We start from the raw sequence: 115,343 nt of genomic DNA, 5'->3' as shown, positions 1-115,343 counted from the left end.
GGAGAGACCTGCTACCAGTTCACTCACCTTTTGCTTCATGGCATCCGGCAATACATCGCGCCCTTCATTCAACTGATAACCAAACTGGCCGAAGTCTTCCCAGGTGTTCATACTGCCTTTATAGCGGCCCCATTCAAAATTACTGGGCGCCAGCTCTACACCTGGCGTAAGGCGGTACCAGCTTTCTGAAAATACTTCCCGCCTGCCAACAGGAATATTATGCACTTCCCATTTATATAATTTCCGCTCCTTCTCTGTTGTTATTACCGGTTCTCCGATGTTGCTGAAAGTATGATACCGTAGCTTATAGTCCGCAGGCGCATTTACGATGAAGCGTGCCTGCTCCACGGCACCATCCCTGTAATCCTGCGCTATCCAGAAAGGAAGACTGTAGGAATAGTTAAACTGCTGTTCCACTTCGTATTCTACCGTATACGGATATACGCTGTTGCTAAACTGATGCACCTTATATCGTGTATCCGTCATCAAGCTACCATCTCTCTGCTGGCCTATATCCTGAATGCTACTTTGTTTTAATCGTGTCATCAGCTTTCCTGAGGCATCATATAAAGCCCCGCTGATTGATCTGACTTCTATCTGTTTACTATATCTCTCCTGCAGCTGCGTATATTTCGCACCTTCTTCATCCAGTACCGTCAATATATAGTGGTGGTTAATACGCACCTTTTGCAGGTCAACAATATTCAGTGTAAACTCTTCAAATCTTTTTACCAGGTGTGCATCCTTTTTTAACGAATCGGGAATTGTATTTACGGGGTATACGGGGCCGCCCGCAAAGACAGGCGCACATGACATTGCCAGTAACAAACAGGCAACTAACTGCAACAGCTTTACCATGACTTATTTTTTCTTTTTAAACACAATCTGCTCGGCCTGTTTCTTCACAACAAGATCAAAAAATTCCCGCAGGGAAGGATATTCTTCCGGGGTGAACCCGGCCTTCGAGAGTTTCACCCTGCAACGTAACTGGATATGATTTTCCTCCTGGCGGATCAGGTACTGGAATAAGCCCTCCTCCCCATTATACTTGGCCATGGAAGATTTGGGTAATTCATCTACAACATAACCTTCCGGTACATCCATATTAAAGGAATATACTTCATCAAATACAGCAGGCATCTCCACAGGAAACTTGCGCTCCGCAGCTTTGAAGATGTTGCGCTTGTTCGCTTCTCCCAGGAGTGGATTCAGATACATTAAATTCTGCTCATCTACCCCCATCTTAAAATCATACTTCACCAGTACGGAGGACTCCAACTTTTTGAGATCATCAATGGTGGTATTTTCCAGTGTTATATCTCCTGTATATGATTTTTGTATCTTCTTAAAATATTCATCCTGATTTTTTGCCTTTACCTGTTGACGGATATCATAAGATTCAAAGTAGGTAGGTCTTTGCTGGAAAGTACCTGTGATCTCACCGTTTTCTACTTTACCAATCATCACACTTGTAAATTTCTGCTCCTTCAATGAGTCTGCGGAAAGCATCAGTGGTGTAGCTACATCATTTACGATCCTGGCTTCACCATTGTAACATGCTGCCGGCAATTTGCCAAAGCCCAGCAAAGGATCAGTAGCATCCAGGTTCACAAATTCATCGCCCAGGTTCAGTCCTGCAATAGTATAGTTAAAGCGGTTCAGTAACGGATAATACGAAAATACATACCCGTTATCGCGGGTGCTGAGTATAACAGGATAGGCCTCCAGTTTGGCGCGTTTCAGCATCGCTACCAGCAGCAGGTTGATTTCTGCTATACCGCCCTTCCTTGCATTGAAAATTGATTTGAGTGATTTCCTTATCCATAGTCCTGAATAATCTTCGTTGGTGAAATTATCACGCACCCAGGAATAGATCTTCTCTGCTTTTTCCCGGTTTGTTTTAGTATCCTTTGTCAATTCATCTACGATGTCTCCCAGGAAACCATTATTATTAGACAGCTGTTCACCGTAGTCTTCATCTTTCAGCAGGTCGGTCATCAGGCCGGACCAGGTATTGCGTACGGGTTTTCTTTCCCTGCCCGGCCAGTTGATGGACGACAATTGAAATTCCACCTTGTTCACATAATTATCCAAGGTTGTTATATAGTCTTCATTCTTAATGGCCGGTACATCTTTCATCGCCCATTTATAAGTTGTAACACCAGGCGTAGCTGTTGCGGTCTGGGAAGGACCGGTAGCGCCCTGGCTTTCAACGCGGAAGGTAAAGGTACTGCGGGAAGACTCTTTTGATTTCACGGCGTATGTATCATAACCCTGTGGAATCAACATGTAGTCAAAATATTCCAGTATGGCGGCACTATATTCACTCCACAGTATCGGGTAGGGCCCCTGGAACTCCCATGACCGCAGGTAGCGGAAATAAGGGGATACAACGGTGTAAGTATATTCAAAAATAGTCCCTTCCTTCACGGCCGGCAGGGTAAATTTCTTCATCGTCCAGTTCTTGTCCTGCTTGTCTGTGAAGATGCTTTTACTATCCATTTTTGTCTCTGTAATATCTCCGTTCTCCAGGTTGTAGGAAATTGCTTTCAGGTTCCGGACTTTTTCTTCGTTAAGCCCTTCTCTATACAGCTGAATCCTTACGGTTGCAAGACCATAGGCATTTTTGTCGATGATTTTGATACGCCGGTGTACTTTATAAACCAGCTGTAGTTCCCTCCCATCCGATTCAAATGAAGAGGAGCCGATTTCAGCGATTACCACGGCGTGGGCCCCGGTATCTTTCTCAAAACTTTTCAGGTTAAATTCTTCTTTGGATATTTTACCAAATTTCATTTTGCCAGCTTCCTGAGCGTTCACAAAAAAACCAAACAAACAGGTTGCTACAAAGGTTACCAAAACAGATTTGCAGAACATAGGGAATAGGTGCATAGGGATAATATGCATAACTAAGATAAAAAAGAATTATAAATTATAGATGACGATTTTCAGAGAGATGAGAAAGCGCCCCACAATTCGTACTTTCGCGCTGATGAGCTGGACCTCCTATATTAAACAACTGGCGCTGGAACTGGGTTTCGACCACTGCGGCATTGCACAGGCCGTGCAGCTGGACGATGATGCCAGGCGGCTGGAAACCTGGCTCAATAAAGGTATGCATGGCAACATGCAATATATGGAGAATCATTTCGACAAGCGGATAGACCCCCGTAAGCTGGTAGACGGCGCCCAGTCAGTGATTACCTTGTTATTTAATTACTTCCCGTCAGAACGGCAACGGCCGGATGCTCCGCAGATCTCCAAATATGCTTATGGTCATGATTATCACGAAGTTATAAGGGCCAAACTGAAAACCATGCTGTTACGGATGGAGGAACATATCGGACCGGTTCAGGGAAGAGGTTTTGTTGATTCCGCCCCCGTACTGGAACGCAGCTGGGCCCAACGCAGCGGCCTGGGCTGGATCGGCAAGAACGGCAACCTGATTCATAAGCAGGCCGGTTCTTTCTTTTTTATTGCCACCCTCATTACAGATATTCCCCTGGAATATGATAGCCCCGTAGGCGACTATTGCGGCTCCTGCACAAAATGCCTGGATGCCTGTCCTACCCAGGCGCTGGTAGCTCCCGGCGTGGTAGATGGCAGCAAATGTATTTCCTATTTTACCATTGAACTGAAAGATCAGTTGATCCCCGAACGTATGCAGGGCCAATTTGATAACTGGATGTTTGGCTGCGATACCTGTCAGGATGTATGTCCCTGGAACCGTTTTTCCAAAGCCCACCAGGAAGCAGAGTTTACCCCCCTTCCCGCTATTCTCAACTTCAGCACCCGCGATTGGGAAGAACTGACAGAAGAAACCTTTAAAGATATCTTCCGGAAGTCGCCTTTGAAACGCAGCAAATTTGCAGGCATCCGCAGAAACCTCAAATTTCTTGGGCACTAAGTTTAGGCAACCTATTGGCTAACTACTTTCTTTGTGCTACCACAGCCCATTTCCCTTTTTTAACAAAATAATATTTGCTAAATACTTGATAATAGCTTTAGCATCACCTACTTTTGTGCATGTTTACGGCGTGTTTAAAGCATGTTTAAAGCGTGTTTAAGTATGGTCAACACGTCCGTCTCTTATCAAACAACTGATATCATTTCAACATACCGGTTATGCCGGCATATTAGCTGATTAACTTTTTATGGACCTGAGTGCCATAACGTGGAATTTAGCAATAAAGGTCGAATTCTTTCGACCTTTTTCTGTTTATGGCTGTTTTATCGTTTTATCTTATATTGTCGCGCATTTAATAGCTATAACGCTCAAGCCAACAATATTCAACCAAGCGGCGTGCTCATGAGGAAGCTGGTATTCTTATTTTTACTTTTTTTGCTGTCAACAAAAATAATGTGGGCTCAAACCCTGCAATATCAATTCAACCGGATCGATATCAACCAGGGCTTGTCCAACAACCAGGTTAACTGCATCTTCAAGGACAATGCGGGTTTCATGTGGATAGGCACCGTTTCGGGCCTCAACAGATTTGACGGTTACCGGTTCACCGTTTTCCAGCACGATCTGCGCGACAGTACTTCCCTTTCAGATAATTCAATTAATAAAATCATTGCCGGTCCCGGAGAACAGTTATGGATCCGGACCCGCAGCGGTATTAATATATACGACCCCGTTAGCAATACTTTCAACCGTCACCCGGAAAAGATCTTACAACAGTGGGGAATTCCAGACAGCACGGTCACTGATATTGTAAAAGATAAAGCCGGACAGTATTGGTTCCTCACCCCTGACGCGGGTATGTATCTCGTCAAAACTACCGGCAAACCGGTACAGCTAAAACATGCACCGGCAGACACCACCTCCATCGCTACCAACAATATTGCTGCCATGGTACCTGACAGGGCCGGCCACTACTGGCTCCTGCATACCAATGGCATCCTGGAAAAAATGGATGGTACCACTCACCGCATTGTATACCGGAACAACACACTGCTCCGCCCCGATAACAGCGCCGCCTACACGCTGGTCAGCGATAATGACGGTGACCTGTGGATGTTCAGCGGTAATGAAGACAAAGGCGTTTTTTATTTTGATACCCACCGTTACACTTTCCTGCATATTGATCAGACTACGCCAGGGCTGGCACTGAACAACAATATTGTACGCGGTGTTGTTCCCGACAACAGCGGCCTGGTATGGATAGGTACGGATCATGGCGGAATCAATATCATCAATAAAAAAGCTCACAGTGTCCAGTATGTTGAAAATATTGCGGAAGATAACCGCAGCCTGAGCCAAAACAGCACCACAACCCTTTACAAAGACAACACCGGCATTATATGGATAGGCACTTACAAGAAGGGATTGAATTACTACCATGAGCACATGGTAAAATTTCCGTTGTACCAGTACCAGGCGTATAGCCGTAACAGTTTGCCCTATAATGATGTAAACCGTTTTGTGGAAGACGCCAAAGGCAATATATGGATAGGTACCAATGGCGGTGGATTGATCTACTTTGACAGGAACCGTAACACTTTTACCCAGTACAGGCATGAAGCCAATAACCCTGGCAGTATCTCCGGTAATGTGATTGTAAGTCTTTGTATCGATCACCTGCAACAACTCTGGGTGGGTACCTATTTCGGTGGCCTGGATCGTTTTGACGGCAACCGGTTTATCCATTACAAACATGATCCCAAAGACAGCAGCAGCCTGCGCGACAACAGCATATGGGAAGTGTTGGAAGACAGCCGCCATCAGTTATGGGTGGGTACGCTCAACGGTGGCCTCCATGTAATGGACCCCGCTACGCAAAAGTTCCGGCATGTAAACCGCAACGTTACCTCTCAATACGTTTCCGCCCTCCTCGAAGATAAACAAGGCAACATTTGGGTGGGTACTTCTGACGGATTGGATGTATACGATCCTAAAACAGCCAAATTCACACATTACAGCAACCAACCTTCCATAGCCGGAAGCCTGAGTCATAATAATACGGTCTGCCTTTTCCAGGACAGCCGTAACCGCATCTGGGTAGGTACCCGCGAAGGACTTGATCTTTTCAATCCTTCCGATCACACCTTCCGTACTTTCCGGAAAGATGACGGGCTGCCGGACAATTCTATCCTGAACATCCTCGAAGCAGACGACCATAGTTTGTGGATGAGCACTCCCAACGGCCTTTCGAACCTTATTATCAAAGCAGGTGCTAACGCAAAAGGCGATACATATCAGTTCAGGAATTACGACGAGTCAGACGGCTTACAGGGCAAAGATTTTAATGAGAATGCCGCCCTGAAGACCAGTCGCGGTGAACTGATCTTTGGCGGTGGCAATGGCTTCAACCTCTTCTTCCCTACCGCCATCACGATCAACAGTAAAGCACCGCCGGTAGTGCTGACTGATTTGCAGATCTTCAACCACAGCATACTTCCCGGTGAAAAGATCAATGGACGCGTGCTGCTGACAGCCGCCATTCCTCAAACACGCAACATTGTACTCAAACACAGTGAAAATGTTTTTTCACTTGAATTTGCCTCCCTGAATTATTTCCACCCGGAGAAGAACCGCTATGCGTACATGCTGGAAGGATTTAACAAAGAATGGTTATATACAGATGCCGAACAACGCAAAGCCACCTTCACCAACCTTGATCCAGGGGAATATACATTCCGGGTAAAGGCTTCCAATAATGATGGTGTGTGGAATGAGGAAGGGCTTACCCTGAAGATCCGCGTACTGCCGCCTTTCTGGAAGACATGGCCTGCATTCCTGTTGTATGCCCTCCTGATCCTGTCGGCCCTCTTGCTGGCGCGACGGATCATCCTGGAAAGGGAGCGATTGAAATTCCGGGTAGCGCAGCAGGAACAGGAAGCCGCCAGGATGCATGAACTGGATACCCTGAAGATCCGTTTCTTCACCAACGTAAGCCATGAGTTCAGAACACCGCTCAGTCTCATTATTACGCCGCTGGAAAAAATCGTCCGGCAAACCACGGAAGGGCCGCTGAAAGGTCAGCTGGAGCTGATGCAAAGAAATGCACGCCGCCTGTTGAACCTGGTGAACCAGTTACTGGACTTCCGTAAAATGGAAGTGCAGGAAATAAAACTGCATACCAATGAAGGAGATATCATTGATTTTGCAAAAGAGTTGACTGCTTCCTTTAGTGACCTGTCGGAGAAAAAACACATCCGGCTTACTTTTAACAGCAACGTACAGGCATTGCGCATGTTGTACGATGGCGATAAGATAGAAAAGATCCTTTTTAACCTGCTCTCCAATGCTTTTAAATTTACCCCTGAACAGGGTAATATATCCGTTGACGTTACCTATCATGCACCCGCAGCACAACTGGAGATAGCCGTGAAAGATACCGGTATTGGTATTCCATTGGAAAAACATGCTTATATCTTTGAGCGTTTCTTCCAGCATGAAGTGCCTGGCTCCATCGTAAACCAGGGTAGCGGCATTGGCTTATCCATTACGCGGGAGTTTGTAAAGATGCATGGGGGCAGCATTAGCGTGGACAGCGCCCCGGAAATGGGTAGTTGTTTCACCGTGCTGTTGCCCGTAAAAACAAATACGGCTGCTGTTCCCGGGGCCATCCAGGAAACTATCCGGGCCTTGTCCGATGCGCCTGTGGCCCCTGCGCCGACCATCGTGCAAACGAATAGCAAGAAACCAATTGTGTTGCTAGTAGAAGATAATGAAGACTTCCGTTTCTATCTGAAAGATAACCTGGCACAATACTACCAGATCATGGAAGCCGAAAATGGACTGGCTGCCTGGAAAATATTGCAGCATACCTTGCCACAACTGATCGTCAGCGATATCTCTATGCCGGAGATGGATGGACTGGAACTTTGCCGCAGGATCCGCGGACAGCAACGTACCGCACACCTGCCGGTCATCCTGCTCACCGCAAGGGCCGAAGAGGCCCAGCAACTGGAAGCCCTGGAAACCGGCGCCACCGATTATATTACCAAGCCGTTTAACTTCGAAGTATTATTATCCCGGGTTAAAAATAATATCAGCCAGCAATCATCGCTACGCAAAACCTTCCAGCAGAAGATCGATGCCAATCCAAGCGAGATAGCCATCTCTTCTTCCGATGAACAATTCATCCAGCAGGCATTACAGATTGTAGAAAAAAACATCGCTAATCCCGACTTCTCTGTGGAAGAGTTGAGCCGGGAATTGTTTATGAGCCGGGTATCTGTCTACAAAAAAATCCTGTCTCTTACCGGCAAATCACCCATAGAATTTATCCGGAGTATCCGTTTAAAACGTGCAGCGCAACTGCTGGAAAAAAGTCAGCTTACGGTAGCGGAAGTGGCCTATGAAGTAGGATTCAATAACCCGAAATATTTCACCAAATATTTTAAGATGGCGTATAATATGCTGCCATCGGTATATGGGAAGAAGAAACAATAAAGCTTTTTGAACAAAACAGCCCCCTTTAATAACGAAAACCCGCCCCTCCTTCCTGTCCGTATTCAATAATTTTGTAGCTCTGTTTATTAAACCACCTTATGTTCAAGCACAATTATAAAAAGAGCGGCCGTATATACCTCCTGATCGAGATCATACTCTATTGTTTGATCACCGTTGCCATTATAGGCATCCTCTTCCTCTAACTATTTACAAACCAGTTTTTTAGAAAACGAAGAATACCTGTCAGCTTAACATTTTATCCCCCTAACCGAATCAATCGGATACCATAGTCCGGGTGGCGGTTAACATAATCGCCCCTAATCTAAAACATAAGCGTACCAGGCTTTTGCAACGGGGCCGTTATTTTTGTTTTCACACGTTTTGAGATAATCACGTTCTGAAAGTTAAACACGTTTTGAAAATTCCGTTACGGCTGTGGCAACCCGCAGCATCAACCACGCACAACCAAAGATAAAATCCGTACACATGCAGATAAAGAGGACGATATCGCTCGTATTATTCACGTTGATGGCCACCTGGTGTTATGCCGGACAGGTAGATAAACTGGCCGATGGCTTATTGATACATTTAAAACAACCTGCACTTAATGGAGCCAGACAAATAAAGCTCCGGGTAGTTTCCGACAAGATCATTCATGTAAGTGCTACTGCCGGAGATAACTTTAACGGCGCCCCCAGCCTGATGGCCGTGAATGCCGGCGGAGATACGGTACAATGGGATTCGCAGGAAAATAATAAAACCGCTGTTTTAAAAACCCGCGCCCTGGCGGTAAGTGTGGAACTGACTACCGGTGAAGTGATATTCCGTGATCTGCAGGGTAACATCATTCTCCAGGAACGCCACGGCGGTGGCAAATCGTTTATACCGGAAGTGATTGACCGGAAACCACTATACCGCATACAACAGGTATTTGAATCGCCTGCTGATGAAGCCTTTTACGGACTGGGACAACACCAGACCGGATTAATGAACTATAAAAACCAGGATGTAGACCTGACACAATATAACTCTATCGCGGCTGTACCCTTCCTCGTATCTAACCGGCACTATGGTATTTTATGGGATAATTATTCTATTACGCGCTTTGGAGACGACCGTCCCTACGCACAATTGTCGGATTTACACTTAACTGCTGCCGACGGAAAACCCGGCGGTCTAACCGCTACTTACACCAGCCGTTATGATAACAAAGTATATCTGAAAAGAGTGGAGGATCATATCAGTTATGAATTTCTTCCCGACCTCGCAGACTTGCCTAAAACCTTTCCTATGGCTGAAGGAAAAATTACCTGGGAAGGTGCTGTGCGTCCTGATGAAGATGGTGAATACAAATTTTTCATGGTCACTTCCGGTTACACCAAAGTGTGGATAGATGGAAAACTGATGCTGGACAAATGGCGGGAAAGCTGGAATCCGGGGCCTTCTGTGTTCCGGCATCTATTGACAAAAAACAAACAGCACGCCATCAGAATTGAATGGATTCCGGAAACAACCCAGTCCTTCCTTTCGCTCAAATTCCTCTCTCCTACACCCATTGCGCTACAAAACAAGCTGGCATTGACTTCTGAAGCAGGCGAAAAAATTGATTACTACTTCATGTATGGTAGTAATATGGATGAAGTGATCAGCGGCTACCGCCAGGTAACGGGCAAAGCGACGATGATCCCCAAGTGGGCATTGGGATTCTGGCAAAGCCGCGAGCGTTATAAAACACAGGAGGAAATTGAAAGTACCGTAGCTGAGTTCAGGAAGAGAAAGATCCCGCTGGATAATATCGTACTCGATTGGAGCTACTGGAAGCAAGACCAGTGGGGCAGCCAGGAATTTGATCCCAGCCGTTTCCCTGATCCGGAAGGCATGATAGAGCGGCTGCACAATAAATACCACACCCATTTTATGATCTCTGTATGGCCTAAATTCTACGAAGGCATTGATAACTATAAATTATTCGATGCAAAGAACTGGCTGTACAAACAAAATATTAAAAACCGGCAGCGCGACTGGATAGGTAACGGATACGTATCTACGTTTTACGATGCCTTTAATCCGGATGCACGCAAGCTGTTCTGGAACATCCTCAACCAAAACCTGTTCAGTAAAGGTGTAGACGGCTGGTGGCTCGATGCCACAGAGCCTGATGTATTGTCTAATGCCACTATTGAAGCGCGTAAGCAGCTGATGAACCCTACGGCTATCGGTCCTGCTACGCAGTATTTCAACACCTACTCCCTCGTGAATGCGAAAGGCATTTACGAGGGGCAGCGGGCGGTAAAACCAGACCAGCGCGTATTCATCCTCACCCGTTCCGCTTATGCCGGTATTCAGCGGTATGCGGCTACTACCTGGAGTGGCGACATTGCAGCATCTTTTGATGAAATGGCGCGGCAGATCCCGGCAGGACTGAACTTTTGTTTATCCGGACTTCCTTACTGGACAACAGACATCGGCGGTTTTTTTGTGGAAGACAAATACGACAAACCATCACCGCAGGGCGCCGCAAAAGACGAATGGCAGGAGTTGAACACCCGTTGGTTCCAGTATGGCGCCTTTTGCCCGCTGTTCCGCTCCCATGGGCAGTATCCTTACCGCGAGATGTTTAACATCGCACCCGATACCAGCGTAGCCTATCAGTCCATGCTGTATTACGACAAGCTGCGTTACCGCCTGATGCCTTATCTCTATTCACTTGCCGGCAGCACTTACCATCACGACTATACGATTATGCGTGCGCTGCCCATGGACTTTGATCAGGATACCGCGGTACTGAATATCAGCGATCAGTATATGTTTGGACCTTCCCTGCTGGTAAATCCGGTTACACAATACAAAGCACGCAGCCGTTCATTGTATCTGCCGGCGGGTAATGGCTGGTACGATTTCTACACCGGAAAATACCTGGACGGCGGACAACATATCATTGCGGATGCACCGCTGGAAAAAATGCCGCTATATGTAAAAGAAGGCTCCATCCTACCGGTGGGCCCTGAATTACAGTACACCGACGAGCGTAAAGCCGACACAATTCAGCTGTTTGTATATACCGGTAAAGACGCTTCATTTACGATTTATGAAGATGAAAATACCAACTACCAGTATGAGAAAGGTGCTTATAGCAACATTCCTGTTCGCTGGGAAGAAGCAACGAAACAGCTCATTATTGGTCAGCGCGAGGGCAAATTCCCCGGTATGCTGCAACAAAGATATTTCCGCATCATCTATGTCAACAGGAATAAGCCGGCAAGTCCTGATACGCTTGCCCGCATTGGTGAAACGATAACATATAATGGAATAGAAAAAACGGTCCGGGCCCTCTGACCCGGACCCATATTCTCTCTATTACGAATGATAGTGTTGCGGAGAAATATAAAGCAGAATGGCGGATGATACATCATCGATTGCGCATTATGAATCAGGGTATAATTAAAATTCCCAGCCTAAATAAAACACGTTTAACATGAAAATCTGGTACAACATCAGTGATTTTTTCCCACGGCAATCTGTCCTGCGGGCACTTGCTGTGTGCAGTCTGGCCGTTACCACTCCACCGGTGCTACATGCTGCTGCAGGTAACGGTAAGGCACATACGCTTATTGCACAGCAAACGCTCACCGGCAGGATCGTCGATGCCAAAGACGGCACTCCCCTGCCAGGTGTAAACATCGTCATAAAAGGTACTACCCGGGGCACTACCACTGCCGCAGATGGCTCGTTCTCTTTACAGGTGGAACCTGCCGATATCCTCGTCGTATCGCTGGTAGGCTATACAAAACAGGAAATAGCCATAAAAGGACAAAAGCAACTGAACATCAGCCTGGAATCCGCCGCTACCGGCCTGGATGAACTGATCGTGGTGGGATATGGCGTACAAAAGAAGAAAGTGGTCACCGGCGCCACGGTGCATCTCGGCAATGCCGACCTGATAAAGAACCATAGTGTAAGCGTGGAACAGTCGTTGCAGGGACAAGCACCCGGTGTGCAAATCACGTCCAACTCCGGCCAACCTGGTGAAGCAGTGAAAATTGTGATCCGGGGAATCGGTACCAATGGAGACTCCAATCCACTTTATATAGTAGATGGATTTCCTGCGGAAGATATCAACTACCTGAACCCCGCAGATATTGAATCAGTAGATGTACTGAAAGATGCGGCATCCACCGCTATTTATGGTACACGGGCAGCCAATGGCCTGGTGATGATCACCACCAAAAAAGGTAAAGCCGGTAAAACAGTGGTATCGCTGGATGCCAGCTATGGCCTACAGAATCCGGCCCGCAAACTGGACCTCCTGGACGCACAGCAGTACGGCAACATCATGAACGAAGCATCCATTAACTCCGGTAAACAGCCTATGTTCTCTGCTGCACAATTAAGCAGTATGGGAAAAGGTACCGACTGGCAGGAAGCTGCTACGATGAAGAATGCGCCCATACAAAATTACAGCCTGGGACTATCCGGTGGTAATGACCGCTCCATCTATTCTTCCTCGATTTCCTACAACGGGCAACAAGGGGTAATGGGATTACCGGGCAAATCCTTTTTTGAAAGGACTTCTTTCCGCATTAATTCAGAACACAAATTATACAAGGACCTTGTCAGAACAGGCGAGAACCTAACGTATGCGCATGTACGACAAAGCGGCATCGGTACCGGCAATATTTACAGTAACTCCATCAGGGGATTGTTAAATACCAGTCCTACCTTCCCGGTGTATGATTCTGCCGGCAACTATGGCAAATCAGGTGTAGCTGCGGATGAAGTGAATCCCATCGGCGCACTGGATTATACACAGAATAACAAAACGATCACAGACAGGATACTCGGTAACGTATACCTGGATGCCACGCTGATCAAAGGTCTCAGCCTGCGTACTGATTTCGGTATTGATCTCTCATACAACTATAACAATGCCTTTATCCCTGTATATGAGCTGGCTGCCAATAACAGCAACGCCAAATCTACTGCCAGTCAGGGTATGTACCGCAACCTGAAATGGAACTGGGACAACACCCTCACCTACCAGCGCAGCTTTGGTAAAAACAACCTGAACGTAATGGTAGGTACCAGCGCCATCCAATATGAAGGGTACAATGTAGGCGCCAGCATCAGCGATCTGATGATTGCAGATTTTGAGCATGCACTTGTCAGCAACGGCACGAATGATTCTACCAAGAAAGTTTTTGGCACCAGGGATATGAGAAGAATGAATTCATACTTCGGAAGGGTGCTGTATAATTATGCAGAAAAATACCTGTTGGCCGCTACCTTCCGCCGGGACGGTTCTACTAAATTCGGCGCCAACAACCGCTGGGGCAATTTCCCCGGTTTCTCCGCCGGATGGGTAGCTTCCAATGAAGCCTTCCTGAAAACAGGCTGGCTCGACTTCCTGAAGATCCGTGCCGGATGGGGATTAAACGGCAACGACAGGATTCCCGATTTCGCTTATCTTCCTACCGTAAGCAGCCTGAATCAGAGCTATTACTTTAATGGAAACAAGGCTATCGGTACTTCTCCGGATAAAATACCCAATCCCGATTTAGGATGGGAAGCATCCAACCAATGGGATATAGGATTTGACGCAACGGTATTCAAAGATTTCAACATTACTTTTGACTGGTATCGTAAAGTAACGGTAGACTGGCTGGTATCCGCGCCCATTCCGCAACTGGCCGGTACAGGCGCTCCTGTTATCAATGGCGGCGATATTGAAAACCGGGGTATAGAACTCGGTATCAACTACTCCCATCAGTTTGGCGAACTACGTATAGGCATTGGCGGTAACATCACTTTCAATCATAACGAAGTACGCGCTATCCCCAACCAGGAAGGTGTACTACACCCTTCTTACAATGGTGTACTATCCTCCAACATGGATGAATACTATCTCGCCAGGAACGGCATGCCTATCGGCTACTTCTATGGCCTGAAAACAGCTGGTATCTTCCAGAATCAACAGGAAATAGACAGCTACACCGGCAAAAACGGGAAGATCCAGCCCGATGCACAACCAGGTGATGCCCGCTTTGTAGACCTGAACGGCGATGGTATCATCGATGCCAATGATAAAACCAAAGTGGGGAATCCACTGCCACAGCAAACGTATGGCATTAACCTGAACGCCAACTGGAAAGGCTTTGATCTGTCTGTATTGCTGAGTGGCGTGGGTGGCAACCAGATAGTAGATGGCACCCGTGCGTACGACCGTTCTTATAACAACTATACCACCGCCATCTTTGACCGCTGGCATGGAGAAGGCACTTCCAACAGTATCCCCCGTGTTACGCTTGGTGATGAACCCAACAACAACTATCGCCGGTTTTCTGACCTGTATGTACACAATGGTGCGTTTCTGCGTATCAAAAGTGTAAACCTGGGATATGACTTCAAACATTCGCTGATGAAACATCTTCCTGTGAGCCAGTGCCGGTTATTCGTATCGGGTCTCAACCTCTTTACGTTTACCCGTTACCGTGGCCTCGATCCGGAAGTGGGATATGGTATTGATTCCTGGTCATCCGGAACAGACCTTGGATACTATCCCCAGGCAAGAACAATCCTCGTGGGTCTTAATGTTAAATTCTAAAGCAGGCAATCATGAAAAAAATATTTGCAGTCATCATTATCACCGGAATGATCAGCTCATGCAGCAAGAGTTTCCTGGAAACACTCCCGGTAGATAAGAAAACGGAAGAAGACTTTTATAAAACACCTGCCGACGCTTATGAAGCACTGGTATCTGCTTACAGTATGCTGAACATGGATGGATACGGTAATATCATGCTCAGCTCAGAAATAGCGTCAGACAACTGTTTTGGTGGCGGTGGAAATTCAGACAACGGCTGGATGCAGTGGGATAAGAGCGTGAATATGAATGATCTTAACAGCAACGCCTGGAGCAAGTACTATACAGCGATCTATCGTACCAATATCTTCCTGCAGAAAGCAGACAATATCAATTTTGGTGCCGATGAAGCCATCAAAAAACGTTACATCGGCGAAGCACGTTTCCTGCGCGCCTACTACTACTTTGATCTTGTCCGCATGTTTGGCAATGTGCCCCTGATCACAACACCGCTTGTACCGGGAGAATATTACATTCCACAAACTAATCCCGATAGTGTGTATATACAAATTGCCACCGATCTGAAAGCTGCTATCGCTGATTTACCGGATACAAAATTCACTTCCATCCCACCGGCTGAATATGGCAGAGCCACCAAATGGGCCGCTGAAGCCCTTCTTGGCCGGGTATTCCTTTATTACACCGGCTACTATAACAAAACAGAGATCGCAGGTGTAACAACACAGACAGACGCTATTGCCGCCATAGAAGATGTGATCAACAACAGCGGTCATGATCTTGTTCCAAAATTCGGTAACCTCTTTCGCGCGTCTGCTGCCAGTACAACAGACTATGCAGGACAAAATAATCCGGAAGGCGTATTCACCATCCAGTACACTTACCTGGGACTCGGTAATCAAAATCAGAACAACGGTAACCGTATTCAGGTGATGATAGGTATCAGGAGTCAGGCGCTATTGCCCTACTATAAAGGCTGGGGCGCCGGCACGGTGAATCCGAAACTATATAATGCTTTCATGCCGGGAGATACCCGTAAAAGCGCCAGTATTATCTCCATTGATGATGAAGGTTTTGGCAGCACTTACGAAAAAGCAGACCAGGCACAGTACACCGGCTTCTTCATCAAAAAATATACGCCGCTGAACAACCTGAAACCAGAAGACCTGGGTGGTAATTTCCAGTGGGACAACTACGATAATTACATGGTGATCCGTTTTGCAGACGTACTGTTGATGGGTGCAGAACTGCAACTGACAACAGCCCCCGGGAAAGCACAGACCTATTATGACCGTGTACGCGACCGTGCATTCCAGGACCAGGCGCATCGTATTACTCTCACCTCTAAGCAACAGATCATGGATGAGCGCAAGTATGAACTGGCGATGGAAGGACAACGCTACTGGGATCTGCTGAGACAAGGCATTCCGGTGGCCAAACAGGCTATTGATAATCCATCTGCAGATGCGGCATTCAATATCACCTTTCGTCCTGAAACAAAAGGACTGTTTGCCATTCCTGAAACACAGATCAACCTGTCTAACGGCTCGCTCAAACAAAATGACGGATGGAAGTAGTATCCACTTTAAAACATGCAAAAATGAAAAGTCTGTATACCATTTTAACAGGGCTGGCAATATTGTTATTGAATGCCTGTAGTCCTTATGAAGACAGGATCACGCCTGCTGATCCGGCTGGTGTAAAGCTGGATTTTACCGTCACCCAAACATCGGGGTATGATAACCAGGTAACACTGGAAAGTAAAACCCAGGGTGTGCTTCCATACTGGGATTATGGCTTTGGCACCACCAATGCCACGAAAGCGGTGGTGATACTACCTTTTGCGGGCGACTTCTTTATTAAGTATGCTGCCTATGCAGCCGGAGGACCAAAAACAGATTCGGTTAAAGTAACCGTTTCCGAAAATGATCCAAACTATTTTGCCAGTCCGATGTGGAATCTGCTGACCAATGGTGCTGATGGCAAAACATGGGTATGGGCTACAGACGTACCTACCGGCTATTGCTTTGGTAATGGCTCCGGTGGCGCTGATAAACCGGAGTGGTGGACAGTAGGTACTGCGGGGCTGAGAGACCAGGGTGTGTTGGATGATGAAATGAAATTTGACCTGGACCATAATGCCAACTTCGCTATCACACACAAAGGCGCTACTGTGGCAGGCTCCTTCTCCCTCGACACCCTGGCTAAAACGCTCAAAGTAAACGGCGCAGATATCAGCTGGGGAAATAACGTGACATACAATATTATTAAGCTCAACGCCAATGAGATGACGCTGGTACAACAAGGTGATGGCTGGCGTAATATCTGGATGTTCAAGCGTAAAGGATTTATATTTTAAAAATCCACTTATGTCCCCGGCGGAGGAGATCCGCCGGGGTAATTACCATGATTAGTACGATGATATATATGAAGTGAAAATTTTAGCATTTATACATGCTGTTTTGGTTGTTACCAGTTGCCGGTGCTGTTTAGCCCCGGCTATTTTTTTGATCTCATCATTATCTATCCCTTTCTATTTTATCCGCTATAATCTCCCGTATCCATCCCAAAAATCCTGTTAATCATTTAATCCTGGTCGTATTTCGTAATTTATTTCATTATCTTTCAAACCGATGCAACACCAACACAACGTTTTGTCATGGAAATTAAAGTTTTGACCGCGCCCGGACTGGGCAGTTCAGGTCCTTTGCATTGGCAGACCCTGTGGGAACAATCAATACCCGGCACGCAGCGGATAGAGCAGCACGACTGGGATGCGCCGGTATGCGCGCAGTGGGTAACGGCGATAGAAGAAGCTGTAGCAAAGGCTGGCCCAAGGGTAGTAATAGCAGCGCATAGCCTGGCTTGTATAGCACTTGTTCATTGGGCCAGGCAAACGAAGCTGTCCATCACCGGTGCTTTACTCGTAGCGCCAGCAGATGCGGAGAGAACGGATTTCCCTGCTGTAGCCAGTGGATTCACGCCTATTCCGCTAAACAAACTACCTTTTAAGAGTATTGTAGTAGCCAGTACGAACGATGAATATTGTACCGCTGAAAGAGCCGCTTTCTTTGCCGCACACTGGGGCAGCCGCTATGTAAAGATGGGGCCTAAAGGCCATATTAATGCCGACTCCGGTCTGCGCGACTGGGCAAAAGGACAAAAACTGCTAAAAGAATTGGTCCAGGACTGGCCCACCTTGTAATCACCATTCAACCAGCTGACAATTATACATATACATAGCTGTCAGTCGCTAAAAACCTTTACTAAATCGTTTTTTCACGTATGAGACCAAACACTTAACATAAACATAAACAACCATGGCAGGCAGGATACCTGTCTTTGCCCCTACCTTTGTCTTCGCTTAGTTAATAATTGTGGAAAGGGAATTTATGCCAGAAACAACATTATGGAAAGCATTCCAGGACGGTGACACCACTGCCTTTGAAAGCATTTTCCACACACATTGGGATAAGCTGATGCATTATACCTGTAGCCTGATCGCTGATGAGGCGCTCGCAAAGGATGTATTGCAGAATTTTTTTATTGAGCTGTGGGAAAAACGAAGCTCACTCCCCATTCCCCGGCAAACGGCCGCCTTCCTCGTATTCCTGCTGAAGCTACGCATTTTAAATGCCCTGCGGCGTGAAGATATCCGTAACCGCCACGAACATAATTTTGCTGCATTACTACACGAACATGTGAGCAGTACTGCCGATCAGCTATATCTCAAAGACATCTACGCACAGCTACATCAACATATGAACCTTCTGCCACCCAGGGTGAGACAGGTTTTCCAGCTTAGCCGCCTCGAACATAAAAGTATTCCGGAGATATCCGCTATGCTGGGCGCTTCGGAACAAACAATCAGGAATCAGCTTAATACCGCCAACAAAAGGCTGAAAGTACAACTGAAGTCCTCCTTTCTTTCTATGCTGATGTAAATCCAAAATTATTTTCCTGCGCAGGATAGTTAAATCTTATCTGGCGTGTGACATTATACAGAAGGCAGCAATATTCGTTGCCTGTAAAATCGATTTATAAGTGGAGCAAACGGATTTACATCTGCTGTTAAAAAAATATAAGGCCGGCGAATGCAGTGCTGAAGAAGTAGTGCTGCTCTTTGCATGGCTGGACCGGATGGCTGCCGATCCTTCGGAACATGCCCTGCCACCGGCAGCAAAGGAATCCGTACACAAGGCACTGGTAAAGCATATCCAACCCGCAACTACCGGCAGATGGCGCTACAGGCACCTATGGATGGCCGCCGCCACCCTCCTGCCCGTAGTGGTTAGTTTCTTTTGGTGGCAACAATCAACACAACGCATACAAACACCCGCCATCGCCTGGATAAAATATAGTACCGGTAAGGAAGAAATCAAAAACATTCAATTACCAGATGGCTCAACGGCCTGGCTGAATGCCGCTTCCACACTGGAATACCCGCAACAGTTCGCCGGCAAAGAACGACTGGTGAAAATAAGCGGACAAGCCTTTTTTACGATACAACAAAACAAAGAACAACCTTTTACCGTGCAAACCGGCACACTGCGGGTTAATGTACTCGGCACCGCCTTCCTTGTAAAGAATGTACCCGGACAACCAGCTAAAGTGGCTGTGGCCAGCGGTAAAGTACAGGTAACACATCAGAACAAAGTACTGGCAACCCTGCTACCGGCAGACCAGTTGACATATACCGACCAAAAAACAACTATCAGCAAAACAGATACAACTACTATCAATGCATGGACGAAAGGAGATTTACTGATCAGCAATGCTACTTTACAACAAGTGCTTTGGGAACTGGAAACCTTTTATGATGTCCGGTTTCACAGCAAAATCAACCTGGAGCAGGGAAACCTGAACCTAAGCTTCAGCAATGGAATGTCTTTACAGGATAAACTGGACATCATCGCCACTATCAGTATGACGCCTAAAATTCAATTCAAGAAAACAGCCAGGAATACATACGAAGTAGAATAAAAGAATAAAAGAATTACGAATAGCAAAAGAAGGTGTTGTGGGTAGATATACCCGTATGCACTTACTATGCCTTTCAAAGAACGATATAATGTTGATCCGTCATTCATCATTATTTATTACACCACTGGTTCTATAATTCATTACTAATACTATCATCTATGCAATCAATTTTGCGTCATCATCTCAGGTATCCAAAAAAAAGGATGAAGCCGCTGATCCTGCTCCTGCTGGCAGCTGCACCTTTTGCTGAAAGTTATTCCGCTTTCAGTCAGGCCCTTAAACACGTTGTGCCAGGCATGGAAGTAAAAAAAGGGAGTCTGTCCACCGCTATTTCCACCCTGGAAAAGAAAGGTGCTGTAAAGATCTCTTTCGACCAGCAGGCACTGGCCAAAGTACAGGTGAAAAAAAATACCTGGAAAGATGAAACAGTATCACATATTTTATCTGATCTGTTACAGAACACAGGACTTCAGTTTGAAGAAAGACAAAACACGATCATCATTTATCCAGCTGCCGCCAACATTACCGGTGATAGACAGGAACGGCAGATCACCGGCCACATCAGCGATATCAACGGACCTTTACCCGGCGCTGTTGTGGTAGTGAAAGGCAGTACCAAAGGCGCACTGACCGATACAAAAGGAAACTTTGCTATTTCTACCAATACGCCCGGCGATATTGTGTTGAGTATTTCCATGATCGGTTATAAAACACAGGAAGTTACTTATACGGGTACGCCCATCAACATTATACTGGAGATCAGCAGCAAAGAGTTGAGCCAGGTACTGGTAGTCGGTTATGGTACACAGAGTAAAACAAAAATCACCGGCGCTATCACCGATGTAAAGCTGGATAAATTATCTTCCCGCTCTGTCAACAGTGTGGAAGAGGCTTTACAGGGAAAGGCCCCCGGTGTAACTGTACAAAATCAGGGTGGTGATCCTACCTCTGCCCCCAAAGTATACATCCGTGGTATGGGTGGTATCAACGGAGAAACACCACTGTATGTAGTAGATGGTGTGATCTACGACGGGTTGGTAAACCCTGCGGATATTGAATCCATCTCCGTGCTGAAAGATGCTGCTGCCGCCATTTACGGCGCCAGGGCTTCCGGTGGTGTGGTACTGATCACCACCAAAAAAGGAAAACAGGGGAAGATGTCTGTTAACCTGGATGCCAAATACGGTACACAAAAAGCCTGGAAAACATTACAGGCATTGAATGCCGCAGAGTTTAACAGCGTCATGAACCAGGCTGCCGATAATTCCGGCGTACCCAGGAAAGATGAATATGATGCAGCAAAAAATCCTGATGGCGCTATTACCAGAACCAACTGGGTAGACGATATTTTCCGGACGGGCAAAATACAGGAATACAACCTGGATGTAACGGGTGGTAACGAGAAGTCCAAATACTACATCGGTATGGGCTATCGCAAACAGGACGGAATACTGCTGAACACCTATAACCAGCGATATAATTTCCGTGTCAACTCAGAACATCAGCTAACACCCTGGCTGAAGTTTGGCGAGAACATGTCCTATGCACAATCCAATGGCAACGGTGCGAATACCACCAGCGGCTACACCGGCGCTGTACTGATGGCTACCTTTTACACACCCAGTGTTGCTCCCTACACTGCCAGCGGCGGTTACAGCGGTCTTCCGGTAGCTACGGCCAATGCTTACGGCGACGTTATTAACCCGGTGGCTTACCTCGAAAGGCTCGATAACAAAACACCCAAAAGTTTCCTTTTGATCAATCCTTATATAGAAATAAAATTACCGGCCAACCTGTTGTTCCGTTCCAACCTTTCTTTCAACAAAGTATTTGAAACACAGAAAGAATTTACTTCCCGCGTACTGGAAATAGGAAAGATCTTTGACTTCAATAGTCTCAGGGAATATCACAATAATTCCAACGACATGCTGGCGGAGCAAACCCTTACCTATGACAAGCAATTGAACCAGCATCATATTAATGCAGTAGGTGGATTCAGCTACCAGCGCAAGCAGTGGGAATATTCACAAATACTGGTAACAGGCTTTAATGATGAAAGTCCAAAATACCGTTATGCACAGAATGCTACTGCATATGATCCGGATGGTACTTTCGGTGGTAAAAATATCGAAGCATTACAGTCATTCTTTGGCCGTGTGAACTATGACTACCAGGCGAAATACCTGCTCTCCGTATTGGGCCGCCGTGATGGATCATCACTGGTTGCAGCGCAGAACCGTTATCGCAATTACTACTCCGCTTCAGCAGGATGGGTATTTACGAATGAAAAATTTGTGAAAGACTGGCATATAGATGATGTATTGAGTTTTCTAAAATTACGATCCAGTTATGGTAAACTGGGTAACCTCGGTAGTCTCGGCTTTGATGCGGTTAGTCCGCTGATGGCAAAAACCACCACCTATGGGGGACTGGATCCTAAAGTCAATGCTGGCTATGCAGAAAAAGCAATTGCCAATCCTTCATTAACCTGGGCTGAATCCAAACAATTCAATATTGGCCTGGATGCGGGATTCTTCAATAACCGGCTAAGTCTCACCGCCGATTATTTCGTCAAGAAAACAGAGCGGATGTTATTGAAAAAACCACCGATGGTAACGGATGGTGTACCTGAAGGTACCTGGAGAAATGTGGGTGATGTAAAAGACAATGGTATTGAATTAGGTCTTACCTATAGCAACAACAACAATTCTCCGCTGCAATACAGTGTAAGCGCCAACTTTGCCAGCGTTACCAACAAGTTGCTGGAACTGGGATTAGGAAGCAAGGTGTATCCTACTTCAGATATCAATGTACGCAGTTCCATTACACCGGTACGTGTGGAAGAAGGATATCCGCTCTACTATTACTATGTAGTAAAAACAGCCGGTCTTTTCCAGTCACAAAAAGAAATTGACGAATATACTTTCACGAAAGATGGGGTTACTTCGAAGATCCAGCCAAATGCCAAACCGGGCGATATTAAATTCCTGGATGTAAGTGGCCCTGACGGCAAGCCTGATGGTAAAATTGATAATAATGACCGTCAGTATGCTGGTTCTGCTTATCCCAGGTTTACTTATGGATTTAGCTTCAATGCCAGTTACAAAGGATTTGATATCAACATTTTTGCACAGGGTGTATATGGCAACAAATTATTCAATGCTGTAAAATATACCGGTCTGGCGCCACTCATCACCGGTCAGGGTTACAACCTGCTGGCCGATGTAAAAAATGCCTGGACACCGGAGAATACGCATACAAACATTCCCCGTGTATCCGTTGGCGATGCTAACGCCAACTTCGGTACTACTTCCGACTGGTATCTCGAAGATGGTTCTTATCTGCGCCTCAAAAACGTAACACTGGGCTATACATTACCGGATGCACTGAGCAAACGTGTTCATATGAATAAATTACGTGTGTACGTTACCGGTAGCAACCTGCTTACTTTCACCAAATACAGTGGCATGGACCCTGAAGTAGGTACCGACAATTATGGTATTGACCTGGGCCGTTATCCACAGGCAAGAAGTTTCCTGGTAGGTCTGAATGTAAATTTCTAAACAACTAAGCACACAAGAAATGAAAAAGCTCATTAACACTATCTCCATTATAGCTGGTATCGCGTTAGCGGGTGCCTGCAACAAAAACCTGGATGTTACGCCGGAGGGCTCCCCTTCTGTCAGTAATTTCTGGAAAACAGATAAAGATGCGCTCGCAGGATTAAATGCCGCCTACCAGCCTTTTGATGATGAAGACTTTTATGGCCGCGGATTCTTTTGGTTCATAGATGCCAGTGATGATATGGTGGTGGGTCGTAGCAAGCCGGAAGGAGAATATGTCAAGGACTTCAATCCTTCGTTTATAGGTGGCAGCTATACGGAAGGCCAGTGGGATCTGCGTTTCAACGTCATCAAGCGAGCTAACGATATCCTTAAAAATGTACCGGCTATCCCGATGGATGAAAACCTGAAAAACCGTTACCTCGGTGAAGCCTATTTTCTCAGTGGCCTGATGTACTTCCAGTTGGCGGCCAATTATGCCAATGACAACGGAGGGATACCCATTGCCAGCAAGTACGAACCTACACCGGGTGAAGTAGTACCAAGAGCCAAGAATATAACGGAGAATTATGATTCTGTTGCATCCGATCTGAAACAGGCGGCTGCATTGCTGCCCTACTTTGATACCTACGACAAAAAAGATTATGGTCATGCCCACAAAACAGCTGCCTTCGCGATCCTGGCTAAAATGTATCTCTACAAAAAAGATTACGTTAATGCGGAAAAATATGCTGATTCTGTGATCCTGAGTGGCAAGCATCGTTTGCTGGATAATTTTTCAGATGTATTTACCATTGCCAACAACTGGACGGCAGAATATATCTGGTCTGCCTACAGCACTTCTGTGGGCACTTCTGGGTGGGGTAGTATCTTACCGGGCGTAATGCTGGAACAAACCGGCTGGGGACTTTATAATGGCTGGGGATATTACATGCCTACCAAAGAGCTGTTTGACGAATATGAGCCGGGGGATATCCGCCGGGGAGCCACCATCCTGAAACCGGGCGACAAATTCAAATACTTTGGTGATACGATGGTGTATAAATCCAGCAACAGCAGATCCGGTTACCAGTTCCGCAAGTACATGGAGCCATTTGAGTATGCCAGTCCTATCGGCACTTACCTTAGCCCTAATGGCGACCATCCGACAACGGCTTTAAACCCGCCGCTGATCCGCTATGCAGAAGTGTTGCTCATCAAAGCCGAAGCGGAACTGATGCAGGGAAAGAATGCAGACACGGAAATCAATGCCATCCGCAAGCGTGCGCATTTAACACCTAAAACCGATGCAACCCTCGCTGATCTGAAACATGAAAGAAGATGCGAACTCGCCGGTGAATGGGCCGACCGTCACCGCGACCTGGTAAGGTGGGGAGATGCAAAGGCCACATACGCCAAACCGCTGCATACCGTAAATAATGTAGTGGCATGGCCCGCCCGCAATTTTGACCCGGCTGTTCACAGTGTATGGCCTATACCACAACGCGTAATAGACGCCAGTGGTGGCCAGTACACACAAAACCAGGGCTGGTAAATAATACATTTACGGATTTTTTGATTTTGGAATTTGTTTTGATTATTTTGTTAGTAGAAGTGTGACAGCAAAATAAAATTTCAAGATCGGAAAATCCGTAAATTCTATTAATGCATAAAACCCTTTTTAATTGAAAACCTTTCTCTTATTGTCTGGTGTGCTATTCATTCTTAACGCACATGCACAAACGAAAACATACACGCTGGCTAATGCGCATTCGCACAACGACTACGAGCGCAGCATGCCTTTCTACCAGGCCGCAGCCTTGCAATTCGGCTCCATAGAAGCAGATATACACCTGAAAGACGGCGTACTGTACGTGGCACACGACAGCAAGGATATCAACGCTTTCCGTACGTTTAAAGAAATGTATCTCCTCCCGGTGGTAAGGCAGTTTACATTGAATAATGGCAAACCGTATGCAGACAGCGCACCACTGCAATTGCTGATAGATATTAAAACAGCCTCCGCGCCCACTTTGCAGGCTTTGCAGGAACTGCTGCTTCCCTATCGTAGGTATTTTGACCGCAGTGTAAACCCGAACGCCGTAAAAATAGTGCTCTCCGGCAATGTCCCTGCTATAACGGACTGGCAGCAATATGATCCGCTGTTCTTTTTTGACGGCAGACCCGACAGCGTATATCCGGCCGCGTTAAAACAACGGGTGGGTCTTGTGAGCATAGATTTTCACCGCTACAGTAAATGGAACGGCAAAGGCACCCTGGTACCGGCAGACCTGGAAAAAATAACAACGGTCATAAACAGCGTACACCAGCAGGGGTTCCCCTTCCGCTTCTGGGGTACACCGTCCACCAAAACCTGTTACTATAAACTGATGGACCTGGGCGTGGATATAATTGGAACAGATTATCCGGAAGAACTGTATGATGTAATCCATAACATTCCAAAAACCACCACCAAGTAACCTCCATGCGTAATGGGCGTGGTGGCTACCTTATCAGCACGTTAAAGAAAGCGTTGCAGCAATTGAATGATTCCGGCATGGAGAATAACAACCGATAAAAAATAGGGACTACCTAAAAAAGAATTTCTTTTATCTTGTACAGGCATTTTAATTTCCACTTTATGCCTGACAGATTTTTTCTTTTACTGGGAGCCATGTTATGTTTCCAGGTAACCTTCGCACAGGAAACCCAACAGATATACCTTTCCGGCACCGGTAAAGACCATACGGTGAATTGGGACTTTTATTGTTCCGGCGGCCATAACAGCGGCAAATGGACCACCATTCCCGTGCCTTCCAACTGGGAGCAACAAGGCTTCGGCGACTACAATTACGGACACGATAAAATAAAAGCAACGGAACACGGCATTTACCGTCATCATTTTCAGACACCGGCAGACTGGCAACAGAAGGCTGTTAACCTGGTATTTGAAGGCGTGATGACAGATGCTGATGTGAAGATCAACGGCAAGTCCGCGGGTGAAATACACCAGGGCGGATTCTACGAGTTTAAATACGACATCACAAAATTATTGCGCAGCGATAGCGCCAACCTGTTGGAAGTAACCGTACATAAAATGTCGGCCAATGCAGGAGTGAACAGGGCCGAACGCAATGGTGATTTCTGGGTGTTAGGCGGCATTTACAGACCTGTTTACCTGGAAGTGAAACCATTGACCCACATAGACCGTGTTGCCATTAATGCCGCGGCAAACGGAGCATTCACACTCCAGGCTTTTACAACACTCCTGCCAAAGGGCTATACACTAACCGCCCAGGTGAGCACCAGGGATGGGAAAGCTGTGGGCAGTCCCGTCAGCGTGAGCAGCAACGGCAAACAGGAATATACCTTGCAACAACAATACCGTCAACCCGCTACGTGGAGCCCGGAATTCCCGCATCTGTACCAGGTAACCCTTCAGTTAAAGCAGGGCAATAAAGTGGGGCATAGTATTACACAGCCATTCGGTTTCCGCACCATTGAAATAAAACCACACGACGGCATTTATGTAAACGGTGCCCGGATCATGTTTAAAGGGGTAAACCGCCACAGTGCGTGGCCTGAAACCGGGCGCACACTAAACAAAGAAATCAGCCTGCTGGATGTAAACCTGATGAAGGACATGAACATGAATGCCGTACGCATGTCACACTATCCACCGGATAAACATTTCCTCGATGTGTGTGATTCGCTCGGTCTCTTTGTACTCGATGAGCTCACCGGCTGGCAAGCCGCTTACGACACGGTAGTAGGCAGAAAGCTGGTAAAGGAACTGGTGATCCGGGATGTAAACCATCCCTCCATTGTGTTCTGGGACAACGGCAACGAAGGTGGCTTCAACCGTGCGCTGGACGGGGATTACGACCTGTATGACCCACAACACCGTCCTGTATTGCATCCATGGGAAAGATTCAATGGCGTTGATACCAAACACTATCCCGTATTCAACTACGTGGTAAATGCCAGCTTATACGACCAGGATATTTATATGCCCACTGAATTTATGCATGGCCTCTACGATGGCGGTATGGGCGCCGGCCTGGAAGACTTCTGGAACCAGTTGCTGTTCCATCCCCGTGGTGCAGGCGGCTTTCTGTGGGCTTTCAGTGATGAGGGACTGGTGCGCACCGATAAGAACGGGATCATAGATACAGATGGCAACCATGCACCTGATGGAATTGTAGGTCCACATCGGGAAAAAGAAGCCAGCTTTTTTACGATCAAAGAACTATGGTCCCCGATTCATATAACCCTGCCCGTTATATCAACAGGCTTTAATGGCAGGATTCCGGTAGAAAACCGTTACGACTATACGTCATTGGCACAATGCAGTTTCAGGTGGGCGTTGGCCAGGGTCCCATCTCCCCAAAAAAATAATACGGCAGACACCATTGCCTCCGGTACAGCCACTGCACCGGATCTTGCACCTGGTACCAAAGGATTCCTGCAACTGTCGTTACCCGATCATTGGGAAGACGCAGACATCCTCTACCTGCATGCGTATGATCCTTATGGCCGGGAAGTGATCACCCGCAGCTGGCCGCTGCAATCGCCCGCAGCCCTGGCACAAAGGGAGTTGCACATAAATGACAATAATCTACAGAAAACTAAGAAAACGGCTACGCACACTACCATAGCGGGCGACAGCCTGATCGTACATCATGCCGGCATCGATTATTATTTCAGTCAGGCTAACGGGCAACTGTTACAACTCCTCACTCCCAAAGGAAAAATATCCCTGGGCGGGGGTCCGGTGCTCGCAGGCACAAAACAGGAACTGAAGCAGTTTACACCGGCTACTAACGGAGCTGACTATACGATTATGGCGAGATATGAAGGAAATGGTTTCCTCCAGGTTAAATGGACATTCAGTCCCGGTATGCCGGTACGACTGGATTACAGCTATTCCTTCAAAGGGGAAAGTCCGTTTATCGGTATCACCTTCCGTTATCCGGAAGAGAAAATAAAAGGGCTGGCATGGACAGGTCAGGGTCCTTACAGGGTGTGGAAGAATCGTTTAAAAGGACAACAATTTGGTAGCTGGTACAAAGCGTATAACAATACCGTTACCGGCGAAAGCTGGGTGTATCCAGAATTTAAAGGTTATCATGCCAATGTATACAAAGCCACGTTTAGCAGTGAGGAGCCATCATTTACCTTTTATACCGGTAACGCAGGTACGTTTTTACAGGTGTTCCATCCACAGGCGCCGGCAATTGGCAACCAAAAAACAGCCCCGGCATTCCCGGAAGGAGACATCGGCTTTTTGCAGGCCATCGCTCCTATTGGTAATAAGTTCCATGATGCCGCACAGATGGGGCCGCAAAGCCAAAGTAATATCATGCTGAATTATACGCCGGTAAGTGGTGTGCTATGGCTACAGGTAGAAAAATAACAACTTAAAAGCGCGCTACTTCAGGTTTCCCGGATCTGTTACAAAATTCAGGAAAGCATTGAACTTGGCATTGTACTTACGCTTGTCCAGTTTATAGTAGAAAGCGCCCCGTTTGGAAGAGAGTTTATCTTTGTCTTTCTGTTTTACGAGCAGCCCGGTGGACAATACTTTGCGGCTGAAATTACGTTTATCAAAAGTTACATCATATACTGCTTCATACAGGATCTGTAATTGCGGGATCGTGAACTTTGATGGCAGCAATTCAAACAGCAACGGGTGAATGGCAGCTTTATAGCGCAACTTTTCCAGGGCCATTTCCACCATATGACTATGATCGAAGATCAGGCCGGGCAGTTCATGCAGGGAAATCCATTCTGCATGATAGTTGTCGCTCAGCTGTAGTTTTGACTGGTTTATATCTATCAGGGTAAAATAAGCGATGGACACGGTGCGCTCCACGGGGTCGCGGTCGGGCTCCCCGAAAGCCAGAAGCTGCTCCATGTATACGCCTTCCAGGCCGGTCATCTGATGCAATACACTTGCAGCAGCTGTTTCAAAACTTTCATCAGGTTGCACAAAGCCGCCCATCAGGCTCCACTTGTTTTTCTCCGGCTCAAATCCGCGCTTGATCAGTAACAGTTTCAACTCTTGTCCATCAAAACCAAAGATGATACAATCAACTGCTACCAACATTCTTGTTTGCCCTGAATAACGTTTCATACCAGCAAGATTTATAATAACCCGGCAATTTAGGTTACCGTACTGACTTTAGAAAATATATTCCCCTTTACCGGCAGGTCAGGTAAAAAGCTGTTGCAACGCCGGATCATTATAATCCGTTACAAAAGCCCTGATGTTTGTATACTGCGCAAACTCTTCCCGTGTATGCATGGTAGTTAGTACCACTGCTTCCATACCTGCATTAAAAGCTGCTTCCACACCTTTGGGCGCATCTTCAAATACAATACAGTTGGCCGGTGCTACACCCAGTGCAGCCGCGCATTTCAGGAATACTTCAGGATCAGGTTTGCTATGGGCTACATCCTCTGCGCTAACCACTGCCTTAAAGTAATGCCGCAGTTCGAGGTTATCCAGCACAAAACCGATATTGAAATTATTGGCCGCAGAGCCTATCGCCAGCGGGATATTGGCGGCAGCCGCCTGTTGCAGGAAATCAGACAAGCCCGCAATCAGTTCAAGGTGTGGCCGGAATGCTTCCTGGTACAGTACTTCTTTTTCATGTGCGATGTCGTGCATCTCCTGCTGTGTAAAATGGTCCTCGCCAAAAACACGAACCAGCAACTCTTCATTTTTGCCATACATATGGCTTCTTACAACTTCCCGGCTCAGATCAGCACCCAGCCGTTTTAACATATTGTGCCATCCATCCAGGTGATATTCCATGTCATTGATCATGGTGCCATTCATATCGAAAATAAATGCTTTCATGGCGCGAAGATAAAAAAGAAAGAATTAGGAATTAAAACCACCTTCCAGGTAAGCATCACAGGTAAATATTTCCAATTCAGAGTATTTCCCTATATTTGGTCAGGCTACTTTACCATGTTATGAAATGCATTGCAACCCGCTGCATGCAATCCCGTTAAAATACAGCAATATGTAAAATCATTTGTTTAATTCATTCATCTGTTCAATCTATTATCGTGGTCAGTTGGGAGCGTAAGGCACTTAATTTTATTAATCAAACAAACCGCTGGAATAAGGACAAACACATATCCTCTTTTCTCGCCTTCAGTATATCTTTGCTAAAAAACCTGTTGCAGGCTGATATTGCCTTGCACCTGGAATTTGAAGATGAAAATACAGCGCGGGTGAAAGATGCTTCACCAGTGCAACTGAACAACCAGGTAGTTAATGCCGTACCTGTCAGAAAAATGCTCTACGACCATTCCTTTAAAATCATTTACTGGCCGGAGATCCCGCCTCCTCCTGAAAATATGTTTCCTGCGCTGCTGGAGGGTCTTTCTTCTGTGGTGATCATCCCCGTTTATGTAGAGCCACATCCCGGTGTGATCGTGCTGGGCTGGCGCAAGCCACAAACGTACCATAGCGACTTCCAGGACTGTATGGCATCTATCCGTTTACAGTTGAAAGAGATATTAACGCAATCACAGCAGCAGCTTCATTTCCGGGGTATAGCCGTTCGTTTTGACGCGATCCTGCAAGCGATACCCGATGCCATGGTATTTATCAACGATGAAGATGCCCAGGGATGGGTAAATCAGCAGGCCGCCGATCTGCTTTCACTTTCCGGTCCCGGCGAGCATGCTCCTGCCGTCCTTTCAGGGGCCATAGCACAGCTTCCCATCACATTCCGGGTTACCCGTCTCCCCGTTGTTTCGCAACAGGTAAATGGTCAATTGTTGATCATTAAGGAATAGACATTTACAACTTTTTAAAATTAAATTTGGAAAATAAACACTGTTCAGTATATTTGCAGTGTAAATATTGTTCAATTAAACAAGCGGATGTGGGTATAACCGAAAGAAAAGAACGCGAGAAAGCAGATATGCGCAGGCGCATTGTGGACGCTGCTATCGGGATGTTTGTGAAAGATGGGTATGAGAAGGTATCTATACGCAACATTGCGGATAAAATAGAATACAGTCCTGCTACACTTTATCTTTATTACAAGGATAAAGATGAATTATTATACGATGTACAGCGGGAAGGATTTGCGACCCTCAGTACAGAATTTGCCACAAAGATTACCCATAAGGATCCTTTCAAAAGACTGGAACAACTTGCCTGGGCTTACATTGAATTTTCCAGGGAGCATCCGGAGTTGTACGATCTCATGTTTATCATCAAAGCGCCAATGAATGCGGTAAATAAAGATGAAGATTGGAAAAATGGCGACCCTGCTTACGATGCATTGCACAACCTGATCAAGGAATGTATCGACAAGAAACTGATCCGGTTTAAAGATCCAACTGTAGGCGCTTTGTCCTTCTGGGCCTTCGCACATGGCTTTGTTAGCCTGGACCTGAGGTGCCGGTTCAAAGTTGCTGACATTGCGGAAGATGAAATGCAGAAAGTAGTAGATACCGCGATCAGGGAATACCTGCGGATTATCAAAGTATAACAACCAGTAGATCCAACATACATCAAAAAGCCTTTCGGGCTTTTTTTTAACAACATAATTAAACACTGTTCAGTATATCAACAACGATAACAAGCCCTTCCGGCTTTATTTTTTTCACTTTAAATAAACATCGTTCATTATGTCAACGATCATCACAAAAGAAGCGATGTTAACAGGCTTGCTCCTGGCAGGTTTCAACGCCTCTGCACAAAACACCGTGCTGGATCAATACATACAACAAGCCTTCAGCAATAACAAAGGGCTGAAAGACCAGCACTTTCAAATGGAGAAGGCCCTCTATGCATTGCAGGAAGCCAAAAGCCTTTTTGGTCCCAACGTTACCTTCCTGGGAAGTTATACCAAAACAGCCGGCGGCCGCACCATCGACTTCCCCGTAGGCGACATGCTGAACCCGGTGTACAATTCACTGAATCAGCTCACCAGCAGCCACCAGTTTAAAGAGTTGGACAACGTTTCTTTTCTCCTCAACCCAAACAACTTTTATGATGCGAAATTCAGGACCAGCCTGCCATTGATCAACGCTGAAATTTACTATAACCAGCAAATCAAAAAAGAACAGCTGACCCGGCAACAAGCATCCCTTAATGTATACAAACGGGAACTGGTACACGATATTAAAACTGCCTACTATCAATATTATCAGACATCACAGGCCGTAGCCATCTATAACAACGCATTGGTACTTATCAACGAAAACATCCGGATCAATGAAAGCATGGTCCGCAACGGTGTACGTAATAATACCGCTCTTTACCGCGCACAAACAGAGAAACAGAAGAATGATGCAGAGATCAACAAAGCGGTGAATGCCCGGAAGAATGCCAAAGCATATTTTAACTTTTTGCTGAACCGGTCACTCGATGAAAACGTGACCCTCGACAGTAACCTCCTGGTGATACCCGGTGTAGCCAGCGTAGCAGATATCAGCGGCCGCGAAGAACTCCTGGAATACAAAAGCGCCACTAACGTTTACCGGCTAAACGATAAATTACAGCGGACGTATATCATCCCAAAGCTCAGTACTTTTATAGATCTGGGCTCACAAGCCATGGGAGCCCGTTTCGACCATACTTCCCGGTATTATCTTTTTGGTATAAACCTGGAATGGAACCTGTTCTCATCGCATAAAAGTAAATACAGGATCAAACAGGCCGGGATGGATCTTCAATCGATCAATACCCAGGCTGAAAACACGGAAGATGCATTACGGTTACAGCTTTACCAGGCCGTTAATGATTACAGGACTGCCCTTCTCAATTTCACCACAGCGCAAAACCAGCTATCCTACGCGGAACGCTATTACCGCGACCAGCTGAAAGTATACAAGGAAGGACAACTCCTATACATAGAACTGGTGGATGCACAAAACCAGCTCACACAGGCGCAACTGCAGATTTCCGTAACACAGGCAGCAGTACAAACCGCCTACGCCAACGTGGAACGCGCACAAGCATCTTACAATATTGACAAATAATAACAACCGATAAATCTAACCACATGAAAAATACTTTGCTCCTTCTCCCCTTGTCACTGCTGCTCTTTTCCTGCGGTAACAAACCCAAGCCGGAAACTATAGACAATACAGCTATCATTCCAGTAAAAATAATGCCGCTCGAAAAACAAGGCGCTGCCTTATCCATCGCTGCTTCCGGGCAATTCACCACCGATGATGAGGTATATCTTTCTTTTAAAACAAACGGCATCATCAACAATATCCTCGTAAAGGAAGGCGACCCGGTACGCAAAGGCCAGCTGCTGGCGACGCTCAACCTCACAGAGATAGATGCACAGGTACAACAGGCCCAACTGGGATTTGAAAAAGCACAACGCGATTACCAGCGCACACAAAACCTGCACAACGACAGCGTTGCCACCCTGGAACAGCTGCAAAACAGCAAAACCTCCCTGGACCTGGCCAAACAACAGCTGGGAACGGCACAGTTCAACCGTAGCTATTCCGCCATACATGCCACACAGGATGGCTTTGTATTACATAAACTCGCCAGCACCGGTCAATACGTAACCTCCGGTACTGCCGTTCTTCAAACCAATGGCGCCCGCAACGCCCACTGGCTGCTACGTATAGGCGTCAGCGACAGAGAGTGGGCACAGGTAAAAACAGGCGATAAAGCAACGATAGAAACCCCCTCAATTCCGGGTAGCACCCTATCGGGGACGGTTACACGTAAATCGGAAGGTATTGATGCGCAGAGTGGCACTTTTATTATAGACATCCAGCTTACCGGCGCCATGCCCGCAGCCATTGCAGCAGGCATGTTTGGCCGTTGTCATATCACCGCCAGCGGCAACAACAGCAGCACTGCCTGGAGCATTCCCTACGCCGCCCTGCTTGACGGTAACGGCAGCAGCGGCTTTGTATTTATTACCAACGACCACAAAACCGCGCAAAGGATTCCTGTCACCATAGCAGGTATGGAAAAAGATCATGTACTGATCAGCGAAGGAATGGAACAGGCCAAAGCCCTCATCATTTCCGGCAGCGCATATCTCAAGGATCAATCACCCATCCGCATCATCCAATAACTTTTACTGCCATGAAAATATCTGAATACGCCGTTAAAAATTATCAGTTCACCCTGGTCATATTCCTCATGATCATCGTGTTGGGCATCACCACCATCCTGAATATGCCCCGTTCCGAAGACCCGGAAATGAGAGCGCCGCAATTTACCGTCATCGTAGTGTATCCCGGCACCAGCCCGAAAGATATGGAAGACCTGGTAGTAGACCCGCTGGAGAAAGATGTATATGGGCTGGACGATATTAAACGCATACGCACTTCCATCAGTGACGGCGTTGCGGTGATGCGCGTAGAATATAAATACAGTTCCAACGTAGATCAGAAATACCAGGAGCTGGTACGCGAAGTGAATAACAAAAAGAAAGATCTGCCCGCCGACATTTATAGTATAGAAATCAGGAAGATGGAACCTTCCGATGTAAACGTATTGCAAGTGGCGCTCATCTCTGAAAATGCATCGAGAGATAAGCTGCGGTACTACTCGGAAAAGCTACAGGAAGAACTGGAAAAAGTATCCAGCCTGAAAAATGTAAAACTACACGGTTTGCCGGAACAACAAGTGCGCGTAGAGTTGCAACTGGACAAAATGGCGCAACTGCATTTACCCATAAACACAGTGATGACAGCCATTCAGAGCGAAATGGGCAACATCCCCGGCGGCAGCATTGACGCGGGCGATAAAAGTTTCAATATAAAAACCAGCGGCAACTATCAATCACTCGAAGAAATCAATAACACGATTGTAACCGCTGCCAATGGTAAAAATATTTTTCTGAAAGATATTGCCAAAGTCTACTATGGTTTTGAAGATGAAAAATATTTCACCCGGCTGAACAGTCACCGCTGTGTGGAAGTTTCTGCCGCACAGAAAGCGGGTGAAAACATCAGCAAAACACAGCAGGCATATAAACCTGTTATAGAGAAATTTAAAAAGACCTTACCCGCCAACATCGACCTGGTACAGTATTTCGATCAGGCCGACGCGGTAAACAGCCGGTTGTCCGGGCTGGGGAAGGATTTTATCATTGCCATACTGCTGGTAGCCCTTACCCTGTTGCCATTGGGGCAGCGACCCGCGTTGATCGTGATGATCTCCATTCCATTGTCGCTATCCATTGGTATTGTGTTGCTGCAACTGTTTGGCTACAACCTGAACCAGCTGAGTATCGTAGGACTGGTAGTGGCGCTGGGTCTTTTAGTGGATGATAGTATTGTAGTAATAGAGAATATAGAACGATGGATGCTGGAGGGCCACAGCCGGATGGAAGCCACGCTGAAAGCCACTTCACAGATAGGGATGGCGGTAGTTGGCTGTACGGCAACGCTGATCATTGCTTTCATGCCGATTGTATTTATGCCGGAAGGTAGCGGAGATTTTATCCGCAGCCTGCCGCTGGCAGTCATCTTCAGCGTACTGGCATCTATGGCTGTATCATTGACAATCATTCCTTTCCTGGCCAGCCGCCTGTTGAAAAAGCATACCGGTAACCCCGAAGGCAACATCTTTATGCGGGCGCTCAAAAGATTGATCCATGGCAGCTATGCACGCTTACTCGACAAAGCATTACAGCGTCCTGTACTCACCATCCTGGTATCGTTGCTGATATTCGGCGCAGCTATCGGTCTCTTTCAACTCATCGGTTTTGGCCTCTTCCCTGCTTCTGAAAAGCCGCAGTTCCTGATCAATGTAATAGCACCGCCACAGTCAAACCTCCAGTACACCAATAGCATTGTGCAGCAACTGGAGAAAGAGCTGCAGCAGGAAAAAAGCATTAAATTCTTCGCCAGCAATATCGGTAAAGGCAATCCCCGTATCTATTACAACGAGATGCAGGAAAATGAACGGAGTGACTATGCACAGATCTTTGTACAACTGGATGAACATACCAGCGTAACAAATAAGATGGCGCTGATAGAATCGCTCCGTAAAAAATGGACACCTTATCCCGGCGCTAAAGTAGAAGTAAAGAATTTTGAACAAGGGCCTCCCGTTGTAGCACCTGTGGAAGTCAGGCTGTTTGGCGATAACCTGGATACCCTGCGTACACTGGCCGGCAACGTAGAAAAGATGTTGGAGAAAACACCTGGCGCCATGTATATTTCCAACCCGGTGAGCAACATGAAGTCTGATGTACGTGTACATATTGACCGGGAAAAGGCGCAGCAGCTAGGCATTCCAACCGCCAATATCGACCGCTCTGTTCGTTTAGCCGTTGCCGGTATTAACCTGGGCAGATATAATGACAGGAATGATAACGATTATGACATCCTGCTCACGAAACAAAAAACGGGTACGCCTACACTGGATGTATTCCGGGATCTCTTCGTAAACAACAACCAGGGTACGGCTATTCCCTTATCGCAGGTGGCTGATCTGCGGTTGGAAACATCACCGCTCAGTATTCATCACCAGGAAAAGAACCGGGTGGTAGCAGTGGGCGCCTTTGTGAAAAAAGATTTCCTGGTTGACCGGGTTATCACGGATGTAGTAAAGCAGATGGATGCGATGAAACTACCGGCGGGCTACACTTATGAGATGGGTGGTGAAGTAGAAAGCCGGAAAAACTCTTTCGGTGGCTTCATGAGCATTATCATTGTAACCATCTTCCTGTTTGTTGCTGTACTGGTACTGGAGTTCAAGACATTCAAAAGTACGTTGATCGTATTATCCGTTATCCCGCTGGGGATTGTGGGGGCCGCTGTTGCTTTATGGATCACCGGTAATTCCTTATCGTTCATGGCCATTATCGGCCTGATCGCATTGGCCGGGATAGAGGTCAAGAACACCATTCTGCTGGTAGATTTTACCAACCAGCTACGTATGCAGGGTAAGTCACTGGAAGCGGCTATACGTGAAGCGGGTGAAGTACGGTTTTTACCAATTGTACTGACCTCCTTAACGGCTATTGGCGGACTGATCCCCATCGCTATCTCTACCAATCCGATGATTGCCCCGGTAGCCATCGTACTGATTGGCGGCCTCGTCAGCTCTACGTTATTGTCGAGGATCGTTACCCCTGTTGTGTATATGATGATGCCCCCGCGGGTCGACCAGGAACACAGGATTTTAGAAAGATTACCTGATTGATCTTTTGTTGTTTATATATTTATATAAAAGATTAAATTGATTTCTTGCTTTTCATTTATTTATATAAGAGATTAAAAAGATCAATCAACAAAAACACCCAGCAGGTTGATCTTTTTAATCTTTTTAATCCTGGTAATTCTTACATTTAGGATCAGTTTTAACCACACCATCCTTTTGAAAAATAGATTCTTATGAAAAAAATCCTCCTGGCATTTTCGGCTATGCTACTGATCGTAGTATTTAGTACGCAGTCCTCACAGGCTCAATTGAAAAGGTTTAGTATTGGCCCTTACCTGGAAGCAGGTGGCCCCACCGGTGATTTCAGCAAAACGCATAAACCAGGTTACGGTATCGGCTTAGGTGCAGATGTAAAACTGATTGCCGGTTTAACAGCAGTAGGTTCTGTGGGCTTTATGTATATGAAAGGTAAAACGATTTCCAATGGCACCATTGATGTACCTTCTGCCAAAGTAATCCCGATCCGTTTGGGTCTGCGCTATACGCTTATTTCCATCCTTTATGTGAAAGTAGAAGGCGGTACCGCCCAATTTACCGGCGATTACAATCAGGGCACCGGCGCATTATTCGCTCCCGGCTTGGGCATCCGCATATTGGGCCTCGATGTAGAAGGCAAATACGAAGCCTGGTTTAAAGATGGTACCCATGGGTTCTGGGGACTGAAAGCAGGATATAATTTCTAGCAGGGGCTTGAGGAAATAAGAAGATTTACGAATTTTTTGATTTACGAATTTAGGGATTTGAAATGCAGCGGATATATAGGCATATATGGTTATCTGCGCTGTATTTCAAATCCCTAAATTCGTAAATCAAAAAATTCGTAAATACTAAAAAAACGTTGCCGTCCAGGTTCTTTCAAATTTTTTTCCGGGAGATAACCGGTTGATGCCTTCCTTTTCTCTCAGTTCACCTGTTGCTGCTACGCTATCGGCGATACCACACCAGGGTTCAATACAAACGAAGTCCGCATCTTTGGCTGCCCAGATGCCCATATAAGGAAAGCCTTCGAAGGCCAACGTGAGGCCATGCGGCGTACTTTTGCTCTTAATGCTGATAGCTGTTGATGCGAGCTGTTTGAATACCAGCGCATCTTCATAAAACAAAGATTTATGCAGCGGCAACTCGTGCGTATGCTGTAACATAGGTTGCGGCGACAATCCAATTTGTCCTGTTGTGGTCACCGGCCATCTGTCGGCATTTTCTTCCTTATTAAAATAGAGGTAATAATCTTCGTAGGTAGTACCTTCTACCAGCGGTACATTAAAAGCCGGATGGCCTCCTACGGAAAACAGCAACTCCTGCTCATCCTTATTTTCTACCAGGTAGGTTACCTGTAGCTGATCATCCTGCAAAAGATAGGTGATGCTAAATGCAAACCTGAAAGGGTATACCAGCCGGGTAGCTTCATTATCGGTCAGCCTGAACGTAACGTAATCGGTGCCCTGTTCCGTAACGGTAAAAACCTGCTCCCGTGCAAAGCCATGACGGCCCAGCGTATAATCATCTCCGTTATAATGATAAGTCTGCTCTTTTAGTGCGCCGACAATCGGGAACAGCGCAGGGCTTTTTTTACCCCATATGGCAGGATCCCCGTTCCATAAGTATTCCAGGTTAAAATCCTTACTGAAAATATGCTCGAGTTCCGCCCCCTTCTCAGTCAGCGATACCGTTAGTTTTTCGTTGGAAATCTGTATCATAACAAAAAGTTAATGCGAATAGTGATTTGTTGGTTGATGATGAATGCTGACTTTTTATTTGCAGCGAAGATAGGTTGTAATTTAGAATTTTACTACCGGGAGCTAACCTGAGGGGAACAAATTCGTGCTGGAAAGCCCTTACCTTTGCAGGATATACTAACAGCAAAAAACGGAGACATATATATGGAATCATTAAAAGGAAAGAAAGTACTTATTACCGGTGGTGGTAAAGGGATTGGCCGTGCAATAGCGGTGGCGCTGGCGCATGAAGGGGCAGATATAGGCCTGATGGGCCGTAGTGCAGGCCCGCTGGAAGAAGTAGTGAAAGAAGTAAGCAGTCTTGGCGTAAAAGCCGCCTATGCGGTGGCCGATGTATCATCCATAGATGCGGTGAATGAAGCGGTGGCGCAGCTGACCAAAGAGCTGGGTGAAATCGATATCCTGATCAATAATGCAGGCATTGCCGCCTTCGGGGGCTTCCTGGAACTGTCGCCCACCCAATGGGAACAGATCATCCAGGTAAACCTGCTGGGTGTTTATTATGTTACCCGCGCCGTGTTACCTGGCATGATTGAAAGGAAAACAGGTGATATTATCAATATAGCTTCTACTGCCGGTCAGCGTGGTGCGCCCCTGACCAGTGCTTACAGCGCCTCCAAATTCGGGCTGCTGGGCCTCACTGAATCCCTGATGCTGGAAGTAAGGAAACACAATATCCGGGTGAGCGCCCTCACGCCAAGCACCATTGCTACAGACATGGCGAAAGAACTTAAACTGACGGATGGTAATCCCGAAAAGGTATTGCAGCCGGAAGACCTGGCGGAATTTGTGGTATCCCAGCTGAAGCTGAACAGAAGAGTGCTGGTGAAGTCAGCAGGCTTATGGTCTACCAACCCATAATAGCAGGACCTGTTAAAGAAAACATGACGGCGTAGGATACACCTGATCTACAGGTGTATCCTACGCCGTTTTTACAACGTGACCCTTTCTCTCGACAATGCGAACCGCACGCCAAATACAGCCAGGATATTATTTACCTTATCAAAATCCTTCCCGAAAGAAGCCACTGCAAAGAAGCTGTCACTGATCATAAAGTTAGCCACCAGTGCCAGCCGGTCGTAGTTGACATGGGTATCCAGGTGCTGCCTGTTTACGTATTCAGCAGACAGGTCGAAGCGGCCTTTCTGATAGTTGACGGCCAGTCCATAGTCGAGCAGGTTGCTGTCTGCCGGCGTATTGCTTCCCCAGCTGTAACGTCCCAGGGCAATAAAGTCCAACGGAAACTTATCAGGCGCCCAGCGGATATTGGTCCACAGGCCGGAGCGGGACGTAGACAGGTTTTTGAATGTACTGTTAGGGGCATTACCCACAACAGCACCGGCCAGCTCCACAATCACGATCCCTTTATTCCTTTGCACATCAAATAGAGCGCGGAGTTCTGCGTTCTTCTGCGCAATGGCGGTAGTATCCAGCAGGGCCGGATCTTCCACAGCCAGCAGGTCGGCGATCTCCTGTTTCTTTTTGAGCATGGCCTCCCGGTTCCTGCGGTAGTAGAATTTGAACACCTGGGTCCTGAAGCCTGCAGACAGGTTGGTACTGGTATCCGTTTTAAAGGTAGCGGCAGAGATGTTGAAAGTCTGCAATACCGGGAACCTGTTATTCAGGTACTTCTCAAAGGTAAGCCGGGGTTTATTCGTGAGCCAGAATGGGGTTACATCCACTGCACCGCCCTCCCACAGGTTGATCAGGCTGATCCCGAATGCTTTGGGATTAACAGGCTTGTCAATAGCTGCGGGTGCCTTGCCCGCCAGGATAAACCCCGGCGCCGTTGGCATAGCCATGTCCGTTATCCCAAGTGTATCTTTCATCTGCCCATAGCTCAGGCTGGCTGCAGTTGAGAGCAGCAGGAGCAAAACAAATCTCTTCATTGTCTATTTGAAATTAAAATCCAGGAGAAACGAAATAATATCGCCATCTACATTAACAGCATCCTGGTACATGACTACGTTAGGCTTACAGGATTCAAAATAACAGGTAACCACCATACCATTTGTGAGCACATTTGCATCCAGGATATTGGTTGTTATTTTCAATACTTTACCCCGTAAATCACCGCCATTTCCCAGGTTCAGGTTACGGATCTCGCCTTTTGCCAATACGTTTGCTGCTTTATCAAAGCGAACAACACTGGCGCCTATCTGGGCATTACCGATACTGATAGTCAGGATCACATCGGATGCCGCGTTAACGGTAAGGTCGACGTGTTCCTTTCTCTTCTTAATAGCCATAGGTTAGTATGTTACACTTGCTAAAATAGGCGCTTGCTGCGCATTGTATATACGTTATCTGATACCGCTCAGCCAACCGGCAATAAAAAGCAGTACTTCTTTCCTGTTCACCTCATTATGCAGTTCATGATAATCTCCTTCCCATTCCTGGTAGCTGAGCAGGCTTGCCGGCGCACGTTCGGCAAACAGGCGGGAGCCTTCCACTGCCGTAAACTCATCTGCACTACCATGTATCAGTAAAGATCTTATTTGCAGCTCACCGGCATGTAACAGGCACCAGGCGCCGTTCCGGATCATATCATTTGCGAGGCGGAGGCTCAGTTTATCGTGCCGCAGCGGATTGCGGCGGAATTTTTCCACCGCTTCCTTGTCATGGGAAATTTTGTTGATATCCAGTCCCTGGTTGATGCGTACATCGGGCAGCACGCCACTGAGGAAGCGCAGCAAGCCCCTGAGCAAAGCTCCCGGGCGTCTGCCAACAATCAACGCCGGCGCGGATATAACCGCCGCCTGGATAGCAGGTTCCCTTTTCAGCAAAAAGCCTGTGAGCACGCCGCCACCCATACTATGACCATACATCACCACCGGCTTGTCGTACAATTCTTTTACATGGTCCAGGTAGTCCTGGAGGTAATCAAACATAAATTCAAAACCCGGTGAAGCGCCTCTTTTACCATCGCTTTTACCGTGTCCGTAGTGATCGATACCTGTTACAGCAAAGCCCTGGCCACTAAAAAACTTTGCTACATGGTCATAGCGGCCTACATCTTCCCCAATACCATGGACAATGATCATCACCCGGCTGAAGTTGTCGGGGATCCAGTTGATGCCATGAAAGCGCGTGTGTTGTGCTGACCAGTAGAAGTCATTCATATCAACGAATATAAACATTATTCAAACTCAAATTACCCCTCTCTATTAACGCTGATTTTATATTTTTGCGTCCATATCTATCAACATAAATATTCAGCATGCACAAAAATGTTACGGCTCAGCCGGTGTACAGCATCCCTTTGAGTTACCGTAGAATGGAAAACCTGCATATTGTTTTCTGGCTGCTCAAAGACATCAGCTGGTGCATGATATGGAAGCCGCTGGGAATAGCGATGATTTTCCCTACCCTGATTATTTCCATTGTCATTGCATGGCGCACCAGGCAGTATATGTCTGAGCTATGCCATAATGTAGCCATCACCGTATGGATAACCGCCAACTCTTACTGGATGATCAGCGAATTTTTACATTTTGATGAACAGGTGATTGTGGGAGAGATCACCTACAGATACCTGGCACTGATCCCGTTTATTACCGGCATATTGATCCTGGCGTATTATTACCTGTATTACCAGCCAAGACATAAGGACGAAACGGAGATCGTGGAGTAGACTATCATTGCTCAAAATACTTCATCAGGTCGTCCAGCTTCAGGTGCGGATGCGCTTCCATCAATAGCTTCACTTTATCTGCGTAGGTGCGCATAAACTGCTGATGCTGGCTGCTCCGCGGATTAAACGGCCGGTGTTGTGCTGCCCTGTTCAATTCCGTGATGGTATGCAACAGTGCCTGATCACCGGTATTTATACAAGCTTTCACCACCTGCTCCCATACGTAGTTCACTGCGGTGGCATTGGGATGTACCATATCATCTTTATAAAAACGATAATCGCGCAGGTCATCTATCACCAGCTCGTAAGCCGGGAAATAATAGAGACGGGAGAATTTATTTACCAGGTGATGTACCGCCTGTAGCAGAATAGCTTTGCTGAGATTATTTTCTACTACCCCATCCCGGATATAACGGACGGGGCTAACGGTAAAGAGTATATTAATTTTACGGTTGCGGAAAAATAAACGGTGCATCACATTGTCCAGCGCCGTGATCACTTCTTCTGCGGTCAGCATCCTTTTGTAAAATGCGGTTGCAGGCACTTTGTGACAGTTACCTACGATGCGATTATTTTCTTTCAATACATATGCATGTGCGGAACCCAGCGTCAGGATCAGCCAGTCGGCCTGCTCCATACTGCGCATAGCGGTGGCCTGTGCAGCGTTGATCCCATCCAGTGCAGCATCTGCGGTAAGTGCAGAAAAACGGCTGTGATGGTCCCAGCTGTTCCAGGTATCATTATGTTGGAAGAGGTCTTCTTTGGTATATATTTTTCCGTCGAGATAAGTAGTCAATGCCCTGGTAATGCTCAACGGGTTGTAGAGGATGCCATGCGGGTTGATCACAGTATTAAACCGGTGTTCCTGTAGTTTTTCGCCTATTTCTTCTGCAAAACAGGAGCCCATCAGTAACAGTTCATCGCTGTACCGGATAGCAGGTTCCAGTGGCGCCACGGGAAAGCTTAAATGAAATTGCATGTATTAATCTTTAAAAACGGTGTCTGCCAGCAACTGTGCGGTTAGCAGGGCAGCCATATCCAGGGTAAGTGGTTCCTGGTACCTGTGACAAAAAGCAATCATATTTTCGGTGGCCAGATTGCCTACCAGTTCATCTTTCGCCATCGGACAGCCGCCTATTCCTTTCAGGGAACTGTCAAACCGTTTGCATCCCTGATGCCAGGCAGCCCTTACTTTCTCTTCCCAGTTAAAAGGAGCAGAATGAAAATGCGCGCCTATTTCCACCCCTTCATAGGCAGGAACCAGGTATTTAAACAGGTCGGTGATGATCTGCGGATTAGCCATACCAACGGTATCTGCAAGGGAAATGGTGGTGATCTCCATCTTTACCAGTTCATCTACCCATTGTAATACAATTTCAGGGCTGTAGGGGTCTCCATAAGGATTACCAAAGCCCATGGAAATATATACGACCAGCTCTTTGCGGCTCTTGAGACACAATTCCTGCATGGTATGCACCTGCTCCAGGGATTCTGCGATTGTTTTATTGGTATTTCTCAGCTGGAATGTTTCTGAAACAGAAAAGGGGAAGCCCAGGTAATCAATCTCATCGTAAATAATGGCTTCTTCTGCACCGCGTACATTTGCTACAATAGCCAGCAGCTTACTTTTCGTATCATCCAGTTGTAATCTGGGCAATACATCTTTTGTATCTGCCAGTTGCGGAATAGCTTTGGGAGATACAAAACTGCCAAAGTCAATGGTATCAAAACCTACTTTTAACAGGGCATTCAGGTATTTCACCTTTTCATCCGTACTGATCATCCTGTGCCATCCCTGCATTGCGTCCCGTGGACATTCAACTAGTTTTAGCATGAGAAGCCGGTTTAAGACTATATTCTTTGTTTCATTGCTTCGTACAAAATAATGCCGGCGGCTACAGAAACGTTGAATGATTCGAAATCGCCTGCCATGGGTATACGGAACAGCACATCTGATGCTTTGATGAGGGCCGGGTACACGCCTTTGTCTTCAGACCCCATAATCACCGCCACCGGTTCTTTCAGGTCGCAATCATATAATTTCAACTCCGTTTCCATTTCGCTGGCCAGTACTTTAATGCCGTTGAGATGGAGGGTGTCAATGGCTTTGAGCAAACTGTTCACGCGGCACACCGCGATCTTTTCCAACGCGCCGGCAGAGGATTTCACCGCTTCCTCATTGAGGGCGGCAATGCCTTTGTCGGGGATAATGATGGCCTGGGCGCCGCAACAAACTGCGCTGCGGGCGATGGCGCCGATATTGCGGACATCGGTGATGCCGTCCAGGATCAGGAACAAAGGTGTTTGCCCTTGCTCAATTACATGAGAGATCACGTCCTGTAAGTCCAGGTAGGTTACATTGCCGGCGATGGCGATGATACCCTGGTGACTGGCTTGTGTAAGCCCGTTTAGCTTTTCAACAGGTACGATGTTAATGGGAATATTGTTGGCTATAGCCAGTTCTTTAATCTGCGGAATAATGTCGCCTGTAGCCGTGCGGAGCATAAAGATACGCTCGATAGGCTTGCCGCTGTTAAGGGCCTCTATCACCGGCTGACGGCCAATAATCAGCGTTGATTGCTTTGGCCGCAGGCTCGCGAACCTTTTAGGGCCAGCACCGCCCTCTCTTCTGTCTCCTTTGAAACCGTTATTAAACTTCCTGTCCATTTGCTGCAAAGATGCGGTTTTTCTCTTAAATCAGCTCTCCTTCCAGGAGCATCAGCTTTATTTTCTGTATGGCCGCTACGGAAAGTGAGTCGGTGATTGTATAATCTTTTACCATCTGGTAAGCGGCTTCAAAAGGAACTTTTTTTACCAGCAGTTGCTCAGTGTCTTCCGGTTCTGCTGTGCGCTGCTCCAGTCCGCGGGCCAGGAACACGATGCCTGATTCATCCGTAACGGAATTGGAAGTCTCCATTTTTGTGATCACCTCCCAATGTGCAGCGACGAGGCCGGTTTCTTCCAGCAACTCCCGCTTTGCGGTATCCAGCGGGTCTTCTCCTAGCGGGCCACCACCTTCGGGGATTTCCCAGCTGAATTTATTTAATGGAAAACGGAATTGTCCGACGAGATAGATATGGTTATTTTCATCCAGTGCCACTACGCCTATTGCCAGGTTCTTGAAATGAACCACGCCATATATCCCCGCACCACCGGCAGGATTCAGCCCTTCATGATGTGTAACACGGATCCAGTTATTATCATACCTGATTTCGCTGGCATGTATTGTCCAGGGATTTTTTGTAATATCCATCTTACAAAGAAAAGGAAAATCTTATTACAACAGGGGCTGATAGTAATAGTAAGAATTGGTATCTTTTTTAAAACCTTTCGCTTCATACAATTTCTGTGCACCGGTATTAGCAATGTAAGTTTGCAACATCACCCAGGCTGCACCTGTTTTCCGGCCATGTGCCGCCGCTGCATCTATCAACGCACTGCCGGCTCCCCTGCCACGGTGCTCTTCCAGTACATAGAGGTCATTCAGCAACCAGCCGCGCTTCATACCCAGCGACGTAAAGATGGGATACAACTGGGTAAAACCGATGATCTCATCCCCCTGCATCACCACAAATATTACACTGTCTTTCTTTTCTATTCTTTCCGTTATAAAAGCAAGCGCGCCTTTATAATCGGGGGACTGATCATAAAAACCGCGGTATGCATCAAATAATACCGCCACTTCATTGGTATGCAATTCCGTTGCCCGAATAACTTCCATAAGATCCTGTTTTATTTACTTACTCAATTTAACCCTTTTAAAAACAAAAAAAATGCTCCTTCCGGTAAAAACCGGGGCGAGCATTTGTCTTTTAACTTCTACCTTAAAATTCTTACTGTACCTGTTTATTTTTATTGAATGCATTATTGACGAGATAAACACCGATTATCGTAACCAGTGAACAAAATCCCATGAGCCAGGTGAGATCTTCTTTTAATATTATCCATCCCAGCAATACGGCTACTATAGGGTTGATGTAAGCATACACGGATACCAGCGAAGGAGGCAGGTTATTTAATGCATACACATAAGCTGAATAAGAGAGAATAGATCCAATGAAGATCAGGTATAACAGGCTTTCCCACAACTCGGTGGTAAAGCTGGCTGCTTCCAGGTGTTGCCCCAGGAATAAAAACGATATCAACAACATCACGATGCCACTGAAAAGCATCTGAAACCCTGCACCGAAAAGGTAGTTCACCCCCAACGCCCACTTGGCAGTGAGTACGGAACCTAATGCCCAGAAGATGGAAGCCAGGATTGTCAGCATAATCCCGAACCTGAATTCAGGATTCATCAGGCTGGACAAATAAGTATAGAAGATGCCGGCCACACCTGCAAACCCCAGCAACATCCCCACGATCAGCTGCACACTCAGTTTTGTACGCTTCACCAGGAAAAGGCTGAAGATCGTGATCCAGATAGGTACCGTTGCACCAATAATGGCCCCGAGTCCACTTGGAACATATTGCATCGCCCAGGTCATCAAACCATTACTGCCACAAAGCATGATCAATCCCATTATAAATAGTCTCGACAACACTTTTTTCTCTGGTAACTTATATCCTTTCAACAAAAAGAATCCGGTTAATAAAAGTCCTGCAACGCCTTGTCTTATTCCCGCCAGCATCATACCATGTATATGCCGTACGCCCACCCTGGACGCGAGATACGTTGTTCCCCAGAAAATACTTACAATGGCCAGCGCGAGGTAAGCATTCATATTTGATTTACGCATAAGGCTGTTGATTCATCATTGTTGCTACTACTTCTTTCATGGTCTGATATGCTGCTACGGGTCAAAATTGAGACAAATAATGATATAAAAACAGATGCAGTTTTGCGTATTTCGGGCAGATCAGATTTTTTTCCATGAAAAGATGATTATAGCAGACCGGTAAATAAATCGGTGCGTTCATGTTCCAGGAGCCAGCGTTTACGCCATAAGCCGCCGGCATAACCGGTTAATGTACCATTGCTGCCAATAACACGATGACAGGGAACAATAATAGCGATACAGTTTTTACCATTGGTAGTACCTACAGCGCGGATGCTTCTGGGGTTGTGGATACGATGTGCCAGCTGTTGATAAGAAATCGTATGTCCGAAAGGGATAGCCGTCAGCTGCTGCCATACACTTTGTTGAAATGCAGTACCGGGTTGATAAAGGGGTACTTCAAATACTTTCCGTTCGCCTGAAAAATATTCATGCAGTTGTTGGGCACATTCGAGTAACAAACGTGGTGGCAATGGAAAGTCGGTAGCCGGTTCATCTGTAAAAGAAACGGCCTGAATAAATTCATCTGTACCGCTGATCAGTAGCGGCCCTAAAGGAGTGTCAATACGAAGATGCGCAACTTCCATAAATAAATTATTGGGGTATTAAAGATCGCCAGAGATAAAAAGTAGCATATGCCGCATGCTGTTTCCACTGGTGTGTGTAGGTAAGCAGCTCCGCCATGGATGGTTTGGCCGCCAGTTGCAACTGATACCTGATAGCATTGTGCAACCCTACATCTTCCAGCAGCATGGACTGTGGAAAACGGCTATACTTCATCAGCACATAATTGGCTGACCATTTACCGATGCCTTTCAGTTTGAGCAGGTGTTCAAGCGCCTCTTCATAAGAAAACGCCGCCAGCCGTTCTCCATCCAGCCAGCCGGTGGTGATGGCTTTTGCTGTTTCAATCACATACGATGCTTTACTGCGGGAAAACTGCATCGGCCTCAGTGTATCGGGTGTTAATGCTGCAATTACCGCCGGGCGCGGATACAAATAGTAATCGGCACCATCTACTGCTGCATGAAAACCGAAAGTATGAATAAAACGTTGCCGTAATGTATAAGCGAAAGTAAGATTGATCTGTTGTCCGATGACGGGCCAGCTGATGGCTTCAAACAAATCCGGTAGCCCCACGAGTCGTAATCCGTGGTATTGGGTTGTGAGTGCGGATAAGATGGGATCGTTGCCCGCAAAATCATAAAAGGATTGCAGATCTGCATCCAGGTCCAACCACCGGGTAACAAACGCCCGGATTTCATCTTCCGGAAAAACTTCTCCCAAAGGTGCTATAACAGTGGCTTCCAGGTAATCATTATGTGCGCCGGGCACCAGTTCAATTACTGCCGGCTCATCGCCCACCAGGATCATTCTGCGTAACTTTCCGTCTATGATGTAATGCAAACATTCCTTGTCAGACCTTCCCAGGTAGCAAAGACATTCCTGAAAAGAAAAGTTGGCAGGATCATGCACCGGAATTCTAATCTTTTGCATAAACAAAAGTAAAGAAATGCAGGCACTTTGAAGAGAAACAAAGAGAGGTTCGCGCAAAATATTCGCTACAATCGGTCCCTACGGACCAATTGTAGCGAAGTAATTCTTTTATACCGGCTGTGTCCTGGTAGTTACACAAATCCTGTTCCAGCCATTTATAACCACAATAGCCATGATAATATTGCCCAGTTCTTTCTCTGTAAATATAGCAGCTGCAGCATTGTATACATCATCGGGCACATGTGTGGAAGCCAGCAGGGTAACTGATTCAGTTAGTGCGAGTGCAGCGCGTTCCCTGTCGGAATAATAGGGCGCTTCCTGCCAGGCTGACAAGCCGTAAATGCGTTGTTCTGTTTCGCCTCCTGCACGCGCATCTTTCGTGTGCATATTGATACAGAAAACACAGCCATTGATCTGCGAAGCACGGATTTTGATCAGCTCATATAATGATTTCTCTATACCGCTGTTCCTTACTGCGTTCTCCAATCCCAGCATAGCATTGTATAAATCCGGAAATCCTTTGGTGAGGTCCATTCTTGCTTTCATAAAATGTAGTTTGATAAAAAATTATGAATAATAGCTTGGTTCGCGTACGGCCTTGCTAAATGAATTACAAAATAACATCAAAAAAACACACTAAAACAGATACAGATTTACGTAATTTTGACCATAACAGATCATTTTTGGAAGATGAATAAAAATAAAGAATTCTTATATCTTCAACTGGCAGATAAAATAGAAAAGATGATTGGCGCAGGCGCCTATACTATTGGCGATAAACTCCCTTCTGTACGCAGTTTGCACAGGGAACACGGCATCAGTATCAGCACGGCCCTGCAGGTATATACACACCTGGAAAGGCAGGGCTGGGTGGAAGCCAGGGAAAAATCAGGATACTTTGTACAGTTTTCCCGGCAGGGGCTGCCCCAGTTGCCGCCCGTTTCCAACCCGGTACAAACCGCGTCGAAGGTACAGGTTAGTGAACGCGTGGCTATGATCAGGAATACTTCTTCCAACAAGCATATTTTTTCGCTGATAGGAGCATCGCCCGATACCTCATTGTTGCCCACCGCCAAGCTGAACAAAGCTTTGCGGCAGGCGGCGCGGGAAGAATCAAAAGCGTATATCCCTTACAGTGATGTTACCGGTTATGAGCCGCTGCGGCGGCAGATAGCCAAACTATCGCTCAATTGGGGCGGTGCTGTTACACCGGACCAGGTCATCATCACCAACGGCGCCATAGAGGCTGCCACACTCTGTTTGCGGGCGGTAGCCAAAGCAGGCGACACCATTGCCATTGAGTCGCCTACATTTTTCGGCTTGTTGCAGGCCATTGAAAATCTCGGTATGAAAGTGCTGGAAATCCCTACAGACCCGGTTACCGGTGTAAGCCTGGACAAACTGGAAGAAGTGTTCAAAAAGAAAAAAGTGCAGGCCTGCTTATTCATCTGCACGTATAACAATCCGCTTGGCAGCTGTATTCCAGATAACAGTAAAAAACAATTGGCGCAACTGCTGCATAAATACCATATCCCGCTGATAGAAGATGATGTGTATGGTGATCTTCATTTCGCGCCGGAGCGGCCTAAAACGGTCAAAACATATGACCGCGACGACCTCGTACTATATTGTTCCTCTTTCTCTAAATCACTGGCAGCCGGGCTTCGCGTCGGGTGGATTATCAACAGCAGGTATCATGAAAAACTCGCGCAACTTAAATTTATGTCGTCCGCCAGTACAGGATTACTGCCACAACTGTTGTTGGTGAAGTACCTGGAACAGCAACGGATGGACCTTCACCTCAAATCATTGCGGCAGGCCCTCAGCATACAATCCATGCAGATGACCAAGGGCATACAACAATCGTTTCCGGCAGACACGCGCCTCACCCGCCCTGCCGGTGGTATCAGTTTGTGGGTGGTACTTCCGCCGAAAGTTGATACGTGGGAGTTACACCGGAAAGCACTGGAACATCAGATTGCCTTTACACCCGGCGCACTGTTTTCCAGTCAGCCTAAATACAATAACTGTCTGCGCCTCTCCAATGCAACACCCTGGAACGATGACCTGGCCTGGGCTGTACAAACCCTCGGCAAACTGATCTGTAAACAGCTGAAATAACATCTCACAAAAAAAATAAAAAACAGGAGATAAAACAGATGCCATTTCCGTATTTTTGACCATATCAGATAATACCGCTCATGATAAAAACAGCAGATCATCTCTACCTCCAGGTAGCTGAAAATATAGAACAACTGATAGAAAAAGAAGTGATGAAGATGGGCGAAAAACTGCCCTCCGTGCGTATGCTGAGCAAGCAACAAGGTATCAGTTTATCCACCGCCTTCCAGGCTTATTACCACCTGGAAGGAAAAGGGCTGATAGAATCCAGGCCCAAATCAGGCTATTACATCCGTTATAATATGCGGCGCATGCCAGCCATGCCAAGCACCTGTCAGCCGGTAAAAAAAGCCAGCGAGGTAACCGTGAGCGATATGGTGATGGAAGTGTTCCGTCACATGAGCAATGACAGCATTCTGAAATTTTCTGTGGCTACCCCACCGGTAGAAATTTTACCGGCGGCAAAAATGGCCAAAGCGGTGGTACATGCATTGCGGGAACTGCCAGCCGGCGGTATCGGTTATGAAGAACTGCAGGGCAATGCCCTGTTACGCGGACAAATAGCGCGGATGTCTCTCAGCTGGGGCTGTGCTGCTACTGCTGACGAAGTAGTGACTACCAATGGCTGCATGGACGCACTCACGCTTTGTTTAAGCGCCACTACACAACCGGGAGATACCATCGCTATTGAAAGTCCGGCCTATTATGGCGCCTTACAGCTGGCGGAAAGCATGGGACTGAAAGTGCTGGAAGTGCCCACCCACCCCGTCACCGGCGTGGATCTCGATTATCTCGACAAAGCCATCCCGAAACACAAGATCAAAGCCTGCCTGTTTGTAACCAACTTCAACAACCCACTGGGCAGTTGTATGCCGGACAACAACAAAAAGGAACTGGTAGCCATGATGGAGAAATACGATATCGCGTTGATAGAAGATGATATTTATGGAGATCTTTACTTTGGCAAACAACGCCCTGCCTCTTGTAAAACATTCGATAAAAACGGGCATGTACTTCTTTGTAATTCCTTCTCAAAGTCACTGGCGCCGGGCTACCGCGTAGGATGGACCATGCCGGGGAAATACAAAGAGAAAGTATTGCGGATGAAACAAAATCATTCCATCGCCTGCGGTTCTCTGGCACATGCCGCTATCGGACATTTCCTGGAAATAGGCCGTTACGAATTTCACCTGCGCAACCTGCGTAAAACCCTGCACACCCAGAGTTTACGGTATGCGCAGGCGATCAGTGAATATTTCCCGGAAAGCGCGTGCGTAACCCGCCCACAGGGTGGTTGTGTATTATGGGTGGAACTGGACGATTCCATCAACACCTTCGACCTCTTTCAGCAGGCACTCAAAAACAAGATCAGTTTTTGTCCCGGTCGTATCTTCTCCCTGCAAAACCGCTACAATAACTGCCTGCGGATCAGCTACGGCAACCCGTGGAGTAAACAGGTAGACGACGGTTTAAAAACACTGGGAAAACTGATCCGCAAAATGAGCTAGGCACGCTTGCGGTAATTCAGGATAGCCACGCCATTCATCACCGCTGCATACGCCAGCATGATGAGCAGGTAGCCCTGGATCTGTTCCCAGCCACTGCCCTTCAGCATCACCATGCGGATTACCTTTACAAAATAAGCGATAGGATTAAACCAGGTAAGCACCTGCGCCCAATGCGGCATGCTTTCTACCGGTGTAAACAGGCCACTCATCAGCATAAAGATGATCACAAAAAACCAGGCGATAAACATAGCCTGTTGCTGCGTTTCTGTAAAAGTGGAAACGAGCAGGCCCATGCCCAGCATCACCCAAAGATAGATGGCGGCAAAAAAGAATACCAGCCAGATGCTGCCTACTATCGGCAGCTGAAACAGCAGTTTACCGATCAGCAAGCCAAAGGCCAGCTCAAACAAGGCGATGATCCAGAATGGAATGAGCTTGCCCAGTATAAACTGGTACTTACGTATAGGCGTTACATTTAGTTGTTCAATAGTACCTATCTCCTTCTCCTTTACAATATTCATCCCTGATAAAAATGCGCCTATCAGCGTTACCAGCACGACCAGGATACCCGGCACCATAAATATTTTATAATCCATCTGCGGATTATACCAGTTAGACCAGGTAATATCAATAAAAGCAGGCCCGTTTCGCTTATCCAGCGCCAGCCACGATGTACGCACCTCCTGGTTAAAATCACGGATGATACTATTGGCATATCCGTAAGCCAGCCCGGCTTTACTGCCGTTGATCGCATTCACCAGCAGTTGTAGCTGCGCTTTGTTTTCCTTTACAAGATCACGTTCAAAATGCGGTGGAATCACCAGTACAATATCAGCCTTGTCATCCGCAATATCTGCAAAAGCCGCCTGCTGGTCAAAAGTATGCCTGTGCAGCTTGAAGTAACCGGAGGCGGTCAGCTTGCTGACCAGCTGCCGCGACCAGGGCGAGAGATCCCGGTCTATAACGTCAATGGCTATATTTTTAATCTCGTAGTTAGCTGCGTAGGACAATACAATCAACTGAAGTACCGGCACGAGTACAATAATGCGCAACATCGCCTTGCTGCGGAAAATCTGCAGGAACTCTTTCTGTAATAAAAAAAGAATGGTACGCATCAGTTTAAACGGATTTTAAAGTTCTTGATACTAACCCCCAGGAAGAATACCGTCATACCGGCCAGCACGGTAGTTTGCAGCCATACATCCCGCAGGCCCGCCCCTTTCAGCATAATGTCTTTCAGGATGATGATAAACCATTTGGCCGGCATTATATTCGCTAACAATTGCAGTGGCCGCGGCATACTTTCCAACGGAAATATAAATCCTGACAATAATACCGTGGGCATCAGCAACCCCATCATAGAAGCCATCATGGCGGTTTGCTGTGTATCCGTAACTGTGGAGATAAGAATACCGAGCGATAAAGCCGTGAGTACAAACAACACACATTCCGCCAACAGCAATACAAGACTGCCTTTAACCGGCATCCCGAAAATCCATACGCCCATAGCGAGGATGATCAACGCATTGATGAAGGCCAGCAAGATATAAGGCATTACTTTTCCGATGATAATGACCGGTGGCGGCAATGGCGACACCAGCAATATTTCCATGGTACCCAGTTCTTTTTCGCGGGTAATAGTGATAGACGTCATCATGGCAGATACCAGCAACAGGATCAATGTCATTACCCCGGGCACGAACATGAAAACACTTTTCAGCGCAGGGTTATACAGCATACGTACGGTCGTGTCTATGGTAAGAGGCAGCTCCAACTGCTGGTTCAGCTCCTGCTGATAACTGCCGATAATAGCCGTCGCGTAGTTGAGTAGCGTGGTAGCGGTATTTGGGTCGCCGGCATCTGCGAGTAGTTGCAGCGGTGCTTTTCTCTGATGAAAGAAAGCCTGGCCAAATTTTGCGGGGATAACCACCACCATTTTTATATCCCCTTCTTTAAAGGCCGCTTCTATCTGGCTGTTACTTTGCAGGTATTGCGCAATTTCAAAATAACCGGAAGCCACCAGCTTGTCGGTAAGACGGCGGCTGTAATAGTCGTGCGACTGATCCAGCACTGCAATTTTTGCGCCCCTGATCTCATTGGTGATCGCAAAACCAAAAAGGATGATCTGCACCACCGGCATTCCGAACAGGATGAGCAGAGTGCGTTTATCGCGGAAGATGTGATAAAATTCTTTACGGACGAAAACCAGGAACTGCTGCATAAACAAAATTTTATTTTCCTCTTGCCAATTGTAAAAAAACGCCATCCATGGTGTCTGCCCCGTATTGCGCTTTCAGTGCTGCGGGTGTATCCAGTGCTTCTATCCTACCATCTACCATAATGGATACCCGGTTACAATATTCCGCTTCGTCCATATAGTGGGTGGTTACAAAAACGGTAACGCCGCTGTCTGCCGCCTCATAAATCATATCCCAGAATTGTCGCCGCGTCACCGGATCAACGCCGCCGGTTGGCTCATCCAGGAATACGATAGAAGGATCATGAAAGATAGCGACGGAAAAGGCCAGCTTCTGTTTCCAGCCCAATGGCAGGCTACCCACCAGCTGATCTCCCTCCTGCTGCATTCCCAGCTTCTGTAACAACTGCGTGGATTTATCTTTTATCTGCTGGTTACTTAACCCGTAGATGCCGCCATAAAAACGGATGTTCTCTTTCACGGTAAGATCTTCGTACAGGGAAAAACGTTGGCTCATATAACCAATACGTTGCTTCACTTTCTCCGTTTGCGTGTACACATCATATCCTGCCACAAAAGCCTCTCCGCTTGTGGGTTTCAGCAATCCACAGAGCATGCGCATGGCGGTTGTTTTACCGGCGCCGTTGGCGCCGAGGAACCCAAAGATCTCTCCGGGCTTCACTTCAAAAGTGATGGCATTGGTGGCGGTGAAAGCGCCGAACTTTTTGGTGAGTGACCTGGTGACGATCGGGTTCATATTGCCGGACTTAATGCCATGAAACAATCTTCAATACTGGCGGTGATAGGCATGATCTTTAATCCTTCGTGCTGTTGCTGTTGCAGGTATTGCTGTAGTTGCGGCAGGTCTGCTGTTCCCCGCTTCAAAGTAACATGCAGATACTCTCCAAAAGCGTAGCAGCTGGCTGTTTGCGGAAATGCGCGGACGCTGGTCAGCAACTGAAACATCTTTACAGCACTCACGGCCCAGATGGGTTGTGTAAAGCCGTTGATAATACCTTGCGGCGCATCTATTTCCATCAGTGTTCCCTGTTGCATGAGCGCCACCCGGTCGCACAATACCGCTTCATCCATGTATGGCGTGGATACGAGTACCGGAATACCTTTCTGCCGCAGCCCTTTCAGCATTTCCCAGAATTCTTTGCGTGATACCGGATCAACACCGGTGGTAGGTTCATCCAGGAATAGTACAACCGGTTTGTGTACCAGCGCGCAACACAGTGCCAGCTTCTGTTTCATGCCGCCTGACAACTGACCGGCCGGCCGTTTTTTAAACGGCGCGATCTGCTCATAAATATCTTTGATCAGGTCATAGTTTGCCGTGACCGTAGTTTTGAAGATGGTGGCAAAAAAATGCAGGTTCTCTTCCACCGTCAGATCCTGGTAGAGCGAAAAACGTCCGGGCATATAGCCCACCATTTTGCGTATAGCTTTGAATTGGGTGACTACATCCAGTCCGTTGACGGATGCCCGTCCTTTATTTGCCAGCAATAAAGTAGTCAGGATGCGGAACAGCGTGGATTTTCCGGCGCCATCGGGACCGATCAATCCGAAAAGCTCTGCTGGCTTTACTTCGAAGGAGACATCCCGCAATGCCTGCACATCACCAAAACTTTTAGACACCTGCTCAACGATAATAGGATTTCCCATGATTTATTTTTTTGCAAATGACAGTTCTGCCGGCATACCGATTTTGAGGCTGCCATCATTCTTCACTTTTACTTTTACGGCGTATACCAGGTTGGTCCTTTCTTCTTTTGTTTGTATGATCTTGGGCGTAAATTCCGCCTCCGCCGCAATCCAGGTAACGGTTCCCGGCCACTCCTTATATTTTCCATCGGGCATGTCCGTTAGTACGGTCACGGTTTGCCCCGGCTTTACTTCTCCCAGCTGTTCTTCTCCAACATAAGCACGGAGAATAATATCGGAGAGATCCGCGATCTTGTACAGGGCTTTGCCGTAGGTGACTACTTCGCCCCTTTCCGCATACTTCACCAGTACTGTACCTTTTACAGGGTTCACTACGCGCGACTGTGTAAGCTGATCGGTTACCTGTGCCACCTGCGCCTGTAAGGGCTGTGTTTCACTGTTGATACCACTTACCTGTGTTTGCAGGGAGGAAGCGAGCGAGCGGTATTGTTTTTCGAGGATCGCTATCTGCGCATTGATATCATCCAGTTGTTTGGGTGTGGCAGCGCGGGCTTTGAGCAGGTTGGTAATACGTTGCTGCTCTACCTGCTGACGGGCAATCTGTTCCCGGATCACCTGGAGCTGTGGCTGTGTGTCAGGGCGCTTGCTCAGCACGGCTTTTATGTTAGCCTGGAGCTGTGTTTTTTTGAGATGAAGCTGGGTAGAATCAATCCATCCCACGATGGTGTCTGCCGGCAGTACCATTCCTTCTTCCACATCAAATACCAATAGCTTACCGGTGCCTTCGGCGCCTACAATCGTTTCTACCGCTTCAAAATTACCGAAGGCGTCTGCCTGGTGTTTATTGGCTTTACAGGCGCCCAGCGCCATGGAGCAGAGTATCGCAATATGAAAAGCTTTCATGAATATATTGATTTAGTAACCACGGGTCAGTTGATAATTAATGAGTGCAAGGCTGAGTTGCAGCGCATGTGTTTTCTGATTGATGCGCGCCTGTGTTTCTGCGTCCAGGTCCTGTACGTATTCGTGTACGGTAATCACGCCATTGTCCAGTTGTGCGTTGGCGGCTTCTTTTACACGGATGCGCAGGGCGATGATGGCTTCATCTTTCTCCAGTATTTTTTGCAGCTGATCAATCTCTCCTTTTTGTTGCGCCAGTTGCACACGGGTGTTGAGCGAAAAGGTGGCCGATTGTTCTTCCACATTTTTTTGCTGTAAGGAGAGTACCTGCTGTTCGTTCCGCTGGTAGTGCCAGTTCCAGAGCGTCCAGTTAAAGCGGACACCTGCCATATAGAAAGGTTCAAAATCATTGCTGAGCATGTTCAGACCCGGCCGACCGTAACCTCCCTGTACAAAGGCGCTGATACGCGGGCGGGTGCGGGTGCCGGTAAGTATGGATTGTTGTTGCAATGTGTTGGACTGAAGATGAAACAGCAACAGTTCGGGTCTGCTGAGTGTATCCGTTGGCGTTATATCTGCCGCTGTGGGTATACTACGTGCAGCCACATCCGTTATAGGGCTGCCGGTCAGCAGCCGCAATACTTCGAGGTAAGCCTGCCGGGATGATACCGCTGTAATCTCCTGTTGCCGGGCTTTCAGCAGCTCCGCCTGCAACAGGTCCACGCTGGAAGGCAACACGGTGCCATAGTCAACGCCCGCCTGCATTTTTCCCAGCCGTTGGGTCAGATCTTTCTGCGCCAGCAATGCCACGTTGATATATTCGTTTGTGAGTAAAGTGTTGAAGTATACCTGTGTCACCTGTTGCTTTACCTTATACAATTCCACTTCCACCTGTTGCCGGGAAGTTTGCTGTTGCAGTGTTTGCAGGTCGCGTTGCCCACGGGTGGCGCCGCCGTCATAGAGCTGTTGGTTTACATCAATGGTGGCGCGGTACTGATCTTTGGGCAGGGAAGCAATGTTGATGCCGGGTAGTCTGATGGGGATCTCCGTCACATCCGACTGATACGATGCCTGGCCGTTCAGTGCAGCCTGTGGTAGCCAGGCATTGTTAATGTTCCTGGTTTGCACTTGCAGGATCTTATCCAATATCTGTTGCTGTTTCAACAACGGATAATTTTGCCGTGCCAGCTGCTGGCATTGTTCCAGTGTGAGTACGGTGGAGTCCTGGGCAGCTGCAGAAAGAGAAAACAAGAGCCAGATCCAGATAATGTTTTTCATACTTAACCATTAAATTTAACCATATAGTTAATACAAGAACAAAAAAATCAAGGTTGTAATGCAGCCATAATAAAATCGACGAGGAACTTCTTTCTATCTTCCATTATACGATTGTACTGTTGTTCGCTTATGCCGGAAACAACTTTCAGTAAAGGCTTTGCAGCAAAGGGAAAAATACACATGGATACAATATTCAACAGTAACTGTAGCGGATCGGTGGGTTTGATCTCTCCTTTCTCTTGCGCCAGCATTACTTTCGCTACAAATGCTTTTACATCCGGTGGATGGCCGGTTTTCCGGAAACGGTTCATGATACGTTCCGGGTTCTGATGAATTTCATTTAACACAAACATCGGCAGGAAAGGATTTTGTGTAAGATGTGAGAGATAATTCTCTACGATTGCTGCAATCATTTCCCGGAATGAAAGGTCAGATTTAAGTATCTGGCTGAGTACTTTGAAGATGCTGTTGGCCGCTTCTTCAAAGATGATTTCAAAAAGTTTGTCTTTGCTCCGGTAGTAATAATGCAGCATGGCTTTATTGATGCCGGCTTCATCAGCGATATCCTGCATGCGGGCGCCTGCGAGGCCCTTTTGCATAAATATTTTCTTTGCTGCTGCAATGATGAGCGCCTCCGTATTTTTCTCTGTGGCCATGTTAACTAATTGATTTAACCATTTGGTTAACGAATTTACAAACAAAAACGGAACAGTAAAATTTATTTTCTGTTCCGTTTAAATATTTGCTGCCGGACACCGGTATAACCCGGCACCCGGCAAGCAAAAAAATGGGATTCGCATACAATGGCAACTTACTGTAAATCAAAAAACACGATACGTTTATGTCGGTGTTAAATTAAATGGCGGACCGATCTTACCAACCTGTTAACCAATCGCCGGATGCACTATCCATCCGCCATTTATTTATATACTCCGCCTGTTATAACCCGCCTGACTAAAGGCAGAAAAGGACATCAGTATGGCCATTTCTGATGTTGTTCCCGTGTTACCAGGCGGAATGCTGGCCGTCATTTTCTCTTTAAACTATTAGCCGGCTATAACGGCTATGCACCTACTTAAACAACTGCTGTGTGTCGTCCAGGCCGGATTGGTTTGCTGTAAAACCTTCCGCCGGAAATCGGGGTGCGTGTACAGCCCGTTGTACTGCACCCGGATTACGACTGTCATTCCTACTTTTATCCTTCTTACCAAAAAAACTGCCTTGCTGCATATCCTGTACTGCTGTTAACGCCCGTGATAACAACTATGCTGTTCTTGCGCTGATCCATATTATATAATCGATGTATTTAAAAGTATCGATGTAATAAGGAGAAAAAAAATAGAGAAAAAATCCTCTATCCATCTATTTATTTAAAAGTATCGATGTATTAGCAGATAAAAAAAGCCGCTTACCGCCACCAGGGCTGCATTTCAGCTTAGTTTCAAAAAGAACATCGATAACTGTTTCATCATCTCTTTGTTCAATGTCAATTCCACAATCCTTCCACTTTTCACGGAGTTCAATACGCCGCTATCAACCAGGATCTTTACATGATGAGAAACCGTAGGTTGTGACAAAGAACAGAGACAACAAACATCCCCACACACGATCTTGCCCTTATGGGCTACTTCCATGATGATAGATAATCGATGCTTATCGGCTATGGCGTTTGCTGCTTTTTCTATAATTCCCACATCCATGGAACAAAAGTAATACTTTTTCTGAAACATCGAAATTTTTCGATGAATTTTTTTCAACCGGGTTCTTCCCTGGTTTTTATCTCCCCCATTCCTTATATCGCGGCTGATTTTATCCGTTCCGGTCAACAGAAAACCACAGATTTCCAATGGTTTATTTACGGATTGGTTAAGTACGTATATACGTTACCGTTATCATATGCATTTGTACAGCTGAAACAAACGGAATAAACAGTGTATGATACCCACCGCATGATCAGTTGTACCTGCAATTTTTTTCTTTATCTTTACGGGATTGCATGGTTGGTCCACCACTATACAATAAAATAAAATATGCAAACAAACTATTGCCCATGTACTTTATGAAAAAGCACCGATTATTACCTGTACTATTTTTTATTTTTGCTGGCTGCCAGGAAAGTAACGCACCTGTTGAAAACAAAACCGAAAGCGCACCCACTACCCTGGATGCACCAGCGCCAAACCCTGCATCAGCAACGGATGCAAACACCTTACAAATCACAGAACCATGTGCCATTTTTTATTCACCTGATTCCACCAAACTGGAAAAAATAAAAAAAGAAAATGGGGAGGAAGCATTTTATACCATCGCGGATGATAACCAGAATTATTTAACTGATTCCCGTGTTTTCCTGGAAAGCAAAGGTGTAAAAATTGTGGATGTAACGGATGGAATCATTAGTTTCCGTTTGAATAATGGCAGTACCACCGTTATTAATCTGAATGATGAAAAATACAGGTGGGAAGCTTTACTCTTCGATGGTAATGCGCTGCATAGAATGGACATCACGGATATAGAAAGTTCGTACAACAAATAAGGGAATTTTGGAATTTACGAATTTGGAGATTTCGGGATTTTGTTTGATGGAACCCGTTGAGTTTCAAACAAAACCAGGAGATCAAAAAATCAGAAAATTCCGAATTTCAGGAATTTCTGCCGCCGGAGTATTAATTTTAGCTTTCAAATCGACAAGCATTGAGTAAACCTATTATAGTAATAAAATTCGGAACGGCATCTATTACGCATACAAACGGCGACCTGGACGAGACGGTAATAGCCGGCATAGCCAGGCAGGTGGCGGAGTTACACGCAAACTATCATATTGTGCTTGTATCTTCCGGTGCAGTAGCTGCAGGCAAACAATACCTGCAGCACTACAATGGCAGCATCAGTGAGCGAAAAGCCGCTGCTGCCATCGGCAATCCTTTGCTGCTGAATAAATACAGCCGCTACTTTGCCCCTTATAGTATCCAGGTGGCGCAAAGTCTTTGTGAGCGGCAGCATTTTTCCAGCAGGGATCAGTTTTTACAGCTGAAGCGCACTTATGAAGAATTATGGGCCAGCAATATTATTCCCATCGCCAACGAAAATGATGTGGTGAGCAGCCTGGAGTTGAAATTCTCTGATAACGATGAACTGGCCACATTGATAGCTGTAGGCTTCGGGGCTTCCCTGCTGCTGTTCAGCACCTCTGTAGCCGGCGTACTTGATAAGTCGGGACAGGTAGTACCACAGATAGATATCATAGATCAAACGGCGCTTGCCCTGGCAGACAAAGAGAAATCCAGTCTGGGCCTGGGTGGCATGATATCCAAGCTTACCTTTGCGCGGCTGGCTACCCGCATGGGTATCAAAGTAGTTATATTTGGTATCCGTACAGATAACGGGATTCTCAATGCGATAGCAGGGAAAACCGGTACCTTGTGCTTACCGCAGCCCTGCAGCATGCCGGCACGTAAAAAGTGGCTGGCCAGCGGCAGCCTGGTTACCGGCAGGATACAGATAGATGCCGGTGCACAGCTGGCACTGGAAAAACGACATAGCCTGCTGGCAGTAGGCGTACAGGCAGTACTGGAAAAATTTGAAGAAGGAGAAGTAATAGAGATAGTGAATGAAGATAATATAGCCGTTGCCGTAGGCCGTGCAAAAATATCTTCCGAAGTACTGGAAACAAATCATAAAGCACAGAATACAGAAGTGGCACATGCCGATGACATAGTGTTGCTATAAAAGCGAACTGACATGCAAACGATTCAACCCTTACTGGAAAAGGCAAAGCAGGCAACCGTATCCATCCGCACCCTGCCGGATGTACAGAAACAGGCGCTCCTGCGGCAGCTGGCCCAATCTGTGATCGCGCACATACCCTACATTATTATTGAAAATAAAAAAGATCTTGACCGGATGCCGGATGAAGATCCGAAAAAGGATCGCCTCCTGCTAACGGATGCGCGCCTACGTAGTTTGGCGGAGAGTGTACTGGAAATCGCCGGTTTACCCGATCCGGCCAATGAGCTGGTGCTGGAAAAACATCTGGACAACGGCCTGCTGGTACAAAAGAAAACCGTACCACTGGGCGTGGTAGGCGTGATCTATGAGTCGCGCCCCAACGTAACCGTAGATGTAGCAGCCCTCTGTATCCGTTCCGGTAATGTTTGCGTGCTGCGTGGCGGCACCGATGCTTTTCATTCCAATACTTACCTCGTATCACTGATCCAGCAGGTATTAACGGATTTTGATGCTGATAAAAACGCCGTACAGCTCCTACCTACAGACCGCGCCCTGGTGGCCGATATGCTGGCAGCAGTAAAATATATAGATATCATCATTCCCCGTGGTTCACAACAACTGATAGAATACGTACGGGAAAACTCCAGGGTACCGGTTATCGAAACCGGCGCCGGGGTATGCCATACTTATGTGGAGAAAACGGCCGATCTGCAACAGGCAGCAGCCATCGTCACCAACGCCAAAGTATCCCGTCCTTCTGTATGCAATGCACTGGACACGGTACTGGTAGACCAGGCCGTAGCAGCCCGTTTTATTGACCTGCTGGCGCCTATGCTGGCAGCCTATGCAGTAGACGTATATGCGGACCCGTTAGCCTATCCGTTACTGGCATCCACTCATTATCCACACCTCTTTGCGGCGCAACCGGAAGATTTCGGCAAAGAGTTCCTATCGCTAAAATGTTCTATCAAAGTAGTGCCTGACACACAGGCGGCACTGGCACATATCCGCGAACATTCTTCCCGTCATTCGGAAGCCATCATTTCCAGCAACCCGGCGGTGAGTGAGCAATTCCTCCAGGAAGTAGACGCAGCAGCCGTATACGTGAATGCCTCCACCCGTTTTACCGATGGCGGCGTATTCGGACTGGGCGCAGAAATTGGCATCTCTACCCAAAAACTACACGCCAGGGGACCTTTCGCGCTGGAAAAACTGGTGACCGAAAAATGGTTTGTATATGGAAATGGACAGATCAGGGAATAAGTAACATCTCATTATCATTATAAAAAAGCCGGTTATCTTAATAAGATAACCGGCTTTTTTTATGAGGTAACTCACCTCCCCCGCCGGGGGAGGCAGGGAGGGGGCACTATGCTATCGTAATCCCTTCATTTAAATACACATCCTGTATAGCATTCAACAAAGCCACACCTTCCGCCATCGGCCGTTGAAATGCTTTGCGGCCTGAGATAAGGCCGGCACCACCAGCCCTTTTATTGATAACGGCAGAACGTACAGCGTCTGCCAGGTCTGCTGCGCCTGCGGAGGCGCCGCCGGAATTGATCAATCCCATACGCCCCATATAGCAGTTGGCCACCTGGTAACGACAGAGGTCAATCGGGTTGTCTGAAGTAAGCTCTGTATAAATGCGCTCATCCAGTTTGCCGTAAGTGGAGTTGCCTGTGTTCAATGCTTTATAGCCACCATTTACTTCCGGTAGCTTCTGTTTAATAATGTCTGCCTGAATGGTGACACCCAGATGATTCGCCTGCCCTGTTAGATCAGCGGAAACATGATAGTCCACATCTTTTTTAAAGGCATCGTTGCGGAGATAACACCACAGAATGGTGGCCATACCCAGTTCATGGGCCAGCTCAAAAGCCTGGGACACTTCCACCAGCTGCCGGTCTGCCTGCTCCGAACCAAAATAGATGGTAGCCCCTACCGCAGCCGCACCCATATTCCAGGCTTCCTGCACAGTGCCGTACATCACCTGATCGGCCTTATTGGGAAAGGTGAGTAATTCATTATGATTGATCTTGACAATAAACGGAATACGATGCGCATAACTGCGTGATACCGCCGCCAGTACGCCAAAGGTGGAAGCCACTGCATTACAGCCGCCTGCTATCGCCAGTTTCACAATGTTTTCCGGATCAAAGTAAGCCGGATTTTTTGCGAAAGATGCGCCTGCACTATGTTCTACGCCCTGATCTACCGGGAGTACCGACATATACCCGGTACCGGCAAGACGGCCATTATTAAACAGCTGTCCCAGGCTCCGCAATACCTGCGGATTACGGCTGCTGGGCTGGTATATTTTATTAATGGTATCAGGTCCCGGCAGGTGCAGCAGGTCCCTGGAAATTGTCTTGCTCTCATGTTGTAAAAGGGTCTCACTTTCTTTTCCCAATAGTTCGCTTATTTTTTCCAAGGATAACATAACATGCTTTTTTTTGGTTTAACTAATATAAGGATTTAATCCTGCACAAAAACGTAGCCAGGAAAACACCTGCTATTTTATTCGGGGCACTATTATCGTCTTAAAAGAATAATGATTATTTTTCTTTCTCCGGAAATAAATTAACTTTGGAAGGAACCTCATCCCCTATCCGGATAAGGCAGGTATACATATCAGATTCGGCATAAACCTCGATGATCATTTAAATGAAAACCGGCATTATATCAGCGAAAGCGACACCTATTACACTATTACAATTGTTACTTTTTCATCCAGGTTCAAATCTATCCTAAAGCTGGCTGGCGCCTGAAACCCGCCCGACCCGTCCTTTTCAATGCTATTGTTTATATGACAACCCTCTGTATTTTACAATGAAATTTGTACGCTCTATTTTTCAATCAGGCTTTCTTTCACGGCTCATCAAAACAGGGACCAGCTATGCTACCACTGAGGAAGAGCGGAAGGGTGTTATTGTGGTCAATTGTCTCTGTTTAACTACAGCTGCTTTAGTGCTGCTGATAGGCACTATCTTTATTTATCTATTAGAATCTGTTTACATCACGATTCCGGTGATACTGGAATTCCTGGCCTTTTGCAGCATTGTTTTTATTAACCGCGCAGGTAAAATAAGAACCGCCAAGATCAGTATGTACTGTCTGCAATGTTTGTGCGCTACTTATTTCGGGATCCTTATGGGACCCGTAGTAGAAATCCAGTTGCTGATTATCTTCCTTATCATGGCTTCTTTTCTCATCACCAAAAACAAACTGGAGAGAAGAATATACCTGTTCATGTCGATCGTGATGGTGATATTGACAGAAGTTAATTTTTACTACGATTTCGTCCACTATATACCCACTTCAAGAAATGTAAGCTTTTTGTTCCGGTGGCTGGCTATGACCGGCATCCTGACCCTGATACTGGAAGTGATTAATTTTTATGATCAGAAAAATATTGAATACCAGGAGAAACTGGAAAAATCCGATCAGTCGAAATCCATTTTTGTGAAACAGGTAAGCCACGAGATCCGTACCCCACTCAACGGGATCTATGGCATTGCACAACTGATGAAGGAAGATGCCTCAAAATACCCCGAACTGGTACAACTCAATGGCTATGTATCCGATCTCATCGATGCTTGTCATGATGCCAAGGCTATTATTAATAATGTACTGGATCTGGCAGAAATTGAAAAGGGGAAACTGCATAACCTGCGCGCATCCTCCTTTGAACTGAGGTCCTGGCTGAACGGCGTGGTGAGTATGCATAAATATGTAGCATTTTCCAAAGAGGTAAGTATCCAGGTGGAAATAGACCCTGAACTTCCCGACGCTATTATAGGAGATGAAATAAAGTTAAAACAGATCCTGCATAATCTTTTATCCAACGCGATCAAATTTACCAACAACAATACCGTCATTGAGGTAAAAGCAACGCGGTTTCACCAAAGATGGCTGTTGTCTGTAAAAGATGCAGGAGACGGTATCCGGGAAGAAAACCTGAAAACCATTTTTGAGCCTTTTGTCAAAACAGAAAACCGGAATATTGAAAGTACCGGCCTGGGCTTATATATTACCAGGCAGCTGGCCGGCTTATTAGGTGGTGAGATCAGGGTCAGGAGCTCTCTTGGAAACGGCACGCTGTTCCAGGTATCACTGCCGTTGATGGCGGGTGTGCTACCGGCTATCCCGACAGAAGAAATGAAACCGGACCTGCAGGGATACAAAGCACTGGTGATTGAAGATAATCCTATGTCGCAAAAGATCCTGACAAACCTGCTGAAAGGAATGGGAGCAACAACAGCAGTGGCTGACAATGGTATTGAAGGATTGTCTGTTGCAGCATCATTTATTCCGGATATTATTTTTGTAGATGCCCACATGCCTTTAATGGATGGAGATGAAACTATTTATACCCTCAGAAAAGATCCCCAATTTGTCAAGACGCTGATTATAGCCGTTACAGCAGATGGATTTAATGATGATGCACAAACAATGATCCGGGCAGGCGCTGATGAATTAATTCCAAAACCGATCGCTTTTGTTGAAGTAAGGGCACTGCTAAAAAAACATTTAAGCACCCACCCGGTTGTAGAACATTAGTTGCTATGCTTCACTTTATACCTTAACGTATCTTTTTCATACCACGATTTATGCCCGGAAATAAGCAGCCCGAGGTGATGAATAAAACGATCCACTGCCGGTTTGAAGTTTCCGAAATCAGCCGGCAGATTATCTCTCAGCCTGATAAATTCCGCTACATCCTGGTCGTGTATGGCGATAGCCTTCCTGTAAGCATCCTCCAATGATAGCTTCTCTTCATTTTCAATGACCAGGATCAGGTTCATAACATCCTTACCCCGCTCCTTGCGTACACTGAAATAATCGTTGCACCACGCCAGGATACGGCATACCAACGCATTAATGCGCTGTATATGCGGATGATAAAAAATATCATCCGGCAACGCCGTACCGATCTGCAATTCCACGAGATCAATCAATGGATAAACCAGTACCGCCTTCTCCCGGATAGCCATATAGTCGGCAACAGAAGGATATTGCAGGGTAGCTTTGTAAGGGGCTTCCAGCTGCATCCCTTCAAAACCGCGGTCAATGCTCAGGGTATAACGGGCCATCCACCACGCAGGCATTAAAGCCATCATTTCATTACGCTGTTTGTGTAACTGGTGAAATAGTTCGTTATCATCCGCTTGCAAGGGATAGCCTTTCAGAATGGCTACTGCACGCTCTCTCAGCGCCTGCAACTGGCTCATAGTGCAATCTTCATAATAGTCGTCGTTTGACAAACCCCATAACAGGAAACGCGCAATGGGGATCAGTTGTGTGTACCCTGCCACCGGATACATGCGGGCGCCCATGTGCCCGACATTGGTTTCCCAGTATTTATACTTCTTTTGTTTGGTTTGAAAATCATATGGCAAACTACCATAGTCATTTTGTAACCAGGTTTTTGTTGCTGCTTCAATCCGGTCAGCGTGTTCGTTTTTGAGGTCGGGAAAAGGGTACTTCAATCCTGGAACGGAAGAAATAATCGTTGTCATAGAAAGTAAATTTTAAAATGATTAAATTAATAGTCAACGCCTTGTTAACTAATATATAAATTACAGTTAAAGTGTTGGATTTACCGCATGCTTTCGTCAATTTTAGCCCCGGAGACAGGCAGTTTTTATAATCGCTACCGTTGATTATATATATTTGCCACCCGGAATGATAAAAAGATCAATATGATAACCCGAATAGCTATTGTCCGTCATGGTACTACCTCCTGGAATAAGGCTGGCCGCCTTCAGGGCCACTCAGACATCCCGTTGGATGAAGAGGGCATTTTACAGGCACAGAAGCTGGGATTGCGTCTCAGTGGTGAGCATTGGGATCTGCTGTACTCCAGCCATCTCCTGCGTGCCCGGCAAACCGCGGCTATCATCGGACAGGAGCTGGGTATTCATGAAGTAATGGAAGATAACCGCCTGGGAGAAGCCGGCGGCGGATTAATAGAAGGGACCACAGAAGAAGAGCGTGTACACAAATGGGGAGATAACTGGAAACACCTGGACCTGGGCATGGAAACCAACAACGACGTGGTTACCCGTGGCATGGCCTTTATAGAGGACCTGGTAGCAGCGCATAATGGCAAACACATTCTGCTGGTAAGTCATGGTAGTTTTATCAAACAAATGCTGGCGCAGTTACTCCCTGAGATGCCGCCTGCATCCGCGATGAAAAACACCTCTATAACAAGACTGCAATTCACTGATAACAGCTGGTATTGCGAGCTTTTCAATTGCATCAACCACCTGGAATAAAAAAACTGGTATAAATAAATATCGAACCCGAGCCTATATTGAGAACAGAAACATATACACCACACCCGGCATTACAGGAATTTGTAAGCTACATCGGCATTTATAGTGCTGACTTTACAGCATCCGGTGCGCTTTCCAATGTATATAGGTTCGTGCCTACTTATCAGCGGTATATTATTTTCTACCTGGAAGATCCGATTCAGGTACTGAAACCAGAGAATGATGACTTTATCACCAGGTCAGCCTGCGTAACCATAGGGCCACAGGAGCAGCCGGTGACCCTGAACATGGGCGTAAAACACCTTGCTGTATGTATTGCGTTCAGACCCGGCGGGTTATTCCGCCTGTTGAATATTCCCCTGTCAGAAATGTATGAACAGGACTTTGATACCAGCCTGTTATTAGGCAATGAGATCAATGAAATAACAGAACGGTTGAAAGCATGCGCTAACTGGAAAGGGATGGTAACGGTGATTGAATCTTATCTGCTTAAAAAAGTGCCTACGCTGAAATCGGCTTTACCAATTGATTTTGCTATGGAAGAACTGATAAGACAAGGAGGTAATATTTCTATAGATAAAATAGCAGCGATTTCCTGTATCAGCGTGCGGCAATTTGAGCGCAGATGCAGGGAAAGAGTGGGTATGCCGCCAAAGCTCTACGCCCGGTTGATCCGTTTCGGAAAAGCTTACCGCCTCAAAGAATTAAATCCCCAATTAACCTGGACAGAAATCGCCTACAATAGCGGCTACTATGACCAGATGCACTTTATCCGGGACTTTAAAGAGTTTGCCGGCATGACACCTTCTTTTATTCATGAAGAAGAACTGATGGGCACCATGCGCCTCCACCGGTTAATTGTTTAACCTTTCTTGAATTATGTCGCATTTGTACTATCCTGAAAAAAGGGATCATGATATCTTTGTGCCGATTAAATTAAAATAATCGTTTATCCATTGTTTATTGTTTATCCATTGTAATGCAGATCCCATTGTTCCCCCTACCGGATGATCGTACCTTATTCCGCCATTCTAGGTACCAGCCCCTGCGGATGCAGCTTGATAAATTAGTTATCGGGGGGCACTCGCAGGGCTTTCCGTTCTGCACATCTTTTTAATCTGCAACACACCCACATGATAGATTATTGATAACTGCTGCAGTCATTGTGCCAACCGTTATTGTTTTGCATATATTTATACGCTGGCAGGAAACTAATGCCACACCTGATCCAATATAAACAGGAAAATTTCAGATATGGACAAACATCATCCATACATGCAACGCTGTCTTGAACTGGCAGCCATGGCCGCAGCAGCAGGGGAAAGCCCGGTAGGCAGTATCATTGTAAAAGATGGTATGGTGCTGGGCGAAGCCTTTGAGAAAAGTAAACAACTGAAAGATATAACGCGGCATGCGGAAGTACTGGCAATAATGGACGCGCTTCAACGTCATGACAACTGTGCAGGAGCTACGCTCTATTCAAATGTAGAACCCTGCATCCTTTGTTCTTATGTGATCAGGCATCATAAAATTGCGGAAGTAGTATTTAGTAAACATTGTGGAGAGCTGGGCGGAACAGGTCCCCGCTTCAACCTGTTAACAGCCCCTGATATTGCCGCCTGGGGCGCCGCACCGGTGGTCACCGTTTACCCCGTTGATTAAATAATAATCGTGCTGAAATCTCCCCGGCTATTTTGGTTAGATAAGAATCTGCTGTAAAAACCCAAAATCGTGATGTATCTTAATTACCAAACCTAAAAATCAAGGTAATCATCATGAAGAGACGAACTTTTATCACCCAAACTCTGACAGCAGCTGCAGGTATAGCGATTGTTCCCCGTCATGTACTTGGCGGAAAGGGATACACAGCTCCCAGCGACCGCATCACACTGGGATTTATCGGTACCGGAAAACAAAGCCTTGGGCTGCTCAAATCCATGAATGCCTGTCCGGAAACCCTCGCATTAGCTGCCAGTGATGTAGATACCAAAAAACTGGCCCGCTTTCTCGGACTGGCCACCAAAGCCAATGAAAGCAAAGTAAACACGGAAGTAAAAGGGTACGGCAGTTACCGGGAACTGCTGGAGCGGAAAGATATTGATGCAGTTGTAATAGCCAGCCCCGATCACTGGCATGCACAAATGGCTATTGATGCAGCCAAAGCAGGAAAAGATATTTATTGTGAGAAACCACTGGCACTAACCATCGCAGAAGGCCGGGCCATGGTAGACGCTACCCGCAAATACAAACGGGTATTGCAAACCGGCAGCATGCAACGTTCTACCCATAATTTCCGGCATGCCAGCGAACTGGTAGCCAATGGATACATCGGCCGTATTACCGAAGTAAATGTATCCGTAGGAGAACCCACTAAACAGTGCGACCTCCCTACCCTTCCTACGCCGGAATACCTCGACTGGAATACGTGGATCGGTCCTTCCCTTTACCGCGGCTACAACCCGGTACTAGCGCCACCCATTGAAGAAAACAGCTGGGCATGGTGGAGAGGATACCGCGAATTTGGTGGCGGATTAATTACTGATTGGGGAGCGCATATGTTTGATATTGTACAATGGGCGCTCGGTATGGACAACTCCGGGCCCGTAAAGTTCATTCCGCCGGAAGTGCCGGCCATAACGGGTCTTAAGTTTATATATGCCAATGGCATACCTGTAAATCATACCAACTGGGGAGAAAACAACGCCATACAGTTCATCGGTACGGAAGGTAAAATTGAAGTGAGCCGCTCCTTTCTGAGATCTGATCCCGCCTCCCTGGCTACCCTGCAACTGAAGTCTTCCGATAAAAAACTATATCATAGCGAGAACCACCAACAGGATTGGCTCAATGCTATCAAGCAGCGTTCCCGTCCTATTGCTGATGTGGAAATCGGTCATCGTACCGCAACGGTTTGTAACGCAGTGAATATTGCCTACGAACTACAACGGCCATTACAATGGGATCCGAAAAAGGAACGCTTTGATGATGAATACGCAAATATAATGCGGTCCCGCGCTTATCGGGGTAAATGGAATTTCCTTGATTTTTAATGTCCCGTTCCTATGTATTTCATTACACAACAATACAGGAAAAACAGCTCCTGCCTTTGTCATCCCTGTGCTATGCCGGTAAAAAGTAGTACCTTCACGAACATTTTTTTATAAAGGATATTATGAAATTGGACGAACTACTACGGCAAAGGAGTGATGGTAAATGCGAATTATGCCAGTCCGGCGATACTTTAAAGATCTATGAAGTACCTCCCCAGGATAGCAGTGATCAGGATAATTGTATCCTGATCTGTGATAAATGCCAGGCACAGATTGAAAAAAAAGCGGAACTGGACAGTGATCACTGGCGCGGTTTATCAGACACCATGTGGAGCGAAGTACCCGGTATACAGGTAGTTTCCTGGCGCATGCTCCATCGTTTAAAACATGAAAGCTGGGCCATGGACAGCCTGGATATGATCTATCTTAATGATGAAGCATTAGCCTGGGCTAAAGCTACCGGTGATCATGATAATGACGCCACGGTTGATCTTCATAAAGATTGTAATGGCGCTGTGTTGCAAGGTGGCGACACCGTAGTTTTAATAAAATCCCTGGACGTAAAAGGTAGTACCCTGAATGCAAAACTGGGTACTGTTGTAAAGAACATCCGGTTGGTAGAAGATAATACTGCGCAGATTGAAGGTAAAATAGAAGGACAGGTAATTGTTATTCTCACTAAATATGTAAGAAAACATAGTTAATCTGCTTTACTTATCTGCACACGATCCCGTTACAAAATATATTTTGTAACGGGATTTTTTTATCTGTCTGAATAATCAGGAAGTAAACTGCAGATACAGGAAGAAGACAGCAGCGGTCGTCATCAGTAAGAATGAAGTCCACCCTAAAATATTAGACCAACGCTTGTTTACATACTGCCCCATGATACTTTTATTATTGCTGATGTGTAAGATCACAAGGATCATTAACGGCGCGGTAAGTCCGTACAGCAGTGCGGTGTAAAACAGCCCCTGTACCGGGCTTACGCCCACATAGTTGATAGCCAGCCCGATACCTAATGAAACGACTATAATGCCATAGAATGGTTTTGCCTGATAAAATTTTTTATCCAGCCCCTTCTTCCAATTAAATGTTTCTGCAAACATGTAAGATAAAGAGCCACACAATACCGGTATCGCCAGCATTCCTGTTCCTATCACCCCAAAAGCAAACAGCAGATAGGAAAATTCGCCCGCTACCGGCTTTAAAGCACTTGCCGCCTGCGCTACGGTTTCTATCTTGTGTTGTCCATGGCTGAAGAGTACATTACCACAGGTCATCATAATAAACATCATCACCAGGTTTGAAAAAAACATACCACTGGTGACATCTTCTTTTACATCAGATAACAAATGTTTATCTACCATAATTTTCGGGACGTTATGCTTTAGTTCTTCCGCTTCCATGGTAGCTTGCCAGAAAAAAAGATAAGGAGAGATCGTAGTTCCCAGGATGGCCACCAGCATCTCTATATAATCTTTTGAAAATCTGATATCGGGCAGAAAGATGGCCTTTATCACTTTTAACCAGTCTGTTTGCGTGAGAAAAGGAACGATCATGTAAACCAGTAATACCACGCAAATGTATTTGAGTATGCCGGCTATCTGCTGATAGGAAAAGAAAACCATGCATACAGTAATCAATATCGTAAAGGTGATGGTGAAAATATAGGCAGGAACAGCAGGAAAGATCAGGTTGGAAACAGCGCCCATCCCGGCGATATCCGCGCCGATATTTAAAATAATAGCCGGGAAGCTGGCGATGATCATCACCCATAAGATCCAACGGGGATAGTGTTGCCGGAGAGTACCCGTCAGCCCTTTTGAAGTAACGGCGCCTATCCGGGCACACATCTCCTGGATAGCTGCCATCAACGGAAAAGTGATGATGGCCGTCCACAACGTGGCAAAGCCAAACTGTGCTCCCGCCTGCGAATAAGTGGTGATCCCTGAAGGATCATCATCGCTGGCGCCTGTAATGAGCCCCGGCCCTAATTTTTTAAGGAATTGTCTTATTCCTTTTTTTTGCCTGTTAGCATCCTTCCCGTTTGTTGTCATTTTTCTACGAATTTGATTTGTTCATAGACGTGGGTAGCACTAAATAGCCTGCTGACCGGGAATGCTTACCCACCATTTCATTATAAGCAACAGACAGGCCAGAAGAGAACAAAAAAAGTACCAGATGCCTTTATCTGATTATTATAATATTATTTCATTTTATATTATATTACGAAACACATAGATCTTTCAAATGACACAAACCAAGGGCTTAAAGAAAACATTGACTCCCTTCATGCTGTGGGGACTTGGCGTTGGATACGTTATTTCAGGAATGTATTTCGGTTGGAACCTCGGCCTCGAGAAAGGAGGAACCGGAGGTATGGCTATAGCCACACTTGTCATTATGGTGATGTACGTCACCTTCACCTTCAGCTATGCGGAGCTGGCCTGTGCCATTCCTAAAGCCGGAGGAGTATTTGACTACGCCAACAAAGCAATGGGGAAAGATTTCGGCTTTATTGCCGGCATTGCCCAGATCGTGGAGTTTATACTGGCCCCTCCGGCCATTGCATTCGCGATCGGTGCTTACTTCAATGCATTCTTTCCACAGGTGCCTATTCTTACAAGCGCCGTCGCCATTTATTTTGTATTTACGGCGTTGAACGTTTATGGCGTTAAAGCAGCGGCTTCATTTGAAGTGGTCATCACCATTTTCGCCGTGGGCGAATTGCTGCTGTTTTCCGGGCTGGCCCTCCCAAAATTTGAGGTGGCCAATCTTACACACAATGCCCTCCCCAATGGCTGGGGTGGCGCTTTCGCAGCAATCCCCTTTGCCATCTGGTTTTTCCTGGGTATCGAAGGCATTGCCAACGTAGCCGAAGAAACTAAAAATCCACAACGGGATATCAGTAAAGGCTTTGGATGGGCTATACTCACCCTCGCTGTATTATGTGTCCTGATCTTTATTTCTGCCACCGGTATTGCCGGCTGGGAGGCCATCGTATATAAGAATGGCCTTGGCGGAGAAACTTCTGATTCTCCCCTGCCGCTGGCGCTGGCAAAGATAACAGGCAGCAACCATCCCATGTATCATTTATTGATCACGGTGGGCTTATTTGGCCTGGTGGCTTCCTTTCATGGACTCATCCTGGCTGCCGGGCGCTCCACTTACGAGATGGGACGGGTACATAATATCCCTTCCTTCCTCGGTAAAATTTCTCCCCGGTTTCATACACCAGCCAATGCACTGATAGGAAATATGGTGATCGGTATTCTCGCCCTCTTGTCCGGCAAAACGTCGGAGATCATTGTCCTTTCTGTTTTTGGCGCGCTCACCCTGTATATTATTGCCATGATCTCTATTATGATCCTGCGGAAACGCGAACCTGATCTGCCACGCCCCTTCCGGGTGGCCATGTATCCCGTCTTCCCCATCATCGCATTGGTCATTGCCACTATATCCATCATTGCTATGTTTATTTTCAATCCTAAACTGGGGTTGATCTATTTCTCAATATTGGCTGTCACCTTTTTGTTATACAGAACTTTTAAAAAATCGGACAAATGACAACACAGGAAGTCCTGGCATATGTAAAGCAACATCCATCCGGCAAAGTAAAAATAGCCGTCACTGATATTGATGGCGTGCTCAGAGGTAAATATATTGCAGCCGAAAAATTCGCCTCCGCTATCGAAGGCCGGTTAGCTTTCTGTGATGTAACCTTTGGTTGGGATATGGGAGATGTGGTGTACGACAATGTGAAATATACCGGCTGGCATACCGGTTATCCCGATGCCCTCATAAAAATTGATCTCAGCACTTTCCGCAAAATCCCCTGGGAAAATGATGTCCCTTTTTTCCTCGGAGATTTTATAGATGAACAGGATAAACCGGCCTATACCTGTCCGCGGCAACTATTGCGCAAAGTATTGTCGGATACAACACAAAGTGGTTTCCAACCCTTTTTCTCACAGGAATTTGAATGGTTCAACTTTGCAGAAACGCCGGAAAGTATTCACCAGAAAAACTTTCATCAGCTTACCCCGCTATCACCGGGCATGTTTGGCTATTCTATTCTACGCAGTACACTGAAGGGTGATTACATGAGCGACCTGTTTGATCTGCTGGTTAAATTTGATGTACCGGTAGAAGGACTGCATACAGAAACCGGTCCCGGTGTATACGAAGCGGCTATTAAATATGCGCCCGTGCTGTTAGCTGCCGACCAGGCGGTGCTGTTTAAAACAGCTGTGAAAGAGATAGCTTATAAACATGGTATCATGGCTACTTTCATGGCAAAGATCCATGAAAGCCTTCCGGGTTGCAGTGGACATGTACATCAAAGTTTATGGGATAAAGATGCCGGGCAGAACCTGTTTTACGATGAAACAGATCCGCATAAGATGAGCGCGCTCATGAAAAGCTACATCGCCGGACAACTCCATTGCCTGCCGCATATTTTACCCATGATTGCCCCTACTATCAACAGCTACAAACGGCTGGTGGAAGGAGCCTGGGCGCCTACTACCCTGACCTGGGGAATTGATAACAGAACCGTTGCCCTCAGAGCCTTACCCGGTAATAAAAAAGCGACGCGCCTGGAAACAAGAGTAGTAGGATCAGATACCAATCCCTACCTGGCTTTGGCGGCCTGCCTGGCTGCCGGTATGTATGGCGTTAAAAACAACTTAAAACTGGAAAAGACCGCCACGACCGGTAATGGTTACAAAGATGTTTCAAATGGTATCCTGCCACAGAATCTTCATGAAGCAACCCAACAGATGAAACAGTCTGCCATTGCCAAAGAATTATTCGGGGCGGAATTTGTGGAACATTTTACCTTAACCAGGGAGTGGGAATGGAAACAGTACGCTAAAGCAGTAACCGATTGGGAACTTAAAAGATATTTTGAAATCATTTAAGCAGCAACATATGACATTCGATAAAGTATACCAGTATAATTTTCCGACCACCATTCGTTTCGGTGCAGGCGCCATCAAAGAATTGCCTGCTTATCTTCAAAAGAACGGATTATCACGGCCTATGATCGTTACGGATCCCACGATAGCCGCCCTCCCTTTTTTTAAGTCAATTGTCAGCGACCTGCAGGCCCATAACATAGCCGTAGAGGTATTCAGCGATATTCATAAGAACCCCGTAAAAAGTGATGTGTACAAAGGAACGGACATGTGGGATCACACCACCAGGGATAGCATTATCGGCATTGGCGGCGGAGCCGCTTTAGATGTAGCCAGGTCGGTTGTACTGCGTGTAAATCACCGGGAAGACCTCTTCAAATATGATGACCTGATTGGTGGTGATATTTATGTAACGAATGATGTGCCTCATTTTATCACGGTGCCCACCACTTCCGGTACGGGCAGTGAAGTAGGCAGAAGCGCCATTATAGCGGATGATGAAACGCATCAGAAAAAGATCCTCTTCTCCCCCAAATTAATGGCGAAGATCGTGTTTGCAGATCCCGTGCTTACCATGGACCTGCCCCCGTTTATTACAGCGGCTACCGGCATGGATGCGCTTACACATAATATGGAAGCATTCCTGGCAAAAAATCCGCACCCCTTGTGCGATGGTATTGCACTGGAAGGTATATCACTGATTAAAGACGCACTGGAAAAAGCGACCAATCGCCCTGACCTTGAAAGCAGGAGTAAAATGCTGATGGCTTCCATGATGGGTGCCATTGCTTTTCAGAAAGGTTTGGGCGTAGTGCATTCATTGGCGCATCCCCTATCTTCTTTGCTGGATACGCATCACGGGCTGGCCAATGCAGTGAATATCCCGTATGGTATGCAATTCAATATCGCCGGCTTTGAAGACAAATTCCGCCGCATTGCCAGAACATTGGACCTGAAAGATGAAACAGGTGATGCCGTCGTAAAATATTTGTTCGATCTGAATACCAAAGTAAATATTCCGCATCATCTACGGGATATTGGTGTAAAACCCGAGCATATTGAAACACTGGCAGATCTGGCCATCGCCGATTTTGCACATCCTAACAATCCCAAACCTGTATCGAGAGAAGATTTCAAACAGTTGTACCTGAAAGCACTGTAAATACCTTTAAATAACAAACTGATGAAAAAGAAGATAGGGATCAGTTATACAGAAGCCAACTTCAAAAATTACGAAAACTGGTTCACGCCCCAGGATCTGGGAGAAGATATCGAGTTAGTGGAACTTTCATTTAAAAAAAATAATACAGCGGACATCGAAACCTGCGAAGGATTTGTTTTAACCGGAGGGATAGATGTAGACCCTGAACTATACAATGGAAAGAAAGACTACCCATACAAACCAGCTACCTTTTTGCCTGAAAGGGATGCATTCGAGCAACAGATTTATGCGTATTCACAACAACAACGTATACCCGTTCTCGGTATCTGCAGGGGATTACAATATATCAATATCCTGGAAGGGGGAAAAGTTTTTGAAGATATCGGTGAAGCAGCCAACAAAGTCCATAAAAAAGGTGAAGAAGATAAAGTACATGGTGTGAATATTCAAAAAGACACCTTGCTTCATCAGATCACCGGCCAGGAGCATGGCCTGGTAAACAGCGCACATCATCAGAGCATCAATCCTGCTAACCTTGGTAAGAACCTTATGGTCAGCGCCTCCTCTGACACCGATGACGCTATTATAGAAGGGGTAGAATTTAAAGATAAAACCGGCAAAGGTTTTATGCTATGTGTACAATGGCATCCTGAAAGGATGAAAGAGAAAGAAGTAAATCCGCTCTCACAAAAAATAAAAGAGCAATTTATTAATGAAGTAAGAAATCATAAAAGATGAACATAATTAATCCTGCTACCGAAGCTATTATCACCAATATAAAAGAAGACGACCAGCTATCGCTGGATAAAAAATATACGCTGCTGAAAGCCGCGCAACAAGACTGGGCAAAGAAAACACTGGCAGCACGTTTAACGGTCATTCAAAAGTTCCACGACCTGCTGGAGGCGGAGAAGGAGCAACTGGCAGCCGTGCTAACCGCTGAAACAGGCAAGCCTTTACAACAGGCGCGCAATGAAATCAACGGCGCCCGGACAAGGATCAGCTGGATGCTCGCGCATGCAGAAAAATACCTGGCAGACGAATGGGTCACCGATACGCCTGCATTAAAAGAAAAAATCTCTTACGATCCGCTGGGAGTCATCTGCAATATTTCTGCCTGGAATTATCCTTACCTGGTGGGTGTCAATGTTTTTATTCCGGCATTAATTGCCGGTAATGCAGTGATGTACAAACCGTCCGAATATGCCACCTTAACCGGGTTGGAAATAGAAAAATTATTAAAGAAAGCAGGCGTACCCGATGATGTTTTTATCGTAGCCGTTGGTGCAAAAGAAACCGGTGAACACTTGCTGGATATGCATTTCGACGGATACTTCTTTACCGGCTCTTATAAAACAGGAAAGCATATTTATGAAAAAGTAGCGGCCAAAATGGTTCCCTGCCAGCTGGAGTTGGGCGGTAAAGACCCGCTTTATGTAACCGATGATGTAAAAGATGTAGCAGCCGTAGCAGCCGGAACGGCCGATGGCGCCTTTTATAATAACGGGCAAAGCTGTTGCGCCGTAGAGCGCATTTATGTACAGGAGAAAGTGTACGATGAATATGTTACCGCTTTTGTAAAAGAGGTACAATCCTGGAAAGCAGGCGCACCTACTGAAGAAGGCGTCTATTTCGGTGCATTGACAAGAAAAGATCAGATCAGGGTGTTGGAAGAGCAGGTCAGGGAAGCATTGGAAAAAGGAGCTACCTTATTACAGGGTGGCAAACGTGGATCAGGCAAGGGCTACTATTTTGAACCAACGATCCTCATCAATGTGACGAATGAAATGAAAGTGATGCAGGAAGAAAGCTTTGGCCCCATCATAGGTATTATGAAAGTGAAGGATGATGCAGCCGCTATCCACTTCATGCAGGATACCTCCTACGGCTTGACTGCTGCGGTTTATTCTGATAATATGGACAGGGCACAGCAAATCCTTTCGCAGATAGATGCAGGCACCGGCTACTGGAATTGTTGCGACAGGGTGAGTGCCGGCGTTCCCTGGAGTGGCAGAAAACATTCAGGTTTTGGCGCTACGTTATCACATCAGGGGTTACGTGCTTTTACGAAGCCTAAAGCCTGGCACCTGAGAAGCTAAAGGCATACCGGAGACCAGGTAATAGTTATCGATATCATCCAACATTTATAGGTAAATATCGTAGCTGCCTGGTTATTCAATTAATTAAATGATTGTCTGAATGCCAACGGCGAAAAATTGGTTTTTGCCTTGAACAATTTGCTAAAGGATTGCGGATGTTCAAAGCCCAACTCGTAGGCGATTTCACTTACGGATAAATTGGTAGTGGATAATTTTTCTTTGGCCTTTTTAATCAGTATATCGTGTATATGTTGCTGTGTGCTTTGTCCTGTCAACACTTTCAGTAACCCACTTAAGTAATTGGGCGATACGTTTAACGTTTCAGCAATGTATTGAACAGTGGGTAATCCTTTTTTTATTAAATCGTCGCTCTTGAAATATTCGTTGAGCATCTCTTCCAAACGGTTCAGGATTTGATGATTGGATATTTTGCGTGTAATAAACTGGCGTTGGTAAAATCTTTCCGAATAGGTAAGTAATAATTCGAGCTGCGCGATGATCACGCTTTGACTGAATTTATCAATATTGGAATGATATTCCTGCTGAATGTTTTGCATCACATTGGCAATGATTGTTTCTTCTTTCTCTGAAAGAAACAAAGCTTCATGTACCGAGTAATCGAAATATTCGTATTGTTTTATTTTCTTGGCTAAAGACGTATTCCAAAGAAAATCGGGATGGATGAGCAGCATCCAACCAGATTGTTTAGCTGTTTGACCTTTGTCATGTTCAACTCCGAAAATCTGATTGGGCGATATGAAGAACATCGTACCTTCATCAAAATCATACTGCTGCTGCCCATATTTGAATTTGCTACTACAATTTCTTTTCAATGAAATGGAATAAAAATCAAACACGAAATTTGTCGGCTCACCATCGTTTCCGCGTTTTATGTCTGCAACATTTATCACGCTGATTAACGGATGTTCCGGTTTGGACAATCCTCTGAGCCGGTGAAATTCGCTGATGGTTTTAATGCGGAGTGGTTGCATGTCTATTTATTTTTGTATAAAAGCAATTACCCTTTATTCAAGGAACATCATATCTTCTTCGCTCAATTCTATTTCAGTTGCTTTTAAATTCTCCTCAAAATGTTTTAATGATGAAGTGCCAGGTATGGGCAATATCCAGGGGGAACGGTGCAGCAGCCATGCCAGATTTATCTGAGCGTCTGTGGCGTTATATTTTTTTGCGATCGCCGGTATCCTGTTATCCTTCTTCGGCATTGACTGGAATAAGGAGAAGTAGGGTACCAATGGTATTTCGTTTTGCTCACAAATGGCAAGCACTTCCTCCCCGCCCCTCGTTTCGCCCCCGTGGGCAAGGCTTACGGAACTTCGTTGTGCATGGCCGTACATATTTTCTACGGTGGCAATGTTCCCCATAGCCATGGCTGTTTTCAATTCATCAGGACCAACATTACTTACGCCCACATGCAATATTTTCCCTTCTTTCTGCATGTCAAACATGGCCTGCATCGATTCTTTAAAAGGCACATCGCTGCCTGCTAAAACCCTGAAATGAACGAGGGATATCTGGTCTAATTTCAGCGTACGCAAATTGTTTTCTATGCTGCTGCGTAAATCTTCCGGACGATTAAACGGCACCCAGCTTTTATCAGGCTTTCTTGCCCCACCGACTTTGGTGCATATTACCAGTCCGGCGGGATACGGATATAATGCTTCTGCTATCAAACGATTGGTTACATCTTCTCCATAATAGTCGGCAGTATCTATAAAATTGATGCCGCTTTGAATGCATCGTTGTAATATCTGCAATGCTTCATGGCGATTTGCAGGCTCACCCCAGATGCCTTCGCCTGTAAGCCGCATGGTGCCATATCCGAAGCGTTTTACCTTCAACGGGCTTTTGCTTCCCCCTGCAATTGTGATTTCTTGCGTATTCATATAAGATTTTTTCAGGTCATTGTTATGCTAAAAAACTTGCTGATAATAGTGCTATTAGATGCTAAGACTAAATGTACTACGATTTTAAAAATGCACCAGCAAATTCTTTTGCAAAATCTGTTAGTTTTACGTTTCCCAAAGTTGGTTTATTGCGGTAATAATCTTCATACAATACACCACCACGCCTGCTTGCATTCATTTCAACATAACCGGCAGCAATTTGTGGATTCATACCAGCAGTTTTTAAACCACCCAATAGTTGTTCGTCAGGAATAACAAGCCATTTCAAATCAGGCTTACCGATTGCTTCCCCCAGAATACCAGCCACTTCGTTGGGAGAAAACTCATCACTAGCCACGTAGCGGATTTTTCTCTCCGCTGGCTGTTGAATTTCGATTTCTTCAGCAATAGCGGTAGCAATGTCCATCGGGGAAACCCAGGGTTCTTTGTCATTCCCACCATAATTCGATATGATAGCGCCTTGTGTTTTTATAGTTGGTATGAACGCAAGCATATTATAGTAAAACCCAACAGGGCGCATAAATGTAATGGCTACGTCGGGCGGCAATTTGTTCAGAATGTTTTCTACATTATAATGAAAAGCCAGGATGCCATTGCCTTTATCCATATGCGCTCCGATACTACTGAGATGCACGACTCGTTTTATCCCCGATTGCAGAATAGCTTGTACATAGCTATTGGCAATTTTGTTATGAGCGGCCATAATGTCAAGATTTTGGTCAAAGAAGCTGCGCGAACCAAGTGCCTCCATAAGATAAACTGCATCTGCGCCTTTGAAAGTTGCGGATAGAAAATCAGCATCTTCCATTGTGCCGATAGCCACTTTTGCACCAATGGCTTCAATGTCTTTTTGTCTTTCGGGATTGCTGCTGATGACGGTTACTGTATGTCCTTTTTGTACCAACGTTTGTGTTAATGGTCTGCTGATGTGCCCTAATGAACCTGTTATTATAATTTTCATTGTGATGCTTTTGTTTATGCAAAGCTCCGCAACAATCAAGAAACAGGTGTAGCCAAATCTACGCTTGTTGTAGCCATATTTACGGTTAGTATAGGCGACAACCTATGTGATTTTGACATTATCTTGTGGAATCTATGTGCGTTTAGATGTATCGATATCATCCATCCTTCCTACTTATTTATGCTTTTTGCGTTTCTCACTCATGATACTTTCATATACTTCTTCAAAAGGTTTGGTACGGTGCTGGGGCCATAGTGCCGAGAATTTTATCTCGATACTTTTTAATAATTGTACAGCGAGTTCTTTATCATCATCAGTGAGGCCATGCGCCATCATTGTTGCGTTTTTTCTGATCTTTTCCAGGCATTGTTCTACTACTTTCTCCCCTTTTGCAGTCAGCTCAATCCTCTTGGAACGCTTGTCTTCCTTGTCGGCATGTTCTTTAATAAGCCCTCTTTTCTTCATACGGTTCAGCATATCCGTACCGCTCGAAAGTTCAAACAAGTTGGCGTAAATGACTTCCGTTTTCCTGGGATTCTTTTCCTGCCTGATCGTCATCAGCATTCCGAATTCTTCAATCTGATTCAGGTCTGTTCCTTGCAGCACTTTGTTGGCATACAACATATTCAGTTTGCTGATCCTGCCAATTATTTTCATTAACAACCCGTCTATATAATGAGGAACGACACCGCCTACCAGGGTTCCTTTTATTTTTTGCTCATTTTGCCGGGCAAGATAATACCTGCAAAAATCTTCAATGCTTCCTTCCGGATGTTTCACCTCAAAATCTCCCCACTCGTTCACAAGTGTAACAGTCTTATTCATAACATTTTAGTTCGTTTACGTAGCAAATCTATGAAAATTGCTTCGATAATTTGTTTTTTACATCGAAAACGTATTACATTTACAAAATAAACATCGCTAACGTATTAAAATAACTAAAACCATGGAAACACTTAAAAAAAACAAAAGGCTTTATTGGCTGGCAAAAGGATGGATCAGTTTCTTCATGCTCTTTAGTGCTTACTATTCTTTTTCGCATGCGGAGGCACTAAAGCTGCTTGGATTTCCTGATTATTTCAGGATTGAACTGGTGATTGCAAAAACGCTGGGAGGTATATTGCTACTGGTTCCGCAAACACCGCTACGGGTTAAAGAATGGATCTATGCGGGATTCGGTATTGAAATGATCTCCGCATTAATAGCACATATCTGTAGTAACGATCCGCTTTCAAGAATAATATTCGTGGCCGTCGACTTTATAATTATTGCCGTTTGCATCTGGTATGTATCCAGGCAGGATCAAATTGCCCATAAAGAAGCCTCCTCACTTATTATAAAAAATTAAAAAATGAACCTTAACATTTATCATATAGCCCTGGTAGGCCATATTGTTGGTATTACCATGATGGCTGGAACAACGTTCGTTGATTTTATTGCCTTTAAACAATCCGGGAAAGTTTTCGCCAGCGACAAAACCAAAAGCCCGGCGATGGAGGATATGCTATCCGGATTGCAAAAAATTATTGGGATAGGTATGCTGCTCATACTTATTTCAGGCATATTAATGATGGTGTACATGCACCAGGTATGGGGTGAGCAAACCTGGTTCCGGGTAAAAATGGGCATCCTCCTGCTCATCATTATAAATGGAATAATCAGAAGAAGAATGGGTACAGGATGGAAGAAACTTTTAGCCGGAACACCGTCGGACCCAGGTTTTGACACAAAACTATCCCGGATGAAAAGTAACATCACAACCGTTCAGGTGCTTCAGTTGCTCTTCTTCCTGGTCATATTTACATTAAGTGTTTTTAAATTTAATTAAGCAGGGATAACAGATCAAATAATTTGTATTATTTTTTGATGATGTACGAAAAAAAAATTTCTTACCTTTGTACATCATAAAAAAACACATTAATGTAAGATATAATTTCTTTCAGGAAAATAAAACAGCGCCTAACATAACAGGGGCCTGTAATTATTAGCTTTTAAAAGAAAGGAATTATGCTTATTCTTCAAGGTGTTACTTACACACATCCCGACAGAGATTTATTGTTTACTGATATAAATCTCATCATCAACAAACAAGATAAAATTGCATTAATCGGTAATAACGGTGCAGGGAAATCCACCCTGCTGAAAATATTAGCCGGCAACCTGCATCCTTCAAGTGGACTCGTAAAAACCGACGGGAGGCCTTATTATGTGCCACAGATTTTCGGCCAGTTCAATGATTATACTGTTGCCCAGGCCCTCCAGGTTGCCGATAAACTTCAAGCATTAAAAGAAATTCTCGATGGCCATGTAACAGATGCAAACCTGACATTGCTGGACGATGATTGGGCCATCGAAGAACGCTGCAGGGAAGCCTTCATGCACTGGAAGCTTAATGCATTGGATTTAACCCAAAAAATGGAAACGCTTAGCGGCGGACAAAAAACAAGCGTTTTCCTGGCAGGAATCATGATTCATCGTCCTGAAATAGTCCTATTGGATGAACCAAGCAACCATTTGGATACGCTCAGCAGAAGCATTCTTTATGATTATATAACGTCCACTACCAACACTTTAGTCGTGGTAAGTCACGACAGAACCATATTAAACCTTCCTGATACCGTTTATGAACTCAGCAAGCGTGGTATAACTGTCTATGGTGGTAATTATGATTTCTACATCACGCAGAAAATGATTGAAAGTGATGCTTTGAATCAGGATCTGAAGAGCAAAGAAAAAGCACTCCGCAAAGCGAAAGATACGGAAAGGGAATCTTTGGAACGGCAACAAAAACTGGACGCCCGCGGAAAGAAAAAGCAAGAAAAGGCAGGGCTTCCCACCATTTCCATGAATACCCTCAGAAACAATGCGGAGAAAAGTACTTCACGCATGAAGGGCGTTCATACTGAAAAAGTAGATGCTATTGCACAAGAGCTGAATCAACTGCGTGCCGCAGCACCGGATATGGATAAAATGAAGATGGATTTTGACAATTCTACACTTCATAAAGGGAAAATATTGATTACTGCAAAGGATGCTAATTTTGGATATGATGATCAATTGCTCTGGAAACAACCATTGAGCTTTCAAATCAGAAGTGGAGAACGTATGGCTATTAAAGGGCTCAACGGCTCTGGTAAGACAACTTTGATAAAAATGATTTTAGGTGAATTGCAACCCCGATCGGGCAGCATTGACAGCGTGGATGTCAATGCCATTTACATCGACCAGGACTATTCACTAATCGACAATAACCTCAGCGTTTACGAACAGGCCCAACAATATAATTCCGGAGCATTACAGGAACACGAAATAAAGATCCGCTTAAACCGGTTCTTATTTTCAAAAGCATATTGGGACAAACCTTGTAAGGCGCTTAGTGGCGGAGAAAAAATGCGGTTGATGCTTTGTTCCTTAACAATCAGTAATCAAGCGCCGGACATCATCATATTGGATGAACCAACCAATAACCTCGATATTCAAAACATAGAGATTTTAACTGCCGCGATAAATGAATACAAGGGAACGCTCCTGGTTGTATCGCATGATGAATATTTTTTGAAACAGATAAATGTGGAGCAGTCGATTACAGTGGAGTAATAAACAATCTCTTCATCTTCAAACAGGTATTATCAGCATGGTTATTAACTACAGCCGGTATTGTTAATGCTGTGATTTATATCATGGAACAGCCGGAGCATGTTCGCATACCTAAACTTATGATCCAGCCTAAAGATCACAATATATAACAGATCGAATCCCCTCTCCACATCAAACGAGCTATTAAAATCTCATCATTGAAGCAGGTAAAAGTTTCTTGTTCCTGTCCAATTTTCATTCTCCCAGTCATTATTGCAGTGAAAACAAGTTATCATTTATTAAAAAACTTATCAAATGTCAACTTTTCCTGCTCTACTGATGCTACATTTAATAGCACTAGTCTTGATGGTCGGTACTACACTAATCGATTTTATTAACTACCAGACATTCTGGAAACTATTTGACCATCAAAAAGAAAAGGCGGCTGGAGTCCTGGTGATTGCGGCCAAATTCCCTAAATTGATCGGTATCGGTGGAGGGCTGATCATAGTTACCGGCCTGGGCATGATCGCCCTTACCCACGGCGTGCTGGCGCAACAATTGTGGTTCAGGATCAAATTTGTGTTTGTTCTTTTGCTGATCGGCAATAATATTTTCAATGGTGGCAAACTTGGTATAAAACTCAAAGAAATTATCGACGGGAATGCCCCTGACCTCGCGGTCAAGGCGCTAAATTTAAAAGGCAGATTGCGTACATTTCATCTCTTGCAGTTAAGTATTTTTTTGATCATCATTTTCCTGAGCGCCTACAAATTCAATTAACTAATCCTGACATGAAAATGAAAAAATGCTTAAAAATCATATTTGTGACTTATGTTGCGCATTTTTAGCGAGATTTTATGTTTGAAAATCAAGGACCAATGATAGCTCATGCAGAATAATATAGATTTCTTAACGCGATTTTTGGTGGATCAATATTCTTTCCCGGCAGAAGACACTTTGCTTTTGTCAAAATTTAAGGATGTAAGTGTCAAAAAAAACAGTCGGCTTCTTACCTCCGGAGAGGTCTGTCAGTATGCGTATTTTATCTGTAGTGGTTGTTTAAGAACATATTTTATAAATGAAAAAGGAGAAGAAAAAACACGCTACATTGCCTTCGAAAATAAATTTGTAAGCGCCTTCGCCAGCTTTATAACACAAGCACCATCTGCAGAGTATGTTCAAGCGTTAGAGGATTCAGCATTATTAAGAATCAGACAAACTGATTTCTATAACCTTGTAGACACCAATACTATTTTTGCTAAACTTTATCGCCAATCGTTAGAACAATCGCAGGTCTTTGCTACATGGCGGGTTGAAACGATGATTAGTATGACAGCAAAAGAAAGATATCAGAATTTATTGGAGCGGATGCCACAAGTCGTATCGCGGCTATCCAATAAACACGTTGCCTCTTTCTTAGGTATAACGCAGGAATCATTAAGTCGGCTTAAAAAGAAAGAATAGTTTTTTATCATTTGTCAATGTTTATTCTTTTTGGGCAAAATACTTTTGCCGAGAACAAAAAGAAAGTGATGAAGAAAAATAATTATGACACAGCTGACGATAGAACTACCCTATACGAGTTGCTGCCGGACAACGCCGAACCGAGCTTGCAGAGCCGCTGTATCAACGGCTTATTAAGGCTTCTTCCCATCAAGAAACGGTTGGCATCAGCCGCTGCCGTCCAGGAGCAGGTGCGCAGATTGTCATTGCGGCCGGCCTCCTATGAACCGACGGGGCTGGGCCGCGGCGTCACGGTGACTTTGAAGCATGTGGCGGGATGGCCCGTCTATTATACAGCACCATCTGAAAATCCCGATGCCGGCGACTACGTCGTATTCCTGCATGGCGGTGGCTATATCAACGAGATCGTTCGCGCGCATTGGCGCTTTATCGGTTACCTGACCCGTAATGCCCATGTCCGTTGTATCGTTCCCATATATCCGCTGGCTCCCCACGCCACTGCTAAAGACGTGGTGCCGGCCATGGGCGACCTGCTGCGGAAGATACTTGAGGATGCCGGACCTGCGAAGGCCACGGTGATGGGCAACTCGGCAGGTGCCGGGTTGGGGCTGGCAGCAGCCCAGTGGTTACGGGACTCCGGATATCAGCAACCGAACGGGCTGGTGCTCATCTCACCGGGGCTGGATGCTTCGTTCAGCCGCCCGGAGCAGCTGGCGATCGCTGCTCATGACCCCATCCAGGATATTCCGGGCGTTATTGAAGTGGGGCGCCTATATGCCGGTGACCTGGATGTCGCCCATCCGTATGTCAGCCCGTTGAATGGCGATTTCCGCGGACTGGCGCCGATGATTGTATTCTCCGGCACGCTCGATCTTCACTATCCAGCCAGTATCGATCTGGCCGCAAAGGCAAGGGCGGCAGGAGTGCCTGTCGAGCTTCATTTGCGACGGGGCCAACCACACAACTATGCGGCGATGCCAACGCCGGAAGGCCGGGAAGCACGTGCGATTATCCTGCGTGTCCTTGCCCAGGGACTGACATGATCATTGTCAATAATAAAAACAAACGCCGTTAAAAATCAGACACGTCTTAATGTTAATGCTAAACATGAAAAATACTGAAACAGAACACAATTACGTTTCCTTAAGCACCAACAGTACCTGTTCTGACTTCTCCATTTCGCTTGTAATTGGCCATAATAACGCCACTTGGTGTAACATGGCTCTCTATTAATTCAAATGCTGCCGGAATCACGTCATTATCAAACAACTTTTTTCCTTTACCCAGCAGCAACGGGTGAATGTTGAGCCAGAGTTCGTCCACTAAATCGTGCTTCAGTAGTAGTTGAACGAGCTCGCTACTACCCCAAATTTTGATGTCAGCACCTTTTGAATTTTTAAGTTTTTCGATGTCTGCCACGCTTGTAAGGAACACGGTGTTTTCCCAATCTGACTTTTTCACGGTTTTGGACATGACGTATTTTGTAACATCATTGATACCTGGCCAATAGCTTGCATGTTCAGGCCAGTAAGCGGCAAAAATCTCATATGTTTTTCTGCCAAGAAGAAGATCCGCAGGTTCCATCTGTTTTTGCATGACCTTACCAGAAACTTCGTCAGCATAAGGTGCAGTCCATCCGCCATATTTGAAATCGCTGGATGGATCTTCCTCAGGTCCGCCAGGTGCTTGCATTACACCGTCTAATGTAAGAAATGAAAGAACAATTATTTTTCTCATAATACTTAACCCTCCTTTTAAAATTATTGTTAAAAAAGCTTCTCTAAATTCTGTTATGTTCAGATGTAAATTTCGGTAACAATATGATAACATTTGCGGTGCGTATGCGACAAATCAAAGGGCTGAATGCGACAGATTTAAAAGAAAGAAGCCTTATTAATGAGGCTTTCTGAAGGACGGACGGGGCTGCCGGCTCTTTCGGTCTTCATGGCGGAACAACGGGATTATTTACAGCGGTACCAATCCTGTTTTTCGGGATAATAAAATCACTGGCGCCACCGCACTGTTTTTGAAAACGAATCGTTCAACTTTTCTTTATTTTTCAACCGAAGATGGTTTCCCGCCTGGCGCATAGCCAATGTTTTCGGTTCGTTGTTTTTTGTTCGTCTATTCAATCATTCTGTCACTCTATTTATGCCGTTTTCGATTCCTGATTTTATCATTTCTCCATAACCGTCGTTGGATAGAAAACCTGTATAAGAGAGAGCCAGTTGATAATGTTTCTTGGCTTTGTCCAAATCGTTTAAATCTTCATAACACTTCCCGATATTCAAATAAAGAGAAGGATAAGTTCCTTTAATATCGTCTTCGTTAATTTCTAAGGCTAAGTTCAATGCTGTTTCATCCCACTTCAATTTATCAGATACGTTTTTTTGTTGGCGGGCTACATAATGAGCTGCTATAAACTTCTCCTTGGCGTTTGTAGCCAAGTTCCACGCTTGTTGAAACAGTTTAAGTGCTTCTTCATTTTTTCCCTCTCCTTCTAAATTCATTCCTTGAGCGCAGAGTTTAACTATATCATTGTTGGGATCAGTTTTCATTTTATTTGTTTTTTGTTAATATTTTAAAATGAGACTTTTGCAGACCGGGCGGGGCTGCTTGCGGAGATTCGCGTAGCTTTGGAATAGTGTATTGTTTTGCTATTTTGCATTTTTCTTATTGCTTCAGCTAGCTGTGTTTTTATAACGACATCAAAGTACAGATTTTTTGCTTACACGAACAAGCTATTCATTTTCAACAGCGTTTATTTGCGGGCTTTTGACCTCCTTTTTGCCTATCTTATAGGAAACAGTAAACCTAATATTCTGGCTTCGGTAGCGATATGACTGCCGTTGTTCAAAGTCTGATGTTGCGATTACTTCATCTATGTAGATGTATGGTTGAAAAAATGTTTCCATACGCAAACCCAGGTTCAGACGCTCATTTTTGAATTTCTTATTTATAGACAAGTTATAGAATTTCCAACCAGACCGATACCCTTGCAGGCGCAAATTGTTGGAATCAAAAAAACCGTAAAAATCTACGCTATAGCCTTTGGGGAATTTATAGCTACCATTTAGCGTAAGTCGCCGCATCAGCGAATGATTACTGATGCCAAGCGCCCTGCTTTCCAACCATACAAATTGTGCGGTCAGCGTGGCACCAATAGTTAATGTGGATACAGGCTTCCAGTTCAGTGTTGCAGAGAAACCTAACCTTTGGTTCTTTCCTACATTTTTCCAGGTGCTTTCAAAGATTCCATTTCCCTTAGGAAAGCGGATGTTTTCAATAGAGTTTCTGTTGTCATTAAAAAATAGCACAAAGTCCCTGAACAGTTTGGCATCATTAACGGAGTAACTAATCTCATAACGATTAGTCAACTCAGGTTTCAGCTGTGGGTTCCCATATTGCAATGTCAGTGAATCACTGGTATTTATTGTCGGGTCCAGGTATGAGATGTACGGACGAACCAGTTTCATTGCATAGCTCAGCTTAATATTTGTAATGCTGTCTAATGCCATATTGAGCAATACTTGTGGAACAAGATTGTCAAATGAAGGGATATTTACTCCCTGGTTTCTGAATGCTGCATCAAGATCTGTTTTCTCATACCTTAGCCCCCCGCTAAATCCCCATTTATTCAGTTTTATACTCATATTTACATATCCAGCATAAATCCTGTTCTTATACTTAAAATTACCAGAACGAACAGCGTCATACTGATAATTGCCATTAGCGAAATCATACACCTCAAACAGACTCTTATTTTTAGAATTTTTAGCAGATACTTTGGCTCCGGCTTCCCATTTCCAGTTCTCAGTGAATGACTGTGTATAATCTCCCTGGATAATATAATCATCGTAGATTGTAGTGCTAAAGAAGTTCTCCCGGTACTCACCGTTATCCTCCGCGGTCTGATTCAACATGTAATCATTCGTACCTCTAAAATGCGAATACATACCCAATACTGAATATGCTATTTGCTGGTTTTTCGATTTGCCGTTAAAACCGACAGTATATGCATTGCCCTTATTCTGGTTTGGTGTTATGGTATTCCGCTCAAATAGGAGCTGCTGTATTTCATTGTCCACCTCGTAATTATCAGAAACACCCGTCGTCCTGTTTGGTGACCGCCTGACACGATAACCCAGGTTAAAGGTGTTTAAAGAATCCAGACTATAAAGCACGCTTAAACCACCATAAAAATATTCGCCCGATTGTTTGGTTTCATTTTTCTGAACAAGCACCAAATTATCCGCATTCCGCTGTAATACAGAACCATTCCGATTCCAGTATTTCTGATAGAAGGCATCGCTATTGAACAGAAAGGCTCCCTGTTTACGGTGTACATCACCACCTATACCTTCACTGCTACTTTCACTGGGGCTGCCAGCTACAATGCTGACATTTCCGCTGGTGGCATTCTCTATTATTTTTCTGGTAATAATGTTGACCACTGCGTTGGCCCCTTCAGCATCATATCGCGATGAGGGATTTGTAATCACCTCCACCTTTACAATATGTTCTCCCTTAATAGCTTTTAGTGCGTCCGCAACAGAAGAAGCATAGATTTCAGAAGGTTTACCATCAATAAGCACCTTAACATTTGAATTGCCGCGAACAGAAAGCTCACCACTACCATCAACGCTTAACATCGGTACTTTTCTAAGTACATCCGCGGCATCTGCGCCTGCAATAGATGGCAGACTTTCTACATTGAACACAATCCCATCGATCCGATGCTCTATCAGGGGCTTTTGACCATGTATGGTAACCGTTTTCAACTTTATAGCCGGATTCTTCTTTAATGAGTCAGTTTTAACATTGTCTACATGTTGTGCCAGAGCCGGATTAATGCAAAAATAAACCAGTATAGTCAGAAGATATTTCTTTTGGCACATGTGTGTTCATTTAGCCGAAGGATAACCCTTTATTTCATATGAAGAGATGCAAGCAGCTGTTCTTTAGGAAGCTCCTTTGCAGTATAATGCAGACTCAGATCATGATGGGCATTATTTTTTTCCAGCAACAACAGCTCTTTAACTGATATCACCATACTTAAATCGGAACCAGTCGCATCAGCAAATGACCAATTCTTTAGTGTATTTCCCTTTTCATCTTTTAGAACAATATTCCGGTCAGTACCAGCTCCTTTTAAAGTGCAGTGTTTGTAAGTAATGCGCAGCTGATCGTTCTCATTTGCCTTATCAAGTTGCAGCACTCTTAAACTCAAAGGCTGGTTCACCGATTGTTTTAGAATGAGCTTGTTATTTAGGTAGATCTCATAACTGTCCAATCCAAATTTTGTTGTAAAACTGAATGCAGTAAAGCATAGTATAATCAGTGCAAATACCTTAATAAACGCCTGATTGAATGTTGTCTTTTTCATGATGCAATTTTTTAAATTAAATACTTGACTTTTTCTGATATCAATATTAGGAGAAAAGGAAACCAAGTAGAAAAATAGTAGACCAGTAAACAAAAAAGTAGACGAACCTCTACTTTTTATGCAGTTAGTCGAAATAATTTTGCAGGTTTAACACTTTTAGTTTCCTTTATGTATGATATTTAAATATGGAGCTACTGAATAAGCAGGTTAAGCTGCCATTTTCAAAGGGGACTGTTTCCCTAAAGTATATCCTGGCTCATAGTGCCTATTGGCTATTGATAACAGGTTTCTTTATGTTTGAGAAAAAATACCTCATACATAAGGCCAGCATGCCTTACTTTGTAGCTTGTGTAACTGTCCGGATCGCACTCCTCATTGTGATAGCTTATCTCAACCTGCATTATTTTTTACCAAAATACCTGCTGAAGAAACGCTACTTTGTCTATTTCACAGCAGTTTTTATCGCTGTGATCGGGTACTTAACAGTCCAGAGCCTTTTTGATTTTTATCTGTATGGTTATGTTATAGGCCCTATGCGTAACAGCGATTTAATGGAAAGCCTCTCCTACAACTTTTTTAGCACGTTATGGTATTTAGGGTTAATGCTGGCACTTAGGTTAAGTATGGACTGGTATGGGCAGCAGCTTCTCATTCAGAGAATGACAGTAGAAAAATTAAATGCCGAAGTTAATTTTCTTCGCGCCCAGGTAAATCCACACTTCCTGTTTAATGTATTAAACAACTTGTATGCATTAACGCTTAAAAAATCAGAGCTTGCACCGGAAACAGTACTTAAACTATCAGAAATGATGGAATACATGTTGTACGATAGTACTGATGCAAAGGTGCTGTTAGAAAAAGAAATCACTTACCTAAGCAATTACATTGAACTGGAGCGGCATAGGTTTAGTTCCGAGTTTATTATTTCATTGAATATTAATGCTGAACTAAGTGGGCATGAAATTGCCCCTTTACTATTGTTGCCTTTGGTTGAGAATGCCTTTAAACATGGGCTTAGTAAACAAACCGAAAATAGTTGGTTAACTGTGGGTATTGAGTTAAATAATAAAACATTAACGGTAATTATAGAGAATTCAAAACCATTGTCAGTATCTAATAAAAGTAAGGGTGGAATAGGGCTCGACAATCTACGAAAACGTCTGAACATGCTTTATCCGGCTAAACACCATCTTGCGCTTGAAGACAATAAAAATGCCTATAGAGCCAAGCTAATAATTGAATTATAACTAAATGGATTGAAGTGGAAATAATGCTGAAAGTTGTTGTTATAGATGATGAACCGCTTGCGCTTGAAGTACTTGCAGGTTACTTAAAACGCATCGACAACGTACATTCCGTGTCCCTGTTTACCAATACATGGGAGGCTTTGCGCTATCTGGAGAATCACCCTACTGATGTATTGTTACTGGATATTGAGATGCCGGAAATGACAGGTATTGAATTTCTAAAAGAATTGCCAGACCCGCCTTTTACGATTTTCACAACCGCATATCGCAATTATGCTTTTGAAGGCTATGAATTGGGTGTAATTGACTTTTTATTAAAACCTGTGTCTTTTAACCGATTCAAACAGGCAATAGAGAAAATCACAGAATTCCTAACCTTAAAAGCACAGAATGTAAATATTGAGGATCATGCTGCCTTTGAAAAAACAGATTTTATTTTTGTCAAAAGTGGTGTGCAGCGTATAAAACTTCATTTTAATGATGTTACCCACATTCAAGGACTCAAAGATTATGCAATAATTTATACCTACTCAGGAAAGGTCATATTGAAAGGATCAATTAAAGCCATGCTTGATATTTTCCCACAAAACCGTTTTATTCGGGTACATAAATCTTTCATAGTATCTATTCAAAAAGTAACACGCCTGGAAAGGAACCGAATTATACTGGATGGCCATCAAATACCTATCGGCCGAAACTTTAAAGATGATCTCGAAAAGGCGCTGGAAAGCACCTGATCTGGTTAAAATCAGCAACCCAATCAATTCATGTTAGTACAAAGTTGGCAAACACGATCCAGCGTTCTTTGTCGATTAACATCATTTTTAAAATTTAGCGCCAACCCAATCCGGGGGCCACATGCGCTAAAATAGAAGACAGTACATGCACATTGTAATCAACTCCTAATGTATTGGGTATTGTCAAAAGAATCGTATCTGCCTCTTGAATAGCTTCATCCTCAGCTAACTCCTTGATGAGTTGATCCGGCTCTGCGGCATAGCTTCTTCCGAAAATGGCGCGTTTGTCTGCTTCAATCATTCCGATTTTATCGACCCGGTTGGTTTCCTGCCCAAAGAAATAACGATCCTGGTCGTTTACCAAGGCGAAAATAGACCGGCTCACCGAAACTCTCGGTTCACGCTTGTGTCCTGCTTTTTTCCAGGCATCTTTGTATAATCTGATTTGCTCGGCTTGCTGTATATGAAAAGGTTTGCCGCTTTCATCGTACTTCAAAGTAGAACTTTGAAGATACATTCCGTTTTCGGCGGCCCAAACAGCAGTAGCATTAGAAGCGGCTCCCCACCAGATACGTTCCCTCAGTCCTTCCGAATATGGCTCCAGGCGTAGCAAGCCTGGTGGGTTCGGAAACATCGGGGACGGATTAGGCTCGGCAAATCCGACACCTTTTAACTTATCCAGGAATTCCAATGCTTTACGACGTCCCATATCTGCGTCAGTTTCTCCTTCGGCCGGTTCATATCCAAAAGTGCGCCACCCATCGATTACCTGTTCCGGCGAACCTCTGCTGATTCCCAATTGTAATCGCCCCTCCGAAATTAAATCCGCAGCTCCGGCATCTTCCACCATATACAGTGGATTTTCATAACGCATATCAATTACACCCGTTCCAATCTCTATTTTACTTGTTTTGGCACCGATAGCCGAAAGCAAAGGAAATGGTGATGCTAACTGGGCTGCAAAATGATGCACACGAAAATAGGCGCCATCTAAACCAATTTCTTCGGCAGCGACAGCCAAATCAATAGATTGAAGCAATGTGTCACTCGCTGTACGGGTCTTATAGGCAGGATGATTAGACCAATGCCCAAACGATAAAAATCCTATTTTCTTCATAACTCCTTTTTCGTCCTGAAAAATAACCCTTTATTATCTATTTTTTGGTTGCTAAAACAATTTCTTTCATACTATCTTTTTCTCATGCCTCAATTAAAATATCTTGTATTTTCTTTTCAGGCAGATATAAAACACAAAAGCCGCCGGATAACATCCGAAGGCTTTTGTGTTTAGGTTGCGGGCCGAAATACCCGCTTTTATAACTGTTTCAGGTAATGAAGTGCTATACATCCTGATTTAAGCGTCCTCGAGTCAGTTAGTTTTAAATTTAACGGATCGGGAAGACCGATACCATCTAACAACCGTCTCCCTTGACCTGCAATGATAGGATGAATTAGAAAATAATATTCATCCACCAGACCAAGCGTTATCAATTCCGCAGGCAGGCTTATCCCGCCAATTGAAATATTTTTGCCCGATTCCTGTTTCAGTTTCAGGACTTCTTCTGCGAGGTTCGCACGAATAACCCTCGGATTACCTTCAAAGTCATTTAATGAGCGGGAACAAACAACTTTGTCAATGGCGTTAAATGTTTGCGCAAATTCATTCTCCGCTTTCGTCCCGGATTGTTTTTTTGCGACGTCAGGCCAGTAAGGAACCATCAACTGATAGGTCTTACGTCCGTAGATGATCAGGTCAGCGTCCCGCATGAGGTCCGTGAAATACTCGTGGATCTCTGGGCCGCCACTAGATTGGGTATGGTCGCAGCAACCATCTGCAGTCAGATTGATACCATAGATTATATTTCTCATTTGATCGGTTTTAGTCGGTGAGTTTTCTATGCTGGTTTACCCGGATACAGGTCAAAAATAAAACAATACATCCATCAAAGTGGGGGCCTTCTGCGACAAAAAAAGGGGTATTTAAGTCCTAAGCTATGATGTCGTCCCACCTTTCAAATCGAAAACACCTGACAAACACCCTTTTAAAAATGAAAAAGCGACACAGAATCCAATCATGAATTTTGTATCGCTTTTTGCGGAGGGCGAGGCATCTCTGTCGAACCCCTTATTCCATCATTGACATTTTCATCCGTTTCGGAAGTTTTTGTGATCGAATTTTCAGATCGGAAAGAAGATCAAGGTATAGTTGTTCATTCGGTGACCCTTCCTTTGTTTATAAAAAAAGCAGCAACATGAAGTACAAATAGTTTTGTACTGGTAAAGTCTTTGCAGATTTTACGAAAACTCGCAGATGTTTATCGAAATCGGGGCCTTGAACTTCACCAACACGAGGACAACGATGAAGTATTTTATGTGTTGGAAGGAACAACTTCATTTCTTGTAGGCGACAAAGAACTGACAAGAAAACATTTTTGGCAAGAAACTTGACGGAAATACTAAAAACAAAAAGAATGTTACACACTACACCATTTCTTTTATTTGATGGAAATTGTGCTGAGGCAATGACCTTTTATCACGAATGTATTGGCGGTGACTTGACACTTACTAAACTTGGTGATAGTTCAATGAAAGATATGTTACCCCCCGAAAAGCACGACAGGATTATCAATGCTCATCTAAAAAATGGTGATATAGAAATATCAGCCACCGATTGGATGGCTTCACCTGAATTTGACCCAATACCAGGCAATACGTTTGCTATATTTGTTATCGGAAAAACATATAACGAATTAAAAATAGTTTTTGACAAACTTAAGGACGGAGACAATAACGAAAGGCTACAGGAATTACATGAGCTACCATTTGGGATGTACGGACAGTTTTACGACAAATTTGGTATTCAGTGGATTTTTAAAGGAGAAAAGAAAGAATGATTTAAAAAAAACTTAACGGACAAACATTCAGACAGGCAAGAGAGTTAAGTTCCAGCCAGGTCAGCATTCCTCGCAAACGCCCTCCCTAAAATCAATACCTACATTTGAAAAAGCGGCATGCAGCCTGCTAATCAGGTTGATTTCATTTGTATTGTCCATAAATCTTGTATTTAAATCTAAGCTTACCCAATAGGTATTCTAATTTCAAAGTTGCTATGAGGATGGGGGTTATCGAACACCTACAATGATGGATGTTTTTTCTCATAACTATCTGGAAATGAAAGAGAAGAACTACTTGATATACGAAAAAAAAGGGATAACTTTTCAGTTATCCCTTGCAGCGGAGAGTCAGGGATTCGAACCCCGGGACCTGTTACAGTCAACAGTTTTCAAGACTGCCGCAATCGACCGCTCTGCCAACTCTCCAGTGGTGCGAAATTATAAAAGGAAATGATTTAAAAAAAATTTGTTTTCGTTTTTCCTGAAAAAAAATGCGCCGGAGAGCCTTACAGTACGGCCCATTAACCTAAGAGACGGCTATAGAATAGCCACAGTAAAGCATTGTATCCATCATTTGAATTTTATACCAGTATATCGTATTGATCAACAGTTCATTGTCACAGGCACTGTTTTACCCCTCTTCCCTCCTTTCTATAACTTCCGGCTACATTCCGGCTGGCTTTTTTTTCCGTAAATTTAATGATGAACATATTTTTTGAAGGACCTGTACTCTGGTCACAAATAGACGCAAATATGCACCTCCGGCATTCTGCCTACGCAGATTTCGCCGCACAGGCGCGCCTGGCTATGCTGGAAAAAGTTGGATTGGATGCTGCCCAGTTTATTCAACTAAAACTAGGTCCTATCCTGTTCCGGGAGGAATTACTGTATCTCCGCGAAATTGGCCCCAATGATAAAGTACAGGTTACCTGCGAAATGAGCCGGTACAAAAGTGATGGCTCCCGCTGGTCGGTAAGGCATGAAATATTCCGCGGCGACGGCACCAAATCCGCCATCGTAACGGTAGACGGCGCGTGGATCGACGTACAAAAACGCAAGCTCACAGTTCTGCCACCGGCATTAATGGAAAAATTTAAAGCCATTCCCCGGAGTGCGGATTTTGTGGAAGATGTGCTATAGCCGGCTGATAATAAAGGCCGCCCTTTCCGCTGCCGGAATCATAGGCACTGTTATCAATTCATAGTCACATGCATTATACACCGCCTGCATCACTTCAAAAGTGTGCACCGCCGTTGCAAATGTCTGTTTGCGTTCTTCATCTTCACAAAAAATAGCCTCCCAGGGCGGGAAAATAAATACACGGGTATTATACCTGTATTGCATGCATAGTTCCTGCAAGGAAGGATCTACCGGCAACTGTATCAACTGCGTATAGCCGATAACGTCAGGCAGCCCCCTGTCAAGGAATACCTGTTCTTCCTGCAACGCATGAAAATCATCCATGGCGGTTCTGAACATCTTGTCACGATACTGTGCCGTATCGCCCCAGGGCAAAGCATTTCCGCCGGTACGCACCTGCTCCTGGATGATTTGTCTTCCAGACTCTTCTACCGTTGCATATCCCATCTGCTCTAAAGTCTTTATCACCGTAGTTTTACCCGCACCGGGTCCACCGGTGAATACATAGGCATTGCTTTTAGTCATATTCTATCTATCGGTACGTTATTCACCGGATCGTCACAGGCCGGATAGACACCAGCCGGTCAGATTCCAGTGCTTTTATAAAAGGTAACTTGTTTTGTATGTATGCGCGTGTAGATTGTTCCAGGTAATTGTCCAGCTGAAAAAACTTGGCTGCCCTGGTAGCACCCAGCACTTTATTCATTTTACGAAAATAACGCATTTGCAGCCGACCAAATTCAAGATCATTATTAATCAGCTGTTTTGATAATGTATTCATTTTCTTTTCATCCAGTGAAGAATACTCATCGTTGTACATTTTTAGCAATGCGATGCGCTCCGTGAGCCAGGGGCCTTTTTCTGATTCATATTCCTGGAAAGCAGTCTGAAAATCCTTTTCCTCTACGGGCGAAATCAGCAGGACATCATTTAATAACGCCTCTTTATTTTTACCAAAAATCTGCGTAACAAGATCCTCTTCCGAAAACACCACAGCTTCAACAGCTGTTTTTTGTGCAGAAAGCCGCAGGGCAGCAATCAGCACAACCAACAAACAAATTAACTTTCTCATAGCAGCAAAATTTTATTGTCATTGTTTGTCTATTTATGATGAATAATCAATAGCGACCGGGGTTGATATACCACTATCGTTACCATCCATGGTAATACTGCCAGACAGGAGAAGCAGTATATAAAAACATCTGCGGAAGAGAAATAGTTTATAATAGAAGAGGGATTTATGTATTTAGCTGTCTAAATACATAAATCCCTCTTCCATCGAATAATATGAATGACGCGGATTAGTTTAAAGTGTGTCCATTGGCTTCCAGAAAAGCAGCATGCGCTTCCTTCGTCCAGAGTTGATAATCAGCCAGATCAATGCCCAGCTTATCGTCGCGTTCCACTTCCTTATATTCCCGGGAATCCCAGTATCCCTTTGCCAGTGATACTACATTATTCAGTGCTTGTGCGTCCGTTGCTTCGTAATCATCAGGATAACTTACGTAATTGCCGATGGCTAATTCCTGTATTTCCTGCTTAACTGCTTCTTTGTTTTTCTTTGCCATGGTTAAAATTTTTGGTTCAGCTAACAGTAAAACAAAAATGGTTCCTGTTTGGTGCCAATACCAGACACTTTAAGAAACCATTATCATAAAGTTTTGTTAACCCTACCTGAAAATCAACACAATAGCAATTTTTTAAATGATCGTTAAGACAGCTAAAGCATGATAGCTTTTATATATACCTTGCCATAATTACCCCAATCCTTGATCGCCCCGTTCATCACTTCCTTTAACCGGTCATTATTCACCACCTTCCCTTTAGCAGGTGGTTTCAGCGTTCCGGGCTTTATATCTTCCACCAATACTTTGGTAGCAAACCAGGTAATATGCTCATGCGGCAGTGCCAGTCCCAGGATCATACCGGGAAGGCCGGTAAAGGATTCCGGACCACCCGGTGTTACGATGATATCTGTATAAAAAGCGACTACATAAATAGAATCCATAATAATGGCATTGGCCCGGCGGCAATCAAAACCTGCAATCTTGCGTGTTTCGTCCGTGATCTTCCACTTAATCTCCCGCACAGAATCCTTTACCAGGAACAGTTGCTCAAATGCCTTCTTCTGTGCAATACTTTCATGATTATCCAGGTCAGTATACACTACATTGGCTTCTCCCGGTGTTTCCCGGAGTTTATAGTTATCAGGATTTTCCCTGCCGGGTTTATAGGATGTGGTGTGTTGTGAAAAATACAGGTCGAAATAAGCCGTCTTAAACTTCGGCATTTCTTTCTTCTGTAATTCTTTCCAGGAGCTTTCCTCTCCCGCCCACATTTCGTCCAGCATTGCGTGTACGTTCTGCTTCTTTTCAAATTCAATACGCCCCTGCTGCAAAAAAGTGGTGTGTTGCGCAGCAGCACCAGTAGAGAGGATCAGCAATATCCATAAGATCAGGTTCTTCATGACATTAATTTTTTGTGGCTCCTCCGCCTACTTTATTAAAGTTCCAGATAAATGTCAGCATACCAAAACGGCTGATGGTACTGTAGGTATTCTGCGTAATGTAGTTACTGTTTACAGACCTGTTGAATCCGATATTCTGATTCAGGATATCGTTCATAGACACATTGACCTGCACTACATCTTTCTTTCCGAATTTCTTCCCGAACCAGGCATTCCAGAGCAGCACGTTATTATTGCCGGTAAAGAAAGCGGTCTTTTGTCTGATGCTATAATTAATTTCGGAATGTAGTTGCAGTTTCCAGGGGAGAAAAAGATCCAGGTTGTGGGCAATACTATACGTCCAGTAATTGGTACGGATCTGCTTCTGTACAGAAGATTGACTGGTATTGTAATTGGCCTGTATATTCAGGTATTGCTCATATTTTTTTTCTTTGGATTTATAGAGATATAATCCCCCTGAAGTATTGGTACTCTGTGTTATATTCAGTTCCGAGTTTACAAAGCTGACATTCTTATAATACTGTCCATACATATTATACCCGATCCTCAAATCAATTTTCTTGATCTTCCAGCCCATGTTCAGGTTCACATTTGCATTCTGATTACCGTCTACGTTTACTGACTGTGTAGTACGCTTACCCCCTTCATCAATGGTACTCCGGTTGCTGATGGCATTGGAAGTAGTACCATAGGATACTCCCATCCATATACTCCGGTCAGTTAATACTTTAAAGTCACTATAGTTAAGGCGGAAAGTGCTTCCAAAAGAAGGTTTCAGCTCAGGGTTACCGATGTAGATATTCAGCGGATCTTCGTTGGCCCGTAAAGGTTGTAACTGGTTAATCCCCGGTTGTTGGGTATTGCCGTAATAATTGAAACTGAACCTGCGTTGCTGACTGAAACTGTACCTTACGGATGCCTGTGGATACCAGTTCATAAAACTACGCTCCTGGGTAAAATCGTGGTACATATCCTGCTGATGGTAGCCTGTAAATCCTACGTTACTTCCCACATTTACCCGCAGCTTCTTTTTCATATAGGCATAGGCCAGACCGCCTTTATGCGTTAACATATTAAAAGCATAGTCATTGCTGTAGATGCTGTCCTGAAGCCCGTATTTACCATCTGTGCCTTTATTGAAGGAGTTCCTGGCCGAATGACTGTTGTTGATGTTGATGCCATAGTTCACCACCAGCGAAGAAGCAGCAGACAATGGTTCCGTATAGGTAAGATTGGTAATGAGACTGATATTTTCGTTATTGGTGGTTTTATACTGGTCTGTTAATTGCGTGGAGTCAGTAAGCCCGTGTTGGAAAAACTCGGTTATAGAATTCAGATATCCGTCGCCGTTAGTCCGGCTATAGTTTTCAGCGATATTCAGGGAAATCGTTCTGCCTTTCTTCTTTAGTTTCTTGCGCCATAGCAGGTTACTGTTGAGCGTTCCGATATCGGCTATGGAGGAGTTGAGGCGTTGGTTGCGGTTTACCATGGAACTATCTTCTGCCTGAAACGCTGTGCTATAGCGGCTGTTACTGATCTTATGATCTATTCCGCCATCTACGCGCAGGTTGATGGTGGAAGAAGAATCCAGCTGAACTTCATACCCTCCGTTGATGCGGTTCCGCATAATACTGTTCTTAAATTCTTCCCTGGCATTCCGGTAGTAAACGGTATCCGGCAGGATATACTGGGTGGCTTCCGTATTGTTACCATCCATGTACAGCTGCATCATTTTATAGTTCCCGTTGATGCTTTGCTTGTCCTGGTTCCATTTATTGTTATAATGCAGGCCGCCGGTCTGTACCAGCGGATAGCCCTGCCCGTTATAGTTACCGCTCCAGTTCTGAAATTCGTTGTCCTGGCCGCCCATGATATAAAAATCACCGGAGCCGTCTGAAACAGCGTTATCGGCCATGCTTTGTCCGTATTTATCCTGCTCCTGCCAGTTAAGACCGGTTTTCCCGGTGTTGGACACGATACCATAGACGGCAATTTTCTGTTTCTTTTTGAACATATTCAGCATGGCCTGGCTATCATGGTAGCCGTTGGTACCGGCGCCGGTACTCACTTTACCAAAGTAGCCGTTTTTCTTGCTATCCTTTAATTTCAGGTTGATCGTTTTAGATTGCTGTCCATCGTCTACCCCTGTAAAGTTCGCCTGGTCGCTCTTTTTATCAAAGAGCTGTACTTTGTCAACCATATCTGCACGCAGATTTTTGGTGACCAGCGTGGGATCATCTCCAAAAAATTCTTCCCCATCTACCAGTACTTTTTTAACTGTCTCTCCCTGCGCAGTGATTTGTCCTTTATTATCTATCTGGATACCAGGCAGTTTTTTCAGCAGGTCTTCCACCGAAGCATTTGCCTGGGTTTTGTAGCTGTCGGCATTAAACTCGGTGGTATCACCTTTAATTTTGATAGCGGCTATTTTCTGTTGGATCACTACCTCCTGTAGCAGTCTGGACTTCTGTGTCAGCATAATTTTATCATAGCTGACAACCGTTGTATCTGATAACGTTAAAGGTTCTACGTAATCGGCAAACGACGGATAAGTCACCAGCAGCAGGTATTTACCGGCAGTGAGGTCTTTGAAATTAAAATGTCCTGATTCATTTGTACGTGCAAATTTGTACAGTACCGAGTCCTTTGCGTGCAGCAAAGCAACTACAGAATTGGAGAGCTTTACGTGATTGAGTGTGTCCAGCACATTTCCTTTTACAGCAGCCTTTTGGGCATAACACAGGTTAAAAACAGACAAACAAAAAATGAGTGCTAATAGTTTTTTCATCGTGGGTACTACAGGTTACATAACAAATGATGTTATGGGACTAAAATTCCATAAATATTTTTATAAATTTAATTCAATGATGATAAACATCTGTTAAAATATTTACCTACTTATCATGTTAAAACAGCGATAGGACGAAAGATCTCCCTCTTATAACACCCGCTCATTATAAAAAAAGTCCTATAAATTGTATATTCAACACGTATTTCAGTTACATAACACAATAAATGATGGAGCAGCAGTCATTAAGAAGCAGTCAATGGTTTGCCCGCGACGGTAAGGATGGATTTATATACCGTGCATGGCTCAAAAAGCAGGGCATTCCGGCGCATGAGCTGGAAGGCAAGCCAATCATAGGCATCTGTAATACCTGGTCGGAACTCACGCCCTGTAACTCCCACTTCCGGGAGCTCGCCGAATCGGTAAAACGCGGCGTCCTGGAGGCAGGAGGCTATCCGCTTGAATTTCCGGTGATGTCGTTGGGTGAAACACTGATCAAGCCTACTGCCATGTTGTATCGCAACCTGGTAAGCATGGATGTGGAAGAATCTATCCGTGCCAATCCACTGGATGGTGTGGTACTCCTGTGCGGTTGCGACAAAACCACGCCGGCGCTGGTAATGGGCGCCTGTAGCGTCAATATACCGTCTATAGTAGTTTCAGGTGGCGCTATGCTTACAGGCAGACATATGGGCCGTAGCATTGGCACCAGCGATATATGGCGGTTCAGTGAGGAACTGCGCTCCGGCAAAATGACGAGTGAAGAGCTGGCCCTCGCCGAAGCAGGCATGTGCCGCAGCGACGGACATTGTGCCGTGATGGGCACCGCCTCCACTATGGCCTGTATGGTAGAAGCCCTTGGCCTCTCCCTCCCGCAGAATGCCGCTATCCCCGCCCCTGATGCAGCCCGTAAAGTACTCGCGCATTTATCAGGTATAGAGATCGTAAAGATGGTGAGAGAAAACCGATGCTTATCTGATATCCTCAACAGGGCCGCATTTGAAAATGCCATCATGGTGAATGCAGCCATCGGCGGCTCCACCAACTTCGTTATTCATCTCCTGGCTATTGCCGGTCGTATCGGGGTGAAACTGGACTTACAGGATATAGATACCTGGTCCTCCAACATCCCGCTGATAGCCAATCTGCAGCCATCCGGTCTTTACTTCATGGAAGACCTTTACTATGCAGGGGGACTACCGGCCGTAATGAATGCATTGTTACCACATCTCCATAAAGAATGTATGACGGTAAACGGTAAAACAATTGCCACTAACTACCAGTATGCTCCCAACTATAATAAAGAGGTAGTTTCCTCACTGGAAACACCTTTTAATGCAGTTTCCGGTATCGTAGTGCTGAAAGGAAATATCTGTGAACAAGGTGCTGTGATTAAGCCATCAGCCGCCAGTCCGGAGCTGATGCAACATACCGGCAAAGCGGTGGTGTTTGAAGATATCGATGATTATAAAAGACGTATCGACGATCCTGCGTTGGATGTTGATGAAACGAGTGTCCTCGTATTAAAAAATGCAGGACCCATAGGTTATCCCGGCATGCCGGAAGTGGGCAACCTCGGACTGCCTGCAAAGCTACTGGCAAAGGGCGTTAAAGACATGGTCCGTATTTCTGATGGCCGTATGAGTGGTACCGGCTTCGGCACCGTAGTACTGCATGTTTCCCCGGAAGCCGCGGCAGGCGGCACATTGGCCATCCTTCAGGATGGAGACATGATCACGCTGGATGTGCAAGGCAAGCGGCTGCATGTAGACCTCCCCATGGAAGAGATCAACCACAGAAAAGAAAAACTGCTACCCAACTATCCCAAAGCTATCAGGGGTTATGTGCAGTTATACCAGCTACATGTAGAGCAGGCGCATCTCGGTGCTGACCTCGACTTCCTCAAAGGTGGCTCCGGCAGCGAGGTTACCAGAGATTCTCATTAAACAAAAAATCAGGTTATGACAGGCAATAAAAAAGTGGCCATTGTTACCGGCGCAGGCCAGGGCATTGGATTTGAAATTTGCAGACAGTTGGCCATGGAAGGCACAGCAGTAATTCTGAACGATGTAGATACGGATCTCGCAAACAATGCAGCTGCGAAGATCACCGCAGCAAACGGGCTGTGTATAGCCATGCCAGGCGATTCCAGCGATACGGTCTTTATCGGTCAACTGGTAGATACGGCTGTCAGCCGGTTTGGTAGTATCGATATTGTGATTGCCAACGCGGGCATCACGTTGTTTGGCGACTTCCTTACCTATACCCCGGAAGCCTTTTCCAGGGTGATGCAGGTAAATCTTGGCGGTTCATTCTTTCTCGCACAGGCCGCCGCCAATCAGATGAAAAAGCAAAATCACGGCGGCGCTATTCTGTTCACCTCCTCCGTTACCGGCCACCAGGCGCATAAAGACCTCGCCGCTTACGGTATGAGCAAAGCTGCCCTGGAAATGCTGGCAAAAAATTTAGTGATAGAACTATCGTCTTACAAGATTACTGTCAACACGATTGCTCCCGGCGCCACCTTAACGGAACGCACCCTCGACGATCCCAGCTATACCAGCACCTGGTCCAGAATAACGCCCATGGGAAGACCTGCAAATACAGCAGATATTGCACACGCGGCGCTATTCCTCGTATCTGATAAGGCCCGGCATATTACGGGGCAAAGCCTCATCATCGACGGGGGCTGGACGAGCATTAGTCCATCTCCTTTTTAGGGCGGCTATTTTTCCGTTATCAGTTCCATCAACTCCCGTGCATTCAGCTTGGCAGATTGGTCTGTGCCTTCCAGCAAATGATCCGCTAGGTCGCGTTTATTGTTGTGGAGTTCAATGATCTTTTCCTCGATGGTATGTTGTGCCACCAGCCTGTAAATGGTAACGGGTCTTGTTTGCCCGATCCGGTGCGCACGGTCCGATGCCTGCTCTTCTACAGCCGGGTTCCACCATGGGTCCATATGGATCACATAGTCGGCGGCAGTGAGATTAAGCCCCAGGCCACCCGCTTTCAGGCTGATCAGGAACAATTCTCCTTTACCCGCCTGGAAATCTTTCACCAGTGTATCGCGCTGCGATAATGGCGTAGCACCATCCAGGTACAGGTAAGTGATGCCCAACTGATGCAGGGCTTCCCGCACCAGATCCAGGTGCCGCACAAACTGGCTGAACACGAGTGCACGGTGGTTGTTGGAGATCAGCTCCTGCACGATTTCCAGGAATACATTTAGTTTGGATGAGCCGATATTAATTTCTGCGTCCACCATTTGCGGATGACAGGCAGCCATGCGCAGCCTGCTGATCTCCGCCAGTGCTTTGATGTGTTGTTGTCCTACACCACCGCTGTCATGTGCGGCTATATTCTCAATAGCCTTACGGCGCAATGCTTCATAGAAGGCGGCTTCTTCTATCGACAGGTTTACCAGTTTAATGATCTCCGTTTTTGGCGGCAACTCATCCAATACAGCTGTTTTGGTGCGACGCAGCATAAACGGCGCCAACAGCTTTTTCAGGTGTTGTTTCACACTGCTTTCCGGGTTGCGTGCGGAAGGGAAAACGAATTGTTCATTAAAATGATCCAGGCTACCGAGTAAGCCGGGGTTGAGGAAGTTGAAGAGGTTCCAGATTTCGCCCATATGATTTTGTATAGGCGTACCCGTTAGCATCAGTTTAAAATCCGCGCGGAGCGACATAGCTGCTTTCGAAGTTTTGGTCTGGTAATTTTTAATGGTATGTGCTTCATCCAGCACTACAGTGGCCCATTTCACGGCTGCCAGCAGTTTTTCTTCCGATTGTAGCAATCCGTAAGTAGTGATCACTACATCGAAGGGACCGGCTGCGTTGATGAGAGCGACGCGCTTGCCGTTGTGCAGGTATACGATATTCAGTGAGGGGGCAAAGCGGCCGATTTCATTGCTCCAGTTGGACATCACCGACGCAGGACAGATAACCAGCGCCGGCCCTGATGCTGCCCTGTAAAGCAGCATGGTAATAGCCTGGATGGTTTTACCAAGACCCATATCATCCGCCAGGCAGGCGCCTGCGCCCCATGCCGCAAGATGCGTCATCCAGCGGAAACCCTCTTCCTGATAAGGACGTAAAGTTGTTTGTAAGGTCACGGGTACTATGGGCAGCAAATCCATAGCGGCATTGCGCTTCACCGTAAAGGAGCGCCACGCTTCATCGGTATGACTGCTGCCCGACAGTTGCATCAGCTCATCCAGCATGGGAGCCGCATACTGCGGAATGCTGATCGAATGGCGGTCATGGATGGCAATACTGGCTAGTTCGTTTAGCCGTTTGCGTAAGTCGGCAGTCAATGCAAGGAACTCACCATTGCCCAGGGCAAAGAAGCGTTTCCTGACAGTTCTCGTAGTATCCAGTAATTCTTTCAGGGAAAGAACGGTTAGTTCATCGGCCTTTAGCTCGCCGTCACAGGCAAACCAGTGGCCCTTTTCCTTCAGGGCAATATGCATGTGAGAGAAGCCCGCCTGTTGTTTCACTTTATACCGCTCCCCTTCCGGCCATTCGGCCCTCACCAGTTCAGGATGGTCGCGGATAATTTCCAGCAGCTCCAGGGAATCCAACGGGTCTTCAAAAATGATGGTATCTTCTACCAACTCCTGCGCCACTATTTGCTGGATCATGTCCATCAGCTGCGCCGCATTGGCTTTTTCCTTTTCCAGGTCGCGCGCAGCCTGCCAGCGTTCTCCGTTGGTGATACCGATAATATGCTGCGCACCTGCGCCAGGTTTGCAATAGGGCGGGTCCAGGGTAAACGGCTTTACAAAAAGAGCGGCCTTTAATCCTTCTCCCAGTGGGAGCAACTGGATCACAATACGTGCATCTCCTGCGCGCTTCCGGATGTTCACAGCTCCCTCACCCAGGTCCGCATGAATCGTGATATGCGCACCGATACTTCTCAGCACCTGCATCAGCTTATCTTTTCCACTGGCAGGTACCCGCGGGATCTGTTGCAATGTTTGTAACAGCCGGCGCTGCTGGGCTGTGAGCCTGATTATTTTTAAGCGTGTAGGCGTTTCCTTTACAAACACCGTATCGCTCACAAAATCATCTATATTCGTACTGAATGTATATTCTTTGCCTGTTTCCTGCACAATCAATTCCGGTGCACCTTTTGTAATTTCCACGGAGAGGGCAATATTATCTGCTGAAAATAAAAACGGATGCCCGGCAATCTCTTCCCATACCCTTTCATCAAAGGAAAATGATTCGCCGTTATAATTATAAAAGTGATCTTTCTGTATAGTAGTGCTGATCCGCAGATCGTGATCAGTCATGGCTTCCGCCTTGCCTTCTTTCAGCTTTTTCAGGGATACATTCCTGCCACTGCTCCATTCATTATTTCCCTGCGATGTTTGTAACAACGGCTGAATCTTGTAATGATCAAAGTCCACCAGGTAGATCAACCTGGATACAATCACATTTTTTTCTTTTTTTGTGAGATGATCTTCTGCTACCAGTAAAGTGTTCAGCAACCGCTCCCAGTCGGGCATCTGCTCCATCTGTGAAAATACAGGCCGGTGCCTGATCACCGTAGCCACCTGCTGAAATTCATCTTCATACCCGCCATAGCCTTCATTCCTGAAAAGGTAAAGATATTCGTAGGTCAGTAACCGGTAGTAATGCTCCATACCCATGCGCAGCAATACACCCGCGTTTACTTTGAAGGTGAACAGCAATTTACTCCGGGGATGAAACAACTGCAGACAGATTAGAGAGAGATAACTCAGCAGGTTGCCTTCTTTCCGCTCCAGCAGGATCAGTAACTGGTCCTCCGCTCTTTCCTTTTTACCTGTATGAAAATGTAACAGGCAGATAGCTGGCGTTATAGCCGGAAACAGCTTTCTTTCATACACGGTTACAATTTTGGTGATGATGGGATTCATCTTTTCACCCGGCAGTAATGTCAGCGTATAGGCGTAATAGAAAGCAAAAAGCGGCGATACGGGAATGCTGTGCTTCTTATCGTATTGCCGTTGACGTTTGATGCCCTGTTGAAAAACAGTCAGCGCCTTATCGGGACTTCCTTCATACAATAACACCACTGCTTTGGCAAAGAGGTCATCTGCCGTCACATCTCCAAAAGGTGTCTGAAGATCTCCCTGCAACAACTGCAACTCAGGAAAATGGCCGGACCGCTGCTGCTGAAAAGCCAACAGCTTATCCATCGGCGGCATTTTCAACAGGTTATATTTTACAGCGAAAGAAAAGATCCGGTTAAGACTCTCTTCGCTGAATAGTTTCAATAAATCCGCGTAGGCGGGAAAATACAACAGATAAGAAAGCCAGGGCTGGTATTCATCCAGTTCCAGCTCCAGTCTTCTGATAGGCGCAGCCAGTAGGAACGGGTCGCCGGCAAAATAGGCTACGAGTAATTGCTGCAAATCCTGCAAACGGGCGCTGCTACCATAAAATGCATGCACCGCATACTGCCATTTTTCCAGTTGGGCCGCATATGCAGGTCGCTTTATATTCAACGGAAACAGCAGGAAGTTCAGCTCTGGTATCAGGGAAAAACACCCCGATACATTCAGGACGCCCAGTTCCCATTCTTCCAGAAATTCCAGGATTTCCTCCAATCGCCGGAAAGACACCTCCGGGGCGCTTCCCCGCCCTATGCCGGTCAATTGTCCAATGGTATTGAATAGTGCCCGCTTATCCACCGGGCAGAGATAAATCGATAACACATCCATCACCAGCCGGGCATCTGCTTCCTGTGATTCATATTGCTGTAAATACCGGGCTGTGTTTATCATACAGGCAAAAATAACTGAATACCCCCTGATCTCCGAAATTATATAAAATGAATCCACAATAGTATAACAATACTGCTCCGCAGTATCGGTACTTTTGTATCCGGGCTACAAACAATTATTGATCTCTTTAAAAGAAAGAAAATGAAAAGACTACTGGTTACATTATTCGCCGCTGCATTAACACAGGCTGGTTTCGCACAGGAAACAACCGCTCCGCAACTGGGCGAATTGCTGACAACCTACTATCATATCAAAGATGCCCTGGTAAGCAGCAATGCCGGCACCGCAGCCACACAGGCTGCAACATTTGCACAGGCTGCCGGTAGTCTTGATACAAAATCATTGTCTGAACCCGCACGTAAGGTATTCACTTCTTTGCAGGATAAACTGGTAACAGATGCAAAGCAAATAGCCGCCACCAAAGACATTGCACAGCAACGCAGTTATTTTAAAACCTTCTCTGATAATTTTTACCTGCTGGCGAAAGACGTTAAACTGTCTGCCGCACCTGTTTACCAGGACTATTGCCCGATGAAAAAGGCACACTGGTTAAGCAGCAGCACAGCGATTAAAAACCCTTATTACGGTAGTCAAATGCTTACCTGTGGTAAAATAAGCGATACAATAAAGTAATGATGAAACGACTCAGCCTATATATACTGTTACTGGCCCTGTGTGGCTTGTCCACCGCAAAGGCGCAGGCCCAGGCGGGCAATGAAAAACCTGCCACCGTGCGGTATGATTTATATGTGGGTGATACCACCGTCAATTATTCCGGCAAAACAAAGCATGCTTTAGCGATCAATGGCAGTATACCGGGTCCCACGCTTCATTTTACAGAAGGAGACACCGCAGAAATATACGTACACAATACCCTGAACGAAGAAACATCCATCCACTGGCACGGCCTTATCCTGCCAAATCAATACGATGGCGTTTCCTATCTGACTACACAGCCCATTAAAGCCGGGCAAACACACCTGTTCAAATTCCCTATCGTACAAAATGGTACTTACTGGTATCATAGTCATACCATGTTCCAGGAACAAAGCGGGATGTATGGCGCCCTGGTCTTTTACAAACGTAATCAGCCACCAGCAAAGGAATACACCATGGTGCTCAGCGACTGGACAGATATGAAACCCAAAGAAGTAAACCGTTACCTGCACAATGCCAATGATTGGTTTGCCGTAAAAAAAGGATCTACACAAAGCTATTCAGAAGCCGCAAAGCAGGGACATTTCAAAACAAAGCTCACCAACGAATGGAAACGCATGAATGCCATGGATGTAAGCGATGTTTATTATGAGAGCTTTCTGACCAATGGTAAGGCAACCGACAAACAGCCCGATTTCAAGGCCGGCGACAAAGTACGGCTGCGCATTATAAACGGCAGCTCTTCTACCTATTTCTGGTTGAACTATGGCGGCGGAAAAATGTCGGTGATTGCCAGTGATGGCGCCGATGTGGTGCCCGTAGAAGTAGACAGGCTGCTCATAGGCGTATCAGAAACCTATGATGTAATAGTGACCATTCCTGAAAATAACAGCTATGAGTTTCTCGCTACTGCCGAAGACCGTACCAACTCCACTTCCCTGTGGCTTGGCAGCGGTAAAGAAATACGCGCTCCTCACCTGCCGAAACTGAAATATTTTGAAGGCATGAAGATGATGAACGATATGATGAAGATGAATGGAGATCTTGATACCAGCAGCGGCATGCAAATGACTAACCAGGTGATGGATATGAATACCGTGATGTATCCGGAGATCACAGACAGTGCAGCCCAGGACATCGTTACCCTTAACTATGGCATGTTACGGGCGCCCGAAAAAACGACGTTACCTGATGGGCCCACCAAACTGTTGCACTTTGAGCTTACAGGAAATATGAACCGGTATGTGTGGAGTATCAACAACAAAACCGTTTCAGAAACAGATAAGATCCTGATTAAGAAAGGAGAAAATGTGCGCATCGTCCTATACAATAACACTATGATGCGGCATCCCATGCACCTGCACGGTCATTTCTTCCGGGTATTAAACGAACAAGGTGCCTATGCCCCGCTGAAAACGGTGCTGGACATCATGCCGATGGAAACAGATACCATAGAATTTGCTGCTACCGAAAGCGGCGACTGGTTCTTCCATTGCCACATTCTTTATCATATGATGAGCGGAATGGGCCGCGTTTTCAGCTACGAAAACTCTCCCCCCAACCCGGAAGTACCCGATCCGGCGATGGCCTATAAAATGCTGAAAAAAGATGACAGAATGCTGCACTTCATGGCGCAGGTAGGACTGGAAAGCACCGGCAGCGACGGGGAAATGATGTTAGCCAATACCCGTTACCGCCTGACAACCGAATGGCGGCTGGGCCTGAATGATCATCACGGCTATGAAAGCGAAAGTCATTTCGGCCGGTACATTGGGAAAATGCAGTGGCTGTTTCCTTATATTGGCTGGGATGTACGTTACCGTAAAATGGATGGGGCAGAGAAAAACCTGTTTGGTCAAAAGAATACAAAAGATTTCAGGCAGGTATTACATCTCGGGCTGCAATACACGCTGCCCATGCTGATCGTAGCGGACGCCTCCCTCGATACAGACGGCAGGTTACGCTTTCAGCTGATGCGGGAAGATGTGCCGGTAACAAAACGTTTGCGCCTCAACCTCATGGTGAATACCGATAAGGAATACATGGCGGGGTTGCGGTATATCGTTACCCGAAACTTCTCCTTCTCCACACACTACGACAGTGATATGGGATTGGGCGCAGGTATTACCCTGAGCTACTGACCCTTTGCTGCGGCGGCTGTTAAAAATCCGGAAGAAGCAGATAACATTAACTTTCTTATCTTTATCAGGCTAGCGCCGGAGGCAATGAACCCCATCGCCTCCGGCGCTAGCCATACCGCTTTAGCCGTGCTTAATAACACCCGGATGAAATATTACACCATACCACCCCCGGAACAATTACAACGCTTTGTGAGATACTTTTGGGTACTCGAAAGCGATCAGCCTTATATACACTATTCGATGGCGGATGTTTGCCCGGAGCTACTATTTCATTACCAGGGACAATTCGACGAACTTACAGACACCGGAACAACAACGCCCTCCTTCACCGCAGGCGTACATGCACAAACCAGTTTCACCAGAACCTTCCGGATCGACAAAACATTCGGCATCTTCGGGGTGTACCTCTACCCACAGGCACTTCCCCTGCTATTCGGTCTTTCAGCCACCGAACTGACAAACCAGATGCCCGATTTGAAATTATTATTAAAAGCAGCAGGCAATGAGCTGGAAGAAAAAATAGCAACTGCCACAAATAATGATCAAAGGGTAAAAATTGTAACAGCATTTATGGAACGTAAGTTTTTGATGACCGATAAAGAGCAGCTACCCGTTTTCCATGCCATTCAAAGTATCATCCATCGCAAAGGGCTGGTAAAAATAAAGCAACTGGCAAATGATCATTTTTTATCTGAGAGACAATTTGAAAGACAATTCCTGCAATTTTCAGGGTTCAGCCCAAAACTTTTTTCCCGTATCGTCCGTTTCCAGTCGGCCATGGCGCAGTATGGCGACAAGGACCTGTCGCTGACAAACATAGCCCTTGAAAGCGGCTACTATGACCAGTCGCACTTCATTCACGACTTCAAGGAATTTTCCGGACATCATCCTAAAC

97 protein-coding genes and 1 tRNA gene (2 of these 98 cut by a window edge) are annotated in these 115,343 nt (G+C 45.5%); 53 read left to right on the top strand and 45 right to left on the bottom strand.

The genetic code is table 11. The annotated features are described in order from the left end of the window. Together ABQ275_RS06205 and ABQ275_RS06200 are read right to left on the bottom strand one after the other, a co-directional pair. Positions 1 to 858, bottom strand: the 5' end (the start) of a protein-coding gene (locus ABQ275_RS06205; RefSeq protein ID WP_349317406.1) for a DUF3857 domain-containing protein. Its footprint begins 1,062 nt before the window's first position; only the first 858 of its 1,920 coding nucleotides appear in the window; its start codon is at positions 856 to 858; its stop codon lies beyond the left edge, outside the window. A 3-nt stretch (positions 859 to 861) separates the two neighbouring features. Next, complete coding sequence (locus ABQ275_RS06200; RefSeq protein WP_349317405.1) at positions 862 to 2,796, bottom strand: DUF3858 domain-containing protein; 1,935 nt, start codon at positions 2,794 to 2,796, stop codon at positions 862 to 864. Positions 2,797 to 2,938: 142 nt separating this feature from the next. Here ABQ275_RS06200 and queG point away from each other — a divergent pair, with 142 nt between their 5' ends. The 13 genes from queG (at position 2,939) to ABQ275_RS06135 (ending at position 28,943) form a co-directional block, all read left to right on the top strand. After that, the gene (queG, locus tag ABQ275_RS06195) at positions 2,939 to 3,907 is read left to right on the top strand and encodes a tRNA epoxyqueuosine(34) reductase QueG (RefSeq protein ID WP_349317404.1); all 969 of its coding nucleotides are present in this window, start codon (positions 2,939 to 2,941) and stop codon (positions 3,905 to 3,907) included. 453 nt (positions 3,908 to 4,360) lie between these two features. Then, positions 4,361 to 8,404, top strand: coding sequence for a two-component regulator propeller domain-containing protein (locus ABQ275_RS06190; RefSeq protein WP_349317403.1), 4,044 nt, complete (start codon positions 4,361 to 4,363; stop codon positions 8,402 to 8,404). Between the two features lie 486 nt (positions 8,405 to 8,890). Then, positions 8,891 to 11,740: a TIM-barrel domain-containing protein gene (locus ABQ275_RS06185; RefSeq protein ID WP_349317402.1), complete on the top strand. Its 2,850-nt coding sequence runs from the start codon at positions 8,891 to 8,893 to the stop codon at positions 11,738 to 11,740. Positions 11,741 to 11,879: 139 nt separating this feature from the next. Further along, complete coding sequence (locus tag ABQ275_RS06180; protein ID WP_349317401.1) at positions 11,880 to 15,005, top strand: TonB-dependent receptor; 3,126 nt, start codon at positions 11,880 to 11,882, stop codon at positions 15,003 to 15,005. Between the two features lie 11 nt (positions 15,006 to 15,016). Further along, positions 15,017 to 16,579: a RagB/SusD family nutrient uptake outer membrane protein gene (locus ABQ275_RS06175; protein WP_349317400.1), complete on the top strand. Its 1,563-nt coding sequence runs from the start codon at positions 15,017 to 15,019 to the stop codon at positions 16,577 to 16,579. A gap of 23 nt (positions 16,580 to 16,602) precedes the next feature. Continuing rightward, positions 16,603 to 17,361, top strand: a complete 759-nt coding sequence (locus ABQ275_RS06170; protein WP_349317399.1) for a hypothetical protein — start codon at positions 16,603 to 16,605, stop codon at positions 17,359 to 17,361. Positions 17,362 to 17,661: 300 nt separating this feature from the next. Beyond that, positions 17,662 to 18,207 carry an alpha/beta fold hydrolase gene (locus ABQ275_RS06165; RefSeq protein WP_349317398.1) on the top strand — a complete coding sequence of 182 codons (546 nt, stop codon included), beginning with the start codon at positions 17,662 to 17,664 and terminating at the stop codon, positions 18,205 to 18,207. 187 nt (positions 18,208 to 18,394) lie between these two features. Further along, complete coding sequence (locus tag ABQ275_RS06160) at positions 18,395 to 18,946, top strand: sigma-70 family RNA polymerase sigma factor (protein ID WP_349317397.1); 552 nt, start codon at positions 18,395 to 18,397, stop codon at positions 18,944 to 18,946. Between the two features lie 100 nt (positions 18,947 to 19,046). After that, a complete protein-coding gene (locus ABQ275_RS06155) occupies positions 19,047 to 19,985 on the top strand; it encodes a FecR domain-containing protein (RefSeq protein WP_349317396.1) in 939 nt (312 codons plus the stop codon). A gap of 158 nt (positions 19,986 to 20,143) precedes the next feature. Further along, positions 20,144 to 23,548 carry a SusC/RagA family TonB-linked outer membrane protein gene (locus ABQ275_RS06150; protein WP_349317395.1) on the top strand — a complete coding sequence of 1,135 codons (3,405 nt, stop codon included), beginning with the start codon at positions 20,144 to 20,146 and terminating at the stop codon, positions 23,546 to 23,548. Between the two features lie 19 nt (positions 23,549 to 23,567). Then, positions 23,568 to 25,082, top strand: coding sequence for a RagB/SusD family nutrient uptake outer membrane protein (locus ABQ275_RS06145; protein WP_349317394.1), 1,515 nt, complete (start codon positions 23,568 to 23,570; stop codon positions 25,080 to 25,082). A gap of 130 nt (positions 25,083 to 25,212) precedes the next feature. Beyond that, entirely contained in the window at positions 25,213 to 26,007 is a 795-nt protein-coding gene (locus ABQ275_RS06140; RefSeq protein ID WP_349317393.1) for a phosphatidylinositol-specific phospholipase C/glycerophosphodiester phosphodiesterase family protein, read from the top strand. Positions 26,008 to 26,168: 161 nt separating this feature from the next. Continuing rightward, positions 26,169 to 28,943, top strand: a complete 2,775-nt coding sequence (locus ABQ275_RS06135; protein WP_349317392.1) for a glycoside hydrolase family 2 TIM barrel-domain containing protein — start codon at positions 26,169 to 26,171, stop codon at positions 28,941 to 28,943. Positions 28,944 to 28,958: 15 nt separating this feature from the next. Here the strand turns inward: ABQ275_RS06135 and ABQ275_RS06130 are convergent, their stop codons facing one another. After that, positions 28,959 to 29,663, bottom strand: coding sequence for an NrtR DNA-binding winged helix domain-containing protein (locus ABQ275_RS06130; protein ID WP_349317391.1), 705 nt, complete (start codon positions 29,661 to 29,663; stop codon positions 28,959 to 28,961). Positions 29,664 to 29,741: 78 nt separating this feature from the next. Further along, a complete protein-coding gene (locus tag ABQ275_RS06125) occupies positions 29,742 to 30,392 on the bottom strand; it encodes an HAD family phosphatase (protein ID WP_349317390.1) in 651 nt (216 codons plus the stop codon). A 215-nt stretch (positions 30,393 to 30,607) separates the two neighbouring features. Here ABQ275_RS06125 and ABQ275_RS06120 point away from each other — a divergent pair, with 215 nt between their 5' ends. The 6 genes from ABQ275_RS06120 to ABQ275_RS06095 all read left to right on the top strand — a co-directional run bounded on the left by ABQ275_RS06120 (position 30,608) and on the right by ABQ275_RS06095 (position 38,401). After that, the gene (locus tag ABQ275_RS06120; RefSeq protein WP_349317389.1) at positions 30,608 to 31,345 is read left to right on the top strand and encodes a hypothetical protein; all 738 of its coding nucleotides are present in this window, start codon (positions 30,608 to 30,610) and stop codon (positions 31,343 to 31,345) included. Positions 31,346 to 31,434: 89 nt separating this feature from the next. Beyond that, complete coding sequence (locus tag ABQ275_RS06115; RefSeq protein ID WP_349317388.1) at positions 31,435 to 32,049, top strand: TetR/AcrR family transcriptional regulator; 615 nt, start codon at positions 31,435 to 31,437, stop codon at positions 32,047 to 32,049. Positions 32,050 to 32,188: 139 nt separating this feature from the next. After that, entirely contained in the window at positions 32,189 to 33,544 is a 1,356-nt protein-coding gene (locus tag ABQ275_RS06110) for a TolC family protein (protein WP_349317387.1), read from the top strand. Between the two features lie 23 nt (positions 33,545 to 33,567). Continuing rightward, entirely contained in the window at positions 33,568 to 34,614 is a 1,047-nt protein-coding gene (locus tag ABQ275_RS06105; RefSeq protein ID WP_349317386.1) for an efflux RND transporter periplasmic adaptor subunit, read from the top strand. A gap of 11 nt (positions 34,615 to 34,625) precedes the next feature. After that, the gene (locus tag ABQ275_RS06100) at positions 34,626 to 37,700 is read left to right on the top strand and encodes an efflux RND transporter permease subunit (protein WP_349317385.1); all 3,075 of its coding nucleotides are present in this window, start codon (positions 34,626 to 34,628) and stop codon (positions 37,698 to 37,700) included. 191 nt (positions 37,701 to 37,891) lie between these two features. Then, positions 37,892 to 38,401: a hypothetical protein gene (locus tag ABQ275_RS06095; protein WP_349317384.1), complete on the top strand. Its 510-nt coding sequence runs from the start codon at positions 37,892 to 37,894 to the stop codon at positions 38,399 to 38,401. A 144-nt stretch (positions 38,402 to 38,545) separates the two neighbouring features. Here ABQ275_RS06095 and ABQ275_RS06090 read toward each other — a convergent pair whose 3' ends face one another. Beyond that, a complete protein-coding gene (locus tag ABQ275_RS06090) occupies positions 38,546 to 39,415 on the bottom strand; it encodes an aldose 1-epimerase family protein (protein WP_349317383.1) in 870 nt (289 codons plus the stop codon). 183 nt (positions 39,416 to 39,598) lie between these two features. Between ABQ275_RS06090 and ABQ275_RS06085 the strand changes: the two genes are divergently transcribed. After that, on the top strand, positions 39,599 to 40,315 hold the full coding sequence (locus ABQ275_RS06085) for a 3-ketoacyl-ACP reductase (protein ID WP_349317382.1): 717 nt from the start codon (positions 39,599 to 39,601) through the stop codon (positions 40,313 to 40,315). A gap of 71 nt (positions 40,316 to 40,386) precedes the next feature. Here the strand turns inward: ABQ275_RS06085 and ABQ275_RS06080 are convergent, their stop codons facing one another. Genes ABQ275_RS06080 through ABQ275_RS06070 form a run of 3 tightly spaced genes read right to left on the bottom strand, consistent with a single transcriptional unit; the run spans position 40,387 to position 42,594 of the window. Continuing rightward, positions 40,387 to 41,343 carry a hypothetical protein gene (locus tag ABQ275_RS06080; protein WP_349317381.1) on the bottom strand — a complete coding sequence of 319 codons (957 nt, stop codon included), beginning with the start codon at positions 41,341 to 41,343 and terminating at the stop codon, positions 40,387 to 40,389. Positions 41,344 to 41,346: 3 nt separating this feature from the next. Then, positions 41,347 to 41,703, bottom strand: coding sequence for a hypothetical protein (locus ABQ275_RS06075; protein ID WP_349317380.1), 357 nt, complete (start codon positions 41,701 to 41,703; stop codon positions 41,347 to 41,349). Between the two features lie 54 nt (positions 41,704 to 41,757). Further along, positions 41,758 to 42,594: a lysophospholipase gene (locus ABQ275_RS06070; protein WP_349317379.1), complete on the bottom strand. Its 837-nt coding sequence runs from the start codon at positions 42,592 to 42,594 to the stop codon at positions 41,758 to 41,760. Positions 42,595 to 42,674: 80 nt separating this feature from the next. Here ABQ275_RS06070 and ABQ275_RS06065 point away from each other — a divergent pair, with 80 nt between their 5' ends. Further along, a complete protein-coding gene (locus ABQ275_RS06065) occupies positions 42,675 to 43,088 on the top strand; it encodes a hypothetical protein (RefSeq protein WP_349317378.1) in 414 nt (137 codons plus the stop codon). Positions 43,089 to 43,092: 4 nt separating this feature from the next. On the opposite strand, the gene ABQ275_RS06060 is transcribed toward ABQ275_RS06065, so the two are convergent. The 9 genes from ABQ275_RS06060 to ABQ275_RS06020 form a co-directional block, all read right to left on the bottom strand. Continuing rightward, positions 43,093 to 44,067, bottom strand: coding sequence for a GSCFA domain-containing protein (locus ABQ275_RS06060; protein ID WP_349317377.1), 975 nt, complete (start codon positions 44,065 to 44,067; stop codon positions 43,093 to 43,095). A 3-nt stretch (positions 44,068 to 44,070) separates the two neighbouring features. Next, entirely contained in the window at positions 44,071 to 44,922 is an 852-nt protein-coding gene (locus ABQ275_RS06055; protein ID WP_349317376.1) for a hydroxymethylglutaryl-CoA lyase, read from the bottom strand. A 17-nt stretch (positions 44,923 to 44,939) separates the two neighbouring features. Continuing rightward, positions 44,940 to 45,755, bottom strand: coding sequence for a 23S rRNA (guanosine(2251)-2'-O)-methyltransferase RlmB (gene rlmB, locus ABQ275_RS06050; RefSeq protein WP_349318789.1), 816 nt, complete (start codon positions 45,753 to 45,755; stop codon positions 44,940 to 44,942). 25 nt (positions 45,756 to 45,780) lie between these two features. Beyond that, on the bottom strand, positions 45,781 to 46,341 hold the full coding sequence (locus tag ABQ275_RS06045; RefSeq protein WP_349317375.1) for an NUDIX hydrolase: 561 nt from the start codon (positions 46,339 to 46,341) through the stop codon (positions 45,781 to 45,783). Positions 46,342 to 46,365: 24 nt separating this feature from the next. Beyond that, positions 46,366 to 46,809 (bottom strand): GNAT family N-acetyltransferase, encoded by a 444-nt coding sequence (locus ABQ275_RS06040; protein WP_349317374.1) that lies wholly within the window; start codon positions 46,807 to 46,809, stop codon positions 46,366 to 46,368. 112 nt (positions 46,810 to 46,921) lie between these two features. After that, positions 46,922 to 47,827 (bottom strand): EamA family transporter, encoded by a 906-nt coding sequence (locus ABQ275_RS06035; RefSeq protein WP_349317373.1) that lies wholly within the window; start codon positions 47,825 to 47,827, stop codon positions 46,922 to 46,924. A 146-nt stretch (positions 47,828 to 47,973) separates the two neighbouring features. Then, a complete protein-coding gene (locus ABQ275_RS06030; protein WP_349317372.1) occupies positions 47,974 to 48,453 on the bottom strand; it encodes a methylated-DNA--[protein]-cysteine S-methyltransferase in 480 nt (159 codons plus the stop codon). A 7-nt stretch (positions 48,454 to 48,460) separates the two neighbouring features. Further along, the gene (locus tag ABQ275_RS06025) at positions 48,461 to 49,363 is read right to left on the bottom strand and encodes a DNA glycosylase (RefSeq protein ID WP_349317371.1); all 903 of its coding nucleotides are present in this window, start codon (positions 49,361 to 49,363) and stop codon (positions 48,461 to 48,463) included. Positions 49,364 to 49,471: 108 nt separating this feature from the next. Beyond that, positions 49,472 to 49,909, bottom strand: a complete 438-nt coding sequence (locus tag ABQ275_RS06020) for a carboxymuconolactone decarboxylase family protein (RefSeq protein WP_349317370.1) — start codon at positions 49,907 to 49,909, stop codon at positions 49,472 to 49,474. A 144-nt stretch (positions 49,910 to 50,053) separates the two neighbouring features. Between ABQ275_RS06020 and ABQ275_RS06015 the strand changes: the two genes are divergently transcribed. Together ABQ275_RS06015 and ABQ275_RS06010 are read left to right on the top strand one after the other, a co-directional pair. Further along, positions 50,054 to 51,484 (top strand): PLP-dependent aminotransferase family protein, encoded by a 1,431-nt coding sequence (locus tag ABQ275_RS06015; RefSeq protein WP_349317369.1) that lies wholly within the window; start codon positions 50,054 to 50,056, stop codon positions 51,482 to 51,484. Between the two features lie 80 nt (positions 51,485 to 51,564). Beyond that, positions 51,565 to 52,992, top strand: a complete 1,428-nt coding sequence (locus ABQ275_RS06010) for a PLP-dependent aminotransferase family protein (RefSeq protein WP_349317368.1) — start codon at positions 51,565 to 51,567, stop codon at positions 52,990 to 52,992. Here ABQ275_RS06010 and ABQ275_RS06005 read toward each other — a convergent pair. From ABQ275_RS06005 to ABQ275_RS05970, 8 genes are all read right to left on the bottom strand, one after another. Then, entirely contained in the window at positions 52,989 to 54,107 is a 1,119-nt protein-coding gene (locus ABQ275_RS06005) for an ABC transporter permease (protein ID WP_349317367.1), read from the bottom strand. The two genes, ABQ275_RS06010 and ABQ275_RS06005, sit on opposite strands and share 4 nt — an antisense overlap. Next, complete coding sequence (locus ABQ275_RS06000; RefSeq protein ID WP_349317366.1) at positions 54,107 to 55,213, bottom strand: ABC transporter permease; 1,107 nt, start codon at positions 55,211 to 55,213, stop codon at positions 54,107 to 54,109. Before ABQ275_RS06000 ends, ABQ275_RS06005 begins: the two co-directional genes overlap by 1 nt. A gap of 10 nt (positions 55,214 to 55,223) precedes the next feature. Continuing rightward, the gene (locus ABQ275_RS05995) at positions 55,224 to 55,946 is read right to left on the bottom strand and encodes an ABC transporter ATP-binding protein (RefSeq protein WP_349317365.1); all 723 of its coding nucleotides are present in this window, start codon (positions 55,944 to 55,946) and stop codon (positions 55,224 to 55,226) included. Then, on the bottom strand, positions 55,943 to 56,857 hold the full coding sequence (locus ABQ275_RS05990; RefSeq protein ID WP_349317364.1) for an ABC transporter ATP-binding protein: 915 nt from the start codon (positions 56,855 to 56,857) through the stop codon (positions 55,943 to 55,945). Before ABQ275_RS05990 ends, ABQ275_RS05995 begins: the two co-directional genes overlap by 4 nt. 3 nt (positions 56,858 to 56,860) lie before the next feature. Further along, entirely contained in the window at positions 56,861 to 57,760 is a 900-nt protein-coding gene (locus ABQ275_RS05985; protein WP_349317363.1) for an HlyD family efflux transporter periplasmic adaptor subunit, read from the bottom strand. A 12-nt stretch (positions 57,761 to 57,772) separates the two neighbouring features. After that, positions 57,773 to 59,035 carry a TolC family protein gene (locus tag ABQ275_RS05980; protein ID WP_349317362.1) on the bottom strand — a complete coding sequence of 421 codons (1,263 nt, stop codon included), beginning with the start codon at positions 59,033 to 59,035 and terminating at the stop codon, positions 57,773 to 57,775. A 47-nt stretch (positions 59,036 to 59,082) separates the two neighbouring features. After that, complete coding sequence (locus ABQ275_RS05975) at positions 59,083 to 59,691, bottom strand: TetR/AcrR family transcriptional regulator (RefSeq protein WP_349317361.1); 609 nt, start codon at positions 59,689 to 59,691, stop codon at positions 59,083 to 59,085. Positions 59,692 to 60,465: 774 nt separating this feature from the next. Then, positions 60,466 to 60,735 carry a helix-turn-helix domain-containing protein gene (locus ABQ275_RS05970; protein ID WP_349317360.1) on the bottom strand — a complete coding sequence of 90 codons (270 nt, stop codon included), beginning with the start codon at positions 60,733 to 60,735 and terminating at the stop codon, positions 60,466 to 60,468. 42 nt (positions 60,736 to 60,777) lie between these two features. On the opposite strand from ABQ275_RS05970, the gene ABQ275_RS05965 reads away from it, so the two are divergent. The 4 genes from ABQ275_RS05965 (at position 60,778) to ABQ275_RS05950 (ending at position 64,027) form a co-directional block, all read left to right on the top strand. Continuing rightward, the gene (locus tag ABQ275_RS05965) at positions 60,778 to 60,963 is read left to right on the top strand and encodes a hypothetical protein (RefSeq protein WP_349317359.1); all 186 of its coding nucleotides are present in this window, start codon (positions 60,778 to 60,780) and stop codon (positions 60,961 to 60,963) included. Between the two features lie 131 nt (positions 60,964 to 61,094). Next, positions 61,095 to 61,571 (top strand): hypothetical protein, encoded by a 477-nt coding sequence (locus tag ABQ275_RS05960; protein WP_349317358.1) that lies wholly within the window; start codon positions 61,095 to 61,097, stop codon positions 61,569 to 61,571. A 158-nt stretch (positions 61,572 to 61,729) separates the two neighbouring features. Beyond that, positions 61,730 to 62,764, top strand: a complete 1,035-nt coding sequence (proB, locus tag ABQ275_RS05955; protein WP_349317357.1) for a glutamate 5-kinase — start codon at positions 61,730 to 61,732, stop codon at positions 62,762 to 62,764. A 12-nt stretch (positions 62,765 to 62,776) separates the two neighbouring features. Next, positions 62,777 to 64,027: a glutamate-5-semialdehyde dehydrogenase gene (locus ABQ275_RS05950; protein ID WP_349317356.1), complete on the top strand. Its 1,251-nt coding sequence runs from the start codon at positions 62,777 to 62,779 to the stop codon at positions 64,025 to 64,027. A 106-nt stretch (positions 64,028 to 64,133) separates the two neighbouring features. Here the strand turns inward: ABQ275_RS05950 and ABQ275_RS05945 are convergent, their stop codons facing one another. Continuing rightward, positions 64,134 to 65,207 carry a class I fructose-bisphosphate aldolase gene (locus ABQ275_RS05945; RefSeq protein WP_349317355.1) on the bottom strand — a complete coding sequence of 358 codons (1,074 nt, stop codon included), beginning with the start codon at positions 65,205 to 65,207 and terminating at the stop codon, positions 64,134 to 64,136. 389 nt (positions 65,208 to 65,596) lie between these two features. Here ABQ275_RS05945 and ABQ275_RS05940 point away from each other — a divergent pair, with 389 nt between their 5' ends. After that, complete coding sequence (locus ABQ275_RS05940) at positions 65,597 to 67,327, top strand: ATP-binding protein (protein WP_349317354.1); 1,731 nt, start codon at positions 65,597 to 65,599, stop codon at positions 67,325 to 67,327. On the opposite strand, the gene ABQ275_RS05935 is transcribed toward ABQ275_RS05940, so the two are convergent. Next, positions 67,324 to 68,286: a terpene synthase family protein gene (locus ABQ275_RS05935; RefSeq protein ID WP_349317353.1), complete on the bottom strand. Its 963-nt coding sequence runs from the start codon at positions 68,284 to 68,286 to the stop codon at positions 67,324 to 67,326. The genes ABQ275_RS05940 and ABQ275_RS05935 overlap by 4 nt on opposite strands. Before the next feature lie 183 nt (positions 68,287 to 68,469). On the opposite strand from ABQ275_RS05935, the gene ABQ275_RS05930 reads away from it, so the two are divergent. The 5 genes from ABQ275_RS05930 (at position 68,470) to ABQ275_RS05910 (ending at position 72,802) form a co-directional block, all read left to right on the top strand. Beyond that, positions 68,470 to 69,048: a histidine phosphatase family protein gene (locus ABQ275_RS05930; RefSeq protein WP_349317352.1), complete on the top strand. Its 579-nt coding sequence runs from the start codon at positions 68,470 to 68,472 to the stop codon at positions 69,046 to 69,048. 38 nt (positions 69,049 to 69,086) lie between these two features. After that, on the top strand, positions 69,087 to 69,914 hold the full coding sequence (locus ABQ275_RS05925; RefSeq protein WP_349317351.1) for a helix-turn-helix domain-containing protein: 828 nt from the start codon (positions 69,087 to 69,089) through the stop codon (positions 69,912 to 69,914). Positions 69,915 to 70,302: 388 nt separating this feature from the next. Continuing rightward, entirely contained in the window at positions 70,303 to 70,710 is a 408-nt protein-coding gene (locus tag ABQ275_RS05920; protein WP_349317350.1) for a deaminase, read from the top strand. 113 nt (positions 70,711 to 70,823) lie between these two features. Then, on the top strand, positions 70,824 to 72,098 hold the full coding sequence (locus tag ABQ275_RS05915; RefSeq protein ID WP_349317349.1) for a Gfo/Idh/MocA family oxidoreductase: 1,275 nt from the start codon (positions 70,824 to 70,826) through the stop codon (positions 72,096 to 72,098). A 122-nt stretch (positions 72,099 to 72,220) separates the two neighbouring features. Further along, the gene (locus ABQ275_RS05910; RefSeq protein WP_349317348.1) at positions 72,221 to 72,802 is read left to right on the top strand and encodes a PhnA domain-containing protein; all 582 of its coding nucleotides are present in this window, start codon (positions 72,221 to 72,223) and stop codon (positions 72,800 to 72,802) included. Between the two features lie 75 nt (positions 72,803 to 72,877). On the opposite strand, the gene ABQ275_RS05905 is transcribed toward ABQ275_RS05910, so the two are convergent. After that, entirely contained in the window at positions 72,878 to 74,158 is a 1,281-nt protein-coding gene (locus ABQ275_RS05905; protein ID WP_349317347.1) for a divalent metal cation transporter, read from the bottom strand. Between the two features lie 193 nt (positions 74,159 to 74,351). On the opposite strand from ABQ275_RS05905, the gene eat reads away from it, so the two are divergent. Genes eat through ABQ275_RS05880 form a run of 5 tightly spaced genes read left to right on the top strand, consistent with a single transcriptional unit; the run spans position 74,352 to position 80,281 of the window. Next, a complete protein-coding gene (gene eat / locus ABQ275_RS05900) occupies positions 74,352 to 75,668 on the top strand; it encodes an ethanolamine permease (protein WP_349317346.1) in 1,317 nt (438 codons plus the stop codon). Further along, positions 75,665 to 77,023, top strand: a complete 1,359-nt coding sequence (locus ABQ275_RS05895) for a glutamine synthetase family protein (RefSeq protein WP_349317345.1) — start codon at positions 75,665 to 75,667, stop codon at positions 77,021 to 77,023. Before eat ends, ABQ275_RS05895 begins: the two co-directional genes overlap by 4 nt. Before the next feature lie 10 nt (positions 77,024 to 77,033). Then, positions 77,034 to 78,182: an iron-containing alcohol dehydrogenase gene (locus ABQ275_RS05890; RefSeq protein WP_349317344.1), complete on the top strand. Its 1,149-nt coding sequence runs from the start codon at positions 77,034 to 77,036 to the stop codon at positions 78,180 to 78,182. A gap of 21 nt (positions 78,183 to 78,203) precedes the next feature. Then, positions 78,204 to 78,920, top strand: a complete 717-nt coding sequence (locus ABQ275_RS05885; RefSeq protein WP_349317343.1) for a gamma-glutamyl-gamma-aminobutyrate hydrolase family protein — start codon at positions 78,204 to 78,206, stop codon at positions 78,918 to 78,920. Beyond that, positions 78,917 to 80,281 carry an aldehyde dehydrogenase family protein gene (locus ABQ275_RS05880; protein WP_349317342.1) on the top strand — a complete coding sequence of 455 codons (1,365 nt, stop codon included), beginning with the start codon at positions 78,917 to 78,919 and terminating at the stop codon, positions 80,279 to 80,281. Before ABQ275_RS05885 ends, ABQ275_RS05880 begins: the two co-directional genes overlap by 4 nt. Positions 80,282 to 80,361: 80 nt before the next feature. Here the strand turns inward: ABQ275_RS05880 and ABQ275_RS05875 are convergent, their stop codons facing one another. The 4 genes from ABQ275_RS05875 to ABQ275_RS05860 all read right to left on the bottom strand — a co-directional run bounded on the left by ABQ275_RS05875 (position 80,362) and on the right by ABQ275_RS05860 (position 83,995). Next, the gene (locus ABQ275_RS05875) at positions 80,362 to 81,273 is read right to left on the bottom strand and encodes an AraC family transcriptional regulator (RefSeq protein WP_349317341.1); all 912 of its coding nucleotides are present in this window, start codon (positions 81,271 to 81,273) and stop codon (positions 80,362 to 80,364) included. A gap of 33 nt (positions 81,274 to 81,306) precedes the next feature. Then, positions 81,307 to 82,188, bottom strand: a complete 882-nt coding sequence (locus tag ABQ275_RS05870) for an aldo/keto reductase (protein WP_349317340.1) — start codon at positions 82,186 to 82,188, stop codon at positions 81,307 to 81,309. A 76-nt stretch (positions 82,189 to 82,264) separates the two neighbouring features. Next, positions 82,265 to 83,170: an NmrA family NAD(P)-binding protein gene (locus ABQ275_RS05865; RefSeq protein WP_349317339.1), complete on the bottom strand. Its 906-nt coding sequence runs from the start codon at positions 83,168 to 83,170 to the stop codon at positions 82,265 to 82,267. Between the two features lie 174 nt (positions 83,171 to 83,344). Further along, positions 83,345 to 83,995: a winged helix DNA-binding protein gene (locus ABQ275_RS05860; protein ID WP_349317338.1), complete on the bottom strand. Its 651-nt coding sequence runs from the start codon at positions 83,993 to 83,995 to the stop codon at positions 83,345 to 83,347. A 121-nt stretch (positions 83,996 to 84,116) separates the two neighbouring features. Between ABQ275_RS05860 and ABQ275_RS05855 the strand changes: the two genes are divergently transcribed. The 6 genes from ABQ275_RS05855 (at position 84,117) to ABQ275_RS05830 (ending at position 89,256) form a co-directional block, all read left to right on the top strand. Beyond that, a complete protein-coding gene (locus tag ABQ275_RS05855) occupies positions 84,117 to 84,518 on the top strand; it encodes a DoxX family protein (protein WP_349317337.1) in 402 nt (133 codons plus the stop codon). 3 nt (positions 84,519 to 84,521) lie between these two features. Next, positions 84,522 to 84,998, top strand: a complete 477-nt coding sequence (locus tag ABQ275_RS05850) for a hypothetical protein (RefSeq protein ID WP_349317336.1) — start codon at positions 84,522 to 84,524, stop codon at positions 84,996 to 84,998. Positions 84,999 to 85,177: 179 nt separating this feature from the next. Continuing rightward, positions 85,178 to 86,767, top strand: a complete 1,590-nt coding sequence (abc-f, locus tag ABQ275_RS05845; RefSeq protein WP_349317335.1) for a ribosomal protection-like ABC-F family protein — start codon at positions 85,178 to 85,180, stop codon at positions 86,765 to 86,767. A gap of 294 nt (positions 86,768 to 87,061) precedes the next feature. Beyond that, a complete protein-coding gene (locus ABQ275_RS05840) occupies positions 87,062 to 87,529 on the top strand; it encodes a hypothetical protein (RefSeq protein WP_349317334.1) in 468 nt (155 codons plus the stop codon). Between the two features lie 108 nt (positions 87,530 to 87,637). After that, positions 87,638 to 88,213, top strand: coding sequence for a Crp/Fnr family transcriptional regulator (locus tag ABQ275_RS05835; RefSeq protein ID WP_349317333.1), 576 nt, complete (start codon positions 87,638 to 87,640; stop codon positions 88,211 to 88,213). A 17-nt stretch (positions 88,214 to 88,230) separates the two neighbouring features. Beyond that, positions 88,231 to 89,256 carry an alpha/beta fold hydrolase gene (locus tag ABQ275_RS05830; RefSeq protein WP_349317332.1) on the top strand — a complete coding sequence of 342 codons (1,026 nt, stop codon included), beginning with the start codon at positions 88,231 to 88,233 and terminating at the stop codon, positions 89,254 to 89,256. Between the two features lie 100 nt (positions 89,257 to 89,356). Here the strand turns inward: ABQ275_RS05830 and ABQ275_RS05825 are convergent, their stop codons facing one another. The 4 genes from ABQ275_RS05825 to ABQ275_RS05810 form a co-directional block, all read right to left on the bottom strand. After that, a complete protein-coding gene (locus ABQ275_RS05825) occupies positions 89,357 to 89,950 on the bottom strand; it encodes a dihydrofolate reductase family protein (protein ID WP_349317331.1) in 594 nt (197 codons plus the stop codon). A 395-nt stretch (positions 89,951 to 90,345) separates the two neighbouring features. Next, entirely contained in the window at positions 90,346 to 90,771 is a 426-nt protein-coding gene (locus ABQ275_RS05820; protein ID WP_349317330.1) for an rRNA adenine methyltransferase, read from the bottom strand. A gap of 183 nt (positions 90,772 to 90,954) precedes the next feature. After that, positions 90,955 to 93,111, bottom strand: a complete 2,157-nt coding sequence (locus ABQ275_RS05815) for a TonB-dependent receptor domain-containing protein (RefSeq protein WP_349317329.1) — start codon at positions 93,109 to 93,111, stop codon at positions 90,955 to 90,957. Positions 93,112 to 93,140: 29 nt separating this feature from the next. Continuing rightward, positions 93,141 to 93,599: a hypothetical protein gene (locus ABQ275_RS05810; RefSeq protein ID WP_349317328.1), complete on the bottom strand. Its 459-nt coding sequence runs from the start codon at positions 93,597 to 93,599 to the stop codon at positions 93,141 to 93,143. Between the two features lie 185 nt (positions 93,600 to 93,784). Here ABQ275_RS05810 and ABQ275_RS05805 point away from each other — a divergent pair, with 185 nt between their 5' ends. Both ABQ275_RS05805 and ABQ275_RS05800 read left to right on the top strand, forming a co-directional pair. Then, the gene (locus ABQ275_RS05805; RefSeq protein WP_349317327.1) at positions 93,785 to 94,846 is read left to right on the top strand and encodes a histidine kinase; all 1,062 of its coding nucleotides are present in this window, start codon (positions 93,785 to 93,787) and stop codon (positions 94,844 to 94,846) included. A 23-nt stretch (positions 94,847 to 94,869) separates the two neighbouring features. Continuing rightward, complete coding sequence (locus tag ABQ275_RS05800) at positions 94,870 to 95,583, top strand: LytTR family DNA-binding domain-containing protein (RefSeq protein ID WP_349318788.1); 714 nt, start codon at positions 94,870 to 94,872, stop codon at positions 95,581 to 95,583. A gap of 94 nt (positions 95,584 to 95,677) precedes the next feature. Here the strand turns inward: ABQ275_RS05800 and ABQ275_RS05795 are convergent, their stop codons facing one another. Then, positions 95,678 to 96,700: an LLM class flavin-dependent oxidoreductase gene (locus ABQ275_RS05795; RefSeq protein ID WP_349317326.1), complete on the bottom strand. Its 1,023-nt coding sequence runs from the start codon at positions 96,698 to 96,700 to the stop codon at positions 95,678 to 95,680. 197 nt (positions 96,701 to 96,897) lie between these two features. Further along, positions 96,898 to 97,452, bottom strand: a complete 555-nt coding sequence (locus ABQ275_RS05790; protein ID WP_349317325.1) for a dihydrofolate reductase family protein — start codon at positions 97,450 to 97,452, stop codon at positions 96,898 to 96,900. Between the two features lie 602 nt (positions 97,453 to 98,054). Between ABQ275_RS05790 and ABQ275_RS05785 the strand changes: the two genes are divergently transcribed. Continuing rightward, positions 98,055 to 98,477 (top strand): VOC family protein, encoded by a 423-nt coding sequence (locus ABQ275_RS05785; protein ID WP_349317324.1) that lies wholly within the window; start codon positions 98,055 to 98,057, stop codon positions 98,475 to 98,477. Positions 98,478 to 98,818: 341 nt separating this feature from the next. On the opposite strand, the gene ABQ275_RS05780 is transcribed toward ABQ275_RS05785, so the two are convergent. Beyond that, positions 98,819 to 98,903 (bottom strand) — tRNA-Ser (locus ABQ275_RS05780). Between the two features lie 273 nt (positions 98,904 to 99,176). Between ABQ275_RS05780 and ABQ275_RS05775 the strand changes: the two genes are divergently transcribed. After that, complete coding sequence (locus tag ABQ275_RS05775; protein ID WP_349317323.1) at positions 99,177 to 99,617, top strand: thioesterase family protein; 441 nt, start codon at positions 99,177 to 99,179, stop codon at positions 99,615 to 99,617. Here the strand turns inward: ABQ275_RS05775 and ABQ275_RS05770 are convergent. From ABQ275_RS05770 to ABQ275_RS05750, 5 genes are all read right to left on the bottom strand, one after another. Then, positions 99,612 to 100,142: an AAA family ATPase gene (locus ABQ275_RS05770; RefSeq protein WP_349317322.1), complete on the bottom strand. Its 531-nt coding sequence runs from the start codon at positions 100,140 to 100,142 to the stop codon at positions 99,612 to 99,614. The two genes, ABQ275_RS05775 and ABQ275_RS05770, sit on opposite strands and share 6 nt — an antisense overlap. Positions 100,143 to 100,164: 22 nt before the next feature. Then, positions 100,165 to 100,689, bottom strand: a complete 525-nt coding sequence (locus tag ABQ275_RS05765; protein ID WP_349317321.1) for a hypothetical protein — start codon at positions 100,687 to 100,689, stop codon at positions 100,165 to 100,167. A 229-nt stretch (positions 100,690 to 100,918) separates the two neighbouring features. Then, a complete protein-coding gene (locus ABQ275_RS05760; protein ID WP_349317320.1) occupies positions 100,919 to 101,185 on the bottom strand; it encodes a hypothetical protein in 267 nt (88 codons plus the stop codon). Positions 101,186 to 101,337: 152 nt separating this feature from the next. After that, positions 101,338 to 102,084 carry a GLPGLI family protein gene (locus tag ABQ275_RS05755; protein WP_349317319.1) on the bottom strand — a complete coding sequence of 249 codons (747 nt, stop codon included), beginning with the start codon at positions 102,082 to 102,084 and terminating at the stop codon, positions 101,338 to 101,340. A 4-nt stretch (positions 102,085 to 102,088) separates the two neighbouring features. Next, positions 102,089 to 104,872 carry a TonB-dependent receptor gene (locus ABQ275_RS05750; RefSeq protein ID WP_349317318.1) on the bottom strand — a complete coding sequence of 928 codons (2,784 nt, stop codon included), beginning with the start codon at positions 104,870 to 104,872 and terminating at the stop codon, positions 102,089 to 102,091. Positions 104,873 to 105,099: 227 nt separating this feature from the next. On the opposite strand from ABQ275_RS05750, the gene ABQ275_RS05745 reads away from it, so the two are divergent. Both ABQ275_RS05745 and ABQ275_RS05740 read left to right on the top strand, forming a co-directional pair. After that, positions 105,100 to 106,818 carry an IlvD/Edd family dehydratase gene (locus tag ABQ275_RS05745; RefSeq protein WP_349317317.1) on the top strand — a complete coding sequence of 573 codons (1,719 nt, stop codon included), beginning with the start codon at positions 105,100 to 105,102 and terminating at the stop codon, positions 106,816 to 106,818. A 15-nt stretch (positions 106,819 to 106,833) separates the two neighbouring features. Then, positions 106,834 to 107,592 (top strand): SDR family oxidoreductase, encoded by a 759-nt coding sequence (locus tag ABQ275_RS05740; protein ID WP_349317316.1) that lies wholly within the window; start codon positions 106,834 to 106,836, stop codon positions 107,590 to 107,592. 5 nt (positions 107,593 to 107,597) lie between these two features. Here the strand turns inward: ABQ275_RS05740 and ABQ275_RS05735 are convergent, their stop codons facing one another. After that, complete coding sequence (locus ABQ275_RS05735; RefSeq protein ID WP_349317315.1) at positions 107,598 to 111,650, bottom strand: DEAD/DEAH box helicase; 4,053 nt, start codon at positions 111,648 to 111,650, stop codon at positions 107,598 to 107,600. A gap of 141 nt (positions 111,651 to 111,791) precedes the next feature. Between ABQ275_RS05735 and ABQ275_RS05730 the strand changes: the two genes are divergently transcribed. From ABQ275_RS05730 to ABQ275_RS05720, 3 genes are all read left to right on the top strand, one after another. Beyond that, the gene (locus ABQ275_RS05730) at positions 111,792 to 112,283 is read left to right on the top strand and encodes a DUF3347 domain-containing protein (protein WP_349317314.1); all 492 of its coding nucleotides are present in this window, start codon (positions 111,792 to 111,794) and stop codon (positions 112,281 to 112,283) included. Beyond that, the gene (locus ABQ275_RS05725) at positions 112,283 to 114,448 is read left to right on the top strand and encodes a multicopper oxidase domain-containing protein (protein WP_349317313.1); all 2,166 of its coding nucleotides are present in this window, start codon (positions 112,283 to 112,285) and stop codon (positions 114,446 to 114,448) included. The genes ABQ275_RS05730 and ABQ275_RS05725 overlap by 1 nt, the downstream gene beginning before the upstream one ends. Before the next feature lie 144 nt (positions 114,449 to 114,592). Continuing rightward, on the top strand, positions 114,593 to 115,343 hold the 5' portion of the coding sequence (locus tag ABQ275_RS05720) for a helix-turn-helix domain-containing protein (RefSeq protein ID WP_349317312.1). The gene runs 44 nt beyond the window's last position; the window shows 751 of its 795 coding nt (coding positions 1–751); it begins with the start codon at positions 114,593 to 114,595; its stop codon lies beyond the right edge, outside the window.

Source organism: Chitinophaga sp. MM2321, from assembly GCF_964033635.1.
In the GTDB taxonomy this organism is placed as follows: domain Bacteria; phylum Bacteroidota; class Bacteroidia; order Chitinophagales; family Chitinophagaceae; genus Chitinophaga.
Note: the sequence above shows the minus strand (reverse complement) of the source record. Positions and strands in the feature narration are given on the sequence as shown.

Coding starts and splice junctions, on each gene's coding strand:
- ABQ275_RS05805 (WP_349317327.1), top strand. CDS start 93,785: ATGGAGCTACTGAATAAGCAGGTTAAGCTGCCATTTTCAAAGGGGACT.
- rlmB (WP_349318789.1), bottom strand. CDS start 45,755: ATGGACAGGAAGTTTAATAACGGTTTCAAAGGAGACAGAAGAGAGGGC.
- ABQ275_RS05735 (WP_349317315.1), bottom strand. CDS start 111,650: ATGATAAACACAGCCCGGTATTTACAGCAATATGAATCACAGGAAGCA.
- ABQ275_RS05960 (WP_349317358.1), top strand. CDS start 61,095: ATGAAAAAGCACCGATTATTACCTGTACTATTTTTTATTTTTGCTGGC.
- ABQ275_RS06165 (WP_349317398.1), top strand. CDS start 17,662: ATGGAAATTAAAGTTTTGACCGCGCCCGGACTGGGCAGTTCAGGTCCT.
- ABQ275_RS05860 (WP_349317338.1), bottom strand. CDS start 83,995: ATGAATAAGACTGTTACACTTGTGAACGAGTGGGGAGATTTTGAGGTG.
- ABQ275_RS05865 (WP_349317339.1), bottom strand. CDS start 83,170: ATGAAAATTATAATAACAGGTTCATTAGGGCACATCAGCAGACCATTA.
- ABQ275_RS05905 (WP_349317347.1), bottom strand. CDS start 74,158: ATGACAACAAACGGGAAGGATGCTAACAGGCAAAAAAAAGGAATAAGA.
- ABQ275_RS05880 (WP_349317342.1), top strand. CDS start 78,917: ATGAACATAATTAATCCTGCTACCGAAGCTATTATCACCAATATAAAA.
- ABQ275_RS05850 (WP_349317336.1), top strand. CDS start 84,522: ATGAACCTTAACATTTATCATATAGCCCTGGTAGGCCATATTGTTGGT.
- ABQ275_RS05995 (WP_349317365.1), bottom strand. CDS start 55,946: ATGAACCCGATCGTCACCAGGTCACTCACCAAAAAGTTCGGCGCTTTC.
- ABQ275_RS06065 (WP_349317378.1), top strand. CDS start 42,675: ATGCACAAAAATGTTACGGCTCAGCCGGTGTACAGCATCCCTTTGAGT.
- ABQ275_RS05975 (WP_349317361.1), bottom strand. CDS start 59,691: ATGGCCACAGAGAAAAATACGGAGGCGCTCATCATTGCAGCAGCAAAG.
- ABQ275_RS06010 (WP_349317368.1), top strand. CDS start 51,565: ATGATAAAAACAGCAGATCATCTCTACCTCCAGGTAGCTGAAAATATA.
- ABQ275_RS05915 (WP_349317349.1), top strand. CDS start 70,824: ATGAAGAGACGAACTTTTATCACCCAAACTCTGACAGCAGCTGCAGGT.
- ABQ275_RS05840 (WP_349317334.1), top strand. CDS start 87,062: ATGTCAACTTTTCCTGCTCTACTGATGCTACATTTAATAGCACTAGTC.
- ABQ275_RS06095 (WP_349317384.1), top strand. CDS start 37,892: ATGAAAAAAATCCTCCTGGCATTTTCGGCTATGCTACTGATCGTAGTA.
- ABQ275_RS06025 (WP_349317371.1), bottom strand. CDS start 49,363: ATGCAAAAGATTAGAATTCCGGTGCATGATCCTGCCAACTTTTCTTTT.
- ABQ275_RS06180 (WP_349317401.1), top strand. CDS start 11,880: ATGAAAATCTGGTACAACATCAGTGATTTTTTCCCACGGCAATCTGTC.
- ABQ275_RS05970 (WP_349317360.1), bottom strand. CDS start 60,735: ATGGATGTGGGAATTATAGAAAAAGCAGCAAACGCCATAGCCGATAAG.
- ABQ275_RS05935 (WP_349317353.1), bottom strand. CDS start 68,286: ATGACAACGATTATTTCTTCCGTTCCAGGATTGAAGTACCCTTTTCCC.
- ABQ275_RS06145 (WP_349317394.1), top strand. CDS start 23,568: ATGAAAAAGCTCATTAACACTATCTCCATTATAGCTGGTATCGCGTTA.
- ABQ275_RS05765 (WP_349317321.1), bottom strand. CDS start 100,689: ATGAGAAAGTTAATTTGTTTGTTGGTTGTGCTGATTGCTGCCCTGCGG.
- ABQ275_RS05920 (WP_349317350.1), top strand. CDS start 70,303: ATGGACAAACATCATCCATACATGCAACGCTGTCTTGAACTGGCAGCC.
- ABQ275_RS05760 (WP_349317320.1), bottom strand. CDS start 101,185: ATGGCAAAGAAAAACAAAGAAGCAGTTAAGCAGGAAATACAGGAATTA.
- ABQ275_RS05855 (WP_349317337.1), top strand. CDS start 84,117: ATGGAAACACTTAAAAAAAACAAAAGGCTTTATTGGCTGGCAAAAGGA.
- ABQ275_RS05965 (WP_349317359.1), top strand. CDS start 60,778: ATGAATTTTTTTCAACCGGGTTCTTCCCTGGTTTTTATCTCCCCCATT.
- ABQ275_RS05730 (WP_349317314.1), top strand. CDS start 111,792: ATGAAAAGACTACTGGTTACATTATTCGCCGCTGCATTAACACAGGCT.
- ABQ275_RS05790 (WP_349317325.1), bottom strand. CDS start 97,452: ATGAGAAATATAATCTATGGTATCAATCTGACTGCAGATGGTTGCTGC.
- ABQ275_RS06040 (WP_349317374.1), bottom strand. CDS start 46,809: ATGGAAGTTATTCGGGCAACGGAATTGCATACCAATGAAGTGGCGGTA.
- ABQ275_RS05810 (WP_349317328.1), bottom strand. CDS start 93,599: ATGAAAAAGACAACATTCAATCAGGCGTTTATTAAGGTATTTGCACTG.
- ABQ275_RS05745 (WP_349317317.1), top strand. CDS start 105,100: ATGATGGAGCAGCAGTCATTAAGAAGCAGTCAATGGTTTGCCCGCGAC.
- ABQ275_RS06015 (WP_349317369.1), top strand. CDS start 50,054: ATGAATAAAAATAAAGAATTCTTATATCTTCAACTGGCAGATAAAATA.
- ABQ275_RS06030 (WP_349317372.1), bottom strand. CDS start 48,453: ATGGAAGTTGCGCATCTTCGTATTGACACTCCTTTAGGGCCGCTACTG.
- ABQ275_RS05945 (WP_349317355.1), bottom strand. CDS start 65,207: ATGTTATCCTTGGAAAAAATAAGCGAACTATTGGGAAAAGAAAGTGAG.
- ABQ275_RS05800 (WP_349318788.1), top strand. CDS start 94,870: ATGCTGAAAGTTGTTGTTATAGATGATGAACCGCTTGCGCTTGAAGTA.
- ABQ275_RS06090 (WP_349317383.1), bottom strand. CDS start 39,415: ATGATACAGATTTCCAACGAAAAACTAACGGTATCGCTGACTGAGAAG.
- eat (WP_349317346.1), top strand. CDS start 74,352: ATGACACAAACCAAGGGCTTAAAGAAAACATTGACTCCCTTCATGCTG.
- ABQ275_RS05785 (WP_349317324.1), top strand. CDS start 98,055: ATGTTACACACTACACCATTTCTTTTATTTGATGGAAATTGTGCTGAG.
- ABQ275_RS05820 (WP_349317330.1), bottom strand. CDS start 90,771: ATGAAAACTGATCCCAACAATGATATAGTTAAACTCTGCGCTCAAGGA.
- ABQ275_RS06100 (WP_349317385.1), top strand. CDS start 34,626: ATGAAAATATCTGAATACGCCGTTAAAAATTATCAGTTCACCCTGGTC.
- ABQ275_RS05815 (WP_349317329.1), bottom strand. CDS start 93,111: ATGTGCCAAAAGAAATATCTTCTGACTATACTGGTTTATTTTTGCATT.
- ABQ275_RS05870 (WP_349317340.1), bottom strand. CDS start 82,188: ATGAATACGCAAGAAATCACAATTGCAGGGGGAAGCAAAAGCCCGTTG.
- ABQ275_RS06020 (WP_349317370.1), bottom strand. CDS start 49,909: ATGAAAGCAAGAATGGACCTCACCAAAGGATTTCCGGATTTATACAAT.
- ABQ275_RS06175 (WP_349317400.1), top strand. CDS start 15,017: ATGAAAAAAATATTTGCAGTCATCATTATCACCGGAATGATCAGCTCA.
- ABQ275_RS05770 (WP_349317322.1), bottom strand. CDS start 100,142: ATGACTAAAAGCAATGCCTATGTATTCACCGGTGGACCCGGTGCGGGT.
- ABQ275_RS06200 (WP_349317405.1), bottom strand. CDS start 2,796: ATGAAATTTGGTAAAATATCCAAAGAAGAATTTAACCTGAAAAGTTTT.
- ABQ275_RS06130 (WP_349317391.1), bottom strand. CDS start 29,663: ATGAAACGTTATTCAGGGCAAACAAGAATGTTGGTAGCAGTTGATTGT.
- ABQ275_RS05830 (WP_349317332.1), top strand. CDS start 88,231: ATGTTTATTCTTTTTGGGCAAAATACTTTTGCCGAGAACAAAAAGAAA.
- queG (WP_349317404.1), top strand. CDS start 2,939: ATGACGATTTTCAGAGAGATGAGAAAGCGCCCCACAATTCGTACTTTC.
- ABQ275_RS05890 (WP_349317344.1), top strand. CDS start 77,034: ATGACATTCGATAAAGTATACCAGTATAATTTTCCGACCACCATTCGT.
- ABQ275_RS05755 (WP_349317319.1), bottom strand. CDS start 102,084: ATGAAGAACCTGATCTTATGGATATTGCTGATCCTCTCTACTGGTGCT.
- ABQ275_RS05875 (WP_349317341.1), bottom strand. CDS start 81,273: ATGCAACCACTCCGCATTAAAACCATCAGCGAATTTCACCGGCTCAGA.
- ABQ275_RS06150 (WP_349317395.1), top strand. CDS start 20,144: ATGCAATCAATTTTGCGTCATCATCTCAGGTATCCAAAAAAAAGGATG.
- ABQ275_RS06125 (WP_349317390.1), bottom strand. CDS start 30,392: ATGAAAGCATTTATTTTCGATATGAATGGCACCATGATCAATGACATG.
- ABQ275_RS05950 (WP_349317356.1), top strand. CDS start 62,777: ATGCAAACGATTCAACCCTTACTGGAAAAGGCAAAGCAGGCAACCGTA.
- ABQ275_RS05795 (WP_349317326.1), bottom strand. CDS start 96,700: ATGAAGAAAATAGGATTTTTATCGTTTGGGCATTGGTCTAATCATCCT.
- ABQ275_RS06045 (WP_349317375.1), bottom strand. CDS start 46,341: ATGGATATTACAAAAAATCCCTGGACAATACATGCCAGCGAAATCAGG.
- ABQ275_RS05930 (WP_349317352.1), top strand. CDS start 68,470: ATGATAACCCGAATAGCTATTGTCCGTCATGGTACTACCTCCTGGAAT.
- ABQ275_RS06035 (WP_349317373.1), bottom strand. CDS start 47,827: ATGCGTAAATCAAATATGAATGCTTACCTCGCGCTGGCCATTGTAAGT.
- ABQ275_RS06005 (WP_349317367.1), bottom strand. CDS start 54,107: ATGCGTACCATTCTTTTTTTATTACAGAAAGAGTTCCTGCAGATTTTC.
- abc-f (WP_349317335.1), top strand. CDS start 85,178: ATGCTTATTCTTCAAGGTGTTACTTACACACATCCCGACAGAGATTTA.
- ABQ275_RS06070 (WP_349317379.1), bottom strand. CDS start 42,594: ATGTTTATATTCGTTGATATGAATGACTTCTACTGGTCAGCACAACAC.
- ABQ275_RS05985 (WP_349317363.1), bottom strand. CDS start 57,760: ATGAAAGCTTTTCATATTGCGATACTCTGCTCCATGGCGCTGGGCGCC.
- ABQ275_RS06170 (WP_349317399.1), top strand. CDS start 16,603: ATGAAAAGTCTGTATACCATTTTAACAGGGCTGGCAATATTGTTATTG.
- ABQ275_RS06190 (WP_349317403.1), top strand. CDS start 4,361: ATGTGGGCTCAAACCCTGCAATATCAATTCAACCGGATCGATATCAAC.
- ABQ275_RS05750 (WP_349317318.1), bottom strand. CDS start 104,872: ATGAAAAAACTATTAGCACTCATTTTTTGTTTGTCTGTTTTTAACCTG.
- ABQ275_RS05825 (WP_349317331.1), bottom strand. CDS start 89,950: ATGAGAAAAATAATTGTTCTTTCATTTCTTACATTAGACGGTGTAATG.
- ABQ275_RS05980 (WP_349317362.1), bottom strand. CDS start 59,035: ATGAAAAACATTATCTGGATCTGGCTCTTGTTTTCTCTTTCTGCAGCT.
- ABQ275_RS06160 (WP_349317397.1), top strand. CDS start 18,395: ATGCCAGAAACAACATTATGGAAAGCATTCCAGGACGGTGACACCACT.
- ABQ275_RS05775 (WP_349317323.1), top strand. CDS start 99,177: ATGATGAACATATTTTTTGAAGGACCTGTACTCTGGTCACAAATAGAC.
- ABQ275_RS05895 (WP_349317345.1), top strand. CDS start 75,665: ATGACAACACAGGAAGTCCTGGCATATGTAAAGCAACATCCATCCGGC.
- ABQ275_RS06105 (WP_349317386.1), top strand. CDS start 33,568: ATGAAAAATACTTTGCTCCTTCTCCCCTTGTCACTGCTGCTCTTTTCC.
- ABQ275_RS05990 (WP_349317364.1), bottom strand. CDS start 56,857: ATGGGAAATCCTATTATCGTTGAGCAGGTGTCTAAAAGTTTTGGTGAT.
- ABQ275_RS06000 (WP_349317366.1), bottom strand. CDS start 55,213: ATGCAGCAGTTCCTGGTTTTCGTCCGTAAAGAATTTTATCACATCTTC.
- ABQ275_RS05835 (WP_349317333.1), top strand. CDS start 87,638: ATGCAGAATAATATAGATTTCTTAACGCGATTTTTGGTGGATCAATAT.
- ABQ275_RS06060 (WP_349317377.1), bottom strand. CDS start 44,067: ATGCAATTTCATTTAAGCTTTCCCGTGGCGCCACTGGAACCTGCTATC.
- ABQ275_RS06085 (WP_349317382.1), top strand. CDS start 39,599: ATGGAATCATTAAAAGGAAAGAAAGTACTTATTACCGGTGGTGGTAAA.
- ABQ275_RS05885 (WP_349317343.1), top strand. CDS start 78,204: ATGAAAAAGAAGATAGGGATCAGTTATACAGAAGCCAACTTCAAAAAT.
- ABQ275_RS06135 (WP_349317392.1), top strand. CDS start 26,169: ATGCCTGACAGATTTTTTCTTTTACTGGGAGCCATGTTATGTTTCCAG.
- ABQ275_RS06185 (WP_349317402.1), top strand. CDS start 8,891: ATGCAGATAAAGAGGACGATATCGCTCGTATTATTCACGTTGATGGCC.
- ABQ275_RS05725 (WP_349317313.1), top strand. CDS start 112,283: ATGATGAAACGACTCAGCCTATATATACTGTTACTGGCCCTGTGTGGC.
- ABQ275_RS06080 (WP_349317381.1), bottom strand. CDS start 41,343: ATGAAGAGATTTGTTTTGCTCCTGCTGCTCTCAACTGCAGCCAGCCTG.
- ABQ275_RS06110 (WP_349317387.1), top strand. CDS start 32,189: ATGTCAACGATCATCACAAAAGAAGCGATGTTAACAGGCTTGCTCCTG.
- ABQ275_RS06075 (WP_349317380.1), bottom strand. CDS start 41,703: ATGGCTATTAAGAAGAGAAAGGAACACGTCGACCTTACCGTTAACGCG.
- ABQ275_RS06055 (WP_349317376.1), bottom strand. CDS start 44,922: ATGCTAAAACTAGTTGAATGTCCACGGGACGCAATGCAGGGATGGCAC.
- ABQ275_RS05940 (WP_349317354.1), top strand. CDS start 65,597: ATGAAATTTGTACGCTCTATTTTTCAATCAGGCTTTCTTTCACGGCTC.
- ABQ275_RS05740 (WP_349317316.1), top strand. CDS start 106,834: ATGACAGGCAATAAAAAAGTGGCCATTGTTACCGGCGCAGGCCAGGGC.
- ABQ275_RS05910 (WP_349317348.1), top strand. CDS start 72,221: ATGAAATTGGACGAACTACTACGGCAAAGGAGTGATGGTAAATGCGAA.